Origin of the sequence: Streptomyces radiopugnans (assembly GCF_900110735.1) — a bacterium.
Lineage (GTDB): Bacteria > Actinomycetota > Actinomycetes > Streptomycetales > Streptomycetaceae > Streptomyces > Streptomyces radiopugnans.
The window spans coordinates 112,428-220,113 of the sequence record NZ_FOET01000007.1 but is presented as its reverse complement, the minus strand read 5'-3'; the positions used below and the strand labels follow the sequence as shown (position 1 = coordinate 220,113).

92 protein-coding genes and 1 pseudogene (1 of these 93 running past the window's edge) are annotated in these 107,686 nt (G+C 74.1%); 34 read left to right on the top strand and 59 right to left on the bottom strand.

The annotated features are described in order from the left end of the window. The 4 genes from recA to BMY40_RS15725 all read right to left on the bottom strand — a co-directional run. Positions 1–564: recombinase RecA (gene recA / locus BMY40_RS15740; protein WP_093659902.1), on the bottom strand; the 564-nt coding region annotated here is incomplete at its 3' end. 114 nt (positions 565–678) lie between these two features. Continuing rightward, positions 679–1,161: a single-stranded DNA-binding protein gene (locus tag BMY40_RS15735; RefSeq protein ID WP_093659900.1), complete on the bottom strand. Its 483-nt coding sequence runs from the start codon at positions 1,159–1,161 to the stop codon at positions 679–681. Between the two features lie 67 nt (positions 1,162–1,228). Then, positions 1,229–1,771: a hypothetical protein gene (locus BMY40_RS15730; protein WP_093659898.1), complete on the bottom strand. Its 543-nt coding sequence runs from the start codon at positions 1,769–1,771 to the stop codon at positions 1,229–1,231. After that, positions 1,768–2,724: an ATP-binding protein gene (locus BMY40_RS15725; RefSeq protein ID WP_245770116.1), complete on the bottom strand. Its 957-nt coding sequence runs from the start codon at positions 2,722–2,724 to the stop codon at positions 1,768–1,770. The genes BMY40_RS15730 and BMY40_RS15725 overlap by 4 nt, the downstream gene beginning before the upstream one ends. Before the next feature lie 359 nt (positions 2,725–3,083). Here BMY40_RS15725 and BMY40_RS15720 point away from each other — a divergent pair, with 359 nt between their 5' ends. Next, positions 3,084–3,398, top strand: coding sequence for a hypothetical protein (locus tag BMY40_RS15720; RefSeq protein ID WP_093659894.1), 315 nt, complete (start codon positions 3,084–3,086; stop codon positions 3,396–3,398). 176 nt (positions 3,399–3,574) lie between these two features. Here the strand turns inward: BMY40_RS15720 and BMY40_RS15715 are convergent, their stop codons facing one another. Continuing rightward, complete coding sequence (locus tag BMY40_RS15715; RefSeq protein ID WP_093659892.1) at positions 3,575–4,144, bottom strand: snapalysin family zinc-dependent metalloprotease; 570 nt, start codon at positions 4,142–4,144, stop codon at positions 3,575–3,577. A gap of 274 nt (positions 4,145–4,418) precedes the next feature. On the opposite strand from BMY40_RS15715, the gene BMY40_RS15710 reads away from it, so the two are divergent. After that, positions 4,419–5,495, top strand: a complete 1,077-nt coding sequence (locus tag BMY40_RS15710) for a serine/threonine-protein kinase (protein ID WP_093659970.1) — start codon at positions 4,419–4,421, stop codon at positions 5,493–5,495. 104 nt (positions 5,496–5,599) lie between these two features. On the opposite strand, the gene BMY40_RS15705 is transcribed toward BMY40_RS15710, so the two are convergent. Continuing rightward, positions 5,600–6,484: a septum formation family protein gene (locus tag BMY40_RS15705; protein WP_093659890.1), complete on the bottom strand. Its 885-nt coding sequence runs from the start codon at positions 6,482–6,484 to the stop codon at positions 5,600–5,602. 210 nt (positions 6,485–6,694) lie between these two features. Further along, positions 6,695–8,089 carry an FAD-dependent oxidoreductase gene (locus BMY40_RS15700; protein ID WP_093659888.1) on the bottom strand — a complete coding sequence of 465 codons (1,395 nt, stop codon included), beginning with the start codon at positions 8,087–8,089 and terminating at the stop codon, positions 6,695–6,697. Positions 8,090–8,350: 261 nt separating this feature from the next. Here BMY40_RS15700 and BMY40_RS15695 point away from each other — a divergent pair, with 261 nt between their 5' ends. After that, positions 8,351–9,418, top strand: coding sequence for a right-handed parallel beta-helix repeat-containing protein (locus BMY40_RS15695; protein WP_093659886.1), 1,068 nt, complete (start codon positions 8,351–8,353; stop codon positions 9,416–9,418). Positions 9,419–9,495: 77 nt separating this feature from the next. Here BMY40_RS15695 and BMY40_RS15690 read toward each other — a convergent pair whose 3' ends face one another. Next, the gene (locus BMY40_RS15690; RefSeq protein WP_093659884.1) at positions 9,496–10,092 is read right to left on the bottom strand and encodes a TetR/AcrR family transcriptional regulator; all 597 of its coding nucleotides are present in this window, start codon (positions 10,090–10,092) and stop codon (positions 9,496–9,498) included. 278 nt (positions 10,093–10,370) lie between these two features. Here BMY40_RS15690 and BMY40_RS15685 point away from each other — a divergent pair, with 278 nt between their 5' ends. Then, entirely contained in the window at positions 10,371–11,231 is an 861-nt protein-coding gene (locus BMY40_RS15685) for an NAD(P)-dependent oxidoreductase (RefSeq protein WP_425443116.1), read from the top strand. 70 nt (positions 11,232–11,301) lie between these two features. On the opposite strand, the gene BMY40_RS15680 is transcribed toward BMY40_RS15685, so the two are convergent. The 3 genes from BMY40_RS15680 to BMY40_RS15670 all read right to left on the bottom strand — a co-directional run bounded on the left by BMY40_RS15680 (position 11,302) and on the right by BMY40_RS15670 (position 14,847). Then, complete coding sequence (locus BMY40_RS15680; RefSeq protein ID WP_093659880.1) at positions 11,302–13,011, bottom strand: FAD-dependent oxidoreductase; 1,710 nt, start codon at positions 13,009–13,011, stop codon at positions 11,302–11,304. A gap of 17 nt (positions 13,012–13,028) precedes the next feature. Next, complete coding sequence (locus BMY40_RS15675; protein ID WP_093659878.1) at positions 13,029–13,973, bottom strand: AurF N-oxygenase family protein; 945 nt, start codon at positions 13,971–13,973, stop codon at positions 13,029–13,031. A gap of 232 nt (positions 13,974–14,205) precedes the next feature. Then, positions 14,206–14,847, bottom strand: coding sequence for a TetR/AcrR family transcriptional regulator (locus BMY40_RS15670; protein ID WP_245770115.1), 642 nt, complete (start codon positions 14,845–14,847; stop codon positions 14,206–14,208). Positions 14,848–14,927: 80 nt separating this feature from the next. Between BMY40_RS15670 and BMY40_RS15665 the strand changes: the two genes are divergently transcribed. Together BMY40_RS15665 and BMY40_RS15660 are read left to right on the top strand one after the other, a co-directional pair. After that, positions 14,928–15,707, top strand: a complete 780-nt coding sequence (locus BMY40_RS15665) for an SDR family NAD(P)-dependent oxidoreductase (RefSeq protein ID WP_425443115.1) — start codon at positions 14,928–14,930, stop codon at positions 15,705–15,707. 568 nt (positions 15,708–16,275) lie between these two features. After that, positions 16,276–16,986 (top strand): CAP domain-containing protein, encoded by a 711-nt coding sequence (locus BMY40_RS15660; RefSeq protein WP_093659872.1) that lies wholly within the window; start codon positions 16,276–16,278, stop codon positions 16,984–16,986. Between the two features lie 98 nt (positions 16,987–17,084). Here BMY40_RS15660 and BMY40_RS15655 read toward each other — a convergent pair whose 3' ends face one another. From BMY40_RS15655 to BMY40_RS15635, 5 genes are all read right to left on the bottom strand, one after another. Continuing rightward, positions 17,085–17,579, bottom strand: coding sequence for a lamin tail domain-containing protein (locus BMY40_RS15655; RefSeq protein ID WP_093659870.1), 495 nt, complete (start codon positions 17,577–17,579; stop codon positions 17,085–17,087). Between the two features lie 143 nt (positions 17,580–17,722). Further along, a complete protein-coding gene (locus tag BMY40_RS15650; RefSeq protein ID WP_093659868.1) occupies positions 17,723–18,427 on the bottom strand; it encodes a ribonuclease H family protein in 705 nt (234 codons plus the stop codon). A gap of 89 nt (positions 18,428–18,516) precedes the next feature. Then, a complete protein-coding gene (locus tag BMY40_RS15645; RefSeq protein WP_093659866.1) occupies positions 18,517–19,380 on the bottom strand; it encodes an ABC transporter ATP-binding protein in 864 nt (287 codons plus the stop codon). A gap of 85 nt (positions 19,381–19,465) precedes the next feature. Beyond that, positions 19,466–20,566, bottom strand: a complete 1,101-nt coding sequence (locus tag BMY40_RS15640) for a FecCD family ABC transporter permease (RefSeq protein WP_093659864.1) — start codon at positions 20,564–20,566, stop codon at positions 19,466–19,468. Further along, entirely contained in the window at positions 20,563–21,633 is a 1,071-nt protein-coding gene (locus tag BMY40_RS15635; protein WP_093659862.1) for a FecCD family ABC transporter permease, read from the bottom strand. Before BMY40_RS15635 ends, BMY40_RS15640 begins: the two co-directional genes overlap by 4 nt. Before the next feature lie 138 nt (positions 21,634–21,771). Between BMY40_RS15635 and BMY40_RS15630 the strand changes: the two genes are divergently transcribed. From BMY40_RS15630 to BMY40_RS15585, 10 genes are all read left to right on the top strand, one after another. Further along, positions 21,772–22,809 (top strand): ABC transporter substrate-binding protein, encoded by a 1,038-nt coding sequence (locus tag BMY40_RS15630; RefSeq protein WP_093659860.1) that lies wholly within the window; start codon positions 21,772–21,774, stop codon positions 22,807–22,809. 95 nt (positions 22,810–22,904) lie between these two features. Continuing rightward, entirely contained in the window at positions 22,905–23,858 is a 954-nt protein-coding gene (locus BMY40_RS15625; protein ID WP_093659858.1) for a siderophore-interacting protein, read from the top strand. 203 nt (positions 23,859–24,061) lie between these two features. Continuing rightward, positions 24,062–25,555 (top strand): pyridoxal phosphate-dependent decarboxylase family protein, encoded by a 1,494-nt coding sequence (locus BMY40_RS15620; protein ID WP_245770124.1) that lies wholly within the window; start codon positions 24,062–24,064, stop codon positions 25,553–25,555. 32 nt (positions 25,556–25,587) lie between these two features. Then, on the top strand, positions 25,588–26,889 hold the full coding sequence (locus BMY40_RS15615; RefSeq protein ID WP_093659855.1) for a lysine N(6)-hydroxylase/L-ornithine N(5)-oxygenase family protein: 1,302 nt from the start codon (positions 25,588–25,590) through the stop codon (positions 26,887–26,889). Then, on the top strand, positions 26,886–27,458 hold the full coding sequence (locus BMY40_RS15610) for a GNAT family N-acetyltransferase (RefSeq protein WP_093659853.1): 573 nt from the start codon (positions 26,886–26,888) through the stop codon (positions 27,456–27,458). The genes BMY40_RS15615 and BMY40_RS15610 overlap by 4 nt, the downstream gene beginning before the upstream one ends. Next, complete coding sequence (locus BMY40_RS15605) at positions 27,455–29,284, top strand: IucA/IucC family protein (RefSeq protein WP_093659851.1); 1,830 nt, start codon at positions 27,455–27,457, stop codon at positions 29,282–29,284. The genes BMY40_RS15610 and BMY40_RS15605 overlap by 4 nt, the downstream gene beginning before the upstream one ends. 9 nt (positions 29,285–29,293) lie before the next feature. Then, the gene (locus tag BMY40_RS15600; RefSeq protein WP_093659966.1) at positions 29,294–30,874 is read left to right on the top strand and encodes a DHA2 family efflux MFS transporter permease subunit; all 1,581 of its coding nucleotides are present in this window, start codon (positions 29,294–29,296) and stop codon (positions 30,872–30,874) included. Positions 30,875–30,876: 2 nt separating this feature from the next. Further along, a complete protein-coding gene (locus BMY40_RS15595) occupies positions 30,877–33,090 on the top strand; it encodes a penicillin acylase family protein (protein WP_177214022.1) in 2,214 nt (737 codons plus the stop codon). Beyond that, the gene (locus BMY40_RS15590; protein WP_093659849.1) at positions 33,087–33,707 is read left to right on the top strand and encodes a GNAT family N-acetyltransferase; all 621 of its coding nucleotides are present in this window, start codon (positions 33,087–33,089) and stop codon (positions 33,705–33,707) included. Before BMY40_RS15595 ends, BMY40_RS15590 begins: the two co-directional genes overlap by 4 nt. A 58-nt stretch (positions 33,708–33,765) precedes the next feature. Continuing rightward, positions 33,766–34,131, top strand: coding sequence for an MmcQ/YjbR family DNA-binding protein (locus BMY40_RS15585; protein WP_093659847.1), 366 nt, complete (start codon positions 33,766–33,768; stop codon positions 34,129–34,131). A gap of 64 nt (positions 34,132–34,195) precedes the next feature. On the opposite strand, the gene BMY40_RS15580 is transcribed toward BMY40_RS15585, so the two are convergent. After that, the gene (locus BMY40_RS15580; RefSeq protein WP_093659845.1) at positions 34,196–34,801 is read right to left on the bottom strand and encodes a PadR family transcriptional regulator; all 606 of its coding nucleotides are present in this window, start codon (positions 34,799–34,801) and stop codon (positions 34,196–34,198) included. 157 nt (positions 34,802–34,958) lie between these two features. On the opposite strand from BMY40_RS15580, the gene BMY40_RS15575 reads away from it, so the two are divergent. Further along, complete coding sequence (locus tag BMY40_RS15575; RefSeq protein WP_093659843.1) at positions 34,959–35,351, top strand: nuclear transport factor 2 family protein; 393 nt, start codon at positions 34,959–34,961, stop codon at positions 35,349–35,351. A gap of 133 nt (positions 35,352–35,484) precedes the next feature. Then, positions 35,485–37,518, top strand: coding sequence for an oxidoreductase (locus BMY40_RS15570; protein WP_093659841.1), 2,034 nt, complete (start codon positions 35,485–35,487; stop codon positions 37,516–37,518). Positions 37,519–37,577: 59 nt separating this feature from the next. Here the strand turns inward: BMY40_RS15570 and BMY40_RS15565 are convergent, their stop codons facing one another. Genes BMY40_RS15565 through BMY40_RS15530 form a run of 8 tightly spaced genes read right to left on the bottom strand, consistent with a single transcriptional unit; the run spans position 37,578 to position 48,068 of the window. Then, positions 37,578–38,177, bottom strand: coding sequence for a TetR/AcrR family transcriptional regulator (locus BMY40_RS15565; protein ID WP_093659839.1), 600 nt, complete (start codon positions 38,175–38,177; stop codon positions 37,578–37,580). Next, positions 38,162–38,974, bottom strand: coding sequence for an enoyl-CoA hydratase family protein (locus tag BMY40_RS15560; RefSeq protein ID WP_093659837.1), 813 nt, complete (start codon positions 38,972–38,974; stop codon positions 38,162–38,164). The genes BMY40_RS15565 and BMY40_RS15560 overlap by 16 nt, the downstream gene beginning before the upstream one ends. Continuing rightward, on the bottom strand, positions 38,971–40,569 hold the full coding sequence (locus BMY40_RS15555) for a 4-coumarate--CoA ligase family protein (RefSeq protein WP_093659835.1): 1,599 nt from the start codon (positions 40,567–40,569) through the stop codon (positions 38,971–38,973). The genes BMY40_RS15560 and BMY40_RS15555 overlap by 4 nt, the downstream gene beginning before the upstream one ends. Positions 40,570–40,598: 29 nt before the next feature. After that, on the bottom strand, positions 40,599–41,789 hold the full coding sequence (locus BMY40_RS15550) for an acyl-CoA dehydrogenase family protein (RefSeq protein WP_093659833.1): 1,191 nt from the start codon (positions 41,787–41,789) through the stop codon (positions 40,599–40,601). Then, positions 41,786–43,861, bottom strand: coding sequence for an ATP-binding protein (locus tag BMY40_RS15545; RefSeq protein ID WP_093659831.1), 2,076 nt, complete (start codon positions 43,859–43,861; stop codon positions 41,786–41,788). Before BMY40_RS15545 ends, BMY40_RS15550 begins: the two co-directional genes overlap by 4 nt. A 9-nt stretch (positions 43,862–43,870) precedes the next feature. After that, entirely contained in the window at positions 43,871–45,475 is a 1,605-nt protein-coding gene (locus BMY40_RS15540) for an acyl-CoA carboxylase subunit beta (RefSeq protein ID WP_093659829.1), read from the bottom strand. Next, on the bottom strand, positions 45,472–47,208 hold the full coding sequence (locus BMY40_RS15535) for an acyclic terpene utilization AtuA family protein (RefSeq protein WP_177214021.1): 1,737 nt from the start codon (positions 47,206–47,208) through the stop codon (positions 45,472–45,474). Before BMY40_RS15535 ends, BMY40_RS15540 begins: the two co-directional genes overlap by 4 nt. Continuing rightward, a complete protein-coding gene (locus tag BMY40_RS15530) occupies positions 47,205–48,068 on the bottom strand; it encodes a TIGR03084 family metal-binding protein (RefSeq protein ID WP_093659827.1) in 864 nt (287 codons plus the stop codon). Before BMY40_RS15530 ends, BMY40_RS15535 begins: the two co-directional genes overlap by 4 nt. Positions 48,069–48,201: 133 nt before the next feature. Between BMY40_RS15530 and BMY40_RS15525 the strand changes: the two genes are divergently transcribed. After that, positions 48,202–48,966 carry an NADPH-dependent F420 reductase gene (locus tag BMY40_RS15525; protein ID WP_281250784.1) on the top strand — a complete coding sequence of 255 codons (765 nt, stop codon included), beginning with the start codon at positions 48,202–48,204 and terminating at the stop codon, positions 48,964–48,966. A gap of 47 nt (positions 48,967–49,013) precedes the next feature. Here the strand turns inward: BMY40_RS15525 and BMY40_RS15520 are convergent, their stop codons facing one another. The 3 genes from BMY40_RS15520 to BMY40_RS15510 form a co-directional block, all read right to left on the bottom strand. Further along, positions 49,014–49,829 (bottom strand): TetR family transcriptional regulator, encoded by an 816-nt coding sequence (locus BMY40_RS15520; protein ID WP_245770122.1) that lies wholly within the window; start codon positions 49,827–49,829, stop codon positions 49,014–49,016. Positions 49,830–49,986: 157 nt separating this feature from the next. Further along, positions 49,987–50,493 carry a thiol-disulfide oxidoreductase DCC family protein gene (locus tag BMY40_RS15515; protein ID WP_245770113.1) on the bottom strand — a complete coding sequence of 169 codons (507 nt, stop codon included), beginning with the start codon at positions 50,491–50,493 and terminating at the stop codon, positions 49,987–49,989. Between the two features lie 38 nt (positions 50,494–50,531). Beyond that, positions 50,532–50,939: a hypothetical protein gene (locus BMY40_RS15510; RefSeq protein WP_093659819.1), complete on the bottom strand. Its 408-nt coding sequence runs from the start codon at positions 50,937–50,939 to the stop codon at positions 50,532–50,534. A gap of 276 nt (positions 50,940–51,215) precedes the next feature. On the opposite strand from BMY40_RS15510, the gene BMY40_RS15505 reads away from it, so the two are divergent. Together BMY40_RS15505 and BMY40_RS15500 are read left to right on the top strand one after the other, a co-directional pair. Continuing rightward, positions 51,216–51,683: an NUDIX domain-containing protein gene (locus BMY40_RS15505; RefSeq protein ID WP_093659962.1), complete on the top strand. Its 468-nt coding sequence runs from the start codon at positions 51,216–51,218 to the stop codon at positions 51,681–51,683. Positions 51,684–51,741: 58 nt separating this feature from the next. After that, positions 51,742–51,972 (top strand): hypothetical protein, encoded by a 231-nt coding sequence (locus BMY40_RS15500; protein WP_093659817.1) that lies wholly within the window; start codon positions 51,742–51,744, stop codon positions 51,970–51,972. Between the two features lie 41 nt (positions 51,973–52,013). On the opposite strand, the gene BMY40_RS15495 is transcribed toward BMY40_RS15500, so the two are convergent. From BMY40_RS15495 to BMY40_RS15475, 5 genes are all read right to left on the bottom strand, one after another. Beyond that, positions 52,014–52,325, bottom strand: coding sequence for a hypothetical protein (locus BMY40_RS15495; protein WP_093659815.1), 312 nt, complete (start codon positions 52,323–52,325; stop codon positions 52,014–52,016). A 108-nt stretch (positions 52,326–52,433) separates the two neighbouring features. After that, a complete protein-coding gene (locus BMY40_RS15490; protein ID WP_093659813.1) occupies positions 52,434–52,631 on the bottom strand; it encodes a hypothetical protein in 198 nt (65 codons plus the stop codon). A 222-nt stretch (positions 52,632–52,853) separates the two neighbouring features. Further along, positions 52,854–53,273, bottom strand: coding sequence for a PPOX class F420-dependent oxidoreductase (locus BMY40_RS15485; protein ID WP_093659811.1), 420 nt, complete (start codon positions 53,271–53,273; stop codon positions 52,854–52,856). 146 nt (positions 53,274–53,419) lie between these two features. Next, a complete protein-coding gene (locus BMY40_RS15480; RefSeq protein ID WP_245770121.1) occupies positions 53,420–53,794 on the bottom strand; it encodes an SCO4225 family membrane protein in 375 nt (124 codons plus the stop codon). Positions 53,795–54,113: 319 nt separating this feature from the next. Then, positions 54,114–54,785: a response regulator gene (locus BMY40_RS15475; RefSeq protein WP_093659958.1), complete on the bottom strand. Its 672-nt coding sequence runs from the start codon at positions 54,783–54,785 to the stop codon at positions 54,114–54,116. Between the two features lie 192 nt (positions 54,786–54,977). On the opposite strand from BMY40_RS15475, the gene BMY40_RS15470 reads away from it, so the two are divergent. Next, complete coding sequence (locus BMY40_RS15470; RefSeq protein ID WP_245770112.1) at positions 54,978–55,313, top strand: SCO4225 family membrane protein; 336 nt, start codon at positions 54,978–54,980, stop codon at positions 55,311–55,313. A 31-nt stretch (positions 55,314–55,344) separates the two neighbouring features. Here the strand turns inward: BMY40_RS15470 and BMY40_RS15465 are convergent, their stop codons facing one another. Further along, on the bottom strand, positions 55,345–57,408 hold the full coding sequence (locus BMY40_RS15465; RefSeq protein ID WP_093659809.1) for a sensor histidine kinase: 2,064 nt from the start codon (positions 57,406–57,408) through the stop codon (positions 55,345–55,347). 230 nt (positions 57,409–57,638) lie between these two features. Between BMY40_RS15465 and BMY40_RS15460 the strand changes: the two genes are divergently transcribed. Then, positions 57,639–60,632 carry a SpoIIE family protein phosphatase gene (locus tag BMY40_RS15460; RefSeq protein ID WP_177214020.1) on the top strand — a complete coding sequence of 998 codons (2,994 nt, stop codon included), beginning with the start codon at positions 57,639–57,641 and terminating at the stop codon, positions 60,630–60,632. A gap of 25 nt (positions 60,633–60,657) precedes the next feature. Here BMY40_RS15460 and BMY40_RS15455 read toward each other — a convergent pair whose 3' ends face one another. Further along, positions 60,658–61,488: an NAD-dependent epimerase/dehydratase family protein gene (locus BMY40_RS15455; RefSeq protein WP_093659807.1), complete on the bottom strand. Its 831-nt coding sequence runs from the start codon at positions 61,486–61,488 to the stop codon at positions 60,658–60,660. 293 nt (positions 61,489–61,781) lie between these two features. Here BMY40_RS15455 and BMY40_RS15450 point away from each other — a divergent pair, with 293 nt between their 5' ends. The 4 genes from BMY40_RS15450 to BMY40_RS15435 all read left to right on the top strand — a co-directional run bounded on the left by BMY40_RS15450 (position 61,782) and on the right by BMY40_RS15435 (position 66,456). Continuing rightward, positions 61,782–62,708 (top strand): 5-dehydro-4-deoxyglucarate dehydratase, encoded by a 927-nt coding sequence (locus BMY40_RS15450; RefSeq protein ID WP_093659805.1) that lies wholly within the window; start codon positions 61,782–61,784, stop codon positions 62,706–62,708. Between the two features lie 225 nt (positions 62,709–62,933). Next, entirely contained in the window at positions 62,934–64,496 is a 1,563-nt protein-coding gene (locus BMY40_RS15445) for a sodium:solute symporter family protein (RefSeq protein WP_093659803.1), read from the top strand. Between the two features lie 182 nt (positions 64,497–64,678). Further along, positions 64,679–65,599 carry a slipin family protein gene (locus BMY40_RS15440; RefSeq protein WP_093659801.1) on the top strand — a complete coding sequence of 307 codons (921 nt, stop codon included), beginning with the start codon at positions 64,679–64,681 and terminating at the stop codon, positions 65,597–65,599. 422 nt (positions 65,600–66,021) lie between these two features. Further along, a complete protein-coding gene (locus BMY40_RS15435) occupies positions 66,022–66,456 on the top strand; it encodes a subtilase-type protease inhibitor (RefSeq protein WP_093659799.1) in 435 nt (144 codons plus the stop codon). 174 nt (positions 66,457–66,630) lie between these two features. Here the strand turns inward: BMY40_RS15435 and BMY40_RS15430 are convergent, their stop codons facing one another. From BMY40_RS15430 to BMY40_RS15410, 5 genes are all read right to left on the bottom strand, one after another. Further along, positions 66,631–67,368, bottom strand: a complete 738-nt coding sequence (locus BMY40_RS15430; RefSeq protein ID WP_093659797.1) for a peptidoglycan recognition protein family protein — start codon at positions 67,366–67,368, stop codon at positions 66,631–66,633. A gap of 193 nt (positions 67,369–67,561) precedes the next feature. Further along, positions 67,562–70,525, bottom strand: coding sequence for a tetratricopeptide repeat protein (locus BMY40_RS15425; RefSeq protein ID WP_093659795.1), 2,964 nt, complete (start codon positions 70,523–70,525; stop codon positions 67,562–67,564). Then, the gene (locus BMY40_RS15420) at positions 70,525–72,417 is read right to left on the bottom strand and encodes an HSP90 family protein (RefSeq protein ID WP_093659793.1); all 1,893 of its coding nucleotides are present in this window, start codon (positions 72,415–72,417) and stop codon (positions 70,525–70,527) included. Before BMY40_RS15420 ends, BMY40_RS15425 begins: the two co-directional genes overlap by 1 nt. Positions 72,418–72,474: 57 nt before the next feature. Then, entirely contained in the window at positions 72,475–73,494 is a 1,020-nt protein-coding gene (locus BMY40_RS15415; RefSeq protein WP_245770111.1) for a hypothetical protein, read from the bottom strand. Positions 73,495–73,590: 96 nt separating this feature from the next. Beyond that, positions 73,591–74,043 carry a YybH family protein gene (locus tag BMY40_RS15410; RefSeq protein WP_093659791.1) on the bottom strand — a complete coding sequence of 151 codons (453 nt, stop codon included), beginning with the start codon at positions 74,041–74,043 and terminating at the stop codon, positions 73,591–73,593. 48 nt (positions 74,044–74,091) lie between these two features. Between BMY40_RS15410 and BMY40_RS15405 the strand changes: the two genes are divergently transcribed. Then, positions 74,092–74,508, top strand: coding sequence for a winged helix-turn-helix transcriptional regulator (locus BMY40_RS15405; protein WP_245770110.1), 417 nt, complete (start codon positions 74,092–74,094; stop codon positions 74,506–74,508). Positions 74,509–74,624: 116 nt separating this feature from the next. Here BMY40_RS15405 and BMY40_RS15400 read toward each other — a convergent pair whose 3' ends face one another. Then, positions 74,625–75,095: a DUF6098 family protein gene (locus BMY40_RS15400; RefSeq protein WP_093659789.1), complete on the bottom strand. Its 471-nt coding sequence runs from the start codon at positions 75,093–75,095 to the stop codon at positions 74,625–74,627. 289 nt (positions 75,096–75,384) lie between these two features. On the opposite strand from BMY40_RS15400, the gene BMY40_RS15395 reads away from it, so the two are divergent. Together BMY40_RS15395 and BMY40_RS15390 are read left to right on the top strand one after the other, a co-directional pair. After that, on the top strand, positions 75,385–75,579 hold the full coding sequence (locus tag BMY40_RS15395; protein ID WP_093659787.1) for an antitoxin: 195 nt from the start codon (positions 75,385–75,387) through the stop codon (positions 75,577–75,579). A 173-nt stretch (positions 75,580–75,752) separates the two neighbouring features. After that, positions 75,753–76,574 (top strand): SDR family NAD(P)-dependent oxidoreductase, encoded by an 822-nt coding sequence (locus tag BMY40_RS15390; protein WP_093659785.1) that lies wholly within the window; start codon positions 75,753–75,755, stop codon positions 76,572–76,574. 38 nt (positions 76,575–76,612) lie between these two features. Here BMY40_RS15390 and BMY40_RS15385 read toward each other — a convergent pair whose 3' ends face one another. From BMY40_RS15385 to BMY40_RS15370, 4 genes are all read right to left on the bottom strand, one after another. Then, positions 76,613–78,250 carry an ABC transporter permease gene (locus BMY40_RS15385; RefSeq protein ID WP_093659783.1) on the bottom strand — a complete coding sequence of 546 codons (1,638 nt, stop codon included), beginning with the start codon at positions 78,248–78,250 and terminating at the stop codon, positions 76,613–76,615. 12 nt (positions 78,251–78,262) lie between these two features. Beyond that, positions 78,263–79,246, bottom strand: a complete 984-nt coding sequence (locus tag BMY40_RS15380) for an ABC transporter ATP-binding protein (protein WP_093659781.1) — start codon at positions 79,244–79,246, stop codon at positions 78,263–78,265. Positions 79,247–79,282: 36 nt separating this feature from the next. Continuing rightward, complete coding sequence (locus tag BMY40_RS15375; RefSeq protein WP_093659948.1) at positions 79,283–79,927, bottom strand: hypothetical protein; 645 nt, start codon at positions 79,925–79,927, stop codon at positions 79,283–79,285. A 151-nt stretch (positions 79,928–80,078) separates the two neighbouring features. Beyond that, positions 80,079–81,062 (bottom strand): aldo/keto reductase, encoded by a 984-nt coding sequence (locus BMY40_RS15370; RefSeq protein WP_093659779.1) that lies wholly within the window; start codon positions 81,060–81,062, stop codon positions 80,079–80,081. A gap of 251 nt (positions 81,063–81,313) precedes the next feature. Here BMY40_RS15370 and BMY40_RS15365 point away from each other — a divergent pair, with 251 nt between their 5' ends. Together BMY40_RS15365 and BMY40_RS15360 are read left to right on the top strand one after the other, a co-directional pair. Continuing rightward, positions 81,314–82,300, top strand: coding sequence for a pyridoxal-phosphate dependent enzyme (locus tag BMY40_RS15365; protein ID WP_093659946.1), 987 nt, complete (start codon positions 81,314–81,316; stop codon positions 82,298–82,300). A gap of 129 nt (positions 82,301–82,429) precedes the next feature. Further along, positions 82,430–83,251, top strand: a complete 822-nt coding sequence (locus tag BMY40_RS15360; RefSeq protein ID WP_093659777.1) for an SAM-dependent methyltransferase — start codon at positions 82,430–82,432, stop codon at positions 83,249–83,251. A 33-nt stretch (positions 83,252–83,284) separates the two neighbouring features. Here BMY40_RS15360 and BMY40_RS15355 read toward each other — a convergent pair whose 3' ends face one another. Beyond that, positions 83,285–83,941 (bottom strand): TetR/AcrR family transcriptional regulator, encoded by a 657-nt coding sequence (locus tag BMY40_RS15355; protein WP_093659775.1) that lies wholly within the window; start codon positions 83,939–83,941, stop codon positions 83,285–83,287. A 119-nt stretch (positions 83,942–84,060) separates the two neighbouring features. Here BMY40_RS15355 and BMY40_RS15350 point away from each other — a divergent pair. Beyond that, positions 84,061–84,759 (top strand): annotated as a pseudogene (locus tag BMY40_RS15350) (ATP-binding cassette domain-containing protein); the annotation flags it as partial. A gap of 84 nt (positions 84,760–84,843) precedes the next feature. Next, positions 84,844–85,737: a Vgb family protein gene (locus BMY40_RS15345; protein WP_093659771.1), complete on the top strand. Its 894-nt coding sequence runs from the start codon at positions 84,844–84,846 to the stop codon at positions 85,735–85,737. Positions 85,738–85,793: 56 nt separating this feature from the next. Here BMY40_RS15345 and BMY40_RS15340 read toward each other — a convergent pair whose 3' ends face one another. The 13 genes from BMY40_RS15340 to BMY40_RS15280 all read right to left on the bottom strand — a co-directional run. Further along, on the bottom strand, positions 85,794–86,675 hold the full coding sequence (locus tag BMY40_RS15340; protein WP_093659769.1) for a peptidoglycan-binding protein: 882 nt from the start codon (positions 86,673–86,675) through the stop codon (positions 85,794–85,796). Positions 86,676–86,798: 123 nt separating this feature from the next. After that, a complete protein-coding gene (locus BMY40_RS15335; RefSeq protein ID WP_093659767.1) occupies positions 86,799–88,421 on the bottom strand; it encodes a DUF6519 domain-containing protein in 1,623 nt (540 codons plus the stop codon). A 75-nt stretch (positions 88,422–88,496) separates the two neighbouring features. Continuing rightward, positions 88,497–90,689, bottom strand: coding sequence for a hypothetical protein (locus BMY40_RS15330; RefSeq protein WP_093659765.1), 2,193 nt, complete (start codon positions 90,687–90,689; stop codon positions 88,497–88,499). 91 nt (positions 90,690–90,780) lie between these two features. Continuing rightward, positions 90,781–94,686, bottom strand: a complete 3,906-nt coding sequence (locus BMY40_RS15325) for a putative baseplate assembly protein (RefSeq protein WP_093659763.1) — start codon at positions 94,684–94,686, stop codon at positions 90,781–90,783. Beyond that, positions 94,683–97,985 (bottom strand): putative baseplate assembly protein, encoded by a 3,303-nt coding sequence (locus BMY40_RS15320; protein ID WP_093659761.1) that lies wholly within the window; start codon positions 97,983–97,985, stop codon positions 94,683–94,685. Before BMY40_RS15320 ends, BMY40_RS15325 begins: the two co-directional genes overlap by 4 nt. Continuing rightward, positions 97,982–98,365: a GPW/gp25 family protein gene (locus BMY40_RS15315; RefSeq protein WP_093659759.1), complete on the bottom strand. Its 384-nt coding sequence runs from the start codon at positions 98,363–98,365 to the stop codon at positions 97,982–97,984. The genes BMY40_RS15320 and BMY40_RS15315 overlap by 4 nt, the downstream gene beginning before the upstream one ends. After that, complete coding sequence (locus tag BMY40_RS15310; RefSeq protein WP_177214019.1) at positions 98,362–98,685, bottom strand: hypothetical protein; 324 nt, start codon at positions 98,683–98,685, stop codon at positions 98,362–98,364. Before BMY40_RS15310 ends, BMY40_RS15315 begins: the two co-directional genes overlap by 4 nt. Before the next feature lie 33 nt (positions 98,686–98,718). Next, positions 98,719–99,264: a phage baseplate assembly protein V gene (locus BMY40_RS15305; RefSeq protein ID WP_093659755.1), complete on the bottom strand. Its 546-nt coding sequence runs from the start codon at positions 99,262–99,264 to the stop codon at positions 98,719–98,721. A gap of 40 nt (positions 99,265–99,304) precedes the next feature. After that, a complete protein-coding gene (locus BMY40_RS15300) occupies positions 99,305–100,444 on the bottom strand; it encodes a hypothetical protein (RefSeq protein ID WP_093659753.1) in 1,140 nt (379 codons plus the stop codon). Then, positions 100,434–100,814 (bottom strand): LysM peptidoglycan-binding domain-containing protein, encoded by a 381-nt coding sequence (locus BMY40_RS15295; RefSeq protein ID WP_093659751.1) that lies wholly within the window; start codon positions 100,812–100,814, stop codon positions 100,434–100,436. The genes BMY40_RS15300 and BMY40_RS15295 overlap by 11 nt, the downstream gene beginning before the upstream one ends. Before the next feature lie 6 nt (positions 100,815–100,820). Beyond that, on the bottom strand, positions 100,821–101,504 hold the full coding sequence (locus BMY40_RS15290) for a hypothetical protein (protein ID WP_093659749.1): 684 nt from the start codon (positions 101,502–101,504) through the stop codon (positions 100,821–100,823). Further along, on the bottom strand, positions 101,501–101,995 hold the full coding sequence (locus BMY40_RS15285) for a HEAT repeat domain-containing protein (protein WP_177214018.1): 495 nt from the start codon (positions 101,993–101,995) through the stop codon (positions 101,501–101,503). Before BMY40_RS15285 ends, BMY40_RS15290 begins: the two co-directional genes overlap by 4 nt. Before the next feature lie 100 nt (positions 101,996–102,095). Beyond that, a protein-coding gene (locus BMY40_RS15280) for an eCIS core domain-containing protein (protein WP_093659745.1) crosses the window boundary here: on the bottom strand, positions 102,096–107,686 show its 3' portion. It continues 1,030 nt past the right edge of the window; the window shows 5,591 of its 6,621 coding nt (coding positions 1,031–6,621); the start codon falls outside the window, past its right edge; its stop codon occupies positions 102,096–102,098.

The window sequence follows — 107,686 nt, the reverse complement described above, 5'->3', positions numbered from 1 at the left end:
GGTGGTCTTGGACTGGCTGAGCGCACCGGTGATCTTGCGCAGCGCCTGGCTCATCAGCCGCGCCTGCAGACCCACGTGGGAGTCGCCCATCTCGCCCTCGATCTCCGCGCGCGGCACCAGGGCCGCCACCGAGTCGATCACGATCAGGTCCAGCGCGCCGGAACGGATGAGCATGTCGGTGATCTCCAGCGCCTGCTCGCCGTTGTCGGGCTGGGACAGGATCAGGGAGTCCACGTCCACGCCCAGCCGCTTGGCGTACTCCGGGTCCAGGGCGTGCTCGGCGTCGACGAAGGCGACCGTGCCGCCCATCCGCTGGGCGTTGGCCACCGCGTGCAGGGTCAGGGTGGTCTTGCCGGATGACTCCGGCCCGTAGACCTCCACCACCCGGCCGCGCGGCAGGCCGCCCACGCCCAGGGCGACGTCCAGGGCGGTCGACCCGGTCGGGATCACCTCGATGGGATCCCACACCTCGTCGCCCAGGCGCATCACGGCGCCCTTGCCGAACTGCCGTTCAATCTGTGCGAGCGCGGCGTCGAGCGCCTTCTCGCGGTCCTGTTCCTTCACTGGGTCCACCTCGGTGGGGTCGGGTTGCGCCGGCACGGCGGACGGCCCGAAGGGGTCGGTACGGCCGCCCGCCGCCGTGGCGCGGGTCCGCGGTCTCGCGGGAGACCGCGGCGGTCAGAAGGGGAGTTCGCTCTCCCCGGGGGCGTGCCGCCCGCCGTCGTCCCGGCCGGACGGGCCGCCGGCCGCCGGTGCGGCGCCGACGCGGTCGCCCGCGGGGACGCTCGTGCGCGGGCCGCCCCCGGTGACCGTCGCACTGGCGAACCGCAGCGAGGGGCCGACCTCGTCCACCTCGCACTCCACCACGGTGCGCTTCTCGCCCTGGCGGGTCTCGAACGTCCGCTGGCGCAGCCGCCCCTGGACGATGACGCGCGTACCGCGCGTGAGGGACTCGGCGACGTGCTCCGCCTCCTGCCGCCAGGCCGAGCAGCGCAGGAACAGCGTCTCGGCGGAGTCCCTCCACTCGTTGCTCCGCCGGTCGAAGGTGCGGGGGGTGGAGGCGACGGTGAAGTGGGTGACCGTGTCTCCGGACGGGGTGGTGCGGATGTCGGGGTCGTCGGTCAGGTTGCCGACGACGGTGATGACGGGCTCACCGGCCATGGGTGGCTCCTCTCGTGCGGCGGTGTGCGGCGGTGTGCTGCGGAGGCTGCGGGCGCGGTGCCGGCGGTCACCGCTCCTCGCCCCGGACCTCGCCCCGCTCCTCGCCGCTGTCGAGGGCGAGCAGCCGGGGCAGGTCGATCTCGCCGGTGCGCCAGGCCCGGGCGACCTGCTCCGTACCGCCGGGCACGGGCCGGAGGCTGAACGAACGCGGCTCCGCCGGCGGGGCCGTCTCCAGGCCCGGGACCACCTCCCCGGTGTGCGGGTCGGTGGCCGGCCCCGGCCAGGCGGTGAGCCGGGCGGTGAACTGCCTGCGCCAGCTGGGACGGACCCTGACGAGGGTCTCCACCTCGTCCGGGTGGTTCTCGACCACCCAGGTGGTGAAGGCGTCCTCGTCGGCGACCACGATCTCCGGCTTGGGGTCGATGAGCGTGATGGTGGCGATGGGCGTGCCGTCCCGCAGGGTCACCCGTATCGACTTCAGCGCGTACTCCTCGCGGGCCGCGCGCAGTTCGTCGAGGACCTCGCGGCGTGTGGCCTGGTACTGCTCCTCCACCGCGTCGCGCAGCACCTTGAGTACGGCGACCCTGGCCGCGTGCTCCTTGAGGTTCATGCCGCCACGGCTTTCCGCTCGGGCTCTTCCCCTGACTTCCCGGACTTACCGGCCTGCCCGGACTTACCGGCCTCCTTCCTCGCCTCGGTGCCGCGGCGCACGATGAGGTCGCCCAGTGTGGTGGGTTCCCCCGCCGGGTCCAGGACGGCGGCGGCGAGCAGGTTGTGCCGGCGGGCCTCCTCGTAGAGGGCGCGGAGGTCCTCGTAGGAGGTGTCCGGTGCGGTGGCGGTGGCGAGGTAGTCGGACGCGCTCGGGGTGGGCTTGCCCGCGCTGAGCCAGTCGAGGACGGAGTCGGCGAACTCCGTGCCCGGTTTGCGGACCACCAGTCCGGACAGCGGCTTGGCCCGGGACTTGGAGATCACCAGGGTGTTCTCGTGGTCGAGGTCGCCGACGATGTCGAACTCGTACTCGATGCCCTCCCGCTGCTCGGGCTTGAGCCCGACCTTGCGCGGCACCTTGCGCCCGCGGTCGTCGGTCTCCACGACGTACTCGGTCTTGGTGCGCATGGTGACGATGAGGTGGCCGGGGTAGGCGAGCAGGGCGTCGATCATCGCCCGCTCCATGGGACGGGTCTCCTTCCAGGCGGCGAAGCTGCTGCCCGTCCCGTAGCGTTTCGCGGCGTTGTCGACCTGTTCGAGCACTCCGCCCGCACCGGACCAGAAGTGCGAGAGCGAGTCGACGATCACGGTGTCGTAGCCCTCGTGGGCCGCCACCGCGAGGACGTCGATGAGCCCGGTGGGCTCGAACGAGGTGAGCTGGAGGGTGTCGAAGGCGAACTCGTCGGCGTACTTGGACGCGCTGCCGTGCTCGGTGTCGATGAGGGCCACCCGCTCGCCGAGCGCGGTGCCGGTGATGAGCGCGGTGTAGGTCTTGCCCGATCCGGTCGGTCCGGTGAGCGCGATGCGGGCCTTGGCCTGCTCCTTGGTGGCGGGGGTGAAGGTGAAGGTGTTCACGCCATTTCTCCTCTGGCGCATTCGACGGCGGTTCGGGGTGGGCTCGGGGGTGGCGGGACGCGGTCCCGGCCCGGCGAGACGTGCACCCACGCGGCCGAAGCTTCAGTTCGAATTCATGTTCGAAATCTGTCCTGGGTCACACAGTAGGCCCGATATGTCGACAAATCAACACCTGCCGGAGAAGGAATCCCGGGGGCGGACGCGCCTGGTCCACCGCCGCCCCCGGGCCGCCGCACACGACCTGCGAACGCGGCGCCCCGGAACGCTCCAATCCCCTTTGACCAGGTCTTTTGTCAGTGGCCCGGAGTAAAATCGGGGGTAGATCGAGACGGCCGGACGACCACCCCAGGAGGAAGCCGATGGCCTCTGCCGCGCTCGCCGCCGAGCACCGTTCGAAGGCCCCGACCACACCCGCCCCCACCGCGCTGACGACCCTGACCACCCTGCCGAAGAAGCCGCTCCCGGCCGGCCGGCCCCGCGAGTGGTACGTCTCGCACAACCGCCGGCTGAAGGCCATGCGCCTGGCCATAGCCCTGCTCGACACCGGCGTCCACCGCCCGGAGCAGGCTTCCGACCGCAGGATCCGCACCACGGCCGAGCAGATCGGCGTCCGCCCGCCCTCCAGGGCGACCTGCGGCATGGTCCGCTCCCTGATCCGCCACGGCGACCGCTGACCGGGACGGACACCGCCGCACGAGTGCGGTGCCGGCAACGGAGAGAGGGTCCCGGCGCGCACCTTCGCAGGTGCGCGCCGGGACCCTCCCGATCTCGGGGGCGCCGGTTCCGAGCCCTCACCGCGTGCGCGCGGGCAGGGGCCGGCGCCGGAGAGGGGCTTTCCCGCCCCCGTGCGTCAGCCCACGGTCATCACATTGCGCGGCGCTCCGGCCGACCGGGCGAACGCCCCGCCGAAGTCGCTTTCGACCTCCGCCTTCTCCGCCGCGTTCGGGTAGGGGTTGGTGCACGCGACCCCGGCGGTGGAACCGGACATCAGGCTCGAGCAGGGGCCGGGCTTGCGGTCCGGCAGGCCCAGGATGTGGCCCAGTTCGTGGGAGGAGATGCGAACGGTGTTGTAGCCCTGGGTGACGGCCTGACGGCCGATGTAGACGGTCCCGTTGCCGAGCGAAGAGGTGTAGGCGCGGGGCCAGCCGTTGTCGGCGAGGATCCGGATGTTGGCGCGCTGCCCGGCCGCCACCGGCCGCAGTTCGACGGCGTCGACACTCTCGTTCCAGATCGCCGCGCCCCGGTCGACCGCGGCCCTGAACTCCGCGGCCGCGCTCGCGTCGTAGGTGAGGATCCGCGGGGCGAGGGTGCGGTCCTCGGCGGCGGGGGCGGCCGGCGCGGCGGCGGCCTGGCCGCCGGCCAGTGCGAAGGTGACCGCCAGGGCCGCGGTGAAGCAGCGGACGAGTGTGCGGACGTGCATGGTCGTCCTCCTTGTGGGGGGTTAGGCGTGCTCATGACACGCTGCAAGCTCCCTGCCCAGCCGCGGCGCGCCCCAATCCGTCAATCGGCGCGGTCCGCTCTCCTCCAGGGGCCGTATCGCGCGAGACCTCCCCTCGGCCCGGTCGTCCGGCCGCCGTGCGGTCGCCGGAAGTACGTGTCTCGCCCGGGTCCTTGGGGCAGAGTGGCCGTTGCGGTACCGGGTCCGGCGCCCGGTATCCGGTACCCGGACGGAGGCGGCAGTGCGGTTCCCCGACATGTCACACGGTGCGCGTCTGGCCGCCCACGGCGCCGTCTCCACCGCCCTGGCCCTGTGCGGCGACCGCGAACTGCACGGACTGGTGGACACGGCCGCACCGCTCGGTGCCGGCATCGGCGGGAAGTCGGCCCTGCTGGACGTCGCCGGAGTCCCGGTCTTCGTCAAACGCGTGCCCCTCACCGACCTGGAGCGGCGGCCGGAGAACGTCCGGTCCACGGCGAACCTGTTCGAACTGCCGCTGTTCTGCCAGTACGGCGTCGGCGCCATCGGCGGGCCGGGCTTCGGGGCCTGGAGAGAGCTCGCCGTGCACACCATGACGACGAACTGGGTGCTCGCCGGGGAGCACGAGGGCTTCCCCCTGATGCACCACTGGCGGGTGCTGCCGGACTCGACGCCGCTGCCCGAGGAGCTGGCCGACGTGGAACGGGCCGTCGCCTACTGGGGCGGCGCGCCGCAGGTGCGCCACCGGATCGAGGCCCTCCGGGAGTCCTCGGCGAGCCTCGCGCTGTTCCTGGAGTACATCCCGCAGAACCTGCACCAGTGGCTGGGCGAGCGGGTGGCCGCCGGCGGCCGGGCCGCCGACCGGGCCTGCGCCATGGTGGAGAAGGACCTGGAAGCCGGTGTCTCGTTCATGAACGGCCGCGGCCTGCTGCACTTCGACGCCCACTTCGAGAACATCCTGACCGACGGGCGGCGCCTGTACTTCACCGACTACGGTCTCGCCCTCTCCTCCCGGTTCCGGCTGTCCCGGGAGGAGCTCGCCTTCTTCGAACGGCACCAGGACTACGACCGCTGCTACACGGCCGGTTACCTGGTCAACTGGCTGGTCGCCGCCCTGCACGGACACGGGAGGGAGGAGCGCGAGGCACAGGTGCGCGCATACGCCCGGGGCGAGCGCCCCACCGCGGTCCCGGCGACGGCGGCGGCGATCCTCACCCGCCACTCACCGCTCGCCGCGGTGATGGCGGACTTCTTCCGCGGATTCCGGCACCACAGCAGGCAGACCCCGTACCCGCTGGAGGAGATCCACCGGGTCGGCGGGCGGTGCGCCTCGTCCACCGGCCGGGGCGCGTGAGCCCGACGCCGTTCGCGGCTCCCGCCGGGTGACGGGACCGGCCGGGTGACGGGACCGGCCGCCGTGGACCGGTGCCGCCGCCCGGCCGGGGCGGCGACGGGGAGTCAGCTCGCCCAGACCTCGGCGTCGTCGGCCGGGACGGTGGTGGCCAGGCCGAGTTCCTTGCGGGCGGCGACCGTGTCGTTCGGGTCCAGGCCGGTGAAGGCCGGGTCGTAGGCGACGTAGAACGCCTCGGCGTCGCTCGCCTTCGCGGCGTCCTTCCAGTGGCCGGCGGTCTCCTCCAGCCGGGAGCGGAGCTTTCCGGTCTCCGTACCCTCGATGCCCCGCAGGCCGTCCAGGTGCGCGTCGAGAGCGGTGGCGACGGCGTCGGCCTGCGCCTTGTAGCCCTCCAGGTCCTCCTCGACGTTCTCCGCCTCGGGCTGGTTCATCCACAGGGCGTCGTAGACGGCGTTCGCGCCGTTGAGATAGGTCTTCTGCTCCGGCTTCAGCGACTTCGCGCCGGCCTTGAGCGAGCCGGTGAACTCGCCCGACTCCTTGGTGTAGGTGCAGCTCACGGCGCGGTCGCCGGTGGCCCAGCTCTCCGCGGTGGGGGTGTAGTAGGAGAGGCCGACCCCCTCGGGCAGCGCCCAGGTGTCCGGGGCGAACTCGCCCGCCTCGGCCGGGCAGCGCTCGTCGGCGATCGCCGTGACCGCCTCGTCGCCGGGGAACCCGCCCTTCTCCTCGATGTTGAACTCGCCGACGACCTGGCCCCGGTGCGGCTCGTCGCACGGCACGAGCTCGATGGCGAGCGCCTCGCCCTCGATCTTCTCGCTGTTCGGGTTGTAGCAGTCCCCGGTGGAGAGTGAGAACACCGACCGCTGGCGGGCCGCCTTCGTCGCGCCGTTCTTGGCACTGTCGACGACGTCGGAGCACCCCGCGGCCCCGACCGCGAGCAGGGCGACGACGGCGGATATGCCGCGCGGGGAGCGGAACGGCGCACGGATTGTCATGACGCGTACATCCTCTTGGGAAAATTCATGAATGGTGCGCGCATCCTATGTCATCGTCATGACAAGTTCGCACGAAGTTTCGCAGGTGGGGACGGTGCCGGGGCGGGTGTGCCGGCGTGCCGCCTCCGCGCTGCGCAACAGCCGACGCCGCCGCGGCGCGTCGGTTCCGGGAGCGCCGGGCGGCGGCGCGCCGGGCCTCCGGTGCGCCCGTCAGTGCGTGCCGGCCCGGCGCACCGCCGCGGTCGCCTTCCGGGCCGCCACCAGCACCGGGTCCCACAGCGGGGAGAACGGCGGGGCGTATCCCAGGTCCAGGAACGTCATCTGCTCGACCGTCATCGACGCGGACAGGGCGACCGCGGCCACGTCGACGCGTTTGCCCGCGCCCTCGCGTCCGACGATCTGCACGCCCAGCAGGCGGCCCGTGCGGTGCTCGGCGAGCATCTTCACACGCATCGGCGCGGCTCCCGGGTAGTAGCCGGCGCGGCTGGTCGACTCGATCGTCGCGGTCACGAACCGCAGTCCCGCGGACCTGGCCTGGCTCTCCAGCAGGCCGGTGCGGGCGATCTCCAGGTCGCAGACCTTGCTGACGGCCGTGCCGACGACGCCGGGGAAGGTGGCGTAGCCGCCGCCGATGTTGGTGCCGATGACCTGGCCGTGCTTGTTGGCGTGCGTGCCCAGCGCGATGTGACGGTCGAGGCCGGAGACGAGGTCGAGGACCTCGACGCAGTCGCCGCCCGCCCAGACGTTCTCCCGCCCCCGCACCCGCATCGCCAGGTCGGTGAGCAGTCCTCCGGACTCCCCCAGCGGCAGTCCCGCATCGCGTGCGAGCCCGGTCTCGGGCCGTACGCCCAGCCCGAGGACCACCAGGTCGGCCTCGTACTCGGCGTCCTCGGTGGCGACCGCCCGCACCCGGCCGTCCGCACCGGTGCGGACGGCGGTGACGGCGGTTCCGGTGACCGTCTCGATGCCCATGCGGCACATCGCCTCGCGCACGAGCCTGCCCATGTCGGGGTCGAGCGTGGTCATCGGCTCCTGGGCCCGGTCCAGCACCGTGACCCGGTGACCGCGGCGGATCAGCGCCTCGGCCATCTCCACGCCGATGTAGCCGGCGCCGACCACGACCGCCCGGCGCCGGGTGCTCGCCGTCCCGGTCCGCTCCAGGGCCTCCAGCAGGGACCTGCCGTCGTCCATGGTCTGCACCCCGTGCACGCCCGGCGCGTCGATGCCCGGCAGGTCGGGACGCAGGGGGCGGGCGCCGGTGGCGATGACCAGATGGTCGTAGCCCAGCCACTGCCCGGTGCCGCCGCCGTCGCGGACGCGGACGCGGCAGCCGTCCGGGTCGAGTTCGGTGACCTCGGTGTGCAGCCGCAGGTCGATGTCCCGCTCGCGGTGCTGCTCGGGGGTCCGTGCGATCAGGTCGCCGGCGGCCGCGACGTCGCCCCCGATCCAGTAGGGGATGCCGCATGCGGAGTAGGAGGCGTAGCCGCCCCGTTCGAGGGCGACGATCTCCAGTTCCCCGGGCCTCTTCAGCCTGCGCGCCTGGGAGGCGGCCGACATGCCCGCCGCGTTGCCTCCGATGACCACCATGCGCTGCGCGGTCGCCATGGCGTGTACTCCCTTCACCGTGTCGGGCGCGCGTCGGCCCTGGCCCCCGTATGCCCACGCTACGCTCCGCCACCGTCACCGTCCGGCCTCCCCGGCGCCTGCCCACCGGTGTGGCCTGCCGCTGATGCCGGGTCACGACGCGTTCGTGTCGGCCTGTTCTGGGCCGCTCGGGGCATCGGGCAGTGCCAAGCGGCTGCAGTGCCCCCTGTTTCGGGTCAACACATGTGGCGGTTCCCGACATATCACCCATAGCTTCAAGTCATGACGAAACGACAGTTCACTCGCCTCGGATGGGCCGCGGTCGCCGCGGCCTCGGGTCTGGCCGCCACCCCTCCGGCCGCCGCCCAGGACACGCACCAGGTCCGTCCGGGGGAATCGATCCAGCAGGCCGTGGACGCCGCGAGGCCCGGGGACACGGTCGTCCTCGCCCCCGGCACCTTCCGGGAGAGCGTCCGGATCACCACCTCCGGCCTGACCCTGCGGGGGTCGGGTCCGGACACCGTCCTCATGCCGCCGGCCGGCCGGGCCGAGGACGCCGGGAACGACTGCGCCCGCCAGGGCCACGGGATCTGCGTGTCCGGAACGGAGGAGCAGCCCGTCACCGACGCCACCGTGACCTCGCTGAGGCTGCGCGGCTTCGAGCAGAACGGGCTGTGGGCCTCCCACACCGACCGGCTGAGCGTGCGGCACGTGACGGCCGAGAAGAACGGGAAGTGGGGCATCGCCCAGCAGCGCTCCACCCGGTCGGACATCAGCTACAACACCGCCCGCGGCAACGGCGACGCCGGGCTGCTGCTGTCGAACACCGTGGAGAGGGAGAAGGGCGCCGCCGACTCCGGCGGTACGGTCGTCCGCGAGAACCACCTGCTGGACAACCGCATCGGCGTCACCGTCAGACGGCTGCGGAACCTCGTCGTCAGGAACAACGAGATGGCCGGGAACTGCGCGGCCATGTTCGTGGTCGGGGACGAGACCAAGCCCCGGGCCGGAGCGCTGACGGTCTTCCGCAACGACGTCCACTCCAACAACAAGCACTGCCCGGCGACGCCCCGTCTGCCGTTCCTCCAGGGTTCCGGGATCGTCCTCACCGGTGCGGAGGACACGCTGGTGGCCGAGAACCTGGTCGAGGACAACGTGGGCTCCTCGCCCCTGTCGGGCGGCATCGTGCTGTTCAAGAGCTTCGTGGGGGCCCGCAACGAGAACAACCTGATCGAGGACAACATCGTGCGCGACAACGGGGCGGCCGATCTGGCCGACCGCGGCGCGGGCACGGGCAACGTCTTCCGGGACAACATGTGCCAGGACTACCGGCCCGAGGCGCTGTGCTGACCGCCTGACAGCCCCGGTGGCCGACGGCCCGGCCGCTCCTCCGGGGAGCGGCCGGGCCGCCCTGCGGGGCGCGGGCGTCAGTCCCCCGGGGCGACGCCGGCGTCCAGGAGGGGACCCAGCTCCCGGGCCACCGTCTCCAGGGCGCGTACGTCGCGCTCGGCCCTGGCTATCACGATCGCCCCCTCCAGCGCGCTGATCATCAGGGTCGCCAGCGAGGCGGCCCGCCGGGCCGGCACGCCCATCTCCGTCAGCGCCCGGGCCACCGGGCGGTTCCACGCGGCGAACGCGGCCGCGGCGGCCTCCCTGGTGGACTCCGCGGAGCCGGCGCGGTCCACCGTCGCGGCGACCACGGGGCAGCCCGTCGCGAATCCGGCCGACCGGTACTCGTCGGTCCACTGACGCACCATCGCGTCGAACAGGCGGCTCGGCGACGGCTCGGGCATCTCGGCCAGGAACCGGGCCACGCGCTTGGCCGCGTAGCGGCCGGCCCACTCCACCGCCTCGTTGACGAGCTGCTCCTTGCCTCCGGGGAAGTAGTGCCGCAGCGACCCCCTCGGGGCCCGGGCGTGCGCGACGATGTCGCGCAGACCGGTCGCGGAGACCCCGTCGCGCCGGATGAGCTGGGCCGCGCTGAAGACCATCCGCTCGCGCGGCCCCCGCCGGGAAACCGCCATCGCCGACCTCCGATCCCCTGGCGAACCGGGCGGGCGGCACCCGCCCCGCCGTCCGGCCAGCTTATCGGTGCCGCCCCGACCGCCCGGTGCGGGAGGAGTCCGCCGCGCCACCTCCCGGACCGGCACGCGCCTCGTGCTATGACACACGTCATAACGCCGCTACTATGACGGCTGTCATAGACGACGGGACCGGTGGGACCGGCGGGCCGGTGGAGGCCGCGGCCCTCCGGCCGGAAGGGCGGCGCGGGGTGGACGTGGGTTTCATCGGTCTGGGCGTCATGGGGCAGCCCATGGCGCTGAATCTGGCCCGTGCCGGGGCGGCACCGGTCGTCTGGAACCGCACCGCCGCCAGGAGCGAACCGCTGCGCGCGGCCGGGGCCGAGGTGGCGGAGAGCCCCTCGGAGGTCTTCGACCGCGCCGGCACCGTCTTCCTGATGCTGGCCGACGAGGCGGCGACCGACGCCGTACTGGGCCGCGGCACACCGGACTTCGCCCCGCACGTCGCCGGGCGCACGGTCGTGCACATGGGGACGGCGTCCCCCCACTACTCGCGCGGGCTGGAGGCCGACGTCCGCGCGGCCGGCGGCGGTTACGTCGAGGCGCCCGTCTCCGGCTCGCGCGTGCCCGCCGAGAAGGGGCAGCTGGTGGCGATGGTGGCCGGGGAGCCGGCGGCCGTGGAGCCGGTCCGCCCGCTGCTGCGGCCGATGTGCCGGGAGGTGTTCGTGTGCGGACCGGCCCCGAACGCGCTGCTGACGAAGCTCTCGGTGAACCTGTTCCTGATCACCATGGTCACCGGGCTCACCGAGGCGTTCCACTTCGCCGACCGCCACGGCCTGGACCGGCAGCTGTTCCTGGACGTGCTCGACGCCGGGCCGATGGCCAGCGGCGTATCGCGCATGAAGGCGCCCAAACTGCTGGCGCGCGACTTCGACGTCCAGGCCGCCGCCCTGGACGTCCTGAAGAACAACCGGCTGATCTTCGAGGCGGCCCGGGAGGCCGGTCTGGCCTCTCCCCTGCTGGACGTCTGCCACACCCTCTTCGGCGAGACGGTCGCCCTGGGGCACGGCGACCGCGACATGGTGGCCGTGCTGCACGCGCTCGAGGCCAGGACCGACCGCGTCCGGCCACCCGCCCCCTGAGGCTCTCCGGGAGGGCGGCAGCCTCCCCGCCCCGGGCGGGGAGGCTGCCGCCCGGGGCGGGACGGGCGCTTCAGCGCGGAAGCCGCCGGCGGCCGCTCCTGGCCGCCGCCACCAGTTCGGGGACGGTGGCCAGCTTCTCCCGGGGCCGGCCGGCCCGGAGTCCGCGGGCCACCTCCACCCGGTCGATCGCGGCCTGGCCGCGGGCGTCGACCAGGCGGCGGTTGCGGCCTCTCACCAGTCGGCGGAAGGCCCTCGCGCCGTGCTCGGGCGCGGGCAGCAGACCGCCGAGCGCGTCGGCGAGCAGGGTGCCGACCGTCTCGGCTGCGCAGGCGCGGTTGGCTCCGATGCCGCCCGAGGGCCCGCGTTTGATCCAGCCCACGACGTACGTCCCCGGCCGCCCGGTCACGCGCCCGCCCTCGTGGGGGACGGTGCCGGCTGCCTCGTCGAAGGGCAGCCCGGGCACCGGTGCGCCGCGGTAGCCGGCCGCCCGCACCACCAGGCCGGCCGGTATCTCCAGCTCCCCCCGCGCCGCCGTGGCGCGCACCGCCCGTACGCGCCCGTCGCCGAGCACCTCCACCGGCGCGCTGTGGAAGCGCAGCACGATGCGCCGGCCCGGCGCGGGCGGGAGGGACCAGTCCACCGCCTGCCGGGTGACGTCCCGCAGCACCGCGGCCTTGTCCCCCGGCCCGGCCGCGTCGATGCTCCCGGCGATGCGCGGGTCGTGGTCGTCCACGACCAGTTCCACACCGGGCAGGTGCTTCAGGGCGAGCAGTTCCGGCCTGGTGTACGCCGCCTCCGCGGGCCCCCGGCGTCCGAGGAGGACCACCTCGCGCACCTTCCCGGCGCGCAGCGCGCCGAGCGCGTGGGCGGCGATGTCGGTGCCGGCCAGCTCCTCCGGACCGGCCGTCAGGATCCGGGCGGCGTCGAGGGCGACGTTGCCGTTGCCGACCACGACCACCCGCTCGGCGGACGGGTCGACGGCGTCCGGGGCGGTCTCCGGATGGGCGTTGTACCAGGCCACCAGCGTGGCCGCGGAGATGCTTCCGGGCAGGTCCTCGCCCGGGATCCCCAGACGGCGGTCGGCGCGGGCCCCGACGGCGTAGACGACCGCGTCGTGGTGTGCGGCGAGTTCCTCCGCGGTGACGTCCGCGCCCACCTCCAGACCCAGGTACATCCGGACCCGCGGGTGCGCGTACAGCCGTGCGAAGGTGTCCCCGACCCCCTTGGTCCCGGGGTGGTCGGGGGCCACCCCGTAGCGCACGAGACCGCCCGCAACCGGCATCCGGTCGATGAGGGTCACCTCGGCGCCTGTGTGGAGCAGCAGGTCCTCGGCGGCGTACATGCCGGCCGGGCCGGTGCCGACGACCGCGATCCGCAGCGGCGCGAAGTCGGAGGGCAGGGTGCGCTCGAAGACCGGCCTGCCCCACGCGTGGAAGTTGGGCCCGTGGTCGGCGGATCCGGAGCCCGGTCCGCCGTCCGCGGCGTTCTCGGCGTCCGCGGCGTTCTCGGCGTTCTCGGCGTCTGCGGCGTCCTCGAAGTACGCCGCGTTGAGAGCGGCGTACTCCCGCTGCGCCCCGGAGAGCCGGTCCTCCGGGGAGATCGCGTCCACCGGGCAGGCGTCCGCGCAGGCGCCGCAGTCGATGCACGCCCTGGGGTCGACGTACAGCATCTCCGTGCTGCCGAAGTCCCTCTCCTGCGGGGTGGGGTGGATGCAGTTGACCGGGCAGACGGCGACGCAGGTGGCGTCGCCGCAGCAGTTCTGGGTGATGACGTGGGTCATGTCGCGGCCCGTCCGGCTCAGATGAGGTTGGCGCGCTTGTAGAACACCAGCGCCGGCTTCGTCAGCAGGCCGGCGGAGGCGAGGAACTCCATCAGGCCCGAGCAGCTGGAGCGCATCATCGCCCTGTGGTGCTCGTTGGTCTTCGCCTCCCGCACCGCGCGCTTCTCGTCGAGCCCGGCGTTGGCGTACACCTTCCGGTTCACCATGCTGGTGACGATGACGTAGGCCGCGATCGCGATCACCAGGGCGTGGATCCGGCGGCGCAGCCGGCCGGCGCCCGCCAGGCGCTTGCGCGTCTCGTCGCGGGCGAACTTCATGTGCCTAGACTCCTCGACGACATGGATGTTGTTGATGGTGCGGACGAACGGCACGACCCGCTCGTCGCGCATCCAGTCGCGCTGCATGACGTCGAGTACCTCCTCGGCGACCAGGATCGCCGCGTACGCCGCCTCGCCGAACGCCAGCGTCTTGAACGCCCGGCCGAGTTCGAACGCGATCCGGTGCGGCCGGTACGGCGGGGCGCCCAGTTTCCGGGCCCCGCGGGCGAACATGATGGAGTGCCGGCACTCCTCGGCGATCTCGGTCAGCGCCCACTGGAACTCGGCGCTGGTCGGGTCCTTGGAGTAGATGTCGCGCAGCACCATCTGCTGGAGGATCATCTCGAACCAGATGCCGGTGCTGGCCACCGAGGCGGCCTCCTGCCGCGTCAGCTCCTTGCGCTGCTCCTCGGTCAGCTCGTCCCAGTACGGGGTTCCGTAGAGGGTGCTCCACTCGGGGCTGGCGCCGTGGAAGTCCTTGTCCAGCGGCGTCTCCCAGTCCACCTCCACGGCCGGGTCGTAGGCCAGCCTGGCCGCCGAGTCGAGCAGCCTGCGGGCGACGTCCTGCTCGTCGTGCCGGTCGTGTTCCGCCGGCCGCCCTGCCGCCTGTCCCGTCGGTCGAACGATGCCCGTGCTGCTCGCCATGTGCGCTCCTCGAACCGTGTGCGACGTTCCTGTCCGCCCGCTGCGCCGGGGACGGCCGCGGTGCCGCCTGTCCGCTTCCGCGTCCCGCGGCTTCCGAGGGGGCGCCCCCACGCTTGTTAGACAGAATGTAAATCAAGGGGCGCCACGCAGGCTACCCCCGGTAACTGGTTCCGGCGGCCGATCTGTCCGACGCCGCGGCCGTGAGGGCGGCCGCACCCGCGCACTGTTCCGGTCAGACGCGCAGACCGCGGACCGCGGCGCGCAGTGCCTCGCGGACGGCCTCGACCAGGCCCTCCCCGCCGGCCGGCGACCCATCGGCGGCACGCAGGGCGTGGTGCTCGACGGCGGCCCGGAGGGCGCCGTTGACCATGGCCGCCCCCACCGCCACCCACAGACCGTCGGCGGGCCGGCCGGTGGAGCGGGCGAGTGCGGCGGCGAAAGCGGCCTCCGCCTCGTCGTGCGCCCGCAGCCACACCGCGCGCAGACCGGGCTCGTGCTGCGCCAGACGCACCAGGGCCAGCACCGTCGGCAGGTCCGCGACCCTCTCGCCGGTGCGGCGCGCGACCTCGTCGACGAGCGCGGCGATGTCGTCGCCGGGCCGCAACTCCCCCAGCGCGCGCGCCACGACGTCGGTGCCCGTGGCGAGCAGCGGGCGGACGCAGTCCTCCTTGCCGGAGGAGTAGCGCCAGAAGGTGCGCAGCGAGATCCCCGCCTCGGCGGCGATGTCCTCCACCGAGGTCGCCGCCACCCCGCGCTCGGTGAACAGCCGGACGGCGGCGCGTGCGATCTCGGCCCTGGTCTCGGCCTTGCGCCGCTCGCTCAGCGGGGGCCGCCCGGTACGTCCGGCGGAGTCCGTGCCGCTGCCGTTCCGCACCACGCCCTCCTCCCGCCCGACAGTGTGGTCAGCGTACTGTGTGGCATGGCATGCCATACAGGCACACCATGCCAGAAACGATGACGGGAGTGAGCGGGATGAGCGGCAGCGGACTCGACGGCGGCAGCGTCGTCGTCACGGGCGCGGGCGCGGGGATCGGACGGGCGACGGCCCTGAAGTTCGCGGCCGAGGGCGCACGGGTGGTGGTGGCCGACCTGGACGCCTCGGGCGCGGCGGCGGTGGTGGACGAGATCACCGCCGCCGGCGGCACCGCAAGGGCGGTGGTGGGGGACCTGAGCGAGCAGGCGGTGGTGGACGAGGTCGTCGCCACCGCGGTGGAAGCCTTCGGCGGGATCGACGTCCTGGTCAACAACGCCGGGATCATGGACGGCATGACGGCTCCGGCCGATGTCACCGACGCCGAGTGGGAGCGGGTGATCAGGGTCAACCTGACGGCCCCGTTCATGCTCGCCCGCGCCGTGCTGCCGCACATGCTGGAACGAGGCAAGGGCGCGATCGTCAACACCGCCTCCGAGGCGAGCCTGCGCGGCGGTGCGGCGGGCGCCGCGTACACGGCCTCCAAGCACGGCGTCGTGGGCCTGACCAAGTCCCTCGCCGTGATGTACCGGAACTCCGGCATCCGCACCAACGCCGTCGCGCCCGGCGGGACCAGGACGTCCATCGGCGGCGGCGTCCCGGAAGGGCACGGCCCGGCCACCCTCATGCCCTACATGGGCAGCGTCGGCCGTATCGCCGAGGCCGAGGAGCAGGCGGCCGTGATCGTGTTCCTCGCCTCGGACGCGGCGAGCAACGTCAACGGCGCGATCGTCCCGGTGGACAACGGCTGGTCCGCGGTCTGAGCACGGCTCCGGCCCGGCCGGCGGGGGCGGCCGGGACGCGCCGTCCGGCCACCGTCCGGGCGTTCCCCGAAGCAGAGGGTTCCGGCTCCCCGGTTTCCCCGCCCCGCACCCGGGCGGCCGATCCGGCGGGCGCGAAGCAGGGCCGGTGTTCGCCGCGCGGGAACCCGTGACATCCATCACACCGCATATCGGTACTACGCCCACCGGATAGTAGATGACGCCCTGCGGACATAGGGGACTTGTTCCGCCCGTCGCGGACATACCGCACACCCGGTCCGGCGGCCCGCGCCCCGCTCCGCGCGCTTCCGCGTGTACGGCGGTGCGGCACGGCTCCTGACGGGGCGACACACCGCCGCACCGCCTCCGGCGCCCGCTCCGGCATGGCCCCGCGCGGCCCGCAAGGGGGCCGGGGACCTACGAGCCGGCGTAGTACCAGCGCTCGTTGCCCCGCCCGGCCGGCGATCCCGACAATGACGGCCCGCACCACGTTCCCGCAGATCAGAGGCGGGTGCTGGGCGAATCGGCCAGAACCCGGGGGGATTCGGCGATCCGACGATTGGGGTCACACATGAGCAAGCACCGCAGAACGAGGCGCTACCGGAAGATATCCGTCGCCGCCCTCGCCGTGGCCGCCCTGGGAGTGCCCACCGCGGCCCTGGCGTGCGTGGACCGGCCGGCGACCGCCGACGACCGCCCCCGCTCCTGGCAGAGCCGGTACTCCGACGACCGTGCCCAATCCTGGCAGAGCCGGTACTCCGACGGCCGGACGCCCGCGTCCACATGGACCTCGCGGTCCACGGCGCGGAAGACCCGTACGCCCGGCGCCTCCCCGAGCACCTCCCCCGCTCCCCGCGCCTCCGCCCCCTCCACGCCCGCCCCGACCGCCCCGGCCACCCCGACCGACGATGCCGCGGCCCGCGTCGTGGAGCTCGTCAACAACGAGCGCTCCAAGGCGGGATGCGCTCCTGTGAAGGCGAACGAGAAGCTGGCCGAGGCCGCCCGGGCCCACAGCCGGGACATGGCCGACCACCGGAACATGTCCCACACCGGCTCCGACGGTTCCGGCCCCGGAGACCGGATCACGAGGGCCGGCTACGAGTGGAGGACCTACGGCGAGAACGTCGCCTACGGCTACCGGACCCCCGAGAGCGTGATGAGCGGCTGGATGTCCAGCCCCGGCCACAAGCGCAACATCCTCAACTGCTCGTTCGAGGAGATCGGCGTCGGCCTGGCCCAGCCCGGCGACTACTGGACGCAGACCTTCGGCACCGCCCGATAAGGGCGCCGGCAGGCCCCTGCCGCGCCCCACCGGCACCGGCCTGCGGGCCGCCGCCCCTCCGCGCCGTGCGGAGGGGCGGCGGCCCGCAGGCGTCCGGATCACTTGTGGAAGGTGATGTAGCCGTTGCCGTCGGGGTCGGACCCGCTCCTGGTGTAGGAGTGCACGTCCGAGCGGCTGCCGGAGGGCTTGTACAGGTAGATCGTGTCGCGGTCGTTGTTCCACATGAAGTTGCAGTTGTCCCGGTAGACCACGTTGTACTTGTCGGAGTCGCTGCCGTGGCCGCCGCGGAGCTTGATGTAGTCGCCGGGCTGGAGGTAGTGGTTCGCCGTGAAGGCGAAGCGGTTGCCGGCGGCGTCCTTGACGACGTAGCCCTTGAGGTTGACGGTCGCGGAGGACGAGTAGTTCTTGATCGTCAGGTACTCCTCGTCGGTGTTGCCGGAGGAGCAGCTGTTGGAGTCCCGGCCGGGCGCGTCGTACTGGACGCCGCGGATCTTCAGCGCCGAGCTGTACTCGGCGGCCTGGGCCGGAACGGCGGTGAGGACGGCCAGCGCGCCGGCGGTGGCGGCCACGGCTATGACTGGGCGCTTGTGCAAGGGAGTTCTCCTCCACGTCGTGCGGAAATCGTGCTGCACGTGAAGGACTTGCGACGAACCCCGTTGGTTGCACCGTAAACAAGATTTTTCGCCCACAGCCCACAGGCCGCGGTCCACCGCCAGCCCTCACCGCCCCGCCGGTGTCACGCCCCGCCCGCTCCGGTGGCGGCGCAGGCGGGGTGGCCCCAGCCGTCGGGGTTCTTCGCGATCGTCTCGCCCTTCGCGTACGGCCGGCCGCAGCGGCACCGGCCCGGGAAGCGGGCCTTGAGCGACCTCCCGGAGGAGCCGCCCGGCCCGGGCTTCCGCGCGGGCTTCGCCCCCGCCGGGCGGGAACGCCCTCCGGCGGTGGCGGCGCCGGGCTCGGGCGGCGGCAGGTCGTCCCCCGCCGCGGAGCCGATCGGCCGCTGGGTACGGGCGCTGTGGCTCGCGGCGCGGTCGGCGGCGTCGTTGAGCCGGTCGCCGTCCGCCCGGTGGGCCGGGGTGTGGACGAACTCGACGTCCCGTCCGGTCAGCAACTCGTCGATGCGCACCACCAGGTCCCGGTTGGCCACCGGTGTGCCGGCCGAGGTCTTCCACCCCTTGCGGCGCCAGCCCGGCAGCCAGGTGGTGACCGCCTTCATCGCGTACTGGGAGTCCATCCGCACCTGTGCCGGCACGGCCGGGTCCAGGACCTGGAGCAGTCTCTCCAGCGCGGTCAGCTCCGCCACGTTGTTGGTCGCCCGGCCCAGCGGGCCGGCCTCCCATCGCTCCACATCACCGTCCGCACCGGCGATGACCCATGCCCAGGCCGCGGGCCCGGGGTTTCCCTTCGACGCGCCGTCGCATGCGGCGATGATCCGTTCCAGCACCCTGCGATCCTGCCATCCCCGCACCGGGGCCAGGGGACGGGGCCCGGGGGGGTGGGGCCCGGTGCCGGCCCGGACGGAGGCGTCCGGGATCAGGAGAGCTGCCAGGCCGCCTGGGGCTTGCGGGCGCGGCGCCGCGCCGCGGGCACCACCAGCGGAGTACCGGTCTCCGGGTCGTCGATGACCCGGCAGGGCAGGCCGAAGACCTCCTCGACCAGTTCTGCCGTCACGATCTCCTCCGGCGGCCCGGAGGCCACCACCCGCCCTTCGCGCATGGCGATCAGGTGGGTGGCGTAGCGGGCCGCGTGGTTGAGGTCGTGGAGGACGGCGACCAGGGTGCGGCCCTCCTCCTGGTGGAGGCGGGCGCACAGGTCCAGGATGTCGATCTGGTGGGCCAGGTCGAGGTAGGTGGTCGGCTCGTCCAGCAGCAGCAGGGGGGTCTGCTGGGCCAGTGCCATGGCGATCCACACCCGCTGCCGCTGCCCGCCGGACAGTTCGTCCACCGAGCGGTCGGCGAGCTCGGCGACGCCGGTGGAGGCCATCGCCTCCGCGACGACGCGCTCGTCCTCCGCCGACCACTGGCGCAGCAGGCTCTGGTGCGGGTAGCGGCCCCGGGAGACCAGTTCGGAGACGGAGATGCCCTCGGGTGCGACGGAGGACTGCGGCAGCAGGCCGAGGGTGCGGGCGACCTGCTTGGCGTTGGCCGAGGAGATGTCCCTGCCGTCCAGGAGCACCGTCCCGGCGGCCGGCTTCAGCATCCGCGACAGGGCGCGCAGCAGGGTGGACTTGCCGCAGGCGTTGGGGCCGATGACGACGGTGAAGGAGCGGTCCGGTATGGCGACCGTGAGGTCCTCGGCGATCGTCCGCCGCTCGTAGGCGAGGGTCAGGCCCTCGCCGCTCAGCCTCGTCTCCCCGGTGGCCGGGGCCCCGTGGTCGCGGTCGTTGGCCTGCGTCATCCGTTCTGCATCCGTTCTGCTCCGTCCTGAAGGTGTCCGACCGGGTCCTGGAGGTTCCGGAGGTCCCGGACCACCGCGGGAGTGTTCATATCCGGCCCGCCCTGCGCTGGGTGGCCAGCAGCCACACCAGGTAGCAGCCGCCGAGGAGGCCGGTGACGACCCCCACGGGAAGCTGCCGTCCGGTGAAGAGGTTCTGTGCGGCCCAGTCGGCGATGACCAGCACGGCCGCGCCCATGCACGCGGCGGGCAGCAGATTGGGGCCGGGCGCGCGGGTGAGCCGCTTGGCGAGCTGGGGCGCGGTGAGCGCCACGAAGGAGACCGGGCCGGCGCAGGCGGCGGCGAAGGAGACCAGGACGACGGCGGAGCCCAGCGCCGCGGTGCGCGAGCGCTCGACGCTCACGCCGAGGGCGTGAGCCGCGTCGTCGCCCATCTCCGTCATCCGCAGGGCCCGTCCGCAGCCCAGGACGACGACCGGGCCCAGCACCGCCAGCGCGATCAGCAGCGGGGTGAGTTCGGGCCAGCCGCGGCCGTCGAGGCTGCCGGTGATCCACAGGATCGCGCGGGACGCCTCCATCAGCTTGCCGCGGGTGAGCAGGTAGCCGTTGACGCCGGTGAGCATCGCCAGGACGCCGATACCGGTGAGCACCAGCCGGTAGCCGTGGATCCCCCGGCGCCAGGCGAGGAGGTGGATGAGCAGTCCGGTCAGGAGTCCTCCGGCGATGGCGCCGCCGGCCAGGGCCGCGCTGCTGCCTCCGGCGAGGACGACGAGCAGCGCGCCGGTGGAGGCGCCCTGGGTGATGCCGAGCATGTCGGGGCTGCCCAGGGGGTTGCGCACCACGGACTGGAAGACGGCCCCGGCCAGGCCGAGCGAGGCGCCGACGAGGAGGGCGGCGAGTACGCGCGGCAGCCGCAGTTCGTTGACGATGAAGTCCTGGGCGGGGGTGCCGCCGCCGGTGAGGGTGGTCAGCACCTCGGCGGGGCTCATGGGGTAGTCGCCGCTGCCGATGGTGGCGACGCCGGCGGCCAGGGCCGCGAGCAGGCAGGCGACGGCGGCGGCCAGGGCGCGGGGGCGGAAGCGGAGGCTGAGCGCCGATCCGGCGCGGAGGGTTCTCACACCGGTCCTCGTGTCGGTCCTGGTGTCGGTTGCCGCGCCGGCTCCCGCACCGGTTCCCGTGACGGTCCTCATGCGGCGGCCACCTTCCGCCGTCGCAGGACGTAGAGGAAGAGGGGGCCGCCGAGGACGGCGGTGACGACGCCGACCTGGAGCTCGCCGGGGCGGCCCAGCAGCCGGCCGAGCACGTCGGAGCCGAGCAGCAGCACGGGGGCGAGCACCGCGCAGTACGGCAGCACCCAGCGCAGGTCGGGGCCGGTGATCGCGCGGACCAGGTGCGGCACCATCAGCCCGACGAAGACGATGGGGCCCGCGGCCGCGGTGGCCGCGCCGCACAGCAGGGTGACGGCGACGACGCAGGCGGCGCGGACCTTCTCCGGCCGGGCGCCCAGGGCGCGGGCCTGGTCGTCGCCGAGCGCGAGGGCATTGAGCGGCCGGGCGAGGGCGAGGGCGACCAGGGCGCCGGTGGCGATGAACGGCAGCACCTGCACCACGGCGTCCGTCCGGGCCGAGGCCAGCGAGCCGACGGTCCAGAAGCGCATCCGCTCCAGTGACGCGGCGTCCAGGATCATCGCGGCGTTGACGTAGGAGTACAGGGCGGCGTTGAGCGCCGCGCCGGCCAGGGCCAGCCGCGCCGGGGTCGCCCCTCGCCCGCCGCCGACGGCGTAGACGAGGACGGAGACGACCGCCGCTCCGGCCAGGGCGAACCACACGTAGCCGGTGAAGCCGGTCACCCCGAGGAAGGCGATGGCGGTGACCACGGCGGCCGAGGCTCCGGCGTTGATGCCCAGCAGCCCGGGATCCGCCAGCGGATTGCGGGTCAGCGCCTGCATCACCGCGCCGGCCAGGCCGAGGGCGAGGCCTATGAGCAGTCCGAGCAGGGTGCGCGGCAGCCGCATCTCGTGCACCACGCTCCAGGTCGCGGAGCCGCTGTCGAAGAGGCCGGACCAGACCTCGCCCGCCGACAGCGGTCGGGCGCCGAAGCCGAGGCTCAGCACCAGCAGGACGAGCAGGAGGACCACGGCGCCCGCCAGCCCGGCGGAGCGCAGCGCGGTACGGGTGCGCGTGGGCGGCCCCTCGGCGGCGGGGGGCGGCGCCGGCGCCGTTCTCTCCCCCGCGGGACTCGGCTTGATGAGTGACACGTGCGGACTCCGGTGTGCCGGGGGGAGATCGGCGACCGCCCCCCTTGGGCTCGAACTTTGGTTAGGTTAACCTAACAGCCGCGGCCGGTCGCCTGAACACCTGTCGCTTCCGTGTGCGTTTTTCAGAGAGGCCCAGTCATGTCCTACGCAAGAACCGCCAACCTCTCCCGCCGGGGCATCCTCACGGCGGGCGGCGCCCTCGGGCTGGGCGCCCTGCTCGCGGCGTGCGGGGACGGCGGTTCGAAGGCGTCGGGCAACGCCTCGGAGAAGGACGGCGGCCCCTGGTCGTTCACCGACGACCGCAAGAAGAAGGTCACCGCCGACAAGACGCCCGAGCGCATCGTGGCCTTCACCGGCACCGCCGCCGCCCTGGCCGACTTCGGCCTGAAGGACCGGATCGTCGGCGTCTTCGGCGAGACGCTGCTGGAGGACGGCTCGGCCCACCCGCAGGCCGGCGACCTGGACGTGAAGAAGGTCGAGGTCATCGGCAACGCCTGGGGCGAGTTCGACATCGAGAAGTACGCGGCGCTGAACCCCGAACTGCTGGTCACCCATCAGTACGACTCCGGCTCGCTGTGGTACGTGCCCGAGGAGAGCGCGGACAAGATCCTCAAGCTCGCCCCCAGCGTCGCCGTCCAGGTCGCGAACGTCTCCCTGCTCAAGCCGATCCAGCGTTACGCCGCCCTGGCCGAGTCCCTGGGCGCCGACCTGAAGTCCAAGCAGGTCACCGACGGCAAGGCCCGTTTCGAGGCGGCGGCCGAGAAGCTCCGCAGGGCCGCCAAGGCCAGCGGCGGGCTGCGGGTGCTGGCCGCCTCCGGCAGCGCGGACTACTTCTACGTCTCCACCCCCGCGCCCGCGGCCGACCTGAAGTACTTCGCCGAGCTGGGCGTCGAGTTCGTCATCCCCAAGGACATCAAGGCCAGCGGCGGCTACTTCGAGAGCCTCAGCTGGGAGAACGCCGGGCAGTACGAGGCCGACCTCATCATCCTGGACAACCGCAGCACCGCCCTGCAGCCCGAGGACCTGAAGTCCAAGCCGACCTGGGAGTCGCTCCCGGCGGTCAAGGCCGGCCAGGTCGCCGAGTGGGACCCGGTGCCGCGCTTCTCCTACCAGGGCGCCGCCCCGCTGATGGAGAACCTGGCCGACGCCATCACCAAGGCGAAGAAGCTCGGCTGAGCCCGGGCCGGGGAGGCGCCGCGGCGCCTCCCCGGCCCGGTTCGCGCCACCCAAGACCGCGCAGGACAGCAACCTCCGAGAAGGAGAGCCCGCAGATGACACCGCGCACCGCCACCCCCGCCGCTTCTCCCGCCACCTCTCACACCGCTTCTCCCGCCGTCTCCCGCACGGCCTCCCGGCCGGCGGCGCCCCGCCGCGCTCCCGCCGGCCGGCCGGCCTCGCCGTTCGGTTTCTTCGAGGCCTCGGTCGTGCGCAGCCTGCGGCTGGGTCCGTCCCTGGTCCGGATCACCTTCGGCGGGGAGCGGCTCAGGGGGTTCGCGGGCGGCGGGAGGGACCAGAGCTTCTCGCTCTTCCTGCCGCAGCCCGGCCAGAGCGAGCCCGTCGTCCCGGTGGAGCCGGGCGACGGCTGGTTCGCGGCCTGGCGGGCGATGGACCCGGCGGTGCGCGCGGTCATGCGCTCCTACACCGTGGCCGCGCAGCGCCCGGAGGCCGGCGAGGTGGACGTCGACTTCGTCCTGCACGGCGACACCGGGCCCGCGACCCGCTGGGCGCGGCGCGCCCGGCCGGGCGACCGGGTGCGCCTGCTGGGCCCGGTGACCGCGGACAACAAGAGCGTCGGCTTCCGTCCTCCCCCGGACACGGACCGGGTGCTGCTGGCCGCCGACGAGACGGCGCTGCCGGCCGTCGCCGGGATCCTGGCCTGGCTGCCGGCCGGCGTCCGGGCGCGGGTGTGGGTCGAGGTGCCCCGGGCCGGGGACGTACGGCCGCTGCCCACCGCGGCCGACGCCGAGGTCACCTGGCTGGTCCGGGAGGACTTCCGGCGGCACGGCGCGGTGGTCGACGCCGTGCGCGAGGCCGCGCTGCCCGACGGGGTCCCGGGCGGCGCGTACGCGTGGCTGGCGGGCGAGGCCGGTGCGGTGCGGACGCTGCGCCGCCATCTGGTGTCCGAACGCGGCTTCGCCCGCGGCCGGGTGGCCTTCTCCGGGTACTGGCGGCTGGGCGCCTCGGAGGAGGATCTGCGCGCCGAGGCGCTGGCCGGCGCCGCCTGACGCGGGGTCACGCCCGCAACGGAGCCCCACGTACCACCTGCGGTACGCGGGGCTCTCACATGATCAGAGTAAGTTAGGATAGCCTTACCTAAGTTTCCCGCTCCCTCGATTCGGAGGACCCGCGCGTGAGCCCCCAGGGATCCGCCTCCCCTCTCGCTCCTGCCGACACGGCCGGCCCCGCCGGCGCCGACCCCCGCTCCCACCTGCTGAACGACTCCACCGCCGAGTACTACCGGCGGCTGGTCTCCGAAGGCGTGGGGCGGGTCGCCCGGACGGTCGCCGGAACCAGCCGCCCGTTCACCGGGGTCACCCCCGGCGAACTGGCCCCGCTGGTGGACGGCATCGACCTCGACCGCCCCCTGGGCGATCCGGCCGCCGCCCTCGACGAGTTGGAGCGCGTCTACCTCCGCGACGCGGTCTACTTCCACCACCCCCGCTACCTCGCCCACCTCAACTGCCCGGTGGTGCTTCCCGCCCTCCTCGGCGAGGCCGTCCTCTCCGCCGTCAACTCCTCGCTGGACACCTGGGACCAGAGCGCCGGCGGCACGCTGATGGAGCGCCGGCTCATAGACTGGACCGCCGCGCGCATCGGTCTGGGCCGCGCCGCCGACGGCGTCTTCACCAGCGGCGGCACCCAGTCCAACCTCCAGGCGCTGCTGCTGGCCCGCGAGGAGGCCCTCCGGCTGCTGCGGAAGAACTCCCCCACCCCGCCGCCGGTCTCCGAGATGCTGCCGAAGCTGCGCGTCCTGACCTCCGAGGCCGGCCACTTCTCCGTGCTGAAGGCCGCCAAACTCCTCGGCCTCGAGCCGGGATCGGTCATTTCCGTCCCCTGCGACGGCGACCGCCGGATGCGCGCCGACCACCTCGCCCGCGAGCTGCGCCGCTGCCGGGAGGAGGGCCTGACGGTGATGGCAGTCTCCGCCACCGCCGGGACCACCGACTTCGGCTCCATCGACCCCCTGCCCGAGATCGCGGAGCTGTGCCAGGAGGCCGGGACGTGGTTCCACGTCGACGCCGCGTACGGCTGCGGGCTGCTGGCCTCGACCACGCGCCGCCATCTGCTGAAGGGCATCGAGCGGGCCGACTCGGTCACCGTCGACTACCACAAGTCCTTCTTCCAGCCGGTCAGTTCCAGCGCCGTCCTCGTCCGCGACGGCGCCACCCTGCGGCACGCCACGTACCACGCCGACTACCTCAACCCCGCCCGCAGTGCCGAGAAGCGCATCCCCAACCAGGTCGACAAGTCCCTGCAGACCACCCGCCGCTTCGACGCGCTCAAGCTGTGGCTGACCCTGCGCATCATGGGCGCCGACGCCGTCGGCGCGCTCTTCGACCAGGTGGTGGACCTCGCCGCCGACACCTGGCGGATCCTGGAGGAAGACCCCCGCTTCACCGTCGTCACCAGGCCGGCGCTCTCCACCCTGGTCTTCCGCTACAGCCCCGGCGCGGACGCGGGCGGCGCCGACGAGACGGCCGTGGACCTGGCCAACCTGCACGCCCGCGAGGCCCTGGCCGCCTCCGGCGAGGCCGTGGTCGCCGGAACGGTGGTCGACGGCCGCCACCACCTGAAGTTCACCCTGCTCAACCCGGAGACGACGACGGACGACATCCGCGCCGTCCTCGACCTGATCGCCGGGCACGCCCAGGAGCACCTGGCTTCCTCCGCCGCCCGCCGGAGCGGCTCACCGGCCGCCTGAACCACCGGATCCACCAGACCCACGGAGACGACGTGTCCACCCCTCACGACTTCATAGCCATCGGACTGGGCCCCTTCAACCTGGGGCTGGCCTGCCTGACCGAACCGATCGACGACCTCGACGGGCTCTTCCTGGAGAGCCGCCCGGAGTTCGACTGGCACCCCGGCATGCTGCTGGACGGCGTCACCCTGCAGACGCCCTTCATGGCCGACCTGGTGACCATGGCCGACCCCACCTCCCCCTACTCCTTCCTCAACTACCTCAAGCAGTCCGGGCGTCTGTACCCGTTCTACATCCGCGAGAGCTTCTATCCGCTGCGCGCCGAGTACAACGCCTACTGCCGCTGGGCCGCCGGCCGGCTGTCCTCCGTCCGCTTCGGCCGCGAGGTCGTCGCCGTCTCCCACGACGAGACCGAGGGCCTGTACACCGTCACCGCCCGTGACACCTCCACCGGCGAGCGCAGCGAGCACCGGGCCCGCCACCTGGTGCTGGGCACCGGCACCCCGCCGTACGTGCCGGAGTCCTGTGAGGGGCTGGGCGGCGACGTGATCCACAACTCCCGCTATCTGGAGCACAAGGAGGCGCTCCAGGCCAAGGAGAGCATCACGATCGTGGGCAGCGGGCAGAGCGCCGCCGAGATCTACCACGACCTGCTCTCGGAGATCGACACCCGCGGCTACCGCCTGAACTGGGTCACCCGCTCCCCGCGGTTCTTCCCGCTGGAGTACACCAAGCTGACCCTGGAGATGACCTCCCCCGACTACATCGACTACTTCCACGCCCTGCCGGAACCCACCCGGCACCGGCTGGAGGGCGAGCAGAAGGGCCTGTTCAAGGGCATCAACGAGGTGCTGATCAACGACATCTTCGACCTGCTGTACGCCAAGAGCGCCGCCGGCCCCGTCCCCACCCGGCTGCTGACCAACACCGCGCTGACCTCCGCCTCCTACGACGAGGCGAACGGCTCCTACACCCTCGGGCTGCACCAGGTCGAGCAGGGCAGGGAGTTCACCCTCACCACCGAGGGCCTCATCCTGGCCACCGGCTACCGCCACCGCGTCCCCGCCTTCCTGGACGGGATCCGCGACCGCCTCCGCTTCGACTCCTCGGGCCGCTTCGACGTCGCCCGCAACTACAGCGTCGACGTCACCGGCCGCGGCGTCTTCCTGCAGAACGGGGCCGTCCACGCCCACAGCGTCACCTCGCCGGACCTGGGCATGGGCCCGTACCGCAACTCCTGGATCATTCGCGACATCCTCGGCCGCGAGGTCTACCCCGTCGAGAAGTCCATCGCCTTCCAGGACTTCGGCGCCCCCGAGGGGGGCATCGCGTGAGCGACGTCCTCTTCCACCGCGAGGACCCCCGGCTGGGGGGATTCTCCGTGGTCTCCCTCGACCCCGACGCCGACGCGCCCCTGCTGCACTCCTGGGTGACCCATCCCAAGGCCGTGTACTGGATGATGCAGGACGCCGACGAGCGGCAGGTCGCCGACGAGTACCGGCGGATCGCCGAACACCCGCACCACGACGCCTTCCTGGGCCTGCACCGCGGCAGCCCCGCCTTCCTCGTCGAGCGCTACGACCCCGCCCGTGTGGAGCTGGCCGGGCTGTACGACCACCGGCCCGGCGACGTCGGGATGCACTTCCTCACCGCGCCGTCCGACACCCCCGTCCACGGGTTCACCCTCGCCGTCATCACCACGGTGATGGCGATGCTCTTCGACGACCCGGCCGCCCGCCGCGTGGTCGTCGAGCCCGACGCCCGCAACACCGCCGTGCACGCCCTCAACGCCGCCGTCGGCTTCGAGGTCGTCGGCACGATCGCCAAACCGGAGAAGGAGGCCCTGCTGAGCGTCTGCACCCGCGAGCGCTTCGAGGCCGCCGTACGAGGAGCCGCCCTGTGACCGCCGCCTCCCCCCACGCCGTACCGCACCCCGATCCGCAGAGGGCCGTGGCCCATCTGACCCCCGGCAACTGGGACACCGCCGTACGGCTGCTGCTGCGCAAGGCCCTGTCGGAGTTCTCCCACGAGCGCCTGCTGGTCCCCGTCGAACTGGGCGGCGGCCGCTACGCCGTCACCGGCGGCGGCGAGGGCGGCGAGGGGGTCGAGTACCGCTTCACGGCCCGCCTGATGGCGCTCGACCACTGGCAGATCGACGCCGACAGCATCACCCGCCACCGCGGCGGCGCCGAACTGCCCCTGGACGCCTTCGCGTTCTTCACCGAGTTCCGCGGCGCCCTGGGCCTGAGCGACGAGATCCTCCCCGTCTACCTGGAGGAGATCAGCTCCACCCTGGCGAGCACCGCGTACAAACTGGCGAAGAAGCCGGTCACCGCCGCCGAGCTGGCCGGCGGCGACTTCCAGGCGATCGAGACCGGCATGACCGAGGGCCATCCCTGCTTCGTCGCCAACAACGGCCGCCTGGGCTTCGGGATCCACGAGTACCTGGCCTACGCGCCCGAGACCGCGGCCCCGGTGCGGCTGCTGTGGGTGGCGGCCCACCGCGACCACACCACCTTCACCTGCTCGGCCGACACCGACTACGACACGCTGCTGCGCGCCGAGCTCGGCCGGGCCGCCCTCGACCGCTTCGACTCCGTCCTGCGCGGCCAGGGCCTGGACCCGGCGGACTACCTGCTGGTCCCCGTCCACCCCTGGCAGTGGTGGAACAAACTCGCCGTGACCTTCTCCGCCGAGGTCGCCCAGCGCCGGATCGTGCTGCTGGGCGAGGGCGAGGACGAGTACCTGGCCCAGCAGTCCATCCGCACCTTCTTCAACACCTCGGACCCGGGCAAGCACTACGTCAAGACGGCCCTGTCCGTGCTCAACATGGGCTTCATGCGGGGCCTTTCGGCGGCCTACATGGAGGCCACCCCGGCCATCAACGACTGGCTGGCCGAGCTGGTGGCCAAGGACCCCGTACTGCGCGCCACCGGCCTGGAGATCATCCGCGAGCGCGCCGCCGTCGGCTACCGCCACCCCGGCTACGAGGCCGCCACCGACCGCTACTCGCCCTACCGCAAGATGCTCGCGGCCCTGTGGCGCGAGAGCCCCGTCCCCCGGCTGGAGGAGGGCCAGCGCCTGGCCACCATGGCGTCCCTGCTCCACACCGACACCGACGGGGGCTCGCTGGCCGCCGCGCTGATCGAGCGCTCCGGTCTCACCCCCGAAGCGTGGCTGGGCCGCTACCTGGACGCCTACCTCACCCCGCTGCTGCACAGCTTCTACGCCTACGACCTGGCGTACATGCCGCACGGCGAGAACGTCATCCTCGTCCTGGAGGACGACGCGGTGGCGCGGGCGGTGTTCAAGGACATCGCCGAGGAGATCGTCGTGATGGACCCCGGCGTGGAGCTGCCCCCCGAGGTGGAGCGCATCCGCGCCGAGACGCCCGAGGACATGCGGCTGCTGGCCATCCTCACCGACGTCTTCGACTGCTTCCTGCGCCATCTCGGGGCGATCCTCGCCGACCGGGGCGTGCTCACCGAGGACGCCTTCTGGCGCACCGTCGCCGAGGCGGTGATCCGCTACCGGGAGTCCGTGCCGGAGCTGGCCGAGCGGTTCGAGCGGTACGACATCTTCGCCGAGGAGTTCGCGCTGTCCTGCCTCAACCGGCTCCAGCTGCGCGACAACCGGCAGATGGTGGACCTGGCGGATCCCTCCGGCGCGCTCCAGCTCGTCGGCAGCCTGAAGAACCCCATCGCCCCCTACGCCCCGGGGAGGGCCTGACACACCGTGGTGACGACCGACCCGGGCGCCGGTGCCGGCCCGGCGCCCGATCCGGTACCCGACCCGGCGGCGGCGACCGGACCGCCCGGCGGGCACCCCGCCCGCTGGGCGATCCTCGCCGTGGTCTGCCTCGCCGAGCTCGTCGTGGTGCTCGACAACACCGTGCTCAACGTGGCGATCCCGTCGCTGACCGGCGAGCTGGGCGCGTCCACCGCCGACGTCCAGTGGATGATCAACGCCTACGCCCTGGTGCAGGCGGGCCTGCTGCTCGCCGCGGGCAACGCCGCCGACCGCCACGGCCGCAAGCGGATGCTGCTGGCCGGGCTGGCCCTGTTCGGGGCCGGCTCGCTGGCGGCGGGACTCGCCTCCTCCTCCGCCCAGCTCATCGCGGCCCGCGCGGGCATGGGGGTGGGCGCGGCGCTGCTGCTGACGACCACCCTCGCCGTCGTCATGCAGGTCTTCGACGCGAGCGAGCGGCCCAGGGCCATCGGCCTGTGGGGCGCCGTCAACGCCCTCGGCTTCGCCTCCGGGCCGGTCGTCGGCGGGCTGGTGCTCAGCCACTTCTGGTGGGGCGCGATCTTCCTGATCAACATCCCGGTGGTGCTCATCGGCCTGGTCGCCGCCTCGGTCCTCGTCCCCGAGAGCCGCGATCCGCGCGGCGGCCGCCTCGACCTGCCGGGCCTGGTGCTCTCCGTCACCGGTATGACCTGCGTGGTCTACGCCGTCATCACCGGGCCGGAGGAGGGCTGGACCTCCCCCCGCGTCCTGGTGCCGGCCGTGCTGGGCGCCGCCGTCCTGGCCGTCTTCCTGCGCTGGGAGCGGCGCACCGAGCACCCGATGCTGGACCCGGCCCTGTTCCGCAGCCGCCGCTTCACCGGGGCCGTGACGGGTGTCGTCCTGATCACCTTCGGCAGCGGCGGGGCCCTGTACCTGCTCACGCAGCAGTTCCAGTTCGTCCGCGGCGACAGCCCGCTCCAGGCGGGCCTGGCCGTGGCGCCCTTCGCGCTGACGGTGGTGCTGGTGAACTTCACCGGCGCCTCCGCGCGTCTGATCGCGCGCCTCGGCCTGCCGGTGATGATCGCCTCGGGCATGGCCGTGATGGCGGCCGGGCTCGCGGTCGTCGCCCTCGTCGGCGACGGGGGCTACGGCTGGGCCCTGGCCGGCCTGGTGCTGATGGGGGCGGGCTGCGGCTGCGCCAACCCGGCCATCGCCGAGGCCGTCATGAGTTCGATCCCCAAGGAGAAGGCGGGCGCGGGGGCCGGTGTCAACGGCACCCTCTCGGAGATGGGCGCCGGCCTGGGGGTGGCCGTGCTGGGCGCCGTACTCGCCTCCCGGTTCGCCGCCCTGCTGCCGGACTCGGCCGGCACCGCCGAGTCGCTGCCCGCCGCGCTGGCCCGGGTCTCCCGGGAGGCGGACCTGGCCGCGGTCGCCGAGGCGTTCGCCTCCGGCCTGCGGACCGGGCAGCTGGCCGGCGCCGCGGCGATCCTCGCGGGCGGCTGCGCGGCCGGTCTGCTGCTGGGCCGCGCCGGGCGGCCCACCGTACGGGATCCGGCGGCGAACCCGCCTCCCACCGCCGGGAAGGAACGCTGAGCATGGCCGTGAAGGTCTACCGGGACGCCTGGGGCGTACCGCATCTGCGCGCGGACGGCGCGAACGAGCTGGCGTACGCCCAGGGCCGCAACGCGGCCCTGGACCGCGCCTGGCAGATGGAGGTCGAGCGGCACCGCTCGCAGGGCACCTCCGCGTCGTTCCTCGGCGCGGAGGCCGTCTCCTGGGACCGGTTCGCCCGGCGGGTCCGGCTGGACGACACCGCCAGGCGCTGCATGGACGCCCTGGACCGGGAGGACCCCGGTACCGCCGCCTGGGTCCGTTCCTACGTCGACGGGGTCAACGACGGGCTGGCGGAAGGGGCCCGCCGGGCGCCGGAGTTCGCCGCCGCCGGGCTCGCCCCGGGCCTGTGGCGGCCGTGGACCCCGATGGGTGTCTGGCTGTCGGCGCACATCCTGTTCGCGGGTTTCCCGGCCAAGCTCTGGCGCGACGCCGTCGCCCGCCGCCTGGGGCCCGAGTGGGTGGGGGTGTTCGCCACCGACGGGCCCGGCACCTCCGGCAGCAACGGCTGGCTCGTCCCCGGGGACCGCACCGCCACCGGCGCGGCGATCGTCGCGGGCGACCCCCACCGGTTCATCGAGGCCCCGGGCGTCTACCAGCAGATCCGGCTGGCCTGCCCGGAGTTCGACGTCGTCGGCCTCGCCGTCCCCGGCGTCCCCGGCATCGCCCACTTCGGCCACACCGGCCAGGTGGCCTGGGCCATCACCAACGCCATGGCCGACTACCAGGACCTCTACCGCGAACGGCTGCGGCGCACCGGGCCGGACGGCGAGCGGGTGGAGGCGCTGGGCCCGGACGGATGGCGGCCCGCCGAGCGTCACGTGGAGACGATCGAGGTGGCCGGCGGCGAGTCCGTGACGGTCGAGGTGATCGAGACCGGGCGCGGCCCCGTCATCGCCGACGGCGTCGAGGCGGCGGAGTGGGCGGATCCGGCCTTCCCGGCCCAGGAGCCCCCTGCTCAGGGCTCCTCCGCCCCGGAGGTCTTCGGCGCGATCACCCTGCGCCACCCCCCGCGCGTCCGCGCGGACCTCGGCTTCGGTGTGCTTCCCGCCCTGCTGCGGGCCCGGAGCGTCGCCGACGTGGACCGCGCCCTGGACGGCTGGGCGGAACCCGTCAACGTCGTCCTGGCCGCCGACACCGCGGGCGGGACGCTGCACCGGGTGGCGGGCGCCGTCCCCGTGCGCCACCCGGACAACCGGACACGGGTCGTGCCCGCCTGGGAGCCCCGGCACGCCTGGCGGGGCCGGTACGAACCGATGCCGCGCGAAGGCGTGGAGGGGATCGCGGTCATGGCCAACCAGCGCGGGATCGCCGAGCCCCTCGGCGCGGAGTTCGCGCCGCCGCACCGGGCCGAGCGCATCCGGGAGCTGCTGGCGGGGCGGGCCGGGTGGTCCGCGCAGGACATGCCCGCCGTCCACCGCGACACCCTGCTGGCCTCGGCCGCGCCCCTGCTGGACCTGCTGGCGCGCACCGACCCCGGGGAACTGGCACCGGCCGCCCGGCGGTTGCGGGAGCGGCTGCTGGAGTGGGACCGCCGCATGGACGCCGACAGCACCGGCGCCGCCTCCTTCGCCGCCGTCCGCACCGCGACGGTGCGGCGGCTGGCGGACCACCCGCTGCTGCGGCCGCTGGCGGACCCGCCGACCGCGCCGGAGGTCTTCCGGCCCTGGCTCGCGCTCGTGCCCCGCGTCGGATACGCCCTGGAGCACCTGCTGGCCACCGGCCTGCTGCCGCTCGCGGACCGGGCCGGGGCCGTACGGGGCGCGGTCGAGGAGGTGGCGGCCCGCGAGGCCGCCGCCCAGGGCCCGCCGGCGCGGTGGGGCGACACCCACCGGCTCGTGCCCTGGCAGGCGCTGCCGGCCGGCCCCGGCGAGTCCTGGCCGGCCCTGGCCGGCGACCACGACTGCGTACTGGCCACCTCCAGCGTGCCCGGGGTCACCGACCTCAGCGCCCGCGCCTCCGCCGCCCGCTACGTGTGGGACCTGGCCCGACGCGAGGACAGCGCCTGGGTGGTGCCGCTCGGCGCCTCGGGCGTGCCCGGGGACCCGCACCAGCGCGACCAGCTCCCGCTGTGGGCGCGCTGCGAGCTGGTCCCGGTCGTCACCGACTGGAACCGGCTCACCGAGGAACCCGCCGTACCGCACGACCGGTCCGCACCGCACTCACCGCACGCACCGCACGACCGAGGAGAGAAGTGACCACCCCAGCCCCGCCCTCCGGCGCCCCGTCCCCCCGGCGCCGCGAAGCCGTGCACGAGACCCGCGTCGAGGGCTTCGGCACCGTCCGCGTCGTCCCCGTGGACCCCGCCCGCGACATCGACCTGCTGTACGGCTGGGTGACCCGGGAGCGGGCCCGCTTCTGGGGGATGCTCGACCACACCCGCGAAGAGGTCCTGGAGACCTACGAGTACCTGGACTCCCTGTCCACGCACCACGCCTATCTGATCCACCTCGACGACCGGCCGGTCGCCCTCTTCCAGACCTACGAGCCGGACGCCGACCCGGTCGGCGAGTACTACGAGGTGCGGCCGGGGGACTTCGGCATCCATCTGATGGTCGGCCCCGCGGACGGCGGGGCGCGGCCGGGTTTCACCGGCACCCTGCTGACCGTCTTCCTGGCCCACCTGCTGGCCGAGGACCCCGGCCGCAGGCGGATCGTCGCCGAGCCCGACGCCCGCAACGAGAAGGCCGTCTCCCGGCTGCTGCGGACCGGTTTCGTCCTCGGCCCCGAGGTCGAACTGCCGCACAAGCGGGCCCGGTTGGTCTTCCTCGACCGGGACGCCTTCCTCTCCCGCACCGCGTCCCGGCCCTCCTGAGGGGACGGGGCGCCCGGCACGGTCCGGATGTGTCGGTGGGCACGGCTACGGTGCTGCCGTGATCGATTCCGACGACGTCCGCCGTATCGCGCTGTCCCTCCCGGAGACCGTGGAGAAGGAGGCATGGAGCATGCCCACCTTCCGGGTGGCCGGGAAGATGTACGTCACCGTCCCCGACGACGAGACCTCCGTCGCCGTGCGCTGCCCGCGCCACGAGCGCACCGAGCTGATCGCGGCCGAGCCGGAGAAGTTCTGGGTGCCGCCCCACGAGGCGTCATCGGCATGGGTGCGGGTCAGGCTGGCCGCCCTGGAGGACGTCGCCGAACTGCGCGACATCCTCGTCGACTCATGGCGGCAGGCGGCCCCCGAGCGGCTGCTGGAGGCTCATCCGGACCTGGTGCCGGGCGGTGCGGTGGGCCCGTAGGCGCGGCGGCCCCGGGGCCGGTTCGAAGGGACGGGGGCCGGGCGCGGTGGAGGCGTCCGGCCCCTCACCGCCGGCGGCCGGACGCCTCCACCGCGTCCCCGTGCCCGCCGGCGCCGGCGCCGCGCCGTCGCAGGACCTCCAGGGCGGTCTCGCACCACTGGAGGTTCTCGCGCTCGAAGGCGATGCCGCGCAGCAGTGTGAGGTAGGGGCCCACACGCCGGGCCTGCTCGAAGTACTCCTCCTCGGTGCGCCCGTCCAGCAGCTTGGCGCGCCCCCGCTCGTAGCGGGCCAGCTTGGCCGTCGACCACTCCAGCTGCGTCTCGACGGCGGCCCGGACGCCCTCGATGTCGCCCACGTCGGCGCTCTGGACCTTCACCAGCAGTTCGTCGCGGATGACGGTGGGCCGGGCGAGGGCGGCGGCGGTGTACTCGCGCAGTGCGGCGTATCCCGCCTCGGTCAGGGAGAACAGGCGCTTGTTGGGCCGCCGTTCCTGCTGGACGACGCGGGCGGCGACGAGCCCCTCCCGCTCCATTCGCTCGAGTTCGCGGTAGAGCTGCTGGGGGGTGGCGGTCCAGAAGTTCGCGACCGAGGAGTCGAACCCCTTGGCCAGGTCCCAGCCCGACGCCTCGCCTTCCAGCAGGGCCGCCATCACCGCGTTGCGCAGAGCCATCCCCGTATTGGAGCACGGGGGCGACCTGCCGACAAATCGACTGTTCCACATCGGCCCGGAGCCCGCGGGCGCGGTTTCGGGCGGGTGTGGACAGACTCTCCGACAGGATTTACTCTCCAACGCACCTAGTAAACTTTTTGTCTATAGAGGTGGCGGCATGAACCCCTTCCGGCGCGCCGTGGAGGCCCGCGACGAGCAGGCGCTGGCGGATCTGCTGGCCGAGGACGTCGTCTTCACCAGCCCCGTCGCGTTCAGGCCCTACGAGGGGAAGGCGATCACCGCGGCGATCCTGCGCGGTGTGATGCGGGTCTTCGAGGACTTCTCCTACACCCGTGAGATCTCCGACCCGGGCGGCCGGGACCACGCCCTCGTCTTCACCGCCACGGTCGGCGGCCGGCGGGTCGAGGGCTGCGACCTCCTGCACTTCGACGAGGACGGCAGGATCGACTACCTCACCGTCATGGTCCGTCCGCTGTCCGCCGCCCAGGCGCTCGCCGAGGCCATGGGCACGCAGTTCGAGCGGATCTCGCGCGAGGCCGCCGGCCACTGACCGCCGGCCCCCACCCGGCCCCCACCCGGCCCCCGTCCCGCAGCCTCGTCACACCGCCCCACCGCACCCCACCGCCCTGCCCTGCCCCGCCGCACCACCGCCCTCACGCGCACCGAACCGGGAGACCGACCGCATGACCGCCTACCCCCATCTGCTCCGGCCGCTGGACCTGGGCTTCACCACCCTGCCCAACCGGGTCGTCATGGGTTCGATGCACGTCGGGCTGGAGGAGGCCCCCGACGGCTTCTCCCGGATGGCCGCCTTCTACGCCGAACGCGCCCGCGGCGGCGTCGGCCTGATCGTCACCGGCGGCATAGCCCCCAACGAGGCCGGACGCCCCTACCCCGGCGGCGCCATGCTCACCACCGAGGAGGATGCCGAACGCCACCGCACCGTCACCGACGCCGTTCACGCCGAGGGCGGCCGCATCGCGATGCAGATCCTCCACTTCGGCCGCTACGCCTACCACCCCGACCTCGTCGCCCCGAGCCCGCTGAAGGCCCCGATCAGCCCCCACACCCCGCGCGAACTCACCGACGCCGAGGTGGAGCAGACGATCGAGGACTTCGCCCGCTGCGCCGCCCTCGCCCGGTCCGCGGGTTACGACGGCGTGGAGATCATGGGCTCCGAGGGATACCTCGTCAACGAGTTCATCGCCTCCGCCACCAACCGCCGCACCGACCGCTGGGGCGGCTCGTACGCCAACCGCATGCGCTTCCCCGTCGAGATCGTGCGCCGGGTCCGCGAGCGCGTCGGCGAGGACTTCATCATCGTCTACCGGCTGTCCATGCTCGACCTGGTCCCCGGCGGCTCCACCTTCCCCGAGGTCGTCGAGCTGGCCCGGGCCGTCGAGGCCGCGGGCGCCACCATCATCAACACCGGCATCGGCTGGCACGAGGCGCGCATCCCCACCATCGCCACCTCCGTGCCCCGCGGCGCGTACACCTGGGTCACCCGCAGGCTGATGGGATCCGTCTCCGTCCCCCTGGTCACCTGCAACCGCATCAACAACCCCGAGCTGGCCGAGCGGATCCTCGCCGACGGCGACGCCGACATGGTCTCCCTGGCCCGCCCCATGCTCGCCGACGCCGACTTCGTCGCCAAGGCGGCCGCCGGCACCCCCGAGGCGATCAACACCTGCATCGGCTGCAACCAGGCCTGCCTGGACCACACCTTCAGCCTCAAGATCACCTCCTGTCTGGTCAACCCCCGGGCCTGCCACGAGACCGAGCTCGTCCTGGAGCCCACCCGCGGGGTCAAGGACATCGCGGTGGTCGGCGCCGGACCGGCCGGGCTCGCCTTCGCCGTCTCCGCGGCCGAGCGCGGCCACACCGTCACCCTGTACGACGCGGCCCCCGAGGTCGGCGGGCAGCTCAACACCGCCCGCCGGGTCCCCGGCAAGCAGGAGTTCGACGAGACCCTGCGCTACTACCGCCACCGGCTCGACGCCCTCGGCGTCGAGCAGCGCCTGGGCGCCGAGGTCACCGCCGGGCAGCTCGCGGACGCCGGGCACGACGAGATCGTCCTGGCCACCGGTGTCACCCCCCGCGTCCCCGAGATCCCCGGCGTCGACCACCCCAGCGTGGTGGGCTACCTCGACGTCCTCCACGGCCGCGGGTCCGTCGGCCGGCGCGTCGCGATCCTGGGCGCGGGAGGCATCGGCTTCGACGTCGCCGCCTACCTCACCCACCCCGGGCCGGACGGCGCACCGGGCGAGCCGGAGACGACGGAGGCGTTCCTCGCCCGCTGGGGCGTCGACACCGAGTACCGCTCCCCCGGCGGCCTGACCGAGCCCGTCCGCCCCGCCGGCGCGCGCACCGTCCACCTGCTCCAGCGCAAGACGAGCAAGGTCGGCGCGGGCCTGGGCAAGACCACCGGCTGGATCCACCGCACCGAGCTCAGGCAGCGCGGCGTCACCATGCTCGCCGGCGTCACCTACGAGCGCATCGACGACGAGGGCCTGCACATCACCGTCGACGGGCACCCCCAGGTGCTGCCGGTGGACACCGTCGTGCTGTGCACCGGGCAGGAGCCCCGGCGCGACCTGTACGACGAGCTGGCCGGGCGCGGCGTCAAGGCCCACCTCATCGGCGGCGCCGACATCGCCGCCGAACTCGACGCCAAGCGCGCGATCGACCAGGGCACCCGCCTGGCCGCCACCCTGTAGAGCGCGGGCGAACGGGACCGGGCGGGGGGCCGCCGGATCGGACGGCCCCGCCCGTCCCGTCAGCCGCGCAGGGCCGCCTCCACGACGGCCGCCCACTGGGCCACGACCCGCTCACGGCGGGCGCTGTCGTCGGTCAGGAGGTTGGCCAGGCCCAGTCCGCGGGCCATGTCGAGCAGGCCCTGCACGGTCTCCCGCACTCCGGGCACGCTCTCGTCCGCGCCCAGCAGACGCACCGCCATACGGTGCGTCTCCCGGCCGATGCGCGCCTCCAGCGCGGTCACCCGGGGCGCGAGCTGGGGCTCGTTGGATGCGGCGACCCACAACTGGAGCGCGGCGCGGAAGAGTTCGCCGGTGTAGAGGCCGACGATCGCCTCGACGGCCTCCCGGACGCCGGCCGGGCGCGGCAGGTCCCGCAGGACGGCCGACCGCTCCTCGGCGACGTACTCCACCGCCGCCGTGAACAGGTCCTCACGAGTGGGGAAGTGGTGCTGGGCCGCCCCGCGGGTGACGCCCGCGTGCTCGGCCACGACCGCGACCGTGCTGCCCGCCCAGCCGCGCTCGGCCAGGCAGGCCACGGCCGACTGGAGCAGACGCCGCCGGGTGGCGCGGCTGCGGTCCTGCTTGGGCGCGTTGCCCCGTGCGGTCAGTGGTGCACCCATCGGGGGTCCCGTCGTTCGAGGAAGGCGGACATGCCCTCGCGCGCCTCGCCCGAGGCGAACAGCCGCGCGGAGAGCTCCGCCAGGCTATCGGTGTCCCGGTCGAACACCCGCAGCACCTCCGCCGTGACCAGGCGTTTGGACTCCGCCAGGCCCTGCGGCGAACCGCGCCGCAGCCCGTCCAGGACCGGCTCCAGCGCGGCGTCCACGTCCTCGGCCGCGATGGTGACCAGCCCGATGCGGGCCGCCTCGGCCGCACCGAACCGCTCGCCGGTCAGGTAGTACCGCCCGGCCGCCCGCGCGTCCAGCCGCGGCAGCAGCGGCAGGGAGATCACCGCGGGGGCCAGCCCGAGCCGCGCCTCGGTGAAGGCGAAGGTCGCGCCGGGGCCGGCCACCGCGATGTCGCAGGCGCCCAGCAGTCCGGCGCCGCCCGCCCGTACGTGCCCGGTGACGCGGGCGACGACGGGTTTGGGGAAGGCCACGACCGTGCGCAGCAGCCGTGCCAGGCCCAGGGGTGCGCCGGTCGGCCCGGCCGCCGCGCCCGCCTCGCTCAGGTCGGCGCCGGCGCAGAAGGTGGTGCCGGTGTGGGTGAGCAGCACCGCCCGGGTGTCCGGGTCGTGCCCGGCCGCCTCCAGGTGCGCGTACAGCTCGCCCACCAGCCGGGCGGATAGGGCGTTGCGGTTGTGCGGCGAGTCGAGGGTGAGCGTGGTGACGCCCCGCCCGGCCGCGCTCCGCACCAGGGGCCCGTCGTCCCTGCCGCCCCCGCCGTCCGTGCCCGCCCCGCCGTCCGTGTCCGTCATGCCGTGGCCCCCCTCTCCCTGTCCCGCTCCCGCTCCCGGGCCCGCAGTTCGCGCCGCAGGATCTTGCCGCTGGCGGCACGCGGCACGGCGTCGGTGAACTCCACCCGCCGCACCTTCTTGTAGGGGGCGACGTGTGCGGCCACGTGCGCCAGCACGTCCTCGGCGGTGAGGTCCGCGCCCTCGCGGCGCACCACGTACGCCTTGGGCACCTCCTCGCCGTCCTCGTCGCGGACGCCGATGACCGCCGCGTCGGCGATGCCGGGGTGGGCCAGCAGCACGGCCTCCAGGTCGGCCGGGGCGACCTGGTAGCCCTTGTACTTGATCAGCTCCTTGACCCGGTCGACGACGTAGAGCCAGCCGTCGTCGTCCACCCGTCCCACGTCGCCGGTGTGCAGCCAGCCGTCGGCGTCGACCATGGCCGCGGTCTCGTCCGCGCGGCCCAGATAGCCCTTCATCACCTGCGGTCCGCGGATCCAGATCTCGCCCTCCTGCCCGGTGCCCAGGTCGCGGCCGGGATCGTCCAGGGCGGTGATCCGCATCTCGGTGTTCGGCAGCAGCTTCCCCACCGTCCCCGGCGGAGGGTGCTCCTCCGCCAGCGGCACCACATGGGTGCCCGGCGACAGCTCGGTCATCCCGTACGCCTGCCGCACCGTGGACAGGCCCAGCCGCCGGGCGCACGCCCGGGCGAGGCCGGCGTCCAGCGGGGCGGCGGCGCTGACCACATGGCGTACCGAGGACAGGTCGTAGGAGTCCACCGCCGGGTGCTTGGCCAGGGCCAGCACGATGGGCGGCGCCACGTACAGACCGGTGATCCGGTGCCTGGCCACGGCGCCGAGGAACTGCTCCAGGTCGAAGCGGGGCAGGACGACGACGGTGGCGCCCTGCCGCAGGGGCGCGTTCATCAGGGCGGTCAGCCCGTAGATGTGGAAGAACGGCAGCACGGCCAGCAGCCGGTCCTCCGGGCCGCCGGGCGCGACCGGCTGGAGCTGGGCGAGGTTGGTGGCGATGCTGCGGTGGGTGAGCATCACGCCCTTGGGCGCGGCGGTGGTGCCCGACGAGTAGGGCAGGGCGGCCAGGTCCTCGCCCGGGTCGATGGCGACGTCCGGCTCGGGGTCGTCGGTGAGGAGCATGTCCTGGATCGAGCGGTGTCCGTCGGCCCGGTCGCAGACGACGATCTCCCGGATCCCGCCGGCGCGTTCGGCCGCCTGCCGGGCGGTGGCCAGCAGGGGTGAGACGGTGACGATCCAGCGGGCGCGGGAGTCGGCGAGCTGCCGGGCGAACTCCTCGGCGGTGGCCAGCGGGTGGACGGTGGTGACCGCGGCGCCGCACCGGGTGGCGGCGTAGAAGACGGCCGGGTAGGCGATGGTGTTGGGGCTGTGCAGGGCGAGCACATCGCCCTTGCGCAGGCCGGAGGCGGCGAACGCGGCGGCGATGCGGCGGCTGAAGCCGTCGAGTTGCGCGTAGGTGAGTTCGGTGCCCTCCACCCCGTCGACCAGCGCGGGGCGGTCGGCGAAGTCGCGGGCTGACGCCCCCAGGACGGCGTCGTGGACGGGCTGGTCGAGGAGCGGGACATCGGCGTACTCGCTGCGGAACACGGTGTCCTCCGGAGGAAGGGCGGAGTGGCTCAGTAGGACCTGGGCAGTCCCAGGGTCTGGTGGGAGACGAAGTTGAGGATCATCTCCCGGCTGACCGGCGCGATGCGGGCCACGCGGGAGGCGGTGACGAGGGAGCCCAGACCGTACTCGCTGGTCAGGCCGTTGCCGCCGAGGGTGTGCACGGCGCGGTCGACGGCCTTCGCGCATGCCTCCGCCGCCGCGTACTTGGCCATGTTGGCCGCCTCGCCCGCCCCCGCGTCGTCGCCGGCGTCGTACAGCAGGGCCGCCTTGCGCGTCATCAGGCGGGCCAGTTCGATCTCGACGTGCGCCTCGGCCAGCGGGTGGGCGACGGCCTGGTGGGCGCCGATCGGCTCCTTCCACACCTGCCGGGTGCGGGCGTAGTCCACCGCCCTGCCGACGGCGAAGCGGCCCATGCCGAGGGCGAACGCGGCGGTCATGATCCGCTCGGGGTTGAGGCCGGCGAAGAGCTGGAGCAGTCCGGCGTCCTCGTCACCGACGAGCGCGTCCGCGGGCAGCCGTACGTCGTCCAGCACCAGTTCGAACTGCTTCTCGGGGGCGGACAGTTCCATCTCGATCATGCTGCGGGAGAAGCCGGGGGCATCCCGGGGGACGATGAACAGGCAGGGCTTGAGGCGTCCGGTGCGGGCGTCCTCGGTACGGCCCACGATCAGGGTGGCGTCGGCGATGTCCACGCCGGAGACGAAGACCTTGCGGCCGTTCAGGACCCAGTCCCCGCCGTCGCGGCGGGCGGTGGTGGTGATGCGGTGGGAGTTGGAGCCGGCGTCCGGCTCGGTGATGCCGAACGCCATCTTCCGGCTGCCGTCGGCCAGTCCGGGCAGCCAGGCGCGCTTCTGCTCCTCGGTGCCGAAGCGGGCGATGACGGTGCCGGTGATGGCGGGGGTGACGATGAGCATGAGCAGCGGGCAGCCCACCGCGCCCAGTTCCTCCAGCACGATCGACAGCTCGGTGATGCCGCCGCCCCCTCCCCCGTACTCCTCGGGGAGGCTGACGCCGAGGTAGCCGAGCTTTCCCACCTCACGCCACAGTTCGTCGGTCTGCTCGCCCGCCCGGCGCACCCGCTCGAAGTACTCGCGGCCGTAGCGCCCGCCGAGTGCGGCGACGGCCGCGCGCAGCGCCCGCTGCTCGCCGGTCTCCAGCAGTGCCGTTCCCGTGTGCCCGGCGCACTGTTCGGTGGTCATGCCCCTGCCCCTTCGTCGGTTGCCGGACTCGCCGGCGGTTCCGCGCCGCCGGTGCGGCCCTGCTCCTCGGAGGCGACGACCGCGAGGACGGCGCCGACCTCCACGCGCTGTCCGGCGGTCACCCGCAGCTCCCGCAGCACCCCGTCGGCCGGCGCCGTGACGCGGTGCTCCATCTTCATCGCCTCCAGCCACAGCAGCGGCTGTCCCGCCGTCACCGCGTCGCCCGCGGCGAGGCGGTCGGCGAGGCGCACGACCGTGCCGGGCATCCGCGCCAGCAGCGAGCCGGGCTCGGTGCGGTCGCGTGGATCGGGGAAGCGCGGCAGCACCGTGAAGGCGTACGCGCCCAGCGGCGAGTCCACGAAGACCCTCGCCCGCTCCTCCCCGCCGCCCGGCCCGTCCGGACCGTCCGGGTACGCCGCGACGTCGAAGCGGTGGCGTACGCCGTCGACCTCCAGCTCGACGCGGTCGGCGGCGACCCGCAGGGCGCGTACGCCCGACAGGTCCTCGGCGAGCGGCGGGCCGCCGCGCGCGGGCCGGTAGCGCACCTCCAGCTCCGCCCCGCCGGGTTCGGCCCGGTAGCACTTGGTCTGCGGGCCGGAGGGGAGGTTGCGCCAGCCGCCGAGCCGCCCGGAGACGGTCCGCGCGGCCGTGCGGCGCGCCTCGGCGTCCGCCAGTGCCGCCGCGAACGCCGCTGCGCGCAGGCGCCGTTCGCCGTCCGGGGGCTCCTGGCACAGGTGCGTCAGATGCCGGTCGTAGAAGCCGGTGTCCAGGCGTCCGGAGGCGAAGTCGGGGTGCCGCAGCGAGCGCACCAGCAGGTCGCGGTTGGTGGCCGGGCCGTGGATGTGGGCCCGCTCCAGCGCGTGGGCCAGCTTCCGCACGGCTTCGGCGCGGGTGGGCGCCCAGGCGATGACCTTGGCCAGCATCGGGTCGTAGTGGACGGTGACCTCGTCACCGCCGGCCACCCCCGCGTCCAGCCGCACCCCGGGGCCGCCGGGCACCTCCAGACGGTGCACCCGCCCGGTCTGCGGGCGCCACTGCCGGGCCGGGTCCTCCGCGTAGAGGCGGGCCTCGACGGCGTGGCCCTGCGGCTCGGGCGGCTGCGCGGCGGGCAGCGGGGCGCCCTCGGCGATCCGCAGTTGCAGCGCGACGAGGTCGAGGCCGTACACGCACTCGGTGACGGGGTGCTCGACCTGGAGGCGGGTGTTCATCTCCAGGAAGTACGCCCGCCCGTCCGGTGCGAGGAGGAACTCCACCGTGCCCGCGCCCCGGTAGCCGACCGCGCGCGCCGCGCGCTCGGCCGCACCGTGCAGTCCGGCGCGCTGCTCCCCGGTCAGGTGCGGTGCGGGGGCCTCCTCGATCACCTTCTGGTGGCGGCGCTGGAGCGAGCAGTCGCGGGTGCCCAGGGCCCACACCGTGCCGTGGCCGTCCGCCAGGACCTGCACCTCCACATGGCGTCCGCGCTCGACGTAGGGCTCGGTGAAGACCTCCCCGTCGCCGAAGGCGGCCGCCGCCTCCGCCGACGCGGCACGTACCTCGTCCTCCAGCGCGGCCAGTTCGCGCACGATCCGCATGCCGCGCCCGCCGCCGCCCGCCGCGGCCTTGACCAGCAGCGGCAGGTCCTCCTCGCGTGCCTCGCCGGGCCGCACCGGCGCCAGCAGGGGTACCCCGGCCCTGTCCATCAGCTCCTTGGCGCGGGTCTTGGACGCCATGGCCTCGATCGCCTCGGGAGGCGGGCCGATCCAGACCAGGCCCGCCTCCAGTACCGCCCGGGCGAAGCCGGCGTTCTCCGAGAGGAAGCCGTAGCCGGGGTGGACGGCGTCCGCGCCCGCCGCCAGTGCGGCCGCCACGATCAAGTCGCCGCGCAGGTAGGTGTCGGCGGGTGCGTCGCCGGGCAGCGACACGGCCGCGTCGGCCTCCCGCGCGTGGGGGGCGTCCGCGTCCGCGTCGGAGTGGACGGCGACGGTGGCGACGCCCAGCTCCCGGCAGGTGCGGAAGACACGCCGGGCGATCTCGCCGCGGCCCGCGACCAGGACGGAGCCGATGGTCCGTCCCGCGTCCGCTTCTGTCGACATGTCCACTCCTCACATCCGGAAGACGCCGAAGCCGCCGCGCGCGCCCGCCACCGGTGCGCTGTGCACGGCCGACAGGCACATGCCGAGCACGGTGCGGGTGTCGCGCGGGTCGATGACGCCGTCGTCGTAGAGCCGCCCGGACAGGAACACCGGCAGCGACTCGGCCTCGATCTGCTGCTCGACCATGGCGCGCAGCGCCGCGTCGCCCTCCTCGTCGTAGGGCCTGCCCCTGGCCGCCGCGGACTCGCGCATCACGATGGAGAGCACTCCGGCGAGCTGCCGCGGGCCCATGACCGCGGACTTGGCGCTGGGCCAGGCGAACAGGAAGCGCGGGTCGTAGGCCCGGCCGCACATGCCGTAGTGGCCGGCGCCGTAGCTCGCGCCCATCAGCACCGACAGATGCGGCACCTTGGAGTTGGAGACCGCGTTGATCATCATCGCGCCGTGCTTGATGATGCCGCCCTGCTCGTACTCGGTGCCGACCATGTAGCCGGTGGTGTTGTGGAGGAACAGCAGCGGGATGTCGCGCTGGTTGGCGAGCTGGATGAACTGGGCGGCCTTCTGGGCCTCCTGGCTGAACAGCACACCGCGGGCGTTGGCCAGGATGCCGACGGGGTAGCCGTGCAGGGTCGCCCAGCCGGTGGTCAGACTGGTGCCGTAGAGCGGCTTGAACTCGTCGAAGTCGGAGTCGTCGACGATCCGGGCGATCACCTCGCGCGGGTCGAAGGGGATCTTGAGGTCGCCGGGCACGACGCCCAGCAGCTCGTCCTCGTCGTGGCGCGGCGGGCGTACGGCCGCCGGGTCGGGGGCGGGGTGGGCCTTGGACCGGTTGAGGCGGGCGACGACGCGGCGGGCCTGGCGCAGCGCGTCGGGCTCGTCCACCGCGAAGTGGTCGGCAAGGCCGGAGACGCGGGCGTGCATGTCGGCGCCGCCCAGTTCCTCGTCGTCGGCCTCCTCGCCGGTGGCCATCCTCACCAGCGGCGGTCCGCCGAGGAACACCTTGGCGCCCCGGTCCACCATGATCACGTGGTCGGACATGCCGGGGACGTAGGCGCCGCCCGCGGTGGAGTTGCCGAAGACGACCGCGATCGTGGGGATGCCGGCCTCGCTGAGCCGGGTGAGGTCGCGGAAGAGCGCGCCGCCGGGGATGAAGATCTCCTTCTGGCTGGGCAGGTCCGCCCCGCCGGACTCCACCAGGCTGACGAGCGGCAGCCGGTTGGCCCGGGCGATCTCGTTGGCCCGCAGCGCCTTCTTCAGCGTCCAGGGGTTGCTGGCTCCGCCGCGCACGGTCGGGTCGTTGGCGGTGATCAGGCATTCGACGCCCTCGACCACTCCGATGCCGGTGACCAGCGAGGCGCCGACGGTGTGGTCGCTGCCCCAGGCCGCCAGCGGGGACAGTTCCAGGAAGGGGGTGTCGGGGTCGAGCAGCAGCTCGATCCGCTCGCGGGCCAGGAGTCTGCCGCGCCCGCGGTGGCGGGCGACGTACTTCTCGCCGCCGCCGGCCAGGGCCTTGGCGTGCTCGGCCTCCAGTGCGTCCAGTTTCGCGAGCATCGCCTCGCGGTTGGCGGCGTACTCCGGCGCCGTGGTGTCCAGCGCCGAGCGCAGCACGGTCACAGCAGCTCCTCGGGTATGTCGATGCGGCGGGAGCGCAGCCACTCCCCCAGCGCCTTGCCCTGCGGGTCGAAGCGGGCCTGGGAGGCCACGCCCTCGCCGAGGATGCGGCCGATGACGAAGTTCAGGGCGCGCAGGCCGGGCAGCACATGCCTGGTGACGGGCAACTCGGCGGTTTCCGGAAGCAGTTCGCGCATCCGGTCGGCGGTGAGGGTGTGCGCCAGCCAGCGCCACGTCCGCTCGTCGCGCGCCCACACGCCGATGTTGGCGCTGCCGCCCTTGTCCCCGCTGCGCGCCCCGGCCACGGCGCCCAGCGGCGCCCGCCGGGTGGCGTCCAGGCTCTCCTGCGGCAGCGGCTCGGGCAGCGGTGGCTCGGCCACCGGTTCCAGGGGCCGGGTGGCGCGGGGCGGCGGCAGTGGCATCCGCCGCCCGTCCGGCAGTACGGCCGTGTGCGGCACCTCGGCCGCGTCCAGGTACGCCGTCTCGAAGACGCCGTACGGCGCCCCCTTGCCCGGCGGGGCGGTGACGTGGAAGCCGGGGTAGCTGCCGAGCGCCAGCTCGACGGCGGCGCCGCTGACGGCCCGCCCCACCCGGTCGGCGTCCGCGTCCCGCACCACGAGGCGGAGCAGGGCGCTCGCCTCCTCCTGTACGGGCGCGTCCGCGCGGTCGGTGCGGGCCAGGGTCCAGCGGACCTCCGCCGGGCGGCCGCCGGGCGCGGCGTCCAGCCGGTCCTCCATCTGCTCGCGCACCAGCGCCGCCTTGGCCTCGACGTCCAGGCCGGTGAGGACGAAGACCACCTCGTTGCGGAAGCCGCCCAGGCGGGTCAGGCCCACCTTGAGCGCGGGCGGCGGCGGCTCGCCGCGCACGCCCTCGATCCGCACCCGGTCCTCGCCGTCGGCCCGCAGCCGTACGGTGTCCAGCCGCGCCGTCACGTCGGGCCCGGCGTAGCGCGCGCCGGCCGTCTCGTACAGCAGCTGGGCGGTGACGGTGCCGACGGTCACGGCACCGCCGGTGCCCGGGTGTTTGGTGATCACCGAGCTGCCGTCGCGGTGCAGTTCGGCCAGCGGGAAGCCGGGGCGGCGCACGTCGATCCCCTCGGAGGCGAAGAAGGCGTAGTTGCCGCCGGTGGCCTGGGTGCCGCACTCCAGCACGTGCCCGGCGACCACGGCGCCGGCCAGCGCGTCGCGGTCGGCGGGGTCGCCGGCGTCCCAGCCGAAGCGGGCGGCGGCGGCTCCGGTGACCAGCGCGGCGTCGGTGACCCGGCCGGTCACCACCACGTCGGCGCCCGCCTCCAGGCAGGCGGTGATGCCGGTCCCGCCGAGGTAGGCGTTGGCGGTGAGGACGTCCTCGCCCCAGCCGCCTCGGGCGGTCACGTCGTCGCCCTCGACATGGGCCACCCTGGCCGGCAGGCCGAGCCCGGCGGCCAACTCCCTGACCGCCCGGGCCAGTCCGGCCGGGTTGAGTCCGCCCGCGTTGACCACCAGCGGCACACCGCGTTCGACGGCGAGGCCGAGGGTGTCCTCCAGTTGCCGCAGGAAGGTCCTGGCGTAGCCGAGGCCGGGGTCCCTCATCCGGTCCCGGCCCAGGATCAGCATGGTCAGCTCGGCCAGGTAGTCGCCGGTCAGGACGTCCAGCTCACCGCCGGTGAGCATCTCGCGCACCGCGTCGAAGCGGTCGCCGTAGAAGCCGGAGGCGTTCCCGATCCGCAGCACCCCGCCGCCGGGGGCGGGGGTCACCGCGCACCTCCGTCTCCGTGGCTGCGCGCCCTCGGCGTCCGCCCGGCGCCGGGCGGGCCCGCGAAGGCCTGGGCGACGGAGAGCCAGCGTTCGGCGGCGGCGCCGGTGGCGCGCAGGGCGGTGTCGTCGCGGTGGACGCGCTGGGTGACGAGCAGGCAGAAGTCCAGCGCGGGCCCGCCGACGCGCTGCGGCGCGTCCTCGGGGCCGTACGTCCACAGCTCGCCGGGAGCGCCGCCGGCCGCCGGGGGCGGGACGAGTTCGACGCGGAACGGCTCGGTGGGCGGCTCCAGTCCGTTCACCAGGTGGGCGAAGTCCCGGGTCCGCACGCCGAGTCGGGCGACATGGCGCAGACGGGCGGTCGGCTCGCGCCGCACGCCGAGGGTCCCGGCGATGTCCTCGCCGTGCGCCCATGTCTCCATCAGTCGGGCCGTGGCCATGCCGGCGGGGCTCATCGGCGGTCCGTACCAGGGGATGCGGTGCCTGCCCGGCCGTGCGGACAGCTCCTGGAGCGCACCGGCGAGCATTCGCCGCCCGGCGCGCCACAGTGCCAGCAGCGCGCCGGGCGGCAGCGCGGCGCCGCGGCGGGCTCCGTCGTCGACGTAGGTGCCCACGGCGGCGGGGTCCGCGAACGCCGCCTCCGCCTCCCGCCGGAACGCCTCGGGCTCGCGGGCGGCGAGAAGGGCGCGCTCGTCGGTCCAGGCGAGGTGGGCGATCTGGTGGGCGACGGTCCAGCCGGGCGCCGCGGTGGCGGCCGTCCACCGCCCGCCGGTCTCCTCCGCCAGGGGCGCGACGAGCGCGTCCAGTTCCTCGCCCTCGCGCCGCAGGTCCTCCAGCACCTCGTCCGCAGCCGTGCCCGGCATGCCGCCCTCCCTCGCCCCGGCCGTGTGGGCCCCCGTCCGGCGAGCGTGACAGGGGCGACGGAAACAATCAAGCACGCATGCATGATTTTCTGCGGCCGGCACCGGACGAGGCGGGCGATGAGGCGGGGAACAGATCACCCGGCACCGGGGTTGCGCAGGGAGCCGCCCCGGCCCCGGCCGGGCGGCAGGGGGCGGCCGCCGGTCGCCCCGACCGACGGACACGGAAGGGCGAACGATGAAGATCGGCATCATCGGCGCGGGCAACATCGGCGGCAATCTGACCAGGCGGCTGACGGCGCTCGGCCACGACGTGTCGGTGGCGAACTCGCGCGGGCCGCACACCCTCACCGCGCTGGCCGAGGAGACCGGGGCCACCCCCGTCGCCGCCTCCGAGGCGGCGCGCGGCGCGGAGGTCGTGGTGGTCACCGTTCCGCTGAAGGCCGTGCCCGACCTGCCCTCCGGGCTGCTCGACGGAGCCGCCCCCGGGGTGGCCGTCATCGACACGGGCAACTACTACCCGCGGCAGCGCGACGGCCGGATCGACGCCATCGAGGACGAGGGGCTGACCGAGAGTCGCTGGACCGAGCGGCAGATCGGCCACCCGGTGGTCAAGGCGTTCAACGGCACCTACGCCCAGGACATCGTCGACAGGCCGCGTCCCGCGGGCGACCCGGAGCGCATGGCCCTGCCGGTGGCCGGGGACGACGAGGACGCCAAGCGCCGAGTGCGGGACCTCATCGAGGAGATGGGCTTCGGCACCGTCGACGCGGGCGGCATCGACGACTCCTGGCGCCAGCAGCCCGGAACGCCCGTGTACGGGCTGCGGGCCGGCGCCGAGGAGGTCGCCGCCGCGCTGGCCGAGGCGTCCCCGGAGCGGCCGGCCGACTTCCGCGCCTGACGCCGGGCCGGGCGTCCGGCGCAGGACGCGTCCTGCGCCGGACGCCCTCAGCCCTCCCCCTCGCCCTCCCCGGGGGCGGGGGTGTTGGAGGCAGGGCCGCTGGAGGCCGCGCGCCCGTCGGCCGTCCCGCTTCCCCCCTCCTTCGCACCGGCCGCCTTCCTTCCCGGCTTCCGTCTCCCGGGTTTCTCCGGCTTTCCCGGCTCCTCGCGCTGCGGGCCGTTCGCCGCCATGCCCGCCGCCGTCGGCATGAAGTCGCTGAGCAGTTCGTGGGTCTCGCGCACCAGAGGCCTCAGCAGCCGGAACCGGGTGAGGGATATCGCGCGGGCGACGATCGGCGCCACGCGCTCGGCCAGGCGGCGGCTGTTCGCCGAGCCCTCGGAGCGGTCGTAGACCCAGAACAGGACCAGGCCCATCTGCTGGAGCCACAGCAACCGGGGCAACTGCTCGGCGAGTTCGGGGTCGTAGGCGGTGTCCGCCCCCGCCAGGACCCTGCGGTGGACCTCGATCGCCGCCTCTCGCGGCCCCTCGGACTCGGCGGAGAAGGGGCTGAGCGGACTGTCGGGATCGGCGGCGTTCTTGAAGAACTGGGCCGCGAACTCGTGGTAGGGCTCGGCGATGTCCAGCCAGGCGAGGAGGACCCCGCGGATGCGCGCCGCGAGGTCCCTCTCGCCGTCCAGGACGGCCTCGGCGGCCGCCTGGTGCTGCTCGGCGATCCGGTCGTAGAAGCCCTGGATCAGGTGCTCCTTGCTCCCGAAGTAGTAGTACGCGTTGCCGACGGAGACCCCGGCCTCCTGGGCGATGGCGCGCATCGTCGTGCGGTCGTAGCCGCGCTCGCGGAACAGGCGGAGGGCGGTCTCCAGGATGAGGGCCCGCGTCTGTTCGCTCCTGGGCCGTCTGGCCGGTCCGGATGCCTTCTCCGGTCCGCCCCGCTTCCCGGCTCCGGGGGCCGCGGGAGGCTCGCAGGAGCCGGCCGCGGCGTCCTCGCGTACGGATTTCGGTGCTGCTTCCACACGGGTGAGCCTAATCGGGCGCCGGGCAGCTCCCCCCGCAGGCCGGGGGGAGGGAGGAGGGCGGGGCCTGGCCGGTGAAGGTCCAGCCCGTGCCCGGGGCGTAACTCCAGCCGTCGTCCGTGCGGTAGGCCTGCCCGCCCCAGTCGCCGCTCCCGTGCGGCCTGCGCGCCGCCCGCCGGTACTTCGCCGCGGCGAGCACCGCCGCGCGCGCCAGCGGCGCGCCCGCCGGGGTGCTGAGCCGGTGGGCCGTGGGCCGGTACTCGGCCAGGGCCCACAGGCACACGATCCAGGCGGCCGGTCCCCGGTAGACCTGCCCACCGTCCCCCACGACCGTGATCTCCTCCAGGGTCCGGCCGTGGTCGAGTCCGGGCAGTCTGCGCCGCGCCTCCGGCGAGCCGGCGGGCACCGGGTCGAGGGGGACGAGCTGGCGCTGCCGCGCCAGCCAGTCGCGGATGTGCCGGCACAGCGGGCAGTCCGCGTCGTAGAGCACCGTCAGCCGGCGGACCGGGACGCGCACGGCGTCCCGGTCTCCGGCGGCCGTCCCCGGCACGCCCGTCACGCCCCGGCGGCCGGAGCGGTCCAGCCCTGCGGGGGCACCGGAGGCGTCTGCTCGCGCTCCATCGCGCTCCGCCGCCGGATCCGGTTGAGGACGTAGACGTTCCCCAGGTGCAGCACACCGAGGACCAGCAGCACCACGCCCAGCTGCTTCGACAGCGCCTCGAACACCCCCCTGGTGTCGTCCACCGGGGCCCCGACCCTCAGGTACAGGGCGACGAAGCCGAGGTTGACGAGGTAGAACCCGACCACCAGCAGGTGGTTCACGGCGTCCGCGAGCTTCTCGTTCCCGCGCAGGACGTCCTCGAGGAAGATCTGCCCGTTCCTGCTGAGCGTGCGCGCCACCCAGACCGTCAGAGCGATGCTGACGGCCAGGTAGACGACGTACGTGACCACAGTGAGGTCCATGCCCCCACCCCTTCGTGAAGCGCTCTTTGAACGTGTTCAAAAAGCTGTTGCACCGGACTGTAGACCTGTTTTTGAACACGTTCAAGTCGCTTGCGCGGCAAGGGGGATGGGGCCGGAGGCGCCCGGCCGGCGGACGGCGCGCACCGGTCGGCCCCGAGCGCCTGACGCACCGGGAGGGGCGGGTGCGTCATCGTGAACGGCGGCACCTCCGCACGGCTGCGCACCGGCGCGGCGCGGACGGCGCCCCACTCCGGACCCACCGAAGGAGAAGACCCCGTGAAGAGGATCGCCGCCCGGATCTGGCACCGCATCGGCGGCCGGCTGCAGTGGCGCCTGCTGTGGCTCGCCAACCCGAAGTTCATGGTGGGCGTCACCGGCGTCGTGCGCGACGCGGACGGCAGCGTGCTCCTCCTCAGACACCGCATGTGGCGCGAGGCCCGCCCCTGGGGCCTGCCGACGGGGTACGCGAAGAAGGGTGAGACCTTCCAGGAGACGGTCGTCCGCGAGGTGCGCGAGGAGACCGGGCTCGAGGTGCGCGTCGGCGAACTCGTCCGCCTCACCAGCGGATACCGGCTGCGGGCGGAGGTCGCCTACGAGGCCCGGCTCACCGGCGGCACCCTTCGGGTCGCCCCCCTCGAGATCCTGGAGGCGAGGTGGTTCGCGCCCGGCGACCTGCCCGAGGGACTGCAGGAGTCGCACCGGCCTCTGATCGAGCGCGAGGCCGGCCCTGGCCGGAACGCGTAGCCGGAGTGCGGGGCCGGAGTGCGGGGCCGGAGTGCGGGGCCGCCCGCGGCGGTACACGATGGGAGACGTGACCGACGAGACGCCGCCGCAGCCCCCGATCATCGTCTGGGGCGTGACACACGGGGACCGGCCGTTCCGCACCGTCCAGGTCAGAGGGGAGCCGGTGGGCCTCGCCCATGACCTGACCGACGTGGTCCGGCTGGCGTACGACGCGGGTCTGAGTCCGGTGGACCTGGACGACCCGGCCACCGTGCGCTGGGTGGGCGGCGACAAGTACACCTGGGCCTGAGCCGCCGCCCCGCTGCCGGATTCCCGGATTCCGGCACCGCCTCACACGTCGTGCCCCCGGGCGGCCAGCCACCGGTGGACCGCGGCCTTGTCGGCCACGCTGACGTGTGCGGGTCCCCGCCTGGAAGGCCCCTCGTCCTCGTTGAACCCGGTGTCGGTGACCCGGGCCGTCACCCAGTCCGCCAGTTCCCTGGCGGCGTCGGGGGACAGCCGGCCCTGCTCCCACTCCTGCCGGGCCCGCTCGGCCGCTTCCGCGTCATGGCGGGCCGCCTCCTCCAGCCAGACCGGTACCAGACGCCGGACGGCCCGTTCGTCCGCCGGGCCTGCGGGGGGTGTGCTCGGTGAATCGCTCATGGCTCGACGTGTGACCGGCCGGGCCGGATGCCATGCCGGATTCCCCCGCCCATGCCCCGGCAGGGTCAGCGGAGAACCGGCACGGAGGCTGCGGGGAGGCGGCGGGGGTCAGCGGGGAAGGGTCTCGGCGCCGCCGCCCGGGCTCGTCTGCGGCGCCCGCCACCGCACGGTCCGCGCCACCGCCTCCCTCCGGCCGGCGAAGCGGTCCAGCAGCCACACGGTGCCGTTCAGACCCCAGGTGAGCAGGGCCAGGGCGGCTATGGGCGCGACCACCAGGCCGAGGATGAGAACGATGGTTTCCGTCACGGTGCCTCCTGAAACAACCGAACCGGGCTGTCATCGACCGGTGCCCCGTACGGAGAAGAACACTCCTGCCGGCTCGCGGCCCCCTCGACCGGGCCTCGCGGCCCGGGCACGGCCCGCCTTCCGCCCCGCGGCCCGCCGCCGGGCCCGTGGTGCCCGCCCGCAGCCGGACGGCCTTGTGCCCGGCCCCTCACACGAGGGGCCGGGCACAAGGCCGGTGAGGTGTCATCCGGGTTGGTCGCTGTCCTTCAGCGAGCCCCAGCCGTGCCAGCGGTCGATCTCGATCCAGGCGCTGACGCGGCGGCGGTCCCGCCGCGGATACGGCTCGCCGAGGTAGTGGCGGGCCAGCCGGTCGATGTCGGCGAGCTCCGGATCGTCTCGGATCTCGGCGACGCGGCCGATGAGGCTGACGTGGGTGTACCAGTTGCCCTCGTCGAGCACGGTGAGGGTGACACGGGGGTCGTTGCGCACGTGCTGGAGCCGTTTGCGGGCCTCGTCCATGTTCACCAGCACCCGGCCGCCGTCCCACAGGTACCAGGTGGCGGTGGACACCGGCTGGCCGTCCGGCCGCAGGGTCGTGATGACGGCCGGATTGGCCTTCTCCAGCATGGTCACGGCCGCTTCGGGAAGCGGTGGCTTCGACATGGGTGGCACTCCTCGGCACGTCGCTGTACGTCGCTGTACGCCGTCCGACCGGCATGGTCCCGCCCAGCATCACACACCGCCGGCGCCGATCGCGGGATCATCCGCGGGTGCGGGCGGCGGCGTCGCGCCGCCGCCCGCGCGAGGCCTCAGGCGTGTGCGGTGCGCGTGCGGACCCGGCGCAGCACGGCGCTGAACACCCAGGCGTTGACCACGGCGGCCAGTGAGACCAGGCCCAGCAGGAGCGCCGCCCCGACGGGACCGTCGGGCAGCGGCACGGCGAGGGCGAGCAGACTGGTCGGGGCGGTGGCCGCCACGGGCCACACCCCCGCCATCGAGGCGTCCTCGTGCGGGAGGACCGCCGCGTCCAGCACGACCCACAGCACCAGTGCCGCGCACACCGCCAGGTAGATCCGGGCGGGCCAGTTGTCCGCGACGCCTCCGACGCGCAGCGGAAGCCTCCCCTTGCCGCTCCCGTTCCCGCCCCTGTCCCCGTTGCCCCGCGTACCGTCGTGCACGGCCATCTCGCTCACCCGTCTCTTTCTTCCCGTTCGTCGTTCGCTGCCCGTCGTGCCGCGCGTTCCACGGGGGTTCGCGGCGCTCGCCGGCCGGACGTGCGGCACACACCGTCCCTCCCGGGGGGCGGGATCCGGTGGACCGTGCCGGCCTGTGATTCCAGGATCGCGCGGGGGAACCCGCGAACTCCTCGGCCACCGGCAGGAACCTCTCCTCTACCTCTGGGTAGAGGGGTCTCGTACCGGCGGTCGGCCGGACGCCGCGGGCACCGCGGGGGCCTTCGCCCGGCCGAGGACGGGTCGGCGGGGACGGACCGGCGGGGCGCGCCTACCGCGTGGAGGTGGTGCGGGGCCTGATCAGCCCGGTGTCGTAGGCCAGGATGGTCGCCTGGACCCGGTCGCGCAGCCCCAGCTTGCCGAACAGAGCGTTCACATGGGTCTTGACCGTCCCCGTGGAGACTCCCAGGCGCTCGCCGATCTCGGCGTTGGTCAGTCCCGAGGCGACCAGGAGCAGCACCTCCCGCTCGCGGGGCGTGAGCCGCTCCAGCGCCCCGCCGGCCTCGGGGCGGACCGGCCCGCCCTGCGCGAAGGCGGCGATGAGGCGGCCGGTCACGGCCGGCGCCAGGATGCCGTCGCCGGAGGCGACGACGCGGACGGCGGCCAGGAAGTCGTCGGCCCGGGCGTCCTTGAGCAGGAATCCGGAGGCCCCGGCGCACAGGGCCTCGAAGACGTAGGAGTCCAGGTCGAAGGTGGTGAGCACCAGGACACGGGCCCGGGCCGGGCCGCCGGCGATCAGCCGGGTGGCCGTCAGTCCGTCCATGCCGGGCATCCGGATGTCCATCAGCACCACGTCGGGGTCGAGCTCCGCCGTCAGTTCCACGGCCGTGGCGCCGTCGCCGGCCTCGCCGACCACCGACAGATCCGGTTCGGCGTCGACGATCGCGGCGAAACCCGCGCGGACGACGGCCTGGTCGTCGACGACCAGCACACGAACGGCGATGGGTTCACCCCCTGCCCCGGGCCGGTGGACGCTCCGGCCGACTGGGCGCCATCGTCCCACGCGCACGGGCCCGCCCGCTCCCGTCCGCCCCGCTCCGCCCCGGTGGGCGGGATAGTCTGGACGGCGCTCCTCCGCCGTCGGCGCGCCGCCGGCGGGGACCGGGGACGGGCACGGGGACGGATCGGGGGCAGGGTGGACGGCGTACGGCACCGGCGGCGTGTGCGGCGCGTCGCCTCGGCGGTGGCCGGGACGTGGACGGCCCGCGCCTATCTCGCGCTGTGCGGCTCCCTGCTGGTGTGGGTGCTGGCGGACGCCTTCCTCGTGAGCCACGAGGACGCCTCCATGGCGGGGGTCGTCCCCCTGCTGGCCACCGCTCCGCTGAGCATGCTGTTCCTGCTCGCGCCCGGGGAGGGGATCCTCACCTATCTGTCGGTCGTCGTCGTGAGCGCCCTGGCGAACGCCGCCCTGATCAACTGGTGCGTACGCACGCTGGGGCGGGGCGGGCGGAGCACCGGCGACGCCGGGTGAGCTGACGTCCCGCCTGCCCGCGGCGCCTCGCTCAGGGACCCACCGCCGTCCGCGGCGGCGCGGAGGCGTCTTCCCGCGCCGGTGTCCTCGCGGCCGGCGCCCGGGCGGGCCGGCCGCCGGGTTCGTGGAGGGTGGCGAGCAGCTCGCGCATGGCGGCCAGCGCCGCCCGCGCCTCGGCCGCCACGTCCTCCAGCCGTCCCTCCTCTGCGCTGCGCACCACCCGGCCCGCCCGTTCCAGGACGGTTCCGCGCAGCCCTTCGGCGACGTGCTGCCGCTGGGCGCGCACCGCCTCCGCCGCCTGCCGTACGGCCTCCTGGACCGCCGCCCGCTCACGGGCGGCGGTACGGGCGCCGCGGGCGCGCGCGGCGGCGCCCGCCCGCCACACCGCCGCGAAGACCAGCACCAGGGCGGCGGTGAGCGGCACGGTGACCGGAAGATGCGCCGCCGGCCCGGTGAACCGGTCCGGCAGCAGCCCGGCGGCGACGGCGCTCGCGCCCACCGCGGCGCCCAGGAGCAGTCCCGCCGCGGGGGCGGCCCACCGGGCTCCGCGGCCGTACCGGCCGTGGACCGCCACGGAGTACACCGCGGCGATCTCCACCCCCGCGCCCACCCACAGCAGCGGCAGCACCTCCGGGGGCAGGGCCCCGGACAGGGCCGCCGCCGGCCACAGCCACGCGGTGGCCAGGGCCGCCGTCAGCGCCGCCAGGGGGGCGCGTCGCCGCCACAGCAGCGGCAGTGCGTGGACCGCCGTCAGCAGCAGGTACAGCGCGTCGGCCGCCGGCCCGTGGGGCGCGGAGCCGACCGTCCTGGTCGTCAGCGCGGGGATCAGCGGGTTGAGGACGGCGAACAGGGCGAGGAGCACCTGGGCCACCCGCCGCCGGCTCGGCCGGGGTACGCGCGCGGGCCGGCGGAGCCCGCGCCCGCCCGCCGGAGACGCCGCGGGCGCGAGGCCTTCGGCGGGCAGTTCCGCCCGTACCCGCCAGCCTCCGCCGGGGCGGTGTCCCGCGGTCAGACGCCCGCCGGCCGCTGCCGCGCGCTCCCGCATCCCGGCAAGGCCGCGCCCCGCCCCCAGACCGCGCACGGCGCCGGACGCGTGCGGCGCCGTGCCGGCCGGCGGGGCGTCGTTGTCGACGGTCACCTCCAGCAGGCCGCCGCGGTGTCCGACGGCGACCCGTACGGCCGCGCCGGGGGCGTGGCGCAGCGTGTTCGTCAGTGCCTCCCGCACGATCCCGAAGACGGCCTCGCCCACCCGCCCCGGCAGGTCCGTCCGGAGGTCGGTCTCCACGGGGCCGCCCAACCCGCCCACTCCGGTGGCGAGTTCGGCGATGCGGCCGTTCCAGGTGCGGGGCTCCCCCTCCGCCTCGGTGCGCATCACCGCCACCAGTTCGCGCAGTGTGGACACGGTCTCGCGGCCGTCGCGCGCCGCGGCCTCCAGCGCCTCGGCGGCCAGTTCGGGCCTGGAGCCGCCGAGCCTGCGCGCGGCCTCGGCCGTGACCACGACCGAGGTCAGGTGGTGGGCGCCGACGTCGTGGAGTTCGCGGGCCAGCCGGTGGCGCTCCTCGTCGGCGGCCCTGCTCCGCTCCTCCTCGGCCCTGGCCAGCCGTGCGGCGGCGGCGTGCCGGGCGGCCAGCCGGCGGCGCCTGCCCAGACCGGTGCCGATGCCGACCACGTGCGGCAGGGCGGCGAGGACGAGGCCGGCGGCGGCGCCCCGGCTCCCGCCGTACAGCACGGTGCCCCACAGCAGCTGCCAGCACAGGTGGGCCGCGCCCGCGATCACGACGGTGGCCGCCTCGCACCGCACCGCCACCGCGTGCAGGGCGAGGGCCACCCCGGCGGCGCCGAACACGTCCAGCGCGCCGGGGAACGAGGCGGCCGGCCCGAGGACCGCCACGGCGGTGACGCCTGCCAGCGCGCCCACCGGCGCCTGCCGCCGCAGGCCGAGGACGGCGGCGGCCAGGCACACCGCCAGCAGACCGGCGCCCACCGCCACCGGTCCCGGGGCGGCGCCGCCGGAGCGCAGTGCGTCGAGGGGCCACCACGCGACCTGCGCGGCGGCGAGGGCGGCGGGCGGCAGCCAGGACCGTGGTAGCTCCATGTTCCGGGGACCATAGCGGCGCGTCCGGCCCGCGGACAGGCCGACGGACAGGTCGGCGGGCGGGCACGCGGACGGACCGGCCGTGCCGCACCGCTGCGCGGGGCCTCCCGGGCCGCTCCCGAGCGCACCGACATGAACGCGTGAACCTTTTGTCCTATTATTTCGTTCTGGTGACTTCTTTCCCGATCCTCGCGGGGGACGGTAGCGGTGGGCGGCCGTCCACTCCCGAGGTGCGTGCGGAGATCCTCGCCTCCTGGCAGCGATCGCGTCTGCTCGGCATCGACCAGGAGCACCCCGCGCTGCCGGTCGAGAGCGATCTGGATCCGGACTCCCGGCTGGTCAGGGCCGCCATGCCGGTACTGCGGCGGTTGTACGAGCGGTTCTCCGGAATGCCCGTCACCCTGGTGCTGACCGACTCGCGGGCCACCATCGTCGACCGGCTCGGGGAGCCCAGGGGGCTGGAGCTGATGGACGCCGCCTCCCTCGTCCCGGGCGCCAACGTCGACGAGCGGTTCATGGGCACCAGCAGCGTCAGCATGGTGCTGAGCACCCGGGCCCCGTTCGTGGTCGTCGGGCACGAGCACTTCCTGCACAGCCTCAAGACCCTGACCTGCATGGCCGCCCCGGTGCGCGACCCGGTGGGCGGCACCGTGCAGGGTGCGGTGAACCTCTCCGTCCCCATGGAGCTGGCCAGGCCCGGGATGGCGCTGATGCTCCAGGAGGCCACCGACCGCATCGGCGAGCGGCTCCTGGAGATGGGGTCGGCCAGGGAGCGCGGCCTGGTGGAGTCCTTCCTGCGGTCCAGGCGGCGCGGCGAGCACACAGAGATCGATCTCGCCACGGGTGCGCCGGTCCGCCGCGGCGGGGCGGCGCCCCGGCTGGCCCCGCGGGAGGAACTGGCGCTGCTGGAGACCGCCACCGAGTTGATCTCCTCGAGCAACGAGACGTTCGCCGAGGTGCCGCTGACGGGCGGGCGGGTGGCGACACTGCGGCGCAGGCTCCTGCACCACGGCGACGCGGAGGGCGCCGCCGTCGAGATCAGCTTCCGGGAGACCCCTGCCACGGCCACCGTCCCGGGGCCGCCCGCGGCCACGGCGAACGGCCCGGACGGCCGGAGGGTGCCCCTGCTGCGCTCGCCGTCCCCCGCCGGGCGGCCTCAGGGCGTACCGGAGGGAACGGGGGCGCGGGAGGGGACGGGCGTGCCGGACGCCGCGCGGGAGGAGCCGGAGGGGGCACGGGAGGAGCCGGAGGGAGCACGGGAGGAGCCGGAGGGGGCACGGGAGACGGAGCGGGAGCGGCGGCCCGGCGGGACGGAGGGCGGCGGCCCCGACGCATGGCTGCTGATGGTGGGCGAGCCGGGTGTCGGCCGCCTGGCCGTCGAGGCCCGCCGACGGCTGTCGCTGCTGAACGAGGCGGGCACCCGCATCGGCACCACACTGGACATACGGCGCACGGCGGAGGAACTGGCGGAGATCGCCGTACCGAGGTTCGCCGACGTCGTCGTGGTGGACCTGGCCGAGGACGTCCTGGCCGGCGAGGAGCCCCCGCCGGGAGCCCCCGGCGCGGCGCCGGCGCTGCGCCGGATGGCCGTACGTGCCGTGCGGACCGGCGGGGAGGCCGACGACCCGCGCAGCGGCGGCGCGGACGCCCCCGTCGACTACGCCCCCGGCACGCCGCAGGCCAGGTGCCTCGGCACCGGGCGGCCGGTCGCGGATTCGGTGCGGACCGAGCTCCTGGCGGTGTCCTCCCCGGACGACGCCCACCCCGCCGCACTGGTCCGCGGGCTGCTCGGCGAGGGCGAGCACTCGTATCTGGCCGCACCGCTGCGCGCCAGGGGCGCGGTCCTGGGTCTGGCCGGCTTCTACCGGCGCGGCAGGGCACGCCCCTACGAGGAGGACGACCTCGCCCTGGCGGGCGAACTGGCGGCCCGCACGGCGATCAGCGTGGACAACGCCCGCCGCTTCAGCCGGGAGCGCGACGCCGCCCTGACCCTGCAGCGCAGCCTGCTGCCGCGCGACACGCCCCGGCTGGCCGCCGTGGACCTCGCCCACCGCTACCTGCCCGCCGACGTCAGGAGCGGGGTGGGCGGCGACTGGTTCGACGCGATCCCGCTGTCCGGGATGCGTTCGGCCCTGGTCGTCGGGGACGTGGCGGGCCACGGGCTGGAGGCGGCGGCGACCATGGGGCGGCTGCGCACGGCGGTGCGCACCCTCGCCGACCTGGACATGCCTCCGGAGGAGGTGCTGGCCCACCTGGACGATCTGGTCGGCCGCGCGCCCGACGACCCGGCCACGGCCGCGACCTGTCTGTACGCGGTGTACGATCCGGTGATCTGCCGCTGCACGGCCGCCCGGGCCGGGCATCCGCCGCCCGTCGCCGTGTTTCCCGACGGGGGAACGCGGACGCTGGACCTGCCGGCCGGCCCACCACTGGGGCTCGGCGGACTCCAGCCCTACGAGTCCGCCGCCGTGGAGCTGCCCTCGGGCAGTCTGCTGGCGCTGTACACCGACGGCCTGCTCAAGGAGGGCCGCGCCTACGGCGACATCGACGCACGCATGGCGCTGCTCGCGTCCGCGCTGCGCGGCCCGAAGCCGCCGCCGGGCTCCTCGCCGGAGCCTGAGCCCTCACCGCGGCCGGAGGTGTCGCTGGAACGGATCTGCGGCCGGGTCACGGACACCCTGCTGCCCGACGGCCCGCCGGACAGCACCCGTGACGACGTGGCACTGCTGCTGGCCCGTGTGCACGCGCTGCCCACCGACCGGGTGGCGTCCTGGGAGCTGCCCTCCGACCCGTCGGTGGTGTCCGAGGCCAGGGCGCTGGCACGGCGGCAGCTGGACGAGTGGAGCCTGCCGGACCTGGAGTACGGCACCGGCCTGGTGGTGAGCGAACTGTTCACCAACGCCGTGCGGTACGGCGGCGGGGGGCCGGTGCGGCTGCGACTGCTGCGCGGCGCGTCCCTGGTCTGCGAGGTCTCCGACCGCAGCAACTCCTCTCCGCGCATCCGGCGCGCCGGAGTGACCGAGGAGGGCGGGCGCGGACTGTTCCTGGTGGCGCAGTTCACCAGGAACTGGGGGGTCCGCTACATGGCGCGGGGCAAGACGGTGTGGGCCGAGCAGGTGCCGCACTCCGGACACCCCGGCTCCGGGCACTTTGGTCAGGGGGAGCCCGCGCCGGAGGAGGCGGACGAGCAGGCGCTGCTGGCCATGTTCGACGACCTCGGCTGATCCGCCGGCGCGCGGCCCCGGCGGATCAGTGCGGCCAGATCGGCGGGTCGGTGGTGAAGTGGCCGCCCAGGCACGCGTGCTCCGGCCTGCCCGGATCGAGTTCGCCCTGCTCGGCGATGAGCTTGGCCGCGTACGGCTCGGAGTCGTCCTGCGGCTCGTACCCCAGTGCCCGCGCCGAGGAGAGGTCCCACCACAGCCGGGTGTTGGCGGAGGAGCCGTAGACCACGGTGTGCCCGACCCCCTCGGCGGTCAGGGCGGCGTGCAGCAGCCGGGCCCCGTCGGCGGGGCTCATCCAGACCGAGAGCATCCGCACCGTCGTGGGCTCGGGGAAGCAGGAGCCGATGCGGACGGAGACGGTCTCGATGCCGTGCCGGTCCCAGTAGAGCTGGGCCAGGTCCTCGCCGAAGCACTTCGACAGCCCGTAGAAGGTGTCGGGGCGGCGCGGGGTGTCCACCGGGATCAGCGGGTCGCCCTCGCCCGGACGGGGGGTGTAGCCGACGGCGTGGTTGGAGGAGGCGAAGACGACACGCCCGACGCCCTCCTCCCGGACCGCCTCGTAGAGGTTGTAGGTGCCCTCGATGTTCGCCCGCACGATCTTCTCGAAGGGGGCCTCGAGGGAGATCCCGGCGAGATGGACGACGGCGTCCACGCCCCGCACGGCCTCCCGCAGCGCCGCCCGGTCCGCGAGGTCGGCGGTGATCGTCTCCTCGGTCCGCTCCTCCGCTCCGGGGAGCGGCTCGACGGGGGCGACGTCGAGGAGCCGGAGGGTGTAGCCGTAGGAGGGGAGCAGTTCCCGCATCAGGGTGCCGAGGCCGCCCGCGGCACCGGTGAGCAGGACGGTTCTGGGGGCGGGCATGGGCTGTCTCCTCGGTGCGGTGGGGAGGCCGGCGCGCACACGCCGGAGCGGGCTCGACGCAGGAGCGGTTCACCGAACGTCATTCACAACTGTGGAGACGGTATGGACTCGCCCCAACATCGTCAAGTGTAGGGGAAAGCGCTTTCTCACTCCCCCACCCCGACAACGTCCCTCCGGCGATCGACCGTCTTGACCGCAGCGAATCCCTGTCCTACCGTAACGGCGTTCATGAATATGGACAACGGTCGTGAATGTGTACACCATCTGCCGCCCCGCGACACCCAGGGAGTGCCGTGACCAAACCTCCTCTCGCCGCCCGGCTCGACGGTCTGCTCTTCTTCCCCGTCACCGCGTACGGACCGGACGGCGCCCTCGACACCGACGTGTTCCGCGCCCACGTGCGCGGCGGCGTGGACGCCGGCGCCGCCGCCGTCTTCGCCTGCTGCGGCACCGGCGAGTTCCACGCCCTGACCCCCGAGGAGTTCGGCGCGTGCGTCTCCGCGGCGGTGGCGGAGGCGGCGGGACGGGTGCCGGTGGTCGCGGGCACCGGCTACGGCACCGCCCTCGCCGTGCGGTACGCCCGCATCGCCGAGGAGGCGGGCGCCGACGGACTCCTCGCCATGCCCCCCTATCTGGTCGCACCCGACCAGGAGGGTCTGCGGAACCACTACACCGCCCTCGCCGACGCCACCGGGCTGGACGTCATCGTCTACCAGCGGGACAACGCCGTCCTCGCCCCGGACACCGTGGCCGAACTCGCCCGCCACCCCGGGATCGCGGGCCTGAAGGACGGCGTCGGCGACCTCGACCTGATGCAGCGGATCGTCAGCGCCGTGCGCACCGCGGAGCCCGGCCGCGAGTTCCTGTACTTCAACGGGTTGCCCACGGCCGAACTCACCTGCCCCGCCTACCGGGGCATCGGGGTCGGCCTCTACTCCTCCGCCGCCTTCTGCTTCGCGCCGGAGATCGCCGTCGCCTTCCACCGCGCCTTCACCGAGGGCGACGACGCCACCGTGCGACGCCTCCTCGACGGCTTCTACCGCCCCCTGGTGGAGCTGCGGAACAAGGGCCGCGGCTACGCGGTCTCGCTGGTCAAGGCCGGGGTACGGCTGCGCGGTCTGGACGTGGGCGGAGTGCGGCCCCCGCTGAGCGAGCCGGACGGCGCGCACATCGAGGAGCTTTCCGCCCTGATGGAACACGGGCGCACCCTGCTGGCGTGAGACGGGCGCGGAGGCCCGGACGAGGCCTCCGCGCACACACCTTCCCGACATGGAACGGAACGACATATACATCTGTGAACGGCGACCCGTGCGCCCAGTTCTCCCCCACCCCCTTGCCGTTCCGCTCCGTCCACACGTATTGACGCCCCATGGGGGCGCTTCTACTGTGACGGCACGCATTCATAGAGTTGACAGAAGTTCACATCTATGAACTAAGGAGCCGTCATGGCCGCACTGGACTGGACCGTGCTGGGCGCGTACTTCCTCGTGATGGTGGGCATCGGCCTCTGGTCGAGGAAACGCATCCACACCATCGCCGACTTCTTCACGGCCCGCGGCCGCATCCCGTGGTGGCTCTCCGGGATATCGCACCACATGTCCGGTTACAGCGCGATCATGTTCGTGACCTTCGCCGCGGTCGCGTACGACCACGGCGTCACCGTCTACTTCTGGTGGCCCCTCACCATCGGGGTCGGCATCGGCGTCGGCGCCTTCCTCTTCGCCGCGCGCTGGAACCGGCTGCGCGCCAGACACGGCGTCAACTCGCCGCTCGCCTACCTCGCCGTCCGCTACGACCTGCCCACCCAGCAGGTCCTCGCCTACAGCGGCACCGCGCTCAAGGTGGTGGACATCGCCGCGAAGTGGGTCGCCATCGCGCTGCTGCTCCAGGGCTTCGCGGACATCCCGCTGGTGTGGGGCATCACCCTGACCGGCGCCTGCACCATGCTCTACATGGCCTTCGGCGGACTGTGGGCCGACGTCCTCACCGACTTCGGCCAGTTCGTCATCCAGGCCGTCGCCGGGTTCGCGATGCTCTTCGCGCTCTTCGCCCACCTCGACGGGGTGGCCACCCTCTGGACGATGTGGGGCGACCTCCCGGCCGACCGCGGCGACCCGGTCAACGGTCCCGTGACCACCGGGCTGATCATGGCGTTCCTGCTGGTGAAGACCTTCGAGTACAACGGCGGCATGTGGAACCTGGCGCAGCGCTACATGGCCGCGCCCTCCGGCTCCCGGGCCAGGAGGTCGGCACTGCTCTCCAGCTTCCTGTGGATCGTGTGGCCGTTCATCCTCTTCGTCCCGATGATCGCCGCACCGCTCGTCGTCCCCGGCCTGGACGACGGCGAGAGGTCGTACATCATGCTCGCCCAGGAGCTGCTGCCCGCCGGTCTCATCGGACTGCTCCTGGCCGGCTTCTTCTCCCACACCATGGCCATGGTGGCCTCCGACTCCAACGTCATCACCGCCGTCATCACCCGCGACCTCGCTCCGGTGATCGTCCCTCGCGTACGGCGCCTGACGGAGGCCGGACAGCTGCTGTTCGCGCGGATCACCACGGTCGCCTTCGTCACGTTCAGCATGACCCTCGCACTCCTCGCCGACCCGGACGGCTTCATCATGACGGTCGTGGTGAGCATCGTCGCCGCCACCATGGGACCGATCTCCATTCCGCTGATGCTGGGCCTGCTGCCCTGGTTCCGGCGCCACGGACCGCGCGCGGCGCTCGTCTCCTGGGCGGGCGGCCTGGCCGTCTGGGCGTATCTCTACTGGGGGGTGGAGGACGCTGGCCAGACCGCGAGCGTCGGCCTGCCGGTCCTCACCTCGCTGACGCTGTACGTCGTCGTCGGGCTGGTGCGGCCGGAGGGCAGCACGGCGCGCGACGCGCTGCTCGACTCCCTCGACAGCGACCCGTCGGAGACCGAGAGGGCCGAGGTGGAGCGGAGGTTCGTCGACCACCCGCCCTCCTCCGACGGCGACGCCGTGTCGGGCACGATCGCCGCCCGCTGAGCGGGAACCGCCCCGGGCGCGGTGCGCCCGGGGCGCCGCCGCGCCCGAGAGCAGCCACCACCGCCGCACGCTCCCCGGTGCCCCGGAGACGGGGCTCCCCCTGGCACCCATTCGGAGTTATCGTAAATATCGGGCAAAAAGGGTCAGGAAAACAGTGCAACCCATGACAGTAGGTGTCTGCGATGCTCCAGGGACTCGCGGCGGCGGGAATCGTGCTGCTCTGCGTCTGCGCCGTCTACGTCGCGCTGGCGGCCCGGGTGGTCAAACAGTACGAACGCGGGGTGGTCTTCCGGCTCGGACGGGTCATGAAGGACGTACGCCGACCGGGCTTCACCATGATCGTTCCGTTCGTCGACCGGATGCGCAAGGTCAACCTGCAGATCGTGACCCTGCCGGTGCCCGCGCAGGAGGGCATCAGCAGGGACAACGTGACCGTCCGGGTCGACGCCGTCGTGTACTTCAAGGTCGTCGACCCCGTCGACGCGATCGTCCGGGTGGAGGACTACCGCTTCGCGGTCTCCCAGATGGCCCAGACCTCGTTGCGCTCCATCATCGGCAAGAGCGATCTGGATGATCTGCTGTCCAACCGGGAGAAGCTGAACCAGGGCCTGGAGCTGATGATCGACAGCCCGGCCGTGGGCTGGGGCGTCCACGTCGACCGGGTCGAGATCAAGGACGTCTCCCTGCCGGAGACGATGAAGCGGTCGATGGCACGCCAGGCGGAGGCCGCGCGCGACCGGCGGGCCCGCGTCATCAACGCCGACGCCGAGTTCCAGGCCTCGAAGAAGCTGGCGGAGGCCGCGCAGCAGATGGCCGACACGCCTTCGGCGCTTCAGCTGCGGCTTCTGCAGACGGTGGTGGCGGTCGCCGCCGAGAAGAACTCCACCCTGGTCCTGCCCTTCCCCGTCGAACTGCTGCGGTTCCTGGAGAAGGCGCAGCAGACCCCGCAACAGGCTCCGCAGCAGAGCTCCCAGCCGGGCGTGGCACCCCCGCCCTCCGCACAGGCCGCGGTCCCGCCCGCGCAGGCCCCGTACGCGGCGGCCTCCCCCGCCCGGGCGCCGGCGGACTCCGGGAGCGACGGACAGAGGGCCGGGGAAAGGTGAGGCACGCGCCCGGCGGCCCGGGGACGTCCCCGGGCCGCCGGGCGTCGCGGCGTGCCGCGACCGCGCCCGCGCCGGGGCCGCGCACGCCGCGAACGGGTCAGCGTGGCACCCGCCCGCACCCGGCGCCGTCGGCCGAAGGGAGGTCACGGCGGTTTCCGGCCGAGGTGCGGCGCCCGGACGGGCGGTTCTGCCCGCGAAAAGGCAGTTCACCGCCTTGGTCCCGGATTCCGCGCCCTCCTTCGTCCGCATGCCGGACGCCTTCCCCGAGGGGCCCGGAGGGCTCTTGAGCTGCCGACCGGCACTCTGGGCCACGGCACCGTCGCCGAAGGTGACCTGAAGCGATCCGTCCGATGTGCGCTCGCGATTCGCTCAGGCAAGACTCCTGTCCGGAATCTGCCGAACCGAACCAAGGAGTGTTCGAAATGCGGTACGCCATCAAGGGTCTGGGAGTGGGCACCGCCCTGGCCGTCACCTGCCTGGCGGGCTCGGCGGCCAGCGCGGCCGCTTCGCCCGCGCAGTCCCAAGGGCTGTACGCCCCCTCGGCCCTGGTGCTCACCGTCGGCAAGGGGGAGGACCCGGCGGCGGCCACCGTGCTGCGGGCCGCCGTGCTGAGCTGTTCGCCGGTGCCGGGCGGCACCCACCCGGCCCCCGCCGAGGCGTGCGGCGAACTGCGCTCCGTGGACGGCGAGTTCGCCTCGCTGGTCGAGTCCGGCGGCGACCGGATGTGCCCGATGGTCTGGGACCCGGTCACCGTGACCGCCGACGGGGTCTGGGAGGGCCGCAGGGTCTCGTACGCGCACACCTTCTCCAACGCCTGCGTCATGGTGGACGCCGCACCCGCGGTCTTCTCCTTCTGAGCCCGGGGGGGCGGCCCCGCCCGGAACCCCGCACCGTACCCGGACATCCCGGAGGCCGCCGCCGTACGTACGGCGGCGGCCTCGTGCCTGTGGGCCGGGCCCGGTGTCCCGCGGGGCCGGTGTCCCGCTGAGCCGGTGTCCCGCGGGGCCGCGGAGCCGGTGGCGCCGGGGCCGTCAGGGCTCGAGGTCGCGCAGGCGGGTGGCCTCCGCGCGGATCTCCGGCAGGCGGTCGTACAGCGCCTGGCCCGGGCAGTCGGTCTGGTGGCTGTCGCGGTGGCCCGAGATGACGTCGAACGTCGCGCTCTCGCCCTTGTCGTAGCGGCTCTCGTCGTTCGTCGAGACCAGACGCACCCTGCCCTGCGGGTTCGCGCCGGGCCGCAGCTTCCACGCGGCGACCTCGGCGATCGCCTCGATCACCGCGCGCGGCACCTCCTCCCCCGCCCCGAAGGTGCCCAGCGCCGCCACACCGACGCTGTTGCGGTTGAAGCCCTTGGTGTGGGCGCCGTACACCGGGCGCCCGATGCCGCCGCCCCGCCCCTCGTAGATGGTCCCGCACCGGTCCACGACGAAGTTGTAGCCGATGTCGTCCCACCCCTGGCCCTCGATGTGGTCGGCCTCCAGCGCCCGCAGCATCCGCGGGACGTCCGAGCAGTCGTAGCCGTTGGGATGGCCGGTGTGGTGGACGAAGACGGCGCTCACCGGGCCCGTGTAGCTGGCCTCCTCCCTGACCAGGCTCTCGTCGGCGCGCCAGGCCTTCCGGCTGACGACCGCGGGCTGTGGCGCGGTGTACGGGTGGGCGGGGCCGGCGGCTTCCGGCACCGGGGGGTCGAGGAGGTGGGCGGGAACGTCCCGCACCACCAGCAGCGCCAGCGGCAGAAGGGCGGCGCCCAGCACGAGTCGTGGGTACCACATGCCCCCACCCTGCCCCCGCTCGTCGCGGATCTCGCGGCCGGTGGAGCCGGTCGGGTGACGGCGGACGGCCCCCGGGGAAGGCGTTCGCGCAGCTCAGGGGCCGGAAAAGGCATGCCCGCGGGGCCGGCCCGGCCGCGCGGGCTGAACGCGGACCGCCCGGCCGGGGCGGCGTGCCGCCCCGGCCGGGCGCTGCTCAGCGGGAGGCCATGTCCTCGCGCAGGGCGGTGAGGATCCTGGCCGCCTCCTCCAGGCCCGCCTCGGCGCAGCGGCCGGCCGCCGCGTCCAGGCGGGCCACGGCGTCCTTCGGCCGGTCCAGCCCGTTGCCCTCGACCAGGGCGGCCAGCCGCGCCGTCTCCGCCCGGCCCGCCTCCCCGTCCGGGCCGCCCTCCGCCAGGCGCGAGTCGGCCCGGTCCGCCTCGGCCAGCGCCTCCTCGAAGCGCTCGGCGCGGGCCAGGCAGCGGGCGCGGCACAGGTGGTTGTGGCCGGCGTGGTACCAGTGGGGGAACTCCTCCGGGTCCTCTGGGACCTCGGCCAGCAGCTCGTCGGCGGTGGCCAGGTGGCCGAGCGCCGCCTCCAGGCCGTCATCCTCACCGCGCGTGGCGAGATCGGCGAAGTCCCGGAGCATCTCCAGCACAGGTACCGGGCTCGGCGCCCGGCGGTGGGACTCCAGAGCGCGCTCGCGTGCGGCCCCGGCCGCCTCCGGGCGGCCGGCCCGGGCCAGCGCGGCCGCCGCCTGGGAGGCGACCATGGTGTGGGTGAACTGCTCCTCCCACCCGGCCACCGTGTCGGCCAGGCCCAGGAACTCCTCGGCCGCCGCGCGGTGCTCCGCCAGTTCCGTCAGTCCCCGGGCGAGGGTGAGGCGGACCTGGGCCAGCAGCCGCTCGTCGATCGGGTCCCCGGATTCCGCGCCGTCCCCGCGGGCCACGGACTCCAGCACCGCCACGGCGTCCTCCGGCTGCCCGGAGGCGGCCAGGGCGTCGGCGAGTTCCAGACGGCACTCGGCGGCGCCGTTGTGGTCGCCCTCCCGGTCCATCCGGGCGGCGGCCTCGGACAGGTGGCGGACGGCTCCGGAGAGCTCACCGGCGTGCCGGCAGGCGTGGCCGAGCATCGCGTGGACGGCCGTGGCCGGGAAGGAGCGGTCGTCGTACCGTGCGGCCCGGGCCATGGCCTCCCGGAACACCTCGGCCGCCTCCCCGGGCCGGCCGGTTCGCATCAGGATCTGGCCCAGCAGCAGCATGCCGCGGGTCGCCCGCCACGGGGTGCCGGCCTCCTCCAGGATCTCCTGGGAGCGCCGCTGCCGTTCGACGGCTTCCTCGATGCGCCCGGTACGGGCGGCGACGTCGGCTTCGTAGAGGTGGGCGGCGGCCCTCTGGTGGGGGATCTCCCAGCGTTCGGCCGCCGCGTGCAGTGCCCCGACCGCCTCCTCGAAGCGCGCCACGGCCTCCGGGCCGGCGTCCGGCAGCGCGTCGGTCAGCTCGCTGTGCGCGGCGAAGGCCCGGCAGTGGAGTACGACGAGGTACTTGTCCGGCCGGAAGTCCGCCTCCGGCTCCCCGTTCCCGCCGGGAAGCATCCGTTCGGCCGACTCCAGCAGGGGTTCCAGCTCCCGCCGTACCGCGAGGTGGCCGGCGGTCTCCCCGCCGGGCCCCTCGCTCCGCCCCTGTCCGGCCTCGGGCCGGCAGGCCAGACGGGCCCGGGCGGCCAGTTCGTGCCAGGGCAGACCGGCCCGGGCGTAGAGGGCGATCGCCTCGGCCATCGCGGCCCGGCCGCTCCCGCCCCGCTCGTCCGCGGCGAACGCGCGCTGCTCGGCCAGCTCGGCCAGGAGCACGTCCAGGGGGCCGAGAGCGGGGTCGTGGACGTATCCGTCGGCGGTCACGCGCTCGGCGACGCGTTCCCACAGCGGTGTGTCGCCGGGGTGCCCCTCGTCGGCCAGCCGCCGTGCCTCGGCGACCAGTTCGGCGAAGTCCCCGGGGATCGCCACCCGGTGCGCGGCGGCCGGCGCGGGCACGGGCACGGGCTCCGGGGCGGCTCCGCCGTCCTTCGGACCGGTCAGCGGTGTGACGCGCAGCCCCAGCGCGAGGGGCTCCTCCAGCAGGGGGTGCCGCTCCAGGCGCGCACGGCGGCGCTCGCCGACCGCCGCCGTGCCGTTGCGGCGGTCGAAGGCCGCGGCCAGTGCGTCCGCCTCGGTCCCGATCTCGTCGTTCAGCGTCCGCGCCGTCCACTGCCGTCCGGGCGGTCCGGCGACGGGAGTGTCGGCGTACCCCTGCGCCACGAGACGGCCGAGCAGCACCTGCACGCCGGTGAGGAAGGCCAGCCGCGCCTTGGGGGCGCCGGTGACGCCGAACAGCTCGCGGTTCTCGGCCAGGATCTCCAGCCCGCGGCCCTCGTTGCGGGTCAGGGCGCAGAACTCCAGGTGGAGGCCGATCTCCTCGGCCATCCCCGTCTTTCCGCGGGCGTAGCGGTATCCGGCCAGGTGGTGCGAGCGGGCCTCGTCGGCACGACCGGTGCGCAGCAGCGGGAGCAGCGCGAAGGCGTGGCTGACGTAGGGCTCCTCCTGGCAGCTCACGGCCCCGGCGAACAGCGGCTCCCAGATCCGCAGGGCCTGCTCGTCCTCGCCGAGGAGGACGTGGTGCAGCGCCCGGTGGCGTGTCTCGCACGCCTCGCAGTCGCTCAGCCGCTCCCGGGGGCGGGTCACCCACAGGTCGTAGGCGGACTCCAGGCCGCTGCCGGTGTGCAGCGCGACGCGGTGGGCCATGGCCGCCACCGGCTGCATGCCGTGGCCGGCCTCGCGGTAGCGCTCGCGCATCCGGCCGATCCACTGCTCGACGGTGGCCAGCGGTACGTCCGGCACCTCCAGCAGCGAGGTCGTCACCCACTTGAAGCGCCAGTAGACCTGGTGGCCCTCCCACTCGCTGAAGGCGCCGCGGTCGTCGTCCCACAGCCGGAGCAGACGGGCGAAGACCACCGGCGACTTGCGGTGCTCGCCGGTGTACTCGTAGGCCTCCATCAGCTCCAGCAGCGCGGTGACCAGGACGCCCTTGTCCTCGAACTGCTCGGCGGCTTCGACCAGTTCCTCGGCCGTCACCGTCCTGGGCAGGCCGTAGGGGCGGTCGTTGTTCTCCCGCAGCGCGTCGAGCACGGCCTCCGGGGTCTCCAGCATCACGGCTCCTTCCGGGGGGCCGGGCCGCCCTGGCCGCCGGCCCGGTCGTGCGTGGCGTGGTCGTGCATGGCGTGGTCGTGCATGGCGTGGTCGAGCAGGCCGAGGAAGGCCCGGTTGAGCAGCGCGCTCTCGGCGGCGCGCAGCGGGCGGCGGCTGAGCAGCAGCGCCTGCCCGTACAGCGCCTCCGCCGTGGCGGTGGCCAGCCCGCGTTCGGTGATCGTCGCCGCGCGGCGGACCAGCGGGTTGAGGTGGTTGAGGACCAGCTGGGCGCGGGGGGCCTCGGTGCGCAGCGAGCCGAGGATGTCGGCCCACAGCCCGTCGCCGGCGCCGGCCAGCTCGGATCGGGTGCGCTCGTGCCGGGCCTCCCGGTTGTCCAGCAGGAGGGCGGGGGCGGTCACCGGCTGGAAGCTGCGCAGCACCACGTCGCAGTCGTGGACGCCGATCACCTCGCGGGCCACGGCCAGGAAGGAGGCGGCGGCCAGTTCGGCGGCGGGCTCCACCGCGTCCAGGTGCGCGGTGACGGTGGCCGGGTCCAGGTCGTCGACGGTGGTGCCGGAGCGTATCTCCGGCAGCCGGTGCACCAGGTCCCGGTCGTAGGTGTAGCCGCCGTTGACGACTCCGAGGCCGGCCGCCGCGGCGATCGGCGCGACCTGCCGGAACTCCTCCACGCTCCGGGTGACCAGGATCGTGGGGTGGCTGCGGGCGAACTCGTCCAGGGTGACGTTGCCGTCGGTCGTCTCGAAGGGCAGCCACGGCAGCAGCATCCGCAGCAGCGCGTCGTCGTGGCGGGCCAGCGCCTTGACGGCCAGGTGGTGGGTTTCGATGAAGCGGTGCAGGAGGGTGGGGTCGCCGGCGGCCAGGCCGGTGAGCCAGTCGCGCAGCCGGTTGCCGAGCGCCTCGCGTACGGCGTCGAGCGTCTCGTCCTCGTACAGCGCCTCGCGGGAGGCGGTGGGCCGCAGGCCGGTGGTGTCCACCACGCAGCGCACGAAGAACGCCCAGTCGGGCAGGAGTTCGGACGCCTGGTCCGACAGGAGCATGCCCTTGAGGTGCACCCGGTGACCGGCCCGCTGGGAGGGGCTGACGGCGGTCGGCAGGACGTAGGCGACGCCGCGCAGCCCGACGACGGGCAGGTCCAGTTCGACGGTGTCCAGCGGGGTGAAGCCGAAGGTGGAGCGGCAGTGTTCGGCCAGCGCCTCGCGGCGGGCCCGCGGGGAGGCGTGGCGCTCCTCCCACGGCGGGGTCCGGTCGATCCGGGTGGCCGTGCCGCGGGCGTCGGTCACGGTGACCTCGTGCCGCAGCAGGCCGCCGTAGTGCCGGGCCAGTTCCAGCACCCGGTCGGGGCGCGTCCACTCGGTGCCGTCCGCGCGGGGGGTCAGCCGCACCGTGGTGCCCGGCTCCGGCCTGGTGTGCGGGGGCAGGGTGCGGATGGTGTAGCTGCCGTCGGCGCGGCCGCGCCATTCGACGACCGGCGCGTCGGGAGTGGCCGCCGAGCGGCTGACCACGGTGATCTCGTCGGCCACCACGAAGCAGGCGAGCAGGCCGATGCCGAACTGGCCGATGAACTCCGAGCGGGCCGAGGCGATGGCCGTTCCGTCCAGGCCTCCGTCGGCGGAGCGCTTGGAGCTGCGGCCGATCGTCGCGAGGAAGGTGTGGACGTCCTTCTCGGACAGGCCGACGCCGGTGTCGGTGACGGTGAGCGTCTCGCCGGTCTCAACCGTGATCCGGGCGGGGGCGTCCGGGTGCAGGGCCCGGCGGGCGGTGATGGCGTCCACCGCGTTCTGCAGCAGTTCGCGCAGGTAGACGCGGGGGCTGGAGTAGAGGTGGTGGGAGAGCAGGTCGACCAGGCCGCGCAGATCGACCTGGAAGGTGTGGGACGTCTGATGCTGGGACACCGGATGGGCTTTCTTCCGTGGGCGGCGGGAGGGGGTGCGGTTCGGCGGGTCGGCGCGTCAGCGGCCGGCGCGCGAGCGCCACTTCCGGAACGCCGCGACCGGGTCGGCGGAGTCGAGGTAATGCCAGGGGAACTCGGTGACCCGTCCCTCCAGCGGTGCGAAGGCGGCGGCCGCCGCCTCCTTCTCGCCGGCCAGCGAGAGGGCCATGGCGAAGGTGTTGTGCACGCCGATCCAGTCGCGCGGACGCCCGAAGGCCGGGTCGCCGATGGACCGGTGGGCGGCTTCCAGCAGCCGGGCCCGTACGTCGGGGCGGCCGATGTACTCCGCGTCCTCACCCGGCTCCAGGTCCAGCCAGTGCTCCAGGTGGGCGAGGGCCACCAGTTCGCCCAGCGGGCTGCCCTCGGGAGCCGAGAGCATCGACTCGCGCGCGAAGTCGTGCATCTCCTCGTGCGAGCCGCCCCACTTGGCGCACACCTGCTGCAGGTGCTGCCGGTGCGCGCCCAGGTGCCCGGGACAGCGGCGGACCGCCGCCTCGAAGCGGAGGCGGGCGATCTGCGGCCCGACCTGGAGGCCGCGCCCGGAGACCTGGAGCATGAACCAGGGGGCGACCCAGTCCGGCTCGCGCTCGGCCACCCGGTACAGCAGGTCCTCGGCGACCTCCAGCCGCTGGTGGAAGACCCGGAACTGCTCTTTGGAGACCTGGGAGGCCCGCGCGCCGGTGCGGGCCTCCCACGCCCAGTCGATGTGGTGTGCGCCGGCCATGAGCAGGGCCAGGGTCCCGTCCGGCTCGCGGTCCATGACACGGCCCATCAGCTCGGTCGTGCCCGGCGTCCCGGAGGCGTGCCACACCAGCCAGCACAGCTCCTCGGCGTCGGCCGCGGCCGCCAGCCGCCCGCGGACCGCGGGCCAGTCCCCCGCCCCGATCGCCTCCCGGAGCCGGGCCAGCGCGGGGTCGCCGAAGTCGGTGACCAGGCGCGGCGCCGGCCTGCGCCTCCACAGCCCGAACGGGAACGCCGGCCGGCGCCGTCCGTCCGCCGGCTGCTCCTCGGCCGCCGGGTGCCGACTGATGGTTGTCATGTGGATCCCCCCGTGGGCCCTCGCCGGGGCCGCTGATCATCGTCTGGAGAACGAATATCATGCGGCACCGACAACGCGTCGGCCAGGGCTTTCCGGTCAGTGGCCGGCGGGGGCCTCCGGCCCGGCGTCGGGCCGCGCGGTGCCGAAGGGGTTGTCGACGACGTAACGCCACAGGCCGTCGGCGCCGCGGCGCGCCACGTCCGTCGCCGTGCCCTCGATGTGCACGTGCGCGCCGTCCGGGCCCGTGCCGTCGATGCTCCAGTCGACGATCAGCAGGGCGATGTCGTCGGCGACGTAGGTGTGGCGGGGGCGGACGGTGATCGGCAGGCCCAGTCCCAGCAGACCGGCCTGGGAATCCGTCACCTCCCGTCCGGCGACCTGCCGGCCGGGGCGGGGGACGAAGACGGCCCGGGCCTCGTAGAGGCGGGCCAGCACCTCCGGGTCGCCGGTGCCGAAGGCCTTCGCGAACACCCCCGGGTGTTGCCCGGGGTCGGTGGTCAGGGAGACGGTGGGGGCATGGATGTGTCCGGTGTCGGGATCGATGCTCATACCGCGAGTCAAACCGCCCGCGACGTGGGCAACCAAACGGAAACCCACGTGCCGGATCCCGCCCCGGCAGGCGCCGGCCCGCGCCGCGACTGGGACGTCCGTCTGGTGCCGGACGAGCGGGGCCGCACCCGGCGCCCCGAGCCCGACTGCCCCGTGGAGATCGCGCTGACCGCCGTCTCGGGCCGCTGGACCACCCTCGTCCTGCGTGAACTGGCCCACGAGGCGCACTCGTTCGGCGAGTTGCGCGGTCGGCTGCCGGAGATCAGCGCCAAGGTGCTCGCGGAGCGGTTGCGCACCCTGGAGGAGCGGGGCCTGGTGAACCGCGAGCGGCTGCGCGGGTTCCCGGTCCGCACCCGCTACCGCCTCACCGCGGCGGGCCGGGCCGTACGGCCGCTGCTGGTCGAGCTGTACCGCACGGGGCTCGCGATCGACGCCGCCCGGGACGGTGCCGAACCGGTCGGCTGACCGCGCGGGGCGGTCTGCCGCCGGGCGGCCCGTTCGGGCGGCCGGGTGTGCGTCCGGCCGGGCGGTTCCCGGCGTCGAGGAGGTCCGCCGTGCCGTCGGCGGCGCCCCCGGCCCGGTCAGCGGGAGGGTTCCGCTCCGCTGCCGGCGGTCCGGTCCAGCGGGCCCCAGTTCCCCCTCTGCCGGGCCACCTCCTCCTCCGCTTCGAAGATCACCCGTGCGTCGACCCAGGCGATCGGCTCCACCCCCCTGACCAGCGGCTCGTTGTCGGGCCCGCGTCCGACCTCACGGCCGCGCAGCACCCAGGGCCGCACTCCCGGCCCCTTCGAACGGCGCAGATGGCAGTAGTCGTACAGGCGCCGGGCGACCCACAGCCGGACCGGCCGGCTGGACCACCACGGCTCGACGTCCAGGGCGTTGACGGACAGCCCCGGCAGCGGGACACCGGTCAGGTCGTCCGTGCTGGCCGTCTCCCCCAGGTCGGTCCGGGGGCCGCGGGACCAGCGCACGTACAGACGCCTGCCGCTCTCGACCAGACGGGCCAGCTCGTCGAGGGAGGTGATCAGAGGCAGCTCGGAGGGGAGGGTCATACGGCGCTCGCTCCTTGGGTGTCGCTGCCGCCCGGTCTCGACCGGCCCGCTGGGCCAGGCCCTCGCACCCGGGGAGCGGGGGCACCGGAACGGCACACGACCGCGTGCCCCCGCACGGGGGCAGGAAACCCGGTCGGCCTCGGTGACCTGCGGCGATCGGCACGGCCGGGGCCGCAGCCGGGCCGTACGGCCCGGCGGCCGTCCGCCGGGGTGCGGCATGTTTCCCCCATTTGCCAGCGGTTAGGCGGTATGGAGCAAGACGGCACGAAAACACCGCGAGGAGGCCGTTATGGGCAAGCTGGGTGACATGGCGAACAAGGCCAAGAAGATGGCCAAGGGCCACCCCGACAAGGCGGACAAGGGCGTCGACCGCGCCGAGCAGACGATCGACGAGCGCACCGGCGACAAGTACGACGCCCAGACGGACAAGGCCGCCGAGTCCGTGCGCCGCTCCTACGGCAACGACGAGGACCAGCTGCGATAAGGCGGCGGACAGGGCGGGACGGGCCGAGGCAGGTCCCGCGGACGGACGGCGGGGGCCGTCGGCGCTCGAAGCGCCGGCGGCCCCGCTTCCGTGGTACGGCGCCGGGCGAGCGGAACGGCGCTTCCGTCCGGATCCGCAGGTGACGACCGCCCGCGACGGGATACCCGGGCGGCATGAGCGAACACCACACCGCCGAACACCGGCCGCTGGCCCTGGTCACCGGAGCCTCCAGCGGCATCGGGCTCGAACTCGCCCGGCAGTTCGCCGAGCACGGCTTCGATCTGCTGGTCAACGCCGAGGACGACCGGCTGACGGCCGCGGCCGGGGAACTGCGCGCCTCCGGTACCGAGGTGCGGGCCGTCCGGGCCGACCTGCGCCGCCGCGACGAGGTCGAGCGGCTGTGGGCGGCCGCCGCCGAGGCGGGGCGGCCGGTGGACGCCGCGGCCCTCAACGCCGGCATCGGCCGGGGCGGCGCGTTCACCGAGACCGATCTCGACGACGAACTCGCCCTCATCGACCTCAACGTCACCTCCACCGTGCACCTGGCCAAGCTCCTGCTGCGGGACATGGCCGCCCGCGGCGAGGGCAGGGTGCTGATCACCTCCTCGCTCGCCTCCACCATGCCCGGGCCCTTCCAGGCGGTGTACAACGCCTCGAAGTCCTTCCTCCAGTCCTTCGCCGAGGCCGTCGCCGAGGAGCTGAGGGACACCGGGGTGACGATCACCTCGCTGATGCCGGGCCCCACCGACACCGACTTCTTCCGCCGCGGCGACCTGGAGGACACCAAGCTGGCGGAGCAGGCCACCGACGATCCCGCGCTGGTCGCCCGGCAGGGCTTCGAGGCCCTCATGGAGGGCGAGGGGAAGAAGCTCGCCGGCTCGCTGAAGTCACGGGCCCAGGGCCGGGCCAACGCCGTGGTCCCCGACCGCCTCAAGGCGGCCGCCCACCGCAGGATGGCCGAGCCCGGATCCGGCGATCCGGGGAAGTCCTCCTGAAGCGGCGGCGGAGGCGGACCGGCCCGCCTCCGCCGCCCTCAGTCCCCGGTGACGTCTCGGCGCTCGAAGGCCGCGACGCCCGCCGCCACGGCCAGCAGCCCGAGACCGGTCATGACCGCCGCGGGCAGCGGCTCGAACGGCTCGACGGGCACGGTGGCCAGGTGGTGGAACGGCGACAGGTCCAGCACCCGGCCGGGCCAGTCCAGCGCCGTCCCGATCGTCTCCACCAGGTAGGCGGTGACCGCGACGGCCGCCGACAGGCCGACGGTGAGCCGGGGCGCGGTGCCGTACACCAGGACGGCCAGGCCGGTCAGGAGCACCACCACGGGCAGGGTGTTCAGTACCGATCCGAACGCGCCCGCCGCCTCCACGTCGGCCCCGCCTGCCACCGAGCCGGCCCACACGGCCAGTGCCGCGACGGCCGCGAGGAGCAGGGAGGCGGCCAGGGCCGGCAGGATGTGGCCGCCGAGCCAGCGGCGCCGGGAGACCGGCCTGGTGAGAGTGGACTCCAGCCGTCCGGTGGCCTCCTCGGCGCGCGCGGCGCCGATCCGCCAGCAGGCGTGGAGGGAGAGCAGCAGGCCGAACAGCAGGCCCATGGTGCCGAGGTAGCCCTCGGTGACGCGCTGCAGGTCCCATCCGAGCCGCTGGAGCATCTCCCGGTATGACGCCTGCTCGGCCACGAAGTCGGTGACCGCCTTGGTCACCGGCCCGGTCACCAGGGCGTAGAGGGTGATGCCGGTCAGCCAGCCGATCAGCATGCCCTGCGTGCCGCGCCAGGCGAACGCCGCCGGGCCGCCCAGCAGCCCGGGCCGGGCGCGGCGGCTGTCGGAGTCGATGATCAGGGCGCCGCCGGTGTCGCGCATCGCGCGCAGCCGCACGGCGACGGCGCCCAGGAGCACCGGCGCGGCCAGCAGCAGGAGCAGGGCCGCCCACCGGGGGTCGCGGTAGGCGTGGAGCTCGTCCATCCAGCCGAACGGGGTCAGCCAGCGCAGCCGGCCGCGGGAGTCGCTGCTGTTGGCGGCCATCCTGAGCAGGAAGGACGCGCCGAGCACCGCGGTGGCGACGCCGGTGGCGCGGCGGCGCACCTCGAACACCTGCGCGGTGACGGCGCAGACCCCGGCGAACGTGGCCGCGAAGCCCGCGACGCCCAGCCCGAAAAGCGCCGAGCCCGCCGCGGCGGCGCCCGACAGCGTCAGCGCCGCCGCGATCGCGGCGCCGGTCACGGCGATCGCGGCGGCGAGGACCAGCAGGTGCGTCAGCAGGGCGCGGCCCGCCCGCACCGGCGCCGCCAGCACGGACTCGGCCCGCCCCGTCTCCTCCTCGCCGCGCAGCAGCCGTCCGGTGGTCAGCACCGCCCAGATCCCGGTGATCGCGGCCAGGATCCAGCCGGCGTCCCAGGCGGCGAAGCCGCCGGGGGTGTCGACGGCGTGCGGGATGCCCTGGAGCATCCGCACGGCCGGGTTGTCCTGGAAGGTGGCGATGGTGCGGCGCGATGCGGCGTCGGGGTAGGCGGCGAGGTAGGCGAGGACCTCGACGACCGCGTAGAGGGCGGTCGACAGGGCCAGTACGAGGGTGCCGCGGCGGACCAGCCGGACCGCCAGCCGGGCGATCGCCGCCTCCGTGCGGTGCCGCCGCGCCGGGCGGGCGGCGGGGGGTGCGGGCACGGCCCTGGCCATGGGTACCGCCTCCTACCGCGGGGCTCGCGGGTCCGGCGCGTCCAGTCCGTCCCGGGCGCCGGGTCCGGCGCCGTCCGGCAGGGCGCCGTGCGCGGCGACGGCCCCGCGCTGCCCGGAGGTGGCCTCGTAGTAGGTCAGGAAGATCTCCTCCAGGCTCGGTTCCCGGCTGCGGAGCCGGACCAGTCCGGCCGAGGCGAGCCGGGAGAGCGCGGCCGACGGCGGTCCGGTCACGGACACCCGCAGGCCGCGGTCGATCCGCTCCACGGCGACCACGCCCGGCACTCCGTCGAGCCGGGGTGCGGGGCCGTCCAGGACCGCCTCGAACACCGTGGTGTTCAGCTTGCGCAGATCCTCCAGCGCCGCGACCTCCACCAGCCGCCCCGCGCGCAGGATCGCCACGCGGTGGCAGATGTCCTCCACCTGGTCCAGCAGGTGCGAGGAGAGGAAGACCGTCTGGCCGCGGTCGGCGGCCTCCCGGGCCAGCGCCTGGAACTCCGCCTCCATCAGGGGGTCGAGACCGCTGGTCGGCTCGTCCAGCAGCAGCACGTCGGGCCGGGTCATGAACGCGGCGGTCAGTGCGATCTTCTGCCGGTTGCCCTTGGAGTACGAGCGGGCCCGCACGCCCGGATCGACCCTCAGCCGCTCGATGAGCTCGTCCCGGAAGGCGTCGTCGGCGCCGCCGGACAGGTTGGCCAGATGGATGAGGGTCTCCATGCCGGTCAGCTGCGGCCACAGGGAGACGTCGCCCGAGACGTAGGAGACGTGCCGGTGGGCGCGTTCGACGTCCTCCACCGGTACGCCCATGATCCGCGCCGTCCCGGCGGTCGGGCGGACGAGGTGGAGCAGCAGGCGGATCGTGGTGGACTTGCCCGCCCCGTTGGGGCCCAGGAAGCCGAAGATCTCGCCCTGCTCCACCCGCAGGTCCAGCCCCTCCAGGGCGGTCACCGTGCCGAAGCGCTTCGTCAGCCCCTCGGTGTCTATGGCCGGGACGCGCATGCCGCACCTCCGAGGTCCGAAAGGACGTCTCCCACGCTACAGACCTCTGCGGCCGGAGGCGGGGGGAGAGGGCGCCCGCGGCCCCGCGACGGTGGTGACCACCCGTACCAGGGCGGGCGTACGGGGCGCGGAGCCGAACCCGAACCGCACCGGCGGGTCGACCGGTGCGAGCGGACCCAGGTCCCGGCTCTCCCACGAGGCCTCGACCGCGGTGATCCGGCGCAGGTCCCGCACTCCGTACCACTCCCGGTACCCTCCGCCCGCGCTGCCCCTGGTCCGCACCCCGGGCATCAGCCGGGCGGGGATGTCGGTGAGCGCGACCCAGGCGGGCCGGGCGGCGAGCGGGGCGGGTACGCACCGCAGCAGCAGCCCGAGTCCGCCCCGGCGGCCGGTGGTGAAGCGCATCCGCAGCAGTCCGGCCGCGACCTGCCAGTGCCGCCGGGCCGCGTCCACCTCCACCGGGACGGCCAGCACCCGGTCGAAGCGGTAGACCGCGGCGACGAAGTCCGCGATCCGCCCGGCCGGGGCCAGCAGCAGCCGCTGTCCGTCGGCCCGTTCCAGCATCACGTCGCTGAACGGACCGAACGGCGACCGGGGCCAGTGCCCCAGGACGATCCGCGTCCCCGAGGACGTCCCCACACCGGCGATCCACCCGTGGAACCGCTGGGCGTTCCTCACCATGGGCCTCACCATGGGCACCCCTTCCGGGGAGAAGGGGCGCTCCCGGCCGGATCACCCCGTGAGGTCCAGGATGCCCGTCCGGGTGGCCCCGCACCCGTGCGGCGCCCCGCGCCCGGCGCCGGGGCCGCGGGGTGCCGGGCCGGGCGGTTTCTCAGCCGGGCGCCTGCGCGCGCTCGTCGATCAGACCCTGTTCGCGCAGGTCGGTCCACAGACCCTCGGGGACGCCCGCCCCGAACGCCTCGGTGTCGCGCCGCACCTCCCCGGCCGAGCGCATGCCGAGCACGACGCCCGCGACGACGGGGTGGCGCAGCGGGAACGCCATCGCGGCCTGCGGAAGCGTCACGCCGTGCGCCTCGCAGACGTCGGCGATGCGGTGCACCCGCCGCAGCACGTCCGGCGGGGCCGGCGCGTACTCGTAACGCGCCCCGTCGGCCGGACGCGGCTCGGCGAGGATGCCGGAGTTGAACACCGCGGCCGCGAGCACGGAGACGCCGCGTCCGGCGCACGCGGGCAGCAGGTCGTCCAGGGCGCTGTGGTCCAGCAGGGTGTAGCGGCCGGCGAGCATGACCACGTCGACGTCGGTCTCCCGCACGAGCCTGGTCAGCATGCCGGTGTGGTGCATCCCCGCGCCGATGGCGCCCACCACGCCCTGGGAGCGCAGCTCGGCGAGCGCCGGGTATCCGTGGCGCAGCGCGTCCTCGAAGCACTTCTCCGCGTCGTGGAGGAAGAGCACGTCGACACGGTCGGCGCCCATGCGGGCGAGGGAGTCCTCGACGCTGCGCAGCACCCCGTCGCGGGAGAAGTCCCGTACGCGCCGGTGCGTGGCGGGCACCTGGAAGCTCTCGTCCGTGCGGCCCTGCGGGTCCTGTGGGACCAGGACCCTGCCCACCTTGGTCGACAGTGTGTACTCCTCCCGCGGCCTGTCCCGCAGGAAGTCGCCGATGCGGCGCTCGGAGTGCCCGATCCCGTAGTGCGGGGCGGTGTCGAAGTAGCGGATCCCGCCTTCCCAGGCCGCCGCGAGCGCCCCGGCCGCGGTGTCGTCGTCCAGCGGTTCGAAGAGTCCTCCGAGCGGTCCGCCGCCGAAGCCCAGTTCCGTGACCTCCACCGTGCTGCGCCCCAGCCGGTTCGTTCTCATCCCGCCGTTCCCTCCTCCTGCGTCACGCCGCCGATGCCGCGGCTTCCGGGTACGGGAGGGGGCCCCGTACGGGAGGAAACCGTCCCCGCGACTCCCCGCGGTCAACCGCCCGGCGGCGGATCCCGCGCGACACGCCGCGATACGCCGGTGCCCCGGCGGCGGCCCGGACCCCCCGGCGCGCCGCCGCCGTGTGCCACCATGTCCTCCACCGAAGCTCCGCTCACGGACGGCACACCGGGGTGACCACGCAGATGACAGCATCGGACGGCGCTCCGCGGCGGGCGGTCCTCGGCACCTGGCCCACACCGCTCGAACCCGCGCCGCGCCTGGCCCTCGCCCTCGGGCTGGAGGCGGAGGACCTGTGGATCAAGCGGGACGACCTCACCGGTCTCGGCGGCGGCGGCAACAAGGTGCGCAAGCTGGAGTGGCTGTGCGGGGCGGCGCTGGCCGGCGGCGCCACCGTCCTGGTCACCACCGGCGCGCCCCAGAGCAACCACGCGCGGCTGACGGCGGCCGCGGCCGCCCGGCTCGGCCTGGGGGCCGTGCTGGTGCTCGCCGGCCGCCCGGGGGCCTCCTCGTCCGGCAACCTCGCGCTCGACGGGCTCCTCGGCGCCCGGGTGGTGTGGGCAGGCGACACCGACGCCGCCTCGCTCGACTCCGTCGCACACGAGATCGCCGAGAAGCTGAGCCGGCAGGGCGCCGTTCCGGCGCTCCTCCCCTTCGGGGGCTCCAGCGCGCTCGGCGCCCGGGGCTACGCCGAGTGCGGGCGCGAACTCCTCGCCCAGGCCCCGGGCCTGGACACGGTCGTCACCGCCGTCGGCTCCGGGGGGACCATGGCGGGACTCGTCGGCGAGCTGGGCGCGCACCGGGTCCTGGGCGTCCACGTCGGCGCCGTGTCCGCCCCCGCCGTCACCGTCTCCCGCCTGGCGTCCGGCCTGACCGGCGCGTACTGCCCGCCGGAGTCGCTGCGGCTGCGCACGGACCAGGTGGGGGACGGCTACGGCACGCTGACGGAACCGGCCCGGTCCGCGCTCGTCCTCGCCGCACGCACCGAGGGGCTCGTGCTCGACCCCGTCTACACCGGCCGGGCCCTGGCCGGTCTGGCGGCGGCCGTCGCGGACGGTACGGTCCGCCCCGGGCGCCGCACGGTCCTGCTGCACTCCGGCGGCCTGCCCGGGCTCTTCGGTCACGCACCGGCGCTGGCCGCGGCGGAGGCCGGGCTGACCGCCGAGGACTGATCCCCCGGCCTCCTCGGGGCGGCCTCCCGCCCTGCCTGGTCAACTCTGATCAACATACCTGCTGCCAGGGCGGGTTGGAGCGCGTAGTTTGACGGGAGCAATCGCGCAGGACCTCAGGAGGGGGCTCCCATGGCAGATGGAACGACCACGTCCGAGCAGGTGTCGGCCCGGATCGACACCACCGTCCCGCACTCGGCCCGGATGTGGGACTACTGGCTGGGCGGCAAGAACTACTACGAGGTGGACAAGGCCGCCGGCGACCAGGTCCGCAGGATCCACCCCGGCATCCTGGACTACGCCCGGGCCGACCGGGCGTTCCTGGGCCGCGCGGTGACCCATCTGGCCGGCGAGGCGGGCGTCCGGCAGTTCCTGGACATCGGCACCGGTCTGCCGACCAGCGAGAACACCCACGAGGTCGCCCAGCGCATCGCGCCGGACGCCCGGATCGTCTACACCGACAACGACCCCATCGTGCTGGCGCACGCCAGGGCCCTGCTGACCTCCACCCCCGAGGGCGTCACCGACTACCTCGACGCCGATCTGCACGACCCCGACGCCATCCTGCGGGAGGCGGCCAGGACCCTGGACTTCACCGAGCCGGTCGCCGTCATGCTGCTGGGCATCGTGATGTTCGTCGAGGACACCGACCGGGCCCGCGCGATCGTGAAGCGGCTCGTGGACGCGGTCCCCTCCGGCAGTTACCTGGTGCTGTCGCACACCATCACCGCGCCCGGGCTGGACGACGTGGACGCGGCGGTCGAGTACTGGAACAGCGTCGGCACGCCGAAGCTCCACCAGCGCACGCCCGAGGAGGTCTCGCGGTTCTTCGACGGGCTGGAGCTGCTGGAGCCGGGCGTGGTGTCGTGCTCGCGGTGGCGGCCGGAGCCCTCGCCGGCGGGTGAGCTCCCCGACGAGGTGGCCTTCTACTGCGGCGTGGCCCGCAAGCCCTGACGGACGCCCGGGGCCGTCCGGGCCGGCCCGTCGTCAGGCGCCGCCCGCCGGCGGTTCGGTGAAAGCGCCGGCGGACGCGGCGCCGGCGGCGGCGCGGGCCGCCCGGCCGGGCAGCCGGGGGTCGGGCGGGGTGCGCAGGAGGACCAGCTCGTGGTAGAGCGGCGCGGTGGCGGCGACGAGCAGGGCCCGGGCGTCGGTGCCCGCCGGCGTCTCCCCGCGCCGTACCGCGCGTTGGACGACCGCCTCGCAGCGCGCGTACCGGTCGTCCCAGAAGCGCCGCAGGGCGTCGGCAGCCTCCGCGGAGCGGAACGACGCGGCGATCAGGGCGGCGGTGACGGACGGCCGTTCGGTCAGGGCGGCGTACACCTCCTGGTTCAGCGCCGTCAGATCGCCCGCCAGGTCGCCGGTGTCCCGCGGCCGCCACCCGTCGTCCCCCGCCGCGTCGAGGACGTCGGCGAGCAGGCCTCCCACGTCCCGCCACCGCCGGTAGACCGTGGTGCGGTGCACGCCCGCGCGGGCGGCCACGGCGTCGACGGTGAGTTCGTCGTAGCCGTGCTCCACCAGCTGGACGCGGACGGCGTCGAGGACCCGTTCCCGAACGCGGGCGCTGCGGCCTCCCGGACGGCGGGCCGGAGCGGGCGCGGTGGAGTTCGAGCCGGAGATCCCGATTACCTCCTCGGACGGTGCCATGGCACCATGATAACGCAACTGTTGTCGCGTTAAGGAGTCGCCGATGCTCTTCCGAAGCGTTCACCCGGCCCTGCGGCCCCTGTCGGCCGCACCGTCCACGAATGCTTCGGAGTGCCCGCATGCCCACGCAGATCACCGTCCGTGCCGTCATCAAGTCCTACGGCGGGAGGATCGTCCTCGACTCGGTCACGTGCTCGCTCGCCGCCGGTGAGCGCACCGGGATCGTCGGCGAGAACGGCTCCGGCAAGACCACCCTGCTGCGCCTGCTGGCCGGCCGGGAACGCCCCGACCGGGGAGAGATCGCCCTCCATGCCGAGGGCGGCGTCGGCCACCTCGCCCAGGACGAGCGGCTGCCGGCACACCTGACCGTCCAGAACGTCCTGGACCGCGCCCTGCACGAACTGCGCGCGCTCGAGGAGCGGCTGCGCCGCCTGGAGGCCGAGATGGCCGGCGGCGACGAGTCGCGCCTGGCCGAGTACGGGGACCTGCTGACGCTCTACGAGCTGCGCGGCGGTTACGACGCCGACGCCCGGTTGGAGCGCGCCCTGCACGGCCTGGGCCTGGGGCGGCTGCGCCGCGACCGCCCGGTGGGCGGCCTCTCCGGCGGCGAGCGGGTCAGGCTGCGGCTGGCCGCGGTCCTCACCGCCGCGCCCGAGGTGCTGCTGCTGGACGAGCCGACCAACCACCTATCCCCCGCCCTCGTCGAGGAGTTGGAGGCCGCTCTGGCGGGCTTCGGCGGCGCACTCGTCGTCGTCAGCCACGACCGCCTGCTGCGGCGGCGGTGGCGGGGCCGGCATCTGGAACTGCGGGCGGTCCGTACGCCCGCCGCCGTCGACTGAACCCCCGCGCGGACCGGATCCGCCGCACAGGCCGCCCGCGCCACGCCCACGAGGAGATGCCTCATGCCACGCCCCGCCCGCTCCATCGACCGCATACCCGTGCCCGGGTCCGGCGCGGGTCCCTACGCCCTGACGGCCGGGCCCGACAGAGCCCTGTGGTGCACCCTGGTCCACTCCGGAGAGATCGCCCGGCTCGAGCCGGGCGGCCGGCTCGACGTCCACCGACTCGACTCCGCTTCCTGCGGGCCCTCGGTGATCGCCCCGGGCCCCGACGGGGCGCTGTGGTTCACCCGTCTCCGGGATCACCGGATCGGGCGGATCACCGTGTCCGGGCGGACGGCCTCGTATCCCGTCCCGACCCCGGACAGCGGCCCGTTCGGCATCGTGTGCGGTCCCGACGGGGCGCTGTGGTTCACCCAGACGCGCACCGGCCGGATCGGCCGCGTCACCACCGACGGCCGGATGACGGAGTTCTCCCTGCCGGCCGCCGGCGCCTTCCCCTCCGCCATCGCCGACGGGCCCGACGGGGCACTGTGGTTCACCCTCAACCAGGCGGACGCGGTCGGCCGGATCGGCCTCGACGGGGAGGTGGTGGTCCATCCGCTCCCCACTCCGAAGGCCGCGCCGGTCGGCATCACGCGTGGCCCCGACGGCGCGCTGTGGTTCACCGAGATCGGCGCCGGGCGGATCGGCCGCATCACCACCGGCGGCCGCATCGACGAGTTCCCCCTGCCCGACCCCGCCTGCCGCCCTCACGCGATCACCGCCGGGCCCGATGGCCTGTGCTGGTTCACCGAGTGGGGGGCGGGCCGGGTCGGTTCCGTCGACGGGGACGGCCGCGTCGAGGAGTACGACCTGCCGGTGGGCTCCTCGGAACCGCACGGCCTCGCCTTCGGTCCCGACGGGGCCCTGTACGTGGCTCTGGAGATCGGGGAGATCGCCCGGCTGGAGGTGTAGCCGCGCACGAGGGCGCACGGAGGGCGGCGGGGACGCGTACCGCGCGTCACCGCGCCTCACACGTCGGGGACGCGCAGCTTCTTCCAGCTGGTGGGACCGGGGATGCCGTCGGCGTCCTTGCCGGTGAAGCCCAGCTTGCGCTGCCAGGCGGCGTAGGACTGCCGGTCGGCCTCGCTCCACCGGGGACCGGGGCCCACCTTGTAGCGCCCGCAGCCCTCGGCCACGAGCCGCTTGCCCATCGCCGTGACGATCCTGCTCTCGCGGCCGATCCGGAAGAAGTCCGCTCCGGGGAAGGGCTCGTAACGCGCCGGCGGCTTGGGCGCCGGCTTGGTGGGGCCGTCCGCCTTCCTGCCCAGGCGCTTGGCGATGCGGCCCCGCATGGTGTCCATCGAGAAGCCGCGCGGATCCACCTTGCCGGGCTGCCACTCCCGGTGGCCGATCACGGACTTCTCGGTCCAGCCGTGCGCCCGGCAGACGGCGGCCGCGGCCTTCTCGATCGCCAGTTTCTGCGCCTCGGGCCACGGGTCCCTGCCGTCGCCGAGGTTGACGCACTCGAAGCCGTAGAAGTGGCGGTTGCCGTCGGTGTCGGCTTCGTTGTCGTCGGGCAGGGCGCGTTCGTCGATGACGGCTCTGAGCACGTCGCCGTCGCCCAGCCCGGCGTGGTTGGCGCGGCCGTTGCCGACCAGGTGCACCACGCCCTCCTTGTCGATGACGCCGTGGCACAGCGGGCCCGGCAGCGTCGAGTGCCCCTCGTAGCACAGCTCGACGGTGTGGTCGGTGCCTCTGGTGACGGTGTGGTGGATCATGACGCCGTTCACCGGGCCCCAGGGCCCTTTTCCGTTGCGGTTGTGCGTGCGCCAGTTGCGGTACTCGCGGACCTCCAGGCCCTCGTCCCGCAGCGCTTTGACCAGTCGTGAGGCGCTCAGGGGTGTGGCCATGCGTCACTCGCTCCTCTCGGATGTGCCCGGCGCCGTGTTCGCGCCGGGGTTCGCACCGGGGTTCGTGCCAAGGTGTGCGCCGGAGCCGGCACCGGGGCCGGTACCGGGATTCCCGTCCGCATGTCAGGCCTGCGGTCCGGCCGTGTCCGTCGGGCTCTCCGGTTCTCCCTGGGCGGCCAGCGCCCGCGCCTCGGCCTCCGCCCGGGCCTCGGCCGCCAGTTCCTCCTCGGTCGCCGCCGGAACGGGACCGGCCAGCGGGCCGAAGGACAGCCGCAGGTCGGAGACGCCGTGCTCGCCCATCACCCAGGCCAGCGGCGCGTAGTGCACCCGGATGCCGGCCGGTGCGCGCAGCAGCGGTTTGCGGGCGGCGTTCACCGGCCACTCCACCGCCCCGGTGGCGGTACGGGCCGGGACCAGCCAGTGGTCCCCCGGCCGGTAGGCGCCGCCAGGCTCGAAGTACACCTCGACACCGTCCTCCAGCGGCAGCCAGCGGCCCTCCTCGACCCGGACCGCCCCGCCCCTCAGCCGGCCGCGCGCGCCGCGTCCGCCGCGCCGCGGCTCCTCGCGGTGGTCCCAGCGGCGCAGGCAGGGGTGCAGTTCGGGGCGCCGGCCGACGCCGCCCGCGGGCTCACCCGACAGCCTCACGCGCCGCCCCGGCAGGTCCACCTCCTCCACCCGCAGCAGCGGCAGCGGCTCGCCGCGGCTGGTGTAGGCGGTGTCGGCGAACTCCACCCAGTCCCCGGTGTTCAGGTCGAGCCTGCCGTCGCCGCCGAGCGTGGCGAGCTCCACCCAGGTGCCGTCGAGGCCGTCCACGGGCAGGACCACCGAGCCGTTCTCCCTGGACCACTTGAAGGTCGCCTCGTCCGCCGTCCCGCCCTCGTGGACCTCCACCCGGTAGAGCTGGTTCTCCGGGCCCCGGTAGCGGGCGTCGGGCCGGAGCAGGCACGGGTCCTCGTCGGCCCGTTCGGGGCGCCGGCTGCGCGCCGCCATGCGCGAGCCGGGCGCGGAGCGCTCGTCGGCCCACCGGCGGAAGGCGGTGCGCAGGGCGTCCTTGCCGGTCTCGCCGTCCTCCACCCCCAGATCGGAGCCGGGCAGCGCCAGCACCTGCCAGACCACCTTGACCCGGGCGGCGGTGTCCGGCACGTCGGGGCCGAGCGCCACCTCGCGCAGCACCGGGTCCTCGGCCGCGGTCACCGACCGCTCCCACACCTTCAGGTAGGCCAGGTAGGGGAAGGCGGTGGGCAGCCGGTCACCGGGGCGCTCGGGGTCGCGGTGGCCGTCGGGCTGGTCCCAGTACGTCCAGTGGGCGGGTGTCGCGTCCGTTCCCCCGGCCCTGTCCCCGGCCCGGCCTCCCGCCCGGTCCCGGCCGTCACCGTCGCACCCGCCGTCCTCACCGCCGTGGCCGCCGTCATGGCCGCCGCCGTCGCCGTCATCGTCCTCGACGGCATCGCCGGGGGCGGGCCGGGAGGCGTCGCACAGGATGCCGTCGACGTAGTAGCGGCCGCCCCCGATGGTCAGGTCGTCCAGCTCGTGGCCGCGGCTGTCGAGCCCGATGGCGAAGCCGGTGGCACCGGCCGGTCCGCCGTGCCGCCCGATCAGGTCGGCGGCGATGGTACGGGCCTGGTGGAGCTGGATCGCGGTCTGCTCGTTGGCGTCCGCGTCTAGCTGTACGCGGCCCTGCTGGGCGAGCACCGCCGAGTAGTGCCGCTCCGGCCGGAAGGTGATGCGGGAGAGATCAGCGTGCATGGAAGGGGTCCCCCTCGAAAGGTTTTCCGTACGTCTGCGAGGTCTGCGGATCCGGGCTCCTGGCCGCCCGGCGGTTCAGGTCACGAACAGGACCCCCGCGTCGGTGCCGGCGGGCGTGTACTCGGCGAGCCGGGCGCGCAGGCTGTCCTCGCGCTGCGGCAGGTACAGGTCGTGGAAGGCGCCCATGGAGGCGCCGTCCTCCGCGCCCCGGAGGATCTCCCGGGGGCAGTCGTCGGCCAGTTGCGCGTACGCGGGCGTCCCGTAGCGCTCGCTCGCGAACAGCGGGCGCACCCGCTCCGCCTCGCCCCGCCCCGCCGGACGGCCCGGCACGCAGCGGTACCGGCGCGGTGTGCGCGAGCCCGGCGGCACGTACGAGTGGCGCAGGCAGCCGGTCCCGCGCCGGGCCACGTGCATCCGCCCGGTGAACACGCTGTTCTCGCCGATGGCGACGGCGTGCGCGTACACCTCCCCGATCACGGTGGTGCGGTGCGCGTACAGGACGGCGTGCGCGTGGCGGCAGTCGGGCGCGGACAGCGCCTCCCGGTCGTGGCCGGTGGCGTCCAGGACGCTGTCGCGGACGTGGATCTCCAGCGGGTCGGTGCCCACCTCGTCGCCGAGCACCTGGACGGTGCCCAGGACGCTGCGCTCGATCCGCACGCACGCGGTGGTGCGCTCCAGGACCAGGCTCGGCTCGTCCGGCGACTGCGGCTCGCACTCCGGCCGCAGCGACCAGCCCGGCACCAGGGTGCAGTGCCGGATGACGACCTCGCCGACCGGCCCGGTGACGTTCAGGCCGCGCCCGGCGACCAGCAGCCCGTCCAGGGTGATGCGCGGCGCGTCCCGGCCCGGTGCGCACTCCTCGTCCGCGCGGATGTTGAGCGCGTCCGGCCGGTTGCTGTACCAGTCCAGCAGGCGGATCACCGGGCGGGTGCCCTCCGCGGCCCGCAACTGGAGCCGGTCGCCGGGGCCGAGGTCGAAGTCCAGCTGCTCCTGGTAGGCGCCGCTGTGGGTGATCTCGATGATCCCCTCGGGGCCGCAGCGCCCGGCCCGCCGGTCCTCGCGCCACCGCGCGTACGCGTCCATGATCCGCTGGTGGGCGCATCCGGGGCCGACCCGGTGGACCGTGGCGGCGTCGGGGGTGGTGCGGCCGGGGCGGGCGTACTCCCCGCCGCCGGTGTCGTCGGGGAAGGCGTGGTGGTAGTCGACCCACACGCCCCGGCGCGGGGCGGAGCGGGAGCCGAAGGCGATCCGGCCGAGCACCGGGTCGACCGCGACCTGGCCGCGGCGCGGGCGGTAGCGCCAGTCGGTGAGGTCGGCGACGACGATGTCCGACGGCGGCACCGGCTCCCCGTCCTCGTCCCGCCGGATCGCGAAGGACCTGCCCGGCCCGTAGTAGTCCGCGAGCCGGTCGTTCAGTTGCCGGCGCCGGATGTACGCGGGGACGTTGTCGACCGCGGCGACGTGGGTGGCCGACGGCTCCGGCTCGGGCCGGGTCACCAGCGGGGTGTCGTTGCCGAGGATGGAGAAGGTGTAGAGGCTGCGGGCCCGGTCGACGCAGTAGGCGGGGGCGTTCGTCACCGGGTACGGCCTGAGCCGCCACACGTACAGGCCGACTCCGGCCGGGGTGTGCCCGCCGGGCGTACGGCGTGAGCCCGCGCGCCGTACGTCGGCCGAGCGCGCCGTCGTGGCGAAGGGTCCGCCCGCCAGGTCCAGCGCCGCCCCGTCGCGCAGGTCGGCCAGGCGGCCGCGCGAGAGCCGCCGCCGGTCGGCCGCCGCTGTGCCCGCGCCGTAGAGCCTGACCGGCTGGTGGTGGGCGACCAGCCGGGAGAACTCCACCACCCGCGCGGGCCGGTCCGCCACCGACAGCGCCAGCTCCTCCAGCAGGTGGGGGGTGCCCTTGCGGTGCCGGTCGGCGACCGTGGACGCCACGTCCCGGCGCGGTGCGAGCGCGCGGGCCAGCCGCTGCCGCGAGACCTCCTCCGGGCTGCCGTCCCGCAGGCCGGTGGCCAGGACCCGCTCGTAGCCGGGCAGCGGCCGGTAGCCGACCAGGTCCCCGAGGTAGGGCAGCACCCAGTCGGCGGCGGTCTCCACGAACCAGTCGTCGTAAGCCTGCTCGACCCCGGTGCGTACGAGGTCGACCTGTTCGGCGATCACGGCGAGCAGGGCGCGCAGGGGCTCGTCCCGCGCCCCCTGCTTCCCGCGCCCGCCGTCCCGCAGTCTGTGCCACTGCGGCAGCAGCTCCGCGAGCCCGTCCGGCTCCCTGCTCATGGCCGAGTCCTTCCGTCGTTCGTCGAGGTCGTGCGGGTCGTCGGGGTCGTGCGGGTCAGGGCGGTTCCGCCGGCCGTGGGAGCCGTCGGGCTCATCGGGGGGCCTCCGTGAGGATCAGCGTGTCCGCCGCCACCGCGGGCGAGAACATCGCGAGCTGGGCCGGGCGGACGCCGCGGAAGACGTACACCGAGCGGCCCCTGGGAAGCGGCCGGGTGTCGATGATGTCGGGGTTGAGCCGCAGCAGTTCGGGGAGCGTGATGCCGTGGCGGGCGGCGATGGAGCCGAGCGTCTCGCCTCCCTCGGCGGTGACGGTGTGGACCTGTTCGTCGTACCGGGCGGGCCGGGCCGGCACGACCGTGCGCGGCCGGTGCGGTCCGCCGCCGGGGAGGAGCGGTCCGGCCGGCAGGGCGGACGCGGACACGCCCGAGAAGACGTCCACGTCCACGTGGTCCACACCGGGCACCGAGTGGGCCGTCGCCAGGACCTCCGACAGCCGGGCCGGCTGCCCAAGCTCCCGCCCCTCGAAGCCCATCGCGCCCAGCAGCGCCTGCCGCAGCCGGGGCTCGACGGCGGCCCAGGAGTGGTCGGGCTCCACCGTCACCCGGGCCGCCAGGAGCAGCAGCACCAGCTCGCGCACGTCCACGCGCACCGGCAGCCGGGCGTCGCCGTGGGCGTGCAGTGAGGCGCGCAGGGCGTGCAGGGTGTCGGCGTCCGCGCCGATCGGCGCGTCGCCCGCGCCGGCGACCGTCACGTGCAGCACCTGCCGCCGCCCGTCGAACACCTCCCGCGCACTGGCCCGGCCGATGCCCGCCCGGCATCGGGTGAAGTCCTCGTAGTCGCGGACGGAGACCAGCCGGTCGAGCGCGGAGACGGCCAGTGGGATGCCGCGCCGGGCCGACTCCGGGCCGTCGGCCTCCGCGCCGCCTGTCGCGGGCAGCGGGTTGGTGACGGCGGTGACGCCCAGCGGCCGGGAGACGGCCTGGGTGATGCGGCCGGCCGCGACGTTGGCGGCCCCGCCGGTGCCGAAGCGGTAGCGGGCGCGTACGTTCTCGTGCCCGGTGGGCAGGCGCGCGCCGTTCACGCCGTCGCCGAACGTCACGGTGGTGCGGCCGTCGGCGTCGGTTCCGATGACGTACACCCGCTCCAGCGGACCGCGTCCGGCGAGGCTGTCGACGGGGTGCCACAGCAGCCCGTCGACCCGTACCTCCAGGGCGGGGCGGGCGCCGTGGGGGTACCCCCGGCCGGATGTCGGGGAAGCGTTGTCCGCGGGCAGCCAGGTCAGCGGCGCGTTCCAGAGGGCGAACGTCTGGCCCGCCCGGCCCGCGTCGCCGCTGCCCAAGGCCTCGTCGCGGGTCTCGCCGTGTGTCGCGGGCACCACGTTGCCGTGGATGGCCAGGGTCTCGCGCCGGTAGCGGTGGGCGAGGTCGGCGGTGAGGGTGAGCACGGTGTGGACGTGGTCGCCGGGCAGTTCCGGGTCGACCCGCTGCTCGACGGCGGCGATCACCGCGAGTTCGGTGCCGCGCACCCCGGTGGTCCCGGGGATGTCGGTGCGCTCGCCGGAGAGGATCAGCGTCCGGCCGGGCCGCAACCCGTCGTACAGCTCAGCCAGTTCGATCTCGTTGCCGCCCACGTCGTCGCCCAGCGGCTCGTCGGCGGGCCGCAGCGGCTCGCCGGCCGCGTGCACGGTGGCGTCCCGGACGTGGGACAGCAGTACGTCGTGCTCGTCCAGCCAGGGGTCGGCCAGGGTCAGCTCGGTGCCCCGCCCGGTGATGCCGTAGCGGGCGTAGGAACCGGTGCGCACGGCCGTCACGCGGGTGGTGACCAGTGAGAGCCCGCTGTCGCCGGGAATGCCGTCCGGGGCGCCCTTGCGGGGGCGTTCGATCGCGACCCAACTGCCCGCGGTGATCTTCTCGTGCACGGTGTCCAGGGCAAGGACGTTGCGGTGGACGGCCTCGGGGACGGTGGCGATGCCGATCTCCACGCCAGCCGGCCCTCCGCCGGTCCGGTAGGCGACGGTCAGCTCGTGACCGCCGTACGTGGCCCGCTCCGCCCTGTCCGGGGCCAGGTGCCACTGCAGCGGCGGTTCGCCGTTCCTTATGGCCACCTGCACCCGGGCGTCCGCCCCGGGCCGGGATACGAACAGCGTCAACTCCGGCAGCCCGCCGCTCAGTTCGGCCGTGACGCCCGGTTCCCGGGAGTCGACCGGACGCCGTCTGAGCCAGCTCGGGTCGTTGTCCTGCCCGGTGCGGGTGGCCAGCCGGACCTCGCCGGGGCCGAAGGCGAAGCGGACGTCGGCGGGGAGGTTCTCGGTGCGCTGCACCGACGCGGTCGTCTCCGCGTGCACGAACTCCGCCCTCACCGGCACCTTCCCGGTCGTGTCGAACACGACCCGCACGGTGGTCAGCGTGTTGCCCGTCAGCGGCCAGTCGGACTGCCGGATCACCCGGCCGCGCTCGTCCTGCACCGGTTTGAGCGGCGCCGTCGAGCCGAAGGGCGCGGCCGTCACCCGCATCGCCAGCAGATCGGTGAGGGTCGCGGGGGCCGGGGGCTCGGCCGGTGCGGAACGGCGCCAGGCCTCGTAGAGCCGGCCGGACAGCGACGGGTCCAGCGCCGCCGCCAGCCGTGCGCCGAGGTCGGGCCCCGGGCCGAACAGCCGCGCCGGGTCCGCCGGTACGGCGCCGGCCGCGGTCGGACGGCGTACTCCCTCCGTCCCCGGGGAGCGCAGTGCGGGCAGCAGCGCGCCGAGCGCGCGGGCCGCCGCATCGCCCGGCTCGGCGTCCCCGCCCGTGTCCCCGCCCGCGCCCCAGCCGGTGCTCCCGGCGGCGAGCCGGTAGCGGGCGCCGTCCGGCCGCAGCGGTTCCAGCTCCGCCGCCTTCTCCCGGAGGTCGACGAGCACGGCGGCCAGCCGCTCGAACCAGGCGGCGCTCTCCTCGTGGGGCTCGGCCAGCGCCCGCGCCTCCTCCAGCCGCTCCACGGGTTCTTCCAGCCGCCGGGTGAACGCCTCGGGGGTGTCCAGCAGATCGAGGTCCGCCCGCAGCCGGCTCAGCACCTGCTCGTCGAACTCCTCGACCGGCACGCTGCCCACCGGCCTCGGATTGGGGCTGTCGGCGGCCGGTGTGATCCACCGCCGCAGCTCCCCGACCAGCTCGGCCAGGGTCGGGGGCGGCGACACCGGCAGGCCCAGGGCGGTGCTGTCGTCGTCCCGGTCGATACGGATCCGCGTCACCGGCAGCAGCAGCCGCTGCCCGGAACCGGTGGAGCCGCCGGCCCCCTCGGCGTCCGCGGGGCCTCCTGAGCCGCCGCCGAAGACGAACAGCAGACGGTCGCCCGCCGAGAGGGCGTTGGCCGTGCCCGCGACGTACAGCTCCGACCGCTCCCGCAGGTCCTCGGGGGTCAGCGGGGCCGGGCGGCGCCGCCGTACCCTCAGGTCGTTCCACGACCAGCGGGCCGTCAGGTCCTCGGTCGTCTCGAACGTCTGCGCCTCCTCGCGGGAGGAGGCGGGCACGCTGTGGCTGCGCGAGCCGCGCGGGATCAGCACGGGGACGTCCTCGCGGCTGCGCGGGTCCCGGTCCACCGTGTACGCCAGGTGGGTGTCGGCGGCGATCCCGGGGCGCGGCCGGTACCCGACCAGCCGGCCCAGCCGTACCAGCGAGCGGTGGTCGTCGGCGGTGCGCAGGTAGCCCTCGTCGGCGATCCGCTCGGAGTGGAAGGTCAGCAGGTCGCCCAGGACCGCCCAGGCGTCCAGCAGCGCGATCGCCGGGTCGTCGGGGGTGCGGACGGTCAGCCGGCGCAGGGCCGGGTAGGCGGGCGAGGCCAGCCGGTCGAGCATCGCGGCCAGGAAGGAGCCGTACTCGCCCACCCGGTGGTCGAGCGCGGTGCGGCCCGGCGGGTTGTGGGGGGCCCGCGGCGCGCGGCGCTCGTCGTGGCGCCCACCTCCGCCGGATGCGCGGTCGCGGGAACAGCCGCAGGAGCGGCCGTCGCGGTGGCCGCAGCTCATCGCGCACCTCCCAGCCTCAGGGCGAGGCGGCCGTTCTCGGGCCGCTCCGGGTCGTTGTCGCATCGGGCGATCTCCAGCGGGGCGAGCCGCAGCACACCGTCCTCCAGTGCCGAGTGGTCCGTCGGGTCCGGGGCGTCGGTCGAGGCGTCCGCGAACAGCCGCCGCAGCCGGGTGACGCGTACGCTCTCCACGCCAGGGACGGCCGCGGCGACGGCCACCAGGCGGCTGAGCCGCACCGGTTCGCCGAAGCCGAGCGCGTCCGGATGGAAGAGGCCGAGCCGGCCGCCGGGCAGCCGGCGGTTGCCGAGCACCCGGCGCAGATCGGCCAGGATCCGGCCCGTCTGGTGGCCGGGCACCGCACACACCTCCACCTCGATGTCGAGCGGCACCGGCCGCGCGGGCCCGACCACCAGGTCGTGGCCGATGAGGCGGTAGGCCTCCAGCGACTGCGCCACCGCGTCGAGGAGTTCCGCGGGCGCCTGCCCGGTGCCGTCGGCGTCGACCGCGACGTGCGCCTCCCGCACACTGCCGGTCCAGCGGATCTCGGCCGCCGCGCGCTGCACGCCGGGCAGGGCGGAGGCCAGTTCGGCGTAGTCCTCCGCGGTCACGGCGCGCAGCCGCACCCGCCCGAGGGCCGCCGGCGCGAACCGGCGCACCTGCTCGACGGGCTCCGGTTCGGTGCCGCCGGCGGCCGGCAGCGGGTTGCGCACCCCGGCCACGGGCATCGGCTCGCCCGCGTCCGAGCCCCGTCCGACTTCCCCGGTCCGCCCGGCCTCCCGGCACAGCACCAGGTGGTTGATGGCCTCGGCGCCGACGTTGCCGGCCCTGCCGCCGCCCAGCCGGTAGTGGACCTCCAGGGTGGTGCCCGGTTCGGGCCGGGCCCCGTGCAGCCCGTCGCCGAAGCGCAGCGCGAGCCGGCCGTCGTCCTCGAGTTCGCCGACGAAGTGGCGGTCGCGGGGGCCGCTGCCGAGGAGGTCGCGGCGCGGTTCCCACACGGCCCCCTCCCCGTCCCCGCCGTCCCCGCTCCCCGTGCCGCCGGTCAGCCGTACGGCCGGGAGCGCCGCGCGCGGCTCGGGTACGAGCGCGGACGCGGGTCCGTGCAGCTCCGGCTCGTCCGGGTGGAGTCCGGCCGCGTACGCCGGGCCCCAGCTGTGCGCGATCTCCCAGGCCGTGCGTCCGTCCAGAACGCGTCCGGCGCGGGCCCGCGCCGTCAGCACCTCCAGCCGGCGCAGCTTCGCCGCCAGCAGCCGTTCACTGCGGTGGAGCAGTTCGCGCAGGGCGGGCACCGGGCGGCGGCGCAGCTCCAGCCGTTCCAGCGTCTTCAGACCGAACAGCACGGCCAGTTCGGTGATTTCGCGTTCGTTCAGCCCGTCGTGGTCGCGGGCGCCGCGCCACAGCTCCACCAGCCGCCGCCGCATTCGCCCGGGGATGGCGGCCAGCCGTTCGGCCTGGCCGGCCGAGACATGGCGCGGATCGGGGAACGGCGCGGTCTGGGCGACGGGGAAGCGGTGCAGACGGGGGCGGAGGCGCGGGGCGATGCCGGGGTAGACGGACTGGGCGAGCAGCGTCTCCAGGGCGGCCTCCTGCCCGTAGGCGGTGCCGGGCACCGCCTTCTCCCCCTTCCGCCCGGCTCTCTCCACTCCGAGCCCGGCGCGCCGTACCGCCTCCTCGCCGACGACCTCGGACAGTTCGCGGATGTGGGCCGGTGTCAGCAGCCTTCCGCAGGCGGTCTGCCGTAGCCGGTCCAGGATCAGCCTGCCGGGCCGGTTGCCCTCCGTCTCGTACGCACCGGTCCGGCAGCCGAACGCGGGCGGCCCGCAGGACGGGACGACGGCGGGCACCGGTGGTACCTCCAGACGCTCGGGGAGGTGTCCGCGGAAGGTGAGCGAGCGGCCGTGGTCGACGAGGACCACGTTGGCGCGCGCGACGGTGACGTCCTCCACCGGCTCGCAGTCCCGGCCGCCGAGCGCGGTCAGGTGCAGGGGGAAGGCGAGCGCGTCCTCGCGGGCCCAGGCCACTTCCAGCACCGGCTGGTCGCACAGCCGGTCGACGGCCGGGGTGACGGAGGTCAGCCGTACCGCCTGCCGGCGGGTGGGGTCGGCGTCGCCGGGGGTGCCCGAGCGCGGGCCCCTGACCTCCTCCAGCACCAGCAGGTCTCCGGGGCGCAGGTCCAGTCGCCGCTCCCGGCGTCCCTCGCCCGTCCCCTCGCCGCCCCTGTCACCGGCCGCTTCCCCAGGCCTCTCTCCGGCCCACTCGTCGCGCAGGGTGGCGGAGGTGGCGCCCTTCGGCAGTGCGCACTGCTCGCCGCCCCAGGTCCACAGGCGGATGGTGTTGTGCTCGGGCCGCAGCCGCAGCGGTGCTTCGCCGACCGGCTCGAAGACCTCCACCGAGCCGCGCTCCTCCAGCACCGCCAGATCGCGGTCGTCGATGACCGTGCCGGTGCGCGGCCGGTCGCGCGGGCCGAGGGTGCGTACGTCCACGGCGGCGAAGCGGTACGTCCCGGCGAGCAGCGTCAGCGGCCGGGCCACCTCGACGGCGACCAGCGCGCGGGCGCTGCAGCCGTCGTGCATCGGATAGTCGACGAGCCGTACGTGGCGGCGCACGGAGACGCGGCGGCGGGCGGTGTCCAGGTACGCCTCGGTGGCGACCGCGTCCTGCTGGTGGCTGATCTGGTCGGCGGTGTACGCCAGCAGCTCGACCAGGGTGGTGCCCAGGTCGGCGGGGTTGCGTTCGGTCCAGTCGGGCGCCGTCAGGGCCAGGCGTTCCATGACGAGGCGGCGCAGGGTGTCGTAGTCGCGGGCGGTGTAGTCGATCACGGGCGCGGGCCGGAAGGTCCCGGGCACCTCCGCCGCCTCTCCCTCCCCCTCCGCCTCCGCGCAGTCGAGGGGCGAGGGGCAGCCGGGCCGGAACGAGAACTCGGCCGCGTGGTAGCGCTGGTCGAAACCGGGGAAGGGCTCGGTGCCCGGACGCCCGTAGGGGTCGGTCTCGACGATCGCCAGCCGGTGGCGGCCGAAGCCCCCCGTCCGGTCCACGGTGACGTACAGCAGGTCGTCGAGTTCGGGGTCCTCCTCGCGCTCGACCTCCACGGCGACGGCCCGGATGTCCGTGGTCCCGCGCCCCCCGTCGATGCGGATGTTCTCCGGGCACAGGCCGTGCGGCGCCTTGCCCAGGAAGGTGACGGTGAGGGTCAGTCCGTCGTCGCCCACCTCCACCGCGTCCACGCCGTTCAGCCGTGCCGCGCGTACCCTGCCGCGCCGGTCTCCCCGGCGCGGGACCGTCGTCCCCGTACCGCCGCTCATGCCTCGGCCCTCCCCTCGAAGACCTCGTCGCGCCTGCCGTCCGTGGCGCGCACCGTGTAGCGCAGGTGGACGCGGACGACGTTCTCCTCGCTGACCACGTCCAGGTCCTCCACGGCGATCAGCTCGCCCAGCCAGCGCTGGAGCGAGGCCTGCACCGACAGTTCCAGTGCCGAGGCCAGCTCCGGGCTGTTGGGGGTGAACACCAGGTCCAGCAGCCCGCAGCCGAAGTCGGGGCGCATCACGCGCTCTCCGGGACTGGTGAACAGCAACTGCTCGATCAGGTCGCGCACATGCTCCTCGTGCGCCGCGTGCGCGGTGCGGCCGCGCCGGTCGACGCGGAAGGGGAAGGCGATGTCCCGGCGTACCGTTCCGGCCCTCATCCGCAGGCCACCCCCTTGCCCGTCGCCGGTGCGACAAGCGGCTGCCCCTGCGGTACGAGCCGCGCGGTGAAGCACATGCCCGGCGTGTCCTCCAGCAGCAGCGGCTTCCCGTCCGCCGTCACCCCGCTCCCCCGCGGCGTCCAGCGGACGGTGGTGCACGGCACCGGCACCCCGTCGACGGTGTGGCGGCAGCCGGTGACGGTGTGGACGAGCGCGCCGGTGGCGGCCGGCAGGCCGTCGACCAGCACCCCGTGCGCGTCGGCGCCTGCGGCGCTCGCCCGGCCCCCGTGCGGGCAGCCGACCGCGGTGCCCGTGTGCATGACTTCTCCCGACAAGGCTTCTCCCCCGTCCGTTCAGCGTTTGATGGGCACGATCAGCCGGCCCTGGTTGACGTCGACCCGGTCCCCGGCCACCGAGACCGAGGCCCCCTGCCCGTTGTCGATGTGGATCCCGTCCCGGGTGACGCGGACGTACGGGCCCGGCCTGCCCTCGCCGGGGCCCGGCGCCTGGAGCAGGATTCCGGTCTCCGGGTCGTCGGAGACCACGATCTTGTGCCCGCCGCGGGTCTGGATGACGACCGGTTCGGCGCCCGTGCGCGCCGCGGCCCGGGCGTCCTCCGGCAGCTCGTCCGCCTCGCCGTACCAGCAGCCCGTCCAGATCGGGTAGCTCGGGTCCCCCTGCTCGAACTCGATCCAGACGCCCGCCCCCCGGCCCGGGACCACGTACTGGCCGGACCGCTCGCCCGTGAAGGGGAGGCAGGGCATGGCCCAGGTGGAGGCCTCGTCGCCGAGCACGTCCGGGACGTGGGCGGTGATCCGGCCGATCCCCAGCGGGTCGTCGTTGTCCGCCACCCGGCCTCTGAACTTGCCGAGGAAGCGGTTGTTCGGTGCTGGCGCCATGCGGACTGCTCCTGGTCGGTCTGTGTGGTCTCGGTGGCCCCTACGGGCGGACGGTGTCCCCGCGTGCGATCAGGCCCTCGCGCGAGAGCGTGAAGTTCTGCCGGTACGAGCCGGGCGTGAGGTTGTGCGTGACGGAGGTGACGTAGTACTCGCCGTCGTAGGTCACGCCCGCTCCCCGCACGCCGACGAGTTCGCGCGGGCGCAGTACGTAGCCGTGGCGGTTGACGTCGAGCTGCCCGGAGCCGGAGATCGCGTCGGCGGACGTCGCGGCCCGCGCCAGCGCCTCGGCCCTGGCCTGCGCCTCGTCCTTCTTGGCGGTGCCGGTCAGCCGGCGGCGCTTGAGCGCCGGGCTCGCGCGCCTGCCCAGCGGCGGGCGCAGCGGGCCGATGTCGGGCTGGGGGATCAGGGTGGACTCGCGGGTGCGCGGGTCCTGCCAGTGGGCCTGCGGCTCCTCGCGGGCGGCGCCGTCGTAGGCGAAGGTGAGCTGGTCGACGGTGGAGTGGACGTCCATGTTGACGTTGAGCGCGTGCTGCGGCAGGCCGACGCGGCGCTGCGGGCCCCAGTAGGCGGTGGAGCGGCCGGGCCGCGGGCCGGGCTCCAGGTAGAAGACGTAACCGTTGGCGCGGGCCAGTTCGTTGACGTAGGCCAGGTCCGTGCCCGTCTGGTAGTCCACGCGGTGCTCGGCGCGGGGCTGCTGGACGATCTGCTCGGGGTGGACGTCCGGGTGGATGCCGTAGTCGGCGTACCTGGCCAGGATGCGCTCGACCCTGCGGGCCGGGGAGAGGTTCGGGTAGCGGTCCACCCGCTCGTCCAGGTCCATCAGGAGCGAGAGGTCCTCGCCGGTGACGGTCAGGGTCGTCTGGCCGGGCTGGTTGCTCGCCCCGACCTCCTGCCGCACGATCAGGCCGTCGAGGAGGACGGTCCGGGTTCCCCTGATCACCGTGGTGACGACGACGCGGGTGCGCGGGTCGAAGAATCCCTCGGGCAGCAGGTTGGAGATGATGGCGCCCTTCTTGGTGAGGTCGAACGCCAGCTGGAAGCCGGAGCGTTCGCCCGCGGTGCTGGTGATCTGCGCGGACAGCAGCGCCTCGCTCACCGCCTGGGGCACGGGCCGGGTGAGGTGGGGGCCCATGCTCAGGGTGAGGTGGATCGGCCCGCCGCCGACGTGCTCATCGGCCATGCGCGCCTCCCCGCGGGAAGCCGCCGGGCAGCGGGATGCCGATCTCCTGCCCCGGCTCGGCGGTCAGCTCGCGCGGGTCGAGGACGGGGTTGGCGTCGGCGATCCGCCACCACTGGGAGGGGTCGCCGAAGTAGCGCTGGGCGAGCTGGTCGGGGCGCTCGCCGCCGCCGACGGTGTGGACGGCGGTGTCCTCGTCCCCCTCTTCCGGAAGCGGGGGCAGCAATCGCCGCCTGGCGTAACGGACTTCGGTGCCGTCGGGCATGCGGTGCACGGCGATCTCGGCGTCGTGGTACCGGCTCGTCCTCGGATACGGATGCGACCCCGGGATCCCGTCCGGCGGGCTCCCGTGAACCCCGCTCTCATCGGCCATGACTTCTCACACCCTCCCCGTCCCGATGTCGGCCCCGGTCAGCCCGAGCGCCCCCAGCGTCCCCGCCCGCGCGGTGCCGGCCAGCCGCTCCTTCTGCGCCAGATGCGCCAGGTACAGCTCGGCGCCTCGGTGCCCGGCGGGCAGATCGCTCACCGTCAGCACCTTCATCCCGATGCTCAGGCTCGCCCGTATCGGGTTCAGGTTCACGTCGAAGGCGGACTCGTTGACCGACAACTCAGTCAGCCGCACGGGCATGACGCGTTTGCTGCCCCAGGTGAACAGGGTCAGCGGCATCTCGATCGGGCTGATCTCGATGGTGCCCTTCTTCGACAGCCGCGTGGCCTCCCTCAGCTGGGCGGTGGTCGGCTGCACGAGCATCTCCAGCGTCGCGAGCTGCGGATGGATCCCGTCGGGCGCCGCCAGCTCCAACTGGTCGGTGGCGTCGATCTCGGCGGTGAACTTCCACGTCTCCTGCGCCGGTCCCTTCAGCCGCAGCGCCTCGTTCCGGTCCCCTCCGCTCCCTCCGCCCCCGGCATCGCCGCTCCCGCCCGCGGCCTGCGGACTGATGCTGCGCTCCAGGGTGTCGGGGTTGAACTGCAGCACGATGATGCGCTGCGGTATCCCCCGCTCGGGATCGACGATCACGATCCCGGACCGGATGGGCTTGGGAATGTCCGCGTATCGCGTCATGCGTCACCGATCCCAATCTGCGCAAAAACGTCGAGCAACTCCTGCGCCTCTTCGCGGACCCTTCCGTCCGTGTCACCGACTGCGGTCTCGCGCAGTGCGGGAACGTACTCGGAAGCCGGGGAGTAGGACATCGCATAGACAGCCGCCGAACGCACATCGGCGTTCGGGTCACCAAGAGCCTCGCCGATCCTTCGGTAGACGTCGACATCGAGTTCATGGGACGCACCGAGTGCCGCCATCAATATGGCCTGGCACCGCTCCTCCGAGCCAGGCTCGGACACGTCGAATGCGTTCAACAGCTCATCGCGCTTGCACACCGGAATCTCGGCGACTGCATGTCGCGTCATGGAAAGACAGAGATTGGAATACGGTGCCTCAATGAAGAAGTAGGGGCAGTCTGTCACATCGTCCTGAAAAAACTTGAGGCGAGCCCCTCCAGTGATCTCCCACTCGATGGAGCGAACGTCTCCGGATTCCAGATCCTCTGGCACATCGAGAACCTTTGGCCAATCGTGTGCTCGCGCATACTCCTCGACTTCTCGCTCCGGTGAATCACTGCGAATAATGAATCGCGGAGACAGGTAGGACACGTCAGCCCCGACCTCCATACTTGTCCTGGTCGTGCAAGTTGAGTTCTTCCAGCAGCGAGTCGAGAAACTCCTCATCACCCGATGCGTTTATTCCGTAAAGCGCAAGAACCCTGCGCCGGATCTCCAGGACCAGTCGGTCCTCCTCGGTCTTGGCGGCACTGCTGTCGGACACCTTGAAATCGGGGAGCGATTTCACCCACAGTCGTATGGATCTGATCTCTCGCGCCGCAAGTCGGTTTATTTCGGGCAAGTTTTCCCAGCGTTTGGACTGGTTGGCTCTCGACGGCAGGGCATCGTCAAGATAGAGCGGCAGATTGCGGGCCCTCTTTTCCGAGCCTTTCGACTGCATGGCCCAGTTTCCCTCATAGGCACTGTCGGCTCGTTCCGGCAGGTCCTTGTCCGCGGGCTCCGGGTTGACGGCCTCCGCATGCCATCTTTCATTCGAAGCGTCCCCTGGCGTCATCTTTTTGCGGTTCAGCATGTCGACCACCATCGCATGGGTCACCAGGGCCCCGATGTTCCTGTGCGCCTCTTGCTGGATCAGCCAAACGTAGAGCTGCCACGATAGCTCCAGGTGCATCCCGACGGGCTTGCGCCCCCGGGCGAAACGCAGGATGTTGGCGACCACTTGGTTCACCGCGGTGTCGCCGTACGTCCTCCGCATGGCCCCAAGTTTTTCCGGGAGTTCGTCATATCCGAGACTCACGGGCTGAGAGTCTCCTGGGAACTGCACTTGGACGACCCTATTAGCCCGTCCCGGGTTCCAGCCACTCCCCTTGTTGCGCTGCGCGTCCAACGGTCTGCCGTCATGCGCTTTCTCTCGAATTTTGTCCCCTCTGCGGGTATTTAGATTCCCACGCTTCCGCAGCAGATGTTGAACGGCACCGCCCTTGCTTCCTGGACCACTGGAGATAGATGGCCGGAGATCGCCACCACGCAGCGGGAGGTCTTCCTGAAACGCTTCGACTCCACCCTGCGCGGCGACATCCACACCGCCGGCTTCGAAGATCTCAATGCCGATCCTGCGGATTGCCCGGAGAATCCTGTCCGTCTCGACCGTCACCCCTTCGATGTCCACGGTAGCGCCCAGGATCACGCGTTCCGAAGGGTTCAACAGGGCATTGATCGCGAAACGATCCGCTCCGTCGATGATGAGCTGGGTGAGTCGGTGCCACGCTCTCATCGCGGCGAGAACCGAGCGCAGAACCGACTCGCTCACACCCGACCTCAACAGGCGCGCCAGGGTGGGTCGGATGCGAGCGACGATTCTCCGAAGACGTTCGTCCTTCGCCTCCGGCGAATTCTCCTGCTTCCGCCGCTGGTCACGGAGTCGGCGCTTCTGTTCCTGGCGGCGTCGGCGCTGGTCGAGCAGGAGGTCGCGGCGGCGGTAGGCGTCGCGCATGCGGCGGGCGTTGTTGTCCAGGGAGCGGTCGAGGCGGCCGTCGCGGTCCTTGCGGCCGAGGGCCTGCCGGGCTCTGCGGATGCGGTTCTGGGCAGCCCTGACCGTCTGCCGCGCGCGGTTCGCGGCGCGGGTCTCCTGTGACGTGCGGCGCGGGCGCGGGGCGGGTTTGGTGCCCTCCGTCTCGCGGCGCGCGGGGGTTCGGGACTGGTCCCGGTCGGTGTCCTGGGCGCGGCGGTCGGGCCGGTCCGTACGGGTGCGGTCGTCCGGGCGGCGGGTGTCGGGGCGGCGCGCGGAGTCGCGGCGGGACTGGGACGAGTCGGGCCGCCGGGTCGGGCGGGGCTGCGGGCGGGGGCGCTTCGGCTTGGCCGGCGGCCTGCGCGACATCTCCGCGTTCGCCCGGCGCGTGCGCTCCTGCGCCCTCCTCGCCTCCTCCTGCGGGTCCGGGCGCTTCTTCGGGTCGTGGTCGTCCTTCGGCTTGTCCTCGTCCTTGCTTCCGGGCTTCTTCCCGAGGTTGGCCGCGACGCCCTTGAACCGGTCGCCGACCTTGCCCACGTACTTGCCGATGCCGCTGAGCAGCGCCTGGTAGGCCAGTTCCAGCAGGGCCACCACGCCCGAGGCCACGGCCTTGGCGAACAGCACGCCGGCGTTGCCGCCCTTGACGGCCTTGAGGTAGTCCATGAAGGCGGCGAAGGCCCGCAGGATCTCGCTCAGGGACTCCCAGGCCGCCTTGAAGGCGTCGATGATCGCCATCACCCAGCCGGCGCCGGGGATCAGCTTGGCGATGACCTTGGTGATGATGATCTCCCCGATGATGATGGGGAGTTGGGGAAGCGCGGCGTCCCACGCCTCCTTGGCCATCTGCTCCCTGCTGACGCCCCCGCCGATCAGCTTGTCGAAGACGGCCTTGGGGAGCCCGAGGATCTCCTGGATCTTCTCGTTGAACCAGTTCTTGATCGCCGAGGTGACTTCCCGGAACAGATGGTTCCTGGCTCCGTCCTCGGCCGAGGCCTTGGCGCCGCTGAGCCAGCCGCCCGGGTCGGAGAGGATGTCGGCGGCGATCATCGCCCACTCGCCCAGGGCGTTGAGCAGGCCCATGGCGAAGTCCATGATGCCCTTGAGCGCACTCTTGACGGCATCGACCGCCGCCCGGAGGCCCTCCATCAGGGCGTCGAGGATGCCGCTGAGGATCTTGCCGATCTCGTCGAGGAGTTCGGTGACGATCCGCTTCAGCTCGTCCGCGATCCGGTTGACCAGGGCGATGGCCGCGTCCCGGATGCGGATGATGAGGGTTCGCAGCCGGCTCGCGATCTCCACGATCGCGTCGAGGAGTTCCTTGCCCAGCTGGACCAGGGCCTCGGTGAACTCCTTGAACTTGTCGACGATGAACTGCCGGGCCGCCTCGATCCAGCGGATCACGGTGCCCTTGAAGTCCTTGATGAGGCTGGTGATCGCCTCGCGGGCGGCGCGGAAGAAGCCGACGATCGCGTTCTTCAGCTCGATGAGCTTGTCGCGGATCCAGTCGAACGCCCTGGAGAGCCAGTTGCCGGAGTCGCTCTTGGCCGTGTCGCGCTTGTTCCTGGCGTCGTCCTCGGCCTTGGTCTTCTCCTTGCCGATGTCCTCCTGCTTCTTCTTCCGGTGCTCCTCGGCGTCCTTGTCGGTCTGCTCCTCCTTGTCCCTGACGTCCTTGCGGATCTTCTCGGTCTTCTCGGTCTTCTTTGTGCCGAGTGAGTCGAGTTCCCCGTCCTGCTCCTTGCGCCACTGCTCGCGGGAGGTCTCCACCTCGGCCCTGGTCTTCCGGCGTTCGGCGGCCTGGGTACGGGTGTTGCTCTCGACCTCGCTGCGGACCTGCCGCCTGTGGCGTTCCCGGGACTCCCGGAAGCCCCTGTCCTTGGCCTGCCGCTCGTCGGACATCTGCTTCTGCCCGTCGGTGAACGCGGCTTGGATCTGCGGTCCGCGTTCGTGCTCCGCCACCGCGGACACGGCCTCGGGCGGGATGCGTCCGCCCACGGACGGACCGCCGCCCCCGCCGGGTCCTCCCTGTCCCTTTCCGCGCGGGACCTTCGCGGTCAGCGTCTCCTCGGGCACATCGGGGTAGATCTGGTCCTCGCCCAGGGGGCGCCCGGCGTCGTCGCGGCCGGAGGCGTGGAGTTCCCTGCCTTTGGCGTCGAGTTCACCGCCCTGTTCGCCGGCGCGCCCGTCCGTCTCGCCCTGGAGGCCGACCCCGGGCGCCGTTCCGACGTCCGCCTGGGCGAGCATCTCGTCCTCGGTGGGCAGGTCGAGGATCCACTGGACCACCGCGTCGGAGTCGATGACGTCCTCGTCGGCCCCGAAGGCACCGGCGATGCCGTTGATCGCTCCCACGACGAGCTGGGCCCCGCCCGCCAGGAGTCCTTCGAGGGTGCTGGGCTCCTCGATGTCCTCTCCCGGGATCTCGCCCTCCGGGGCCTTGTCTCCCGTGACTTCGGCCTTCTCCTTCTCCGGGGCGTCGACACGGGCGGCCGGATCGCCGGAGTACTGTCCCGGGGCCGAGGTCTTCGGCGCGCCGTGCAGGGTCTGCGGGGCGCCCGCGGGGCGTTCCGTCGTCGGCGGTGCGTCCTGGAGGGTCTGGTGCTCGTCGCCGACCGTCTTGTCGACCGCGCCGTTCACTCCGCCCAGTGCTTCGAGCGCGCGGTGCGGTTTCAGTCCGGCGGCGGTGGACAGGCCGGCTTCCGGTGTCACCTTCGACAGGTTGGGGGCCGCGGGGTCCTTCTTCGGCCGGGACGAGGCGGTGGGGCGGGCGCCGCCCCCTCCCCCGCCACCACCCGACGCGCTCCGGGCGCTGCCACCACCGCTGACCGACCGTGAGGGCCTGGAGCCGGACCTCGGTACGGGAGCGGGTTCGGGCCGTGGAGCCGGGGCCGAAGGCTCCTGCCGCTGCCGGGAGCCCGCCCCGTCCTCCGGCGTGGCGCCGGTGGTGGAGGCGTCACCGCCGTCCGCACCCGAGACATGGGTGTCCCGGGCCGGGGACGCCTCGGCCGGAGTGTCCGTGGCCGGCCCGGGGGCACCGGGAGCAGTCGTACCGGCCGTCCCGCCCCCTGAAGGCGCGCCCGAGGTGCCCGCGGTCGGAGCCGGGGCGGAGGACGCGGTGGACGTGCCGGAGGAGGTGCCGGTGCTGGAGGAACCAGAAGTTCCGGACTCCGTCGCCTCCTCCTTCGGGGCTCCCGTATCGGCCGTCTCGGGTTCCGGACCCTTCTCCGGTTCGGGCTGTCGCTCCTCCTGCTGCTGCGGGCCTTCGGCGGCCGTGGGACCGGTTTTCGGCTCGAGGGCTTCGGTGCGGTCGTCGGCGGTGTCGGAGGACGGAGGCAGCGGGTCGGCCTCCTGCCGGCCCGGCGTCCCGCTGCCGAGATCACGCGCCGTACGGTCACCGGCTCCGGCACTGGTCGCCGGGGAGACGGACGCGCCGCTGTCGGCGGGCAGCGGGTCGGCGAACCCGGCGTCTTCGGACGCGGCCTCCTCCGCGTCCTCCTCGTCCCGTCTGGCCTGCACCTGTTCGGCCTTGGTGGCGGGCGGTTCGGGGAAGCTCGGCATCCGCCCGCCGGTGTCCGAGCCGGGCACGATCTCGTCGGCGGTCGGTACGCCGGAGACGTCGAGGTCGGTGGCGGGGAGGAAGTCGTCGGGTTCGAGTTCGGTGTTCCACGCGCTGTCCCGGTCGGCGGCCCGCTCGTCCTCGAGTCCGTCGAGCGCTCCGGGTTCACCGCTCGGGCCGGGCTCCGGACCGATCGGCTCGTCCTGCGCGAGCGCCGGCTCGTCCTGGGGGCGCTTCCCTTCCAAGGTGCTGCGGTCGCCCGGATCGGCCGTCCTCAGCAGGGGGCCGGGCTCCACGCCGGCACGCTTGCCGTCGCGCGTGTCCTGCTCGTCCGCCCTGCCCGGTTGCTGCCCCGCGACCAGGGGTTCCACGGCTCCGGGCCGGTTCCTGGCGGCGGACTCCTCCTTGCTCGCCGCGGGGGCGCCGCCGGTTCCGGGCGCCTCGGACCGGCCGCCCGTACCGCTGCCGTCCTGTTGCCGGGGCTGCTGCGGCTGACGGCGGGAGGCGCCGCCTCCCGAGGCCGTGGCACGGTCGCTGTCCGGCCCCGAGGAGCCCGTGCTCCCGGTCTGCCGTCCCGGTTCCCCGGGTCGCCCGGTGGGGCGCCCGGCTCTTGGGCGTACCGCAC

What these genes read in the sequence shown, in the direction of transcription:
- BMY40_RS15330 (WP_093659765.1), bottom strand. Translation starts at nt 90,689, where the DNA reads ATGAGCAGGGAGCCGGACGGGCTCGCGGAGCTGCTGCCGCAGTGGCAC.
- BMY40_RS15575 (WP_093659843.1), top strand. Translation starts at nt 34,959, where the DNA reads ATGAACCCCTTCCGGCGCGCCGTGGAGGCCCGCGACGAGCAGGCGCTG.
- BMY40_RS15705 (WP_093659890.1), bottom strand. Translation starts at nt 6,484, where the DNA reads ATGACAATCCGTGCGCCGTTCCGCTCCCCGCGCGGCATATCCGCCGTC.
- BMY40_RS15500 (WP_093659817.1), top strand. Translation starts at nt 51,742, where the DNA reads ATGGGAGACGTGACCGACGAGACGCCGCCGCAGCCCCCGATCATCGTC.
- BMY40_RS15425 (WP_093659795.1), bottom strand. Translation starts at nt 70,525, where the DNA reads ATGCTGGAGACCCCGGAGGCCGTGCTCGACGCGCTGCGGGAGAACAAC.
- BMY40_RS15680 (WP_093659880.1), bottom strand. Translation starts at nt 13,011, where the DNA reads ATGACCCACGTCATCACCCAGAACTGCTGCGGCGACGCCACCTGCGTC.
- BMY40_RS15710 (WP_093659970.1), top strand. Translation starts at nt 4,419, where the DNA reads ATGTCACACGGTGCGCGTCTGGCCGCCCACGGCGCCGTCTCCACCGCC.
- BMY40_RS15640 (WP_093659864.1), bottom strand. Translation starts at nt 20,566, where the DNA reads ATGAGGACCGTCACGGGAACCGGTGCGGGAGCCGGCGCGGCAACCGAC.
- BMY40_RS15380 (WP_093659781.1), bottom strand. Translation starts at nt 79,246, where the DNA reads ATGCGCGTCCCGGCCATAGACACCGAGGGGCTGACGAAGCGCTTCGGC.
- BMY40_RS15295 (WP_093659751.1), bottom strand. Translation starts at nt 100,814, where the DNA reads ATGGCCGATGAGAGCGGGGTTCACGGGAGCCCGCCGGACGGGATCCCG.
- BMY40_RS15355 (WP_093659775.1), bottom strand. Translation starts at nt 83,941, where the DNA reads ATGGCACCGTCCGAGGAGGTAATCGGGATCTCCGGCTCGAACTCCACC.
- BMY40_RS15565 (WP_093659839.1), bottom strand. Translation starts at nt 38,177, where the DNA reads ATGGGTGCACCACTGACCGCACGGGGCAACGCGCCCAAGCAGGACCGC.
- BMY40_RS15660 (WP_093659872.1), top strand. Translation starts at nt 16,276, where the DNA reads ATGAGCAAGCACCGCAGAACGAGGCGCTACCGGAAGATATCCGTCGCC.
- BMY40_RS15510 (WP_093659819.1), bottom strand. Translation starts at nt 50,939, where the DNA reads ATGGACCTCACTGTGGTCACGTACGTCGTCTACCTGGCCGTCAGCATC.
- BMY40_RS15625 (WP_093659858.1), top strand. Translation starts at nt 22,905, where the DNA reads ATGACACCGCGCACCGCCACCCCCGCCGCTTCTCCCGCCACCTCTCAC.
- BMY40_RS15595 (WP_177214022.1), top strand. Translation starts at nt 30,877, where the DNA reads ATGGCCGTGAAGGTCTACCGGGACGCCTGGGGCGTACCGCATCTGCGC.
- BMY40_RS15395 (WP_093659787.1), top strand. Translation starts at nt 75,385, where the DNA reads ATGGGCAAGCTGGGTGACATGGCGAACAAGGCCAAGAAGATGGCCAAG.
- BMY40_RS15465 (WP_093659809.1), bottom strand. Translation starts at nt 57,408, where the DNA reads ATGGAGCTACCACGGTCCTGGCTGCCGCCCGCCGCCCTCGCCGCCGCG.
- BMY40_RS15630 (WP_093659860.1), top strand. Translation starts at nt 21,772, where the DNA reads ATGTCCTACGCAAGAACCGCCAACCTCTCCCGCCGGGGCATCCTCACG.
- BMY40_RS15560 (WP_093659837.1), bottom strand. Translation starts at nt 38,974, where the DNA reads ATGACGGACACGGACGGCGGGGCGGGCACGGACGGCGGGGGCGGCAGG.
- BMY40_RS15480 (WP_245770121.1), bottom strand. Translation starts at nt 53,794, where the DNA reads ATGGCCGTGCACGACGGTACGCGGGGCAACGGGGACAGGGGCGGGAAC.
- BMY40_RS15455 (WP_093659807.1), bottom strand. Translation starts at nt 61,488, where the DNA reads ATGCCCGCCCCCAGAACCGTCCTGCTCACCGGTGCCGCGGGCGGCCTC.
- BMY40_RS15440 (WP_093659801.1), top strand. Translation starts at nt 64,679, where the DNA reads ATGCTCCAGGGACTCGCGGCGGCGGGAATCGTGCTGCTCTGCGTCTGC.
- BMY40_RS15435 (WP_093659799.1), top strand. Translation starts at nt 66,022, where the DNA reads ATGCGGTACGCCATCAAGGGTCTGGGAGTGGGCACCGCCCTGGCCGTC.
- BMY40_RS15400 (WP_093659789.1), bottom strand. Translation starts at nt 75,095, where the DNA reads ATGACCCTCCCCTCCGAGCTGCCTCTGATCACCTCCCTCGACGAGCTG.
- BMY40_RS15570 (WP_093659841.1), top strand. Translation starts at nt 35,485, where the DNA reads ATGACCGCCTACCCCCATCTGCTCCGGCCGCTGGACCTGGGCTTCACC.
- BMY40_RS15370 (WP_093659779.1), bottom strand. Translation starts at nt 81,062, where the DNA reads ATGAGAACGAACCGGCTGGGGCGCAGCACGGTGGAGGTCACGGAACTG.
- BMY40_RS15485 (WP_093659811.1), bottom strand. Translation starts at nt 53,273, where the DNA reads ATGTCGAAGCCACCGCTTCCCGAAGCGGCCGTGACCATGCTGGAGAAG.
- BMY40_RS15310 (WP_177214019.1), bottom strand. Translation starts at nt 98,685, where the DNA reads ATGCACACGGGCACCGCGGTCGGCTGCCCGCACGGGGGCCGGGCGAGC.
- BMY40_RS15665 (WP_425443115.1), top strand. Translation starts at nt 14,928, where the DNA reads ATGACGGGAGTGAGCGGGATGAGCGGCAGCGGACTCGACGGCGGCAGC.
- BMY40_RS15390 (WP_093659785.1), top strand. Translation starts at nt 75,753, where the DNA reads ATGAGCGAACACCACACCGCCGAACACCGGCCGCTGGCCCTGGTCACC.
- BMY40_RS15375 (WP_093659948.1), bottom strand. Translation starts at nt 79,927, where the DNA reads ATGGTGAGGAACGCCCAGCGGTTCCACGGGTGGATCGCCGGTGTGGGG.
- BMY40_RS15715 (WP_093659892.1), bottom strand. Translation starts at nt 4,144, where the DNA reads ATGCACGTCCGCACACTCGTCCGCTGCTTCACCGCGGCCCTGGCGGTC.
- BMY40_RS15445 (WP_093659803.1), top strand. Translation starts at nt 62,934, where the DNA reads ATGGCCGCACTGGACTGGACCGTGCTGGGCGCGTACTTCCTCGTGATG.
- BMY40_RS15410 (WP_093659791.1), bottom strand. Translation starts at nt 74,043, where the DNA reads ATGAGCATCGATCCCGACACCGGACACATCCATGCCCCCACCGTCTCC.
- BMY40_RS15320 (WP_093659761.1), bottom strand. Translation starts at nt 97,985, where the DNA reads ATGAGCGGCGGTACGGGGACGACGGTCCCGCGCCGGGGAGACCGGCGC.
- BMY40_RS15695 (WP_093659886.1), top strand. Translation starts at nt 8,351, where the DNA reads ATGACGAAACGACAGTTCACTCGCCTCGGATGGGCCGCGGTCGCCGCG.
- BMY40_RS15305 (WP_093659755.1), bottom strand. Translation starts at nt 99,264, where the DNA reads ATGGCGCCAGCACCGAACAACCGCTTCCTCGGCAAGTTCAGAGGCCGG.
- BMY40_RS15495 (WP_093659815.1), bottom strand. Translation starts at nt 52,325, where the DNA reads ATGAGCGATTCACCGAGCACACCCCCCGCAGGCCCGGCGGACGAACGG.
- BMY40_RS15685 (WP_425443116.1), top strand. Translation starts at nt 10,371, where the DNA reads ATGGGGCAGCCCATGGCGCTGAATCTGGCCCGTGCCGGGGCGGCACCG.
- BMY40_RS15580 (WP_093659845.1), bottom strand. Translation starts at nt 34,801, where the DNA reads ATGGCTCTGCGCAACGCGGTGATGGCGGCCCTGCTGGAAGGCGAGGCG.
- BMY40_RS15340 (WP_093659769.1), bottom strand. Translation starts at nt 86,675, where the DNA reads ATGGCCACACCCCTGAGCGCCTCACGACTGGTCAAAGCGCTGCGGGAC.
- BMY40_RS15690 (WP_093659884.1), bottom strand. Translation starts at nt 10,092, where the DNA reads ATGGCGGTTTCCCGGCGGGGGCCGCGCGAGCGGATGGTCTTCAGCGCG.
- BMY40_RS15415 (WP_245770111.1), bottom strand. Translation starts at nt 73,494, where the DNA reads ATGACAACCATCAGTCGGCACCCGGCGGCCGAGGAGCAGCCGGCGGAC.
- BMY40_RS15730 (WP_093659898.1), bottom strand. Translation starts at nt 1,771, where the DNA reads ATGAACCTCAAGGAGCACGCGGCCAGGGTCGCCGTACTCAAGGTGCTG.
- BMY40_RS15550 (WP_093659833.1), bottom strand. Translation starts at nt 41,789, where the DNA reads ATGACCACCGAACAGTGCGCCGGGCACACGGGAACGGCACTGCTGGAG.
- BMY40_RS15360 (WP_093659777.1), top strand. Translation starts at nt 82,430, where the DNA reads ATGGCAGATGGAACGACCACGTCCGAGCAGGTGTCGGCCCGGATCGAC.
- BMY40_RS15315 (WP_093659759.1), bottom strand. Translation starts at nt 98,365, where the DNA reads ATGAGGGCCGGAACGGTACGCCGGGACATCGCCTTCCCCTTCCGCGTC.
- BMY40_RS15530 (WP_093659827.1), bottom strand. Translation starts at nt 48,068, where the DNA reads ATGCCGGGCACGGCTGCGGACGAGGTGCTGGAGGACCTGCGGCGCGAG.
- BMY40_RS15645 (WP_093659866.1), bottom strand. Translation starts at nt 19,380, where the DNA reads ATGACGCAGGCCAACGACCGCGACCACGGGGCCCCGGCCACCGGGGAG.
- BMY40_RS15335 (WP_093659767.1), bottom strand. Translation starts at nt 88,421, where the DNA reads ATGCACGCTGATCTCTCCCGCATCACCTTCCGGCCGGAGCGGCACTAC.
- BMY40_RS15300 (WP_093659753.1), bottom strand. Translation starts at nt 100,444, where the DNA reads ATGGCCGATGAGCACGTCGGCGGCGGGCCGATCCACCTCACCCTGAGC.
- BMY40_RS15325 (WP_093659763.1), bottom strand. Translation starts at nt 94,686, where the DNA reads ATGAGCTGCGGCCACCGCGACGGCCGCTCCTGCGGCTGTTCCCGCGAC.
- BMY40_RS15290 (WP_093659749.1), bottom strand. Translation starts at nt 101,504, where the DNA reads ATGACGCGATACGCGGACATTCCCAAGCCCATCCGGTCCGGGATCGTG.
- BMY40_RS15345 (WP_093659771.1), top strand. Translation starts at nt 84,844, where the DNA reads ATGCCACGCCCCGCCCGCTCCATCGACCGCATACCCGTGCCCGGGTCC.
- BMY40_RS15385 (WP_093659783.1), bottom strand. Translation starts at nt 78,250, where the DNA reads ATGGCCAGGGCCGTGCCCGCACCCCCCGCCGCCCGCCCGGCGCGGCGG.
- BMY40_RS15735 (WP_093659900.1), bottom strand. Translation starts at nt 1,161, where the DNA reads ATGGCCGGTGAGCCCGTCATCACCGTCGTCGGCAACCTGACCGACGAC.
- BMY40_RS15545 (WP_093659831.1), bottom strand. Translation starts at nt 43,861, where the DNA reads ATGTCGACAGAAGCGGACGCGGGACGGACCATCGGCTCCGTCCTGGTC.
- BMY40_RS15720 (WP_093659894.1), top strand. Translation starts at nt 3,084, where the DNA reads ATGGCCTCTGCCGCGCTCGCCGCCGAGCACCGTTCGAAGGCCCCGACC.
- BMY40_RS15700 (WP_093659888.1), bottom strand. Translation starts at nt 8,089, where the DNA reads ATGGCGACCGCGCAGCGCATGGTGGTCATCGGAGGCAACGCGGCGGGC.
- BMY40_RS15365 (WP_093659946.1), top strand. Translation starts at nt 81,314, where the DNA reads ATGACAGCATCGGACGGCGCTCCGCGGCGGGCGGTCCTCGGCACCTGG.
- BMY40_RS15430 (WP_093659797.1), bottom strand. Translation starts at nt 67,368, where the DNA reads ATGTGGTACCCACGACTCGTGCTGGGCGCCGCCCTTCTGCCGCTGGCG.
- BMY40_RS15675 (WP_093659878.1), bottom strand. Translation starts at nt 13,973, where the DNA reads ATGGCGAGCAGCACGGGCATCGTTCGACCGACGGGACAGGCGGCAGGG.